This is a genomic window from Bradyrhizobium zhengyangense (genome assembly GCF_022012435.1).
Taxonomy (GTDB): Bacteria; Pseudomonadota; Alphaproteobacteria; order Rhizobiales; family Xanthobacteraceae; genus Bradyrhizobium; species Bradyrhizobium zhengyangense.
This window is the reverse complement of the sequence record NZ_JAKLUA010000001.1, coordinates 226,047-337,833: the sequence shown is the minus strand read 5'-3', so window position 1 is coordinate 337,833 and position 111,787 is coordinate 226,047. Positions and strand designations below refer to the sequence as shown.

At 64.1% G+C, this 111,787-nt stretch carries 110 protein-coding genes, 2 tRNA genes and 1 pseudogene (2 of these 113 only partly in view); 64 read left to right on the top strand and 49 right to left on the bottom strand.

Annotated elements, in window-relative coordinates; translation table 11 throughout:
- The 3 genes from L6637_RS01650 to L6637_RS01640 all read left to right on the top strand — a co-directional run.
- Positions 1-802 carry the 3' portion of an ABC transporter ATP-binding protein gene (locus L6637_RS01650; protein ID WP_237862323.1) on the top strand. It extends 299 nt beyond the left edge of the window, so only the last 802 of its 1,101 coding nucleotides appear in the window; the start codon falls outside the window, past its left edge; its stop codon occupies positions 800-802.
- Positions 803-837: 35 nt separating this feature from the next.
- The gene (locus L6637_RS01645; RefSeq protein ID WP_237868852.1) at positions 838-1,827 is read left to right on the top strand and encodes a hydroxyacid dehydrogenase; all 990 of its coding nucleotides are present in this window, start codon (positions 838-840) and stop codon (positions 1,825-1,827) included.
- A 171-nt stretch (positions 1,828-1,998) separates the two neighbouring features.
- A complete protein-coding gene (locus tag L6637_RS01640; protein WP_237868851.1) occupies positions 1,999-2,475 on the top strand; it encodes a hypothetical protein in 477 nt (158 codons plus the stop codon).
- Positions 2,476-2,535: 60 nt separating this feature from the next.
- Here the strand turns inward: L6637_RS01640 and L6637_RS01635 are convergent, their stop codons facing one another.
- Entirely contained in the window at positions 2,536-3,033 is a 498-nt protein-coding gene (locus tag L6637_RS01635) for a DUF1993 domain-containing protein (protein WP_237869984.1), read from the bottom strand.
- A 114-nt stretch (positions 3,034-3,147) separates the two neighbouring features.
- Between L6637_RS01635 and L6637_RS01630 the strand changes: the two genes are divergently transcribed.
- From L6637_RS01630 to L6637_RS01615, 4 genes are all read left to right on the top strand, one after another.
- Positions 3,148-3,930, top strand: coding sequence for a transporter substrate-binding domain-containing protein (locus tag L6637_RS01630; protein WP_237868850.1), 783 nt, complete (start codon positions 3,148-3,150; stop codon positions 3,928-3,930).
- A 1-nt stretch (position 3,931) separates the two neighbouring features.
- Entirely contained in the window at positions 3,932-4,432 is a 501-nt protein-coding gene (locus L6637_RS01625; protein ID WP_237868849.1) for a hypothetical protein, read from the top strand.
- A 154-nt stretch (positions 4,433-4,586) separates the two neighbouring features.
- A complete protein-coding gene (locus L6637_RS01620; protein WP_237862318.1) occupies positions 4,587-5,480 on the top strand; it encodes a DUF2147 domain-containing protein in 894 nt (297 codons plus the stop codon).
- Positions 5,481-5,661: 181 nt separating this feature from the next.
- Positions 5,662-6,018, top strand: a complete 357-nt coding sequence (locus L6637_RS01615; RefSeq protein WP_237868847.1) for a hypothetical protein — start codon at positions 5,662-5,664, stop codon at positions 6,016-6,018.
- Between the two features lie 10 nt (positions 6,019-6,028).
- On the opposite strand, the gene L6637_RS01610 is transcribed toward L6637_RS01615, so the two are convergent.
- Positions 6,029-6,433, bottom strand: a complete 405-nt coding sequence (locus tag L6637_RS01610; protein ID WP_237868845.1) for a (R)-mandelonitrile lyase — start codon at positions 6,431-6,433, stop codon at positions 6,029-6,031.
- Positions 6,434-6,450: 17 nt separating this feature from the next.
- Positions 6,451-7,149 carry a ribonuclease activity regulator RraA gene (locus L6637_RS01605; protein WP_237868843.1) on the bottom strand — a complete coding sequence of 233 codons (699 nt, stop codon included), beginning with the start codon at positions 7,147-7,149 and terminating at the stop codon, positions 6,451-6,453.
- 247 nt (positions 7,150-7,396) lie between these two features.
- Between L6637_RS01605 and pxpB the strand changes: the two genes are divergently transcribed.
- Genes pxpB through L6637_RS01590 form a run of 3 tightly spaced genes read left to right on the top strand, consistent with a single transcriptional unit; the run spans position 7,397 to position 9,964 of the window.
- Positions 7,397-8,128: a 5-oxoprolinase subunit PxpB gene (gene pxpB, locus L6637_RS01600; protein ID WP_237862314.1), complete on the top strand. Its 732-nt coding sequence runs from the start codon at positions 7,397-7,399 to the stop codon at positions 8,126-8,128.
- Entirely contained in the window at positions 8,125-9,162 is a 1,038-nt protein-coding gene (locus L6637_RS01595) for a 5-oxoprolinase subunit C family protein (protein ID WP_237862313.1), read from the top strand. The genes pxpB and L6637_RS01595 overlap by 4 nt, the downstream gene beginning before the upstream one ends.
- 31 nt (positions 9,163-9,193) lie before the next feature.
- Positions 9,194-9,964, top strand: a complete 771-nt coding sequence (locus tag L6637_RS01590; protein ID WP_237868842.1) for a LamB/YcsF family protein — start codon at positions 9,194-9,196, stop codon at positions 9,962-9,964.
- A gap of 435 nt (positions 9,965-10,399) precedes the next feature.
- Here L6637_RS01590 and L6637_RS01585 read toward each other — a convergent pair whose 3' ends face one another.
- The 5 genes from L6637_RS01585 to L6637_RS01565 all read right to left on the bottom strand — a co-directional run bounded on the left by L6637_RS01585 (position 10,400) and on the right by L6637_RS01565 (position 16,746).
- Complete coding sequence (locus L6637_RS01585) at positions 10,400-12,013, bottom strand: sulfite reductase subunit alpha (protein ID WP_237868841.1); 1,614 nt, start codon at positions 12,011-12,013, stop codon at positions 10,400-10,402.
- Positions 12,010-13,806: a NirA family protein gene (locus L6637_RS01580; RefSeq protein WP_237862310.1), complete on the bottom strand. Its 1,797-nt coding sequence runs from the start codon at positions 13,804-13,806 to the stop codon at positions 12,010-12,012. Before L6637_RS01580 ends, L6637_RS01585 begins: the two co-directional genes overlap by 4 nt.
- A 13-nt stretch (positions 13,807-13,819) precedes the next feature.
- Positions 13,820-14,650 (bottom strand): formate/nitrite transporter family protein, encoded by an 831-nt coding sequence (locus L6637_RS01575; protein ID WP_237862309.1) that lies wholly within the window; start codon positions 14,648-14,650, stop codon positions 13,820-13,822.
- A gap of 345 nt (positions 14,651-14,995) precedes the next feature.
- Entirely contained in the window at positions 14,996-16,159 is a 1,164-nt protein-coding gene (locus L6637_RS01570; RefSeq protein WP_237868840.1) for a CmpA/NrtA family ABC transporter substrate-binding protein, read from the bottom strand.
- The gene (locus L6637_RS01565; protein WP_128951752.1) at positions 16,156-16,746 is read right to left on the bottom strand and encodes an ANTAR domain-containing response regulator; all 591 of its coding nucleotides are present in this window, start codon (positions 16,744-16,746) and stop codon (positions 16,156-16,158) included. Before L6637_RS01565 ends, L6637_RS01570 begins: the two co-directional genes overlap by 4 nt.
- 111 nt (positions 16,747-16,857) lie before the next feature.
- Between L6637_RS01565 and rimO the strand changes: the two genes are divergently transcribed.
- On the top strand, positions 16,858-18,183 hold the full coding sequence (gene rimO / locus L6637_RS01560; RefSeq protein ID WP_237862307.1) for a 30S ribosomal protein S12 methylthiotransferase RimO: 1,326 nt from the start codon (positions 16,858-16,860) through the stop codon (positions 18,181-18,183).
- Between the two features lie 21 nt (positions 18,184-18,204).
- Here the strand turns inward: rimO and L6637_RS01555 are convergent, their stop codons facing one another.
- Together L6637_RS01555 and L6637_RS01550 are read right to left on the bottom strand one after the other, a co-directional pair.
- The gene (locus tag L6637_RS01555; protein WP_271605882.1) at positions 18,205-19,467 is read right to left on the bottom strand and encodes a methyl-accepting chemotaxis protein; all 1,263 of its coding nucleotides are present in this window, start codon (positions 19,465-19,467) and stop codon (positions 18,205-18,207) included.
- An 82-nt stretch (positions 19,468-19,549) separates the two neighbouring features.
- Positions 19,550-20,491 carry a hypothetical protein gene (locus tag L6637_RS01550; protein WP_237862303.1) on the bottom strand — a complete coding sequence of 314 codons (942 nt, stop codon included), beginning with the start codon at positions 20,489-20,491 and terminating at the stop codon, positions 19,550-19,552.
- Between the two features lie 125 nt (positions 20,492-20,616).
- Here L6637_RS01550 and L6637_RS01545 point away from each other — a divergent pair, with 125 nt between their 5' ends.
- The 4 genes and pseudogenes from L6637_RS01545 to L6637_RS01530 all read left to right on the top strand — a co-directional run bounded on the left by L6637_RS01545 (position 20,617) and on the right by L6637_RS01530 (position 24,046).
- The gene (locus L6637_RS01545) at positions 20,617-21,765 is read left to right on the top strand and encodes a tetratricopeptide repeat protein (protein ID WP_237868839.1); all 1,149 of its coding nucleotides are present in this window, start codon (positions 20,617-20,619) and stop codon (positions 21,763-21,765) included.
- A gap of 97 nt (positions 21,766-21,862) precedes the next feature.
- Positions 21,863-22,506 (top strand): annotated as a pseudogene (locus L6637_RS01540) (DUF962 domain-containing protein).
- 254 nt (positions 22,507-22,760) lie between these two features.
- On the top strand, positions 22,761-23,957 hold the full coding sequence (locus tag L6637_RS01535) for an acetylornithine transaminase (protein ID WP_237862301.1): 1,197 nt from the start codon (positions 22,761-22,763) through the stop codon (positions 23,955-23,957).
- Positions 23,958-23,970: 13 nt separating this feature from the next.
- Positions 23,971-24,046: transfer RNA gene (locus tag L6637_RS01530), tRNA-Arg, on the top strand.
- 1 nt (position 24,047) lies between these two features.
- Here L6637_RS01530 and L6637_RS01525 read toward each other — a convergent pair.
- From L6637_RS01525 to pcsA, 3 genes are all read right to left on the bottom strand, one after another.
- The gene (locus tag L6637_RS01525; protein WP_237868838.1) at positions 24,048-25,022 is read right to left on the bottom strand and encodes a quinone oxidoreductase family protein; all 975 of its coding nucleotides are present in this window, start codon (positions 25,020-25,022) and stop codon (positions 24,048-24,050) included.
- 75 nt (positions 25,023-25,097) lie between these two features.
- Positions 25,098-25,826 (bottom strand): TerC family protein, encoded by a 729-nt coding sequence (locus L6637_RS01520; RefSeq protein WP_237862299.1) that lies wholly within the window; start codon positions 25,824-25,826, stop codon positions 25,098-25,100.
- Entirely contained in the window at positions 25,823-26,548 is a 726-nt protein-coding gene (pcsA, locus tag L6637_RS01515) for a phosphatidylcholine synthase (RefSeq protein WP_237862298.1), read from the bottom strand. Before pcsA ends, L6637_RS01520 begins: the two co-directional genes overlap by 4 nt.
- Before the next feature lie 128 nt (positions 26,549-26,676).
- On the opposite strand from pcsA, the gene L6637_RS01510 reads away from it, so the two are divergent.
- Positions 26,677-27,861 carry a UbiH/UbiF family hydroxylase gene (locus L6637_RS01510; RefSeq protein ID WP_237868836.1) on the top strand — a complete coding sequence of 395 codons (1,185 nt, stop codon included), beginning with the start codon at positions 26,677-26,679 and terminating at the stop codon, positions 27,859-27,861.
- Between the two features lie 12 nt (positions 27,862-27,873).
- On the opposite strand, the gene L6637_RS01505 is transcribed toward L6637_RS01510, so the two are convergent.
- Complete coding sequence (locus tag L6637_RS01505; RefSeq protein ID WP_237862296.1) at positions 27,874-28,827, bottom strand: AEC family transporter; 954 nt, start codon at positions 28,825-28,827, stop codon at positions 27,874-27,876.
- Positions 28,828-28,933: 106 nt separating this feature from the next.
- On the opposite strand from L6637_RS01505, the gene hspQ reads away from it, so the two are divergent.
- Complete coding sequence (gene hspQ, locus L6637_RS01500) at positions 28,934-29,266, top strand: heat shock protein HspQ (protein ID WP_018317973.1); 333 nt, start codon at positions 28,934-28,936, stop codon at positions 29,264-29,266.
- 93 nt (positions 29,267-29,359) lie between these two features.
- On the opposite strand, the gene L6637_RS01495 is transcribed toward hspQ, so the two are convergent.
- Positions 29,360-30,184 (bottom strand): invasion associated locus B family protein, encoded by an 825-nt coding sequence (locus tag L6637_RS01495; RefSeq protein ID WP_237862295.1) that lies wholly within the window; start codon positions 30,182-30,184, stop codon positions 29,360-29,362.
- 258 nt (positions 30,185-30,442) lie between these two features.
- On the opposite strand from L6637_RS01495, the gene L6637_RS01490 reads away from it, so the two are divergent.
- From L6637_RS01490 to L6637_RS01480, 3 genes are all read left to right on the top strand, one after another.
- On the top strand, positions 30,443-32,287 hold the full coding sequence (locus L6637_RS01490) for an extracellular solute-binding protein (RefSeq protein WP_237868834.1): 1,845 nt from the start codon (positions 30,443-30,445) through the stop codon (positions 32,285-32,287).
- Positions 32,288-32,291: 4 nt separating this feature from the next.
- Entirely contained in the window at positions 32,292-33,794 is a 1,503-nt protein-coding gene (locus L6637_RS01485; protein WP_237868832.1) for an AMP-binding protein, read from the top strand.
- A gap of 85 nt (positions 33,795-33,879) precedes the next feature.
- Positions 33,880-35,103: a GGDEF domain-containing protein gene (locus tag L6637_RS01480; protein ID WP_237862292.1), complete on the top strand. Its 1,224-nt coding sequence runs from the start codon at positions 33,880-33,882 to the stop codon at positions 35,101-35,103.
- Between the two features lie 39 nt (positions 35,104-35,142).
- Here the strand turns inward: L6637_RS01480 and L6637_RS01475 are convergent, their stop codons facing one another.
- The 3 genes from L6637_RS01475 to L6637_RS01465 form a co-directional block, all read right to left on the bottom strand.
- Positions 35,143-36,273 carry an acyl-CoA desaturase gene (locus tag L6637_RS01475; RefSeq protein WP_237869982.1) on the bottom strand — a complete coding sequence of 377 codons (1,131 nt, stop codon included), beginning with the start codon at positions 36,271-36,273 and terminating at the stop codon, positions 35,143-35,145.
- 297 nt (positions 36,274-36,570) lie between these two features.
- Positions 36,571-40,089 (bottom strand): transcription-repair coupling factor, encoded by a 3,519-nt coding sequence (gene mfd, locus L6637_RS01470; RefSeq protein ID WP_237868830.1) that lies wholly within the window; start codon positions 40,087-40,089, stop codon positions 36,571-36,573.
- Positions 40,086-40,376 carry an FAD assembly factor SdhE gene (locus L6637_RS01465; RefSeq protein WP_237862290.1) on the bottom strand — a complete coding sequence of 97 codons (291 nt, stop codon included), beginning with the start codon at positions 40,374-40,376 and terminating at the stop codon, positions 40,086-40,088. The genes mfd and L6637_RS01465 overlap by 4 nt, the downstream gene beginning before the upstream one ends.
- A gap of 185 nt (positions 40,377-40,561) precedes the next feature.
- Between L6637_RS01465 and recG the strand changes: the two genes are divergently transcribed.
- Positions 40,562-42,670: an ATP-dependent DNA helicase RecG gene (recG, locus tag L6637_RS01460; RefSeq protein WP_237868828.1), complete on the top strand. Its 2,109-nt coding sequence runs from the start codon at positions 40,562-40,564 to the stop codon at positions 42,668-42,670.
- Here recG and panE read toward each other — a convergent pair.
- Entirely contained in the window at positions 42,667-43,596 is a 930-nt protein-coding gene (gene panE / locus L6637_RS01455; protein ID WP_237868826.1) for a 2-dehydropantoate 2-reductase, read from the bottom strand. The two genes, recG and panE, sit on opposite strands and share 4 nt — an antisense overlap.
- A gap of 147 nt (positions 43,597-43,743) precedes the next feature.
- On the opposite strand from panE, the gene L6637_RS01450 reads away from it, so the two are divergent.
- Positions 43,744-44,271: a P-loop NTPase family protein gene (locus L6637_RS01450; RefSeq protein ID WP_237868824.1), complete on the top strand. Its 528-nt coding sequence runs from the start codon at positions 43,744-43,746 to the stop codon at positions 44,269-44,271.
- A gap of 202 nt (positions 44,272-44,473) precedes the next feature.
- On the opposite strand, the gene L6637_RS01445 is transcribed toward L6637_RS01450, so the two are convergent.
- From L6637_RS01445 to glmS, 3 genes are all read right to left on the bottom strand, one after another.
- Positions 44,474-45,331 (bottom strand): NAD(P)-dependent oxidoreductase, encoded by an 858-nt coding sequence (locus L6637_RS01445; protein ID WP_237868822.1) that lies wholly within the window; start codon positions 45,329-45,331, stop codon positions 44,474-44,476.
- Positions 45,332-45,438: 107 nt separating this feature from the next.
- A complete protein-coding gene (locus L6637_RS01440; RefSeq protein ID WP_237862285.1) occupies positions 45,439-46,209 on the bottom strand; it encodes a DUF502 domain-containing protein in 771 nt (256 codons plus the stop codon).
- A gap of 80 nt (positions 46,210-46,289) precedes the next feature.
- Positions 46,290-48,116: a glutamine--fructose-6-phosphate transaminase (isomerizing) gene (glmS, locus tag L6637_RS01435; RefSeq protein ID WP_237862284.1), complete on the bottom strand. Its 1,827-nt coding sequence runs from the start codon at positions 48,114-48,116 to the stop codon at positions 46,290-46,292.
- A 221-nt stretch (positions 48,117-48,337) separates the two neighbouring features.
- On the opposite strand from glmS, the gene L6637_RS01430 reads away from it, so the two are divergent.
- A complete protein-coding gene (locus tag L6637_RS01430; protein WP_237862283.1) occupies positions 48,338-48,559 on the top strand; it encodes a hypothetical protein in 222 nt (73 codons plus the stop codon).
- Positions 48,560-48,568: 9 nt separating this feature from the next.
- Here the strand turns inward: L6637_RS01430 and L6637_RS01425 are convergent, their stop codons facing one another.
- Positions 48,569-48,754 carry a hypothetical protein gene (locus L6637_RS01425; RefSeq protein ID WP_237868820.1) on the bottom strand — a complete coding sequence of 62 codons (186 nt, stop codon included), beginning with the start codon at positions 48,752-48,754 and terminating at the stop codon, positions 48,569-48,571.
- A 24-nt stretch (positions 48,755-48,778) separates the two neighbouring features.
- Positions 48,779-50,134, bottom strand: coding sequence for a bifunctional UDP-N-acetylglucosamine diphosphorylase/glucosamine-1-phosphate N-acetyltransferase GlmU (glmU, locus tag L6637_RS01420; protein WP_237868819.1), 1,356 nt, complete (start codon positions 50,132-50,134; stop codon positions 48,779-48,781).
- A gap of 180 nt (positions 50,135-50,314) precedes the next feature.
- Here glmU and L6637_RS01415 point away from each other — a divergent pair, with 180 nt between their 5' ends.
- Together L6637_RS01415 and L6637_RS01410 are read left to right on the top strand one after the other, a co-directional pair.
- Positions 50,315-51,739 carry a hypothetical protein gene (locus L6637_RS01415; RefSeq protein ID WP_237868818.1) on the top strand — a complete coding sequence of 475 codons (1,425 nt, stop codon included), beginning with the start codon at positions 50,315-50,317 and terminating at the stop codon, positions 51,737-51,739.
- A 441-nt stretch (positions 51,740-52,180) separates the two neighbouring features.
- Positions 52,181-52,561 carry a hypothetical protein gene (locus tag L6637_RS01410; protein WP_237862279.1) on the top strand — a complete coding sequence of 127 codons (381 nt, stop codon included), beginning with the start codon at positions 52,181-52,183 and terminating at the stop codon, positions 52,559-52,561.
- Here L6637_RS01410 and L6637_RS01405 read toward each other — a convergent pair.
- Positions 52,521-54,080, bottom strand: coding sequence for a glycoside hydrolase family 17 protein (locus tag L6637_RS01405; RefSeq protein WP_237868817.1), 1,560 nt, complete (start codon positions 54,078-54,080; stop codon positions 52,521-52,523). The two genes, L6637_RS01410 and L6637_RS01405, sit on opposite strands and share 41 nt — an antisense overlap.
- Before the next feature lie 330 nt (positions 54,081-54,410).
- Here L6637_RS01405 and L6637_RS01400 point away from each other — a divergent pair, with 330 nt between their 5' ends.
- The 4 genes from L6637_RS01400 to L6637_RS01385 all read left to right on the top strand — a co-directional run bounded on the left by L6637_RS01400 (position 54,411) and on the right by L6637_RS01385 (position 59,953).
- Positions 54,411-55,007, top strand: a complete 597-nt coding sequence (locus L6637_RS01400) for a beta-1-3, beta-1-6-glucan biosynthesis protein (RefSeq protein ID WP_237862277.1) — start codon at positions 54,411-54,413, stop codon at positions 55,005-55,007.
- A 213-nt stretch (positions 55,008-55,220) separates the two neighbouring features.
- Entirely contained in the window at positions 55,221-57,881 is a 2,661-nt protein-coding gene (locus L6637_RS01395) for a glycosyltransferase (RefSeq protein ID WP_237868816.1), read from the top strand.
- Positions 57,882-58,196: 315 nt separating this feature from the next.
- Positions 58,197-58,272: transfer RNA gene (locus L6637_RS01390), tRNA-Lys, on the top strand.
- A gap of 1,237 nt (positions 58,273-59,509) precedes the next feature.
- The gene (locus L6637_RS01385; protein ID WP_237868815.1) at positions 59,510-59,953 is read left to right on the top strand and encodes a hypothetical protein; all 444 of its coding nucleotides are present in this window, start codon (positions 59,510-59,512) and stop codon (positions 59,951-59,953) included.
- Between the two features lie 149 nt (positions 59,954-60,102).
- On the opposite strand, the gene L6637_RS01380 is transcribed toward L6637_RS01385, so the two are convergent.
- Complete coding sequence (locus L6637_RS01380) at positions 60,103-60,780, bottom strand: hypothetical protein (protein ID WP_333909362.1); 678 nt, start codon at positions 60,778-60,780, stop codon at positions 60,103-60,105.
- Between the two features lie 289 nt (positions 60,781-61,069).
- Between L6637_RS01380 and L6637_RS01375 the strand changes: the two genes are divergently transcribed.
- The 4 genes from L6637_RS01375 (at position 61,070) to L6637_RS01360 (ending at position 62,833) form a co-directional block, all read left to right on the top strand.
- The gene (locus L6637_RS01375; RefSeq protein ID WP_237862273.1) at positions 61,070-61,240 is read left to right on the top strand and encodes a hypothetical protein; all 171 of its coding nucleotides are present in this window, start codon (positions 61,070-61,072) and stop codon (positions 61,238-61,240) included.
- A gap of 173 nt (positions 61,241-61,413) precedes the next feature.
- Complete coding sequence (locus tag L6637_RS01370; protein WP_237862272.1) at positions 61,414-61,656, top strand: hypothetical protein; 243 nt, start codon at positions 61,414-61,416, stop codon at positions 61,654-61,656.
- A gap of 142 nt (positions 61,657-61,798) precedes the next feature.
- Positions 61,799-62,041, top strand: a complete 243-nt coding sequence (locus L6637_RS01365) for a hypothetical protein (RefSeq protein ID WP_237862271.1) — start codon at positions 61,799-61,801, stop codon at positions 62,039-62,041.
- Positions 62,042-62,545: 504 nt separating this feature from the next.
- A complete protein-coding gene (locus L6637_RS01360) occupies positions 62,546-62,833 on the top strand; it encodes a YciI family protein (protein WP_237868814.1) in 288 nt (95 codons plus the stop codon).
- 202 nt (positions 62,834-63,035) lie between these two features.
- Here L6637_RS01360 and L6637_RS01355 read toward each other — a convergent pair whose 3' ends face one another.
- Entirely contained in the window at positions 63,036-63,428 is a 393-nt protein-coding gene (locus L6637_RS01355) for an NUDIX hydrolase (protein ID WP_057755621.1), read from the bottom strand.
- 141 nt (positions 63,429-63,569) lie between these two features.
- Positions 63,570-64,676: an AI-2E family transporter gene (locus L6637_RS01350; protein ID WP_237868813.1), complete on the bottom strand. Its 1,107-nt coding sequence runs from the start codon at positions 64,674-64,676 to the stop codon at positions 63,570-63,572.
- 260 nt (positions 64,677-64,936) lie between these two features.
- Here L6637_RS01350 and L6637_RS01345 point away from each other — a divergent pair, with 260 nt between their 5' ends.
- Complete coding sequence (locus L6637_RS01345; protein ID WP_237862268.1) at positions 64,937-65,161, top strand: hypothetical protein; 225 nt, start codon at positions 64,937-64,939, stop codon at positions 65,159-65,161.
- Between the two features lie 17 nt (positions 65,162-65,178).
- Here the strand turns inward: L6637_RS01345 and L6637_RS01340 are convergent, their stop codons facing one another.
- Positions 65,179-65,424 (bottom strand): hypothetical protein, encoded by a 246-nt coding sequence (locus L6637_RS01340; RefSeq protein WP_237862267.1) that lies wholly within the window; start codon positions 65,422-65,424, stop codon positions 65,179-65,181.
- A gap of 267 nt (positions 65,425-65,691) precedes the next feature.
- Between L6637_RS01340 and L6637_RS01335 the strand changes: the two genes are divergently transcribed.
- On the top strand, positions 65,692-67,734 hold the full coding sequence (locus tag L6637_RS01335) for an acetoacetate--CoA ligase (RefSeq protein ID WP_237869980.1): 2,043 nt from the start codon (positions 65,692-65,694) through the stop codon (positions 67,732-67,734).
- A gap of 96 nt (positions 67,735-67,830) precedes the next feature.
- A complete protein-coding gene (locus L6637_RS01330) occupies positions 67,831-68,133 on the top strand; it encodes a hypothetical protein (protein WP_237868811.1) in 303 nt (100 codons plus the stop codon).
- 3 nt (positions 68,134-68,136) lie between these two features.
- On the opposite strand, the gene L6637_RS01325 is transcribed toward L6637_RS01330, so the two are convergent.
- On the bottom strand, positions 68,137-68,373 hold the full coding sequence (locus L6637_RS01325; protein ID WP_237862264.1) for a hypothetical protein: 237 nt from the start codon (positions 68,371-68,373) through the stop codon (positions 68,137-68,139).
- A 338-nt stretch (positions 68,374-68,711) separates the two neighbouring features.
- Positions 68,712-68,987: a hypothetical protein gene (locus L6637_RS01320; RefSeq protein ID WP_237862263.1), complete on the bottom strand. Its 276-nt coding sequence runs from the start codon at positions 68,985-68,987 to the stop codon at positions 68,712-68,714.
- Positions 68,988-69,175: 188 nt separating this feature from the next.
- Here L6637_RS01320 and L6637_RS01315 point away from each other — a divergent pair, with 188 nt between their 5' ends.
- The 3 genes from L6637_RS01315 to L6637_RS01305 all read left to right on the top strand — a co-directional run bounded on the left by L6637_RS01315 (position 69,176) and on the right by L6637_RS01305 (position 70,789).
- Complete coding sequence (locus L6637_RS01315) at positions 69,176-69,763, top strand: formyltransferase family protein (RefSeq protein ID WP_237862262.1); 588 nt, start codon at positions 69,176-69,178, stop codon at positions 69,761-69,763.
- 182 nt (positions 69,764-69,945) lie between these two features.
- Entirely contained in the window at positions 69,946-70,296 is a 351-nt protein-coding gene (locus L6637_RS01310) for a hypothetical protein (RefSeq protein ID WP_237862261.1), read from the top strand.
- Positions 70,241-70,789 (top strand): hypothetical protein, encoded by a 549-nt coding sequence (locus tag L6637_RS01305; RefSeq protein ID WP_237862260.1) that lies wholly within the window; start codon positions 70,241-70,243, stop codon positions 70,787-70,789. Before L6637_RS01310 ends, L6637_RS01305 begins: the two co-directional genes overlap by 56 nt.
- 69 nt (positions 70,790-70,858) lie before the next feature.
- Here the strand turns inward: L6637_RS01305 and L6637_RS01300 are convergent, their stop codons facing one another.
- The gene (locus L6637_RS01300) at positions 70,859-71,257 is read right to left on the bottom strand and encodes a RidA family protein (protein ID WP_237862259.1); all 399 of its coding nucleotides are present in this window, start codon (positions 71,255-71,257) and stop codon (positions 70,859-70,861) included.
- 147 nt (positions 71,258-71,404) lie between these two features.
- On the opposite strand from L6637_RS01300, the gene L6637_RS01295 reads away from it, so the two are divergent.
- Positions 71,405-72,280: a DMT family transporter gene (locus tag L6637_RS01295; protein ID WP_237868810.1), complete on the top strand. Its 876-nt coding sequence runs from the start codon at positions 71,405-71,407 to the stop codon at positions 72,278-72,280.
- Between the two features lie 202 nt (positions 72,281-72,482).
- Positions 72,483-73,898 (top strand): caspase family protein, encoded by a 1,416-nt coding sequence (locus tag L6637_RS01290; protein ID WP_237862257.1) that lies wholly within the window; start codon positions 72,483-72,485, stop codon positions 73,896-73,898.
- 236 nt (positions 73,899-74,134) lie between these two features.
- On the opposite strand, the gene L6637_RS01285 is transcribed toward L6637_RS01290, so the two are convergent.
- Positions 74,135-74,374 carry a BrnA antitoxin family protein gene (locus tag L6637_RS01285; protein ID WP_194475792.1) on the bottom strand — a complete coding sequence of 80 codons (240 nt, stop codon included), beginning with the start codon at positions 74,372-74,374 and terminating at the stop codon, positions 74,135-74,137.
- Between the two features lie 3 nt (positions 74,375-74,377).
- Positions 74,378-75,349: a cysteine synthase A gene (gene cysK / locus L6637_RS01280; protein ID WP_237862256.1), complete on the bottom strand. Its 972-nt coding sequence runs from the start codon at positions 75,347-75,349 to the stop codon at positions 74,378-74,380.
- Between cysK and L6637_RS01275 the strand changes: the two genes are divergently transcribed.
- The 5 genes from L6637_RS01275 (at position 75,348) to L6637_RS01255 (ending at position 78,516) form a co-directional block, all read left to right on the top strand.
- A complete protein-coding gene (locus L6637_RS01275) occupies positions 75,348-75,557 on the top strand; it encodes a hypothetical protein (protein WP_237862255.1) in 210 nt (69 codons plus the stop codon). The genes cysK and L6637_RS01275 overlap by 2 nt on opposite strands.
- Positions 75,558-75,601: 44 nt before the next feature.
- On the top strand, positions 75,602-76,141 hold the full coding sequence (locus L6637_RS01270) for an ester cyclase (protein WP_237862254.1): 540 nt from the start codon (positions 75,602-75,604) through the stop codon (positions 76,139-76,141).
- Positions 76,142-76,156: 15 nt separating this feature from the next.
- Positions 76,157-76,570 carry a DUF305 domain-containing protein gene (locus tag L6637_RS01265; RefSeq protein ID WP_333909361.1) on the top strand — a complete coding sequence of 138 codons (414 nt, stop codon included), beginning with the start codon at positions 76,157-76,159 and terminating at the stop codon, positions 76,568-76,570.
- Between the two features lie 12 nt (positions 76,571-76,582).
- Entirely contained in the window at positions 76,583-78,091 is a 1,509-nt protein-coding gene (locus tag L6637_RS01260) for a YncE family protein (RefSeq protein WP_237868809.1), read from the top strand.
- Between the two features lie 206 nt (positions 78,092-78,297).
- Entirely contained in the window at positions 78,298-78,516 is a 219-nt protein-coding gene (locus L6637_RS01255) for a hypothetical protein (protein ID WP_237862251.1), read from the top strand.
- 12 nt (positions 78,517-78,528) lie between these two features.
- On the opposite strand, the gene tgt is transcribed toward L6637_RS01255, so the two are convergent.
- Positions 78,529-79,677, bottom strand: a complete 1,149-nt coding sequence (tgt, locus tag L6637_RS01250) for a tRNA guanosine(34) transglycosylase Tgt (protein WP_237862250.1) — start codon at positions 79,675-79,677, stop codon at positions 78,529-78,531.
- Positions 79,678-79,901: 224 nt separating this feature from the next.
- Here tgt and L6637_RS01245 point away from each other — a divergent pair, with 224 nt between their 5' ends.
- The 4 genes from L6637_RS01245 (at position 79,902) to L6637_RS01230 (ending at position 84,068) form a co-directional block, all read left to right on the top strand.
- Positions 79,902-81,044: a patatin-like phospholipase family protein gene (locus tag L6637_RS01245; RefSeq protein ID WP_237868808.1), complete on the top strand. Its 1,143-nt coding sequence runs from the start codon at positions 79,902-79,904 to the stop codon at positions 81,042-81,044.
- A gap of 150 nt (positions 81,045-81,194) precedes the next feature.
- A complete protein-coding gene (locus tag L6637_RS01240) occupies positions 81,195-81,941 on the top strand; it encodes a TetR/AcrR family transcriptional regulator (protein WP_237869976.1) in 747 nt (248 codons plus the stop codon).
- A 268-nt stretch (positions 81,942-82,209) separates the two neighbouring features.
- Positions 82,210-82,815 carry a PepSY domain-containing protein gene (locus L6637_RS01235; RefSeq protein ID WP_237862248.1) on the top strand — a complete coding sequence of 202 codons (606 nt, stop codon included), beginning with the start codon at positions 82,210-82,212 and terminating at the stop codon, positions 82,813-82,815.
- A gap of 215 nt (positions 82,816-83,030) precedes the next feature.
- A complete protein-coding gene (locus tag L6637_RS01230; RefSeq protein ID WP_237868807.1) occupies positions 83,031-84,068 on the top strand; it encodes an aspartate-semialdehyde dehydrogenase in 1,038 nt (345 codons plus the stop codon).
- A gap of 169 nt (positions 84,069-84,237) precedes the next feature.
- On the opposite strand, the gene queA is transcribed toward L6637_RS01230, so the two are convergent.
- Genes queA through coaD form a run of 5 tightly spaced genes read right to left on the bottom strand, consistent with a single transcriptional unit; the run spans position 84,238 to position 87,368 of the window.
- Positions 84,238-85,311 carry a tRNA preQ1(34) S-adenosylmethionine ribosyltransferase-isomerase QueA gene (gene queA / locus L6637_RS01225; protein ID WP_237868806.1) on the bottom strand — a complete coding sequence of 358 codons (1,074 nt, stop codon included), beginning with the start codon at positions 85,309-85,311 and terminating at the stop codon, positions 84,238-84,240.
- A gap of 51 nt (positions 85,312-85,362) precedes the next feature.
- Positions 85,363-85,827 (bottom strand): peptidylprolyl isomerase, encoded by a 465-nt coding sequence (locus L6637_RS01220; protein ID WP_128951691.1) that lies wholly within the window; start codon positions 85,825-85,827, stop codon positions 85,363-85,365.
- A complete protein-coding gene (locus L6637_RS01215; protein ID WP_237868805.1) occupies positions 85,824-86,249 on the bottom strand; it encodes a hypothetical protein in 426 nt (141 codons plus the stop codon). Before L6637_RS01215 ends, L6637_RS01220 begins: the two co-directional genes overlap by 4 nt.
- A gap of 8 nt (positions 86,250-86,257) precedes the next feature.
- Positions 86,258-86,833, bottom strand: coding sequence for a peptidylprolyl isomerase (locus L6637_RS01210; RefSeq protein WP_237868804.1), 576 nt, complete (start codon positions 86,831-86,833; stop codon positions 86,258-86,260).
- Positions 86,834-86,873: 40 nt separating this feature from the next.
- Positions 86,874-87,368, bottom strand: a complete 495-nt coding sequence (coaD, locus tag L6637_RS01205) for a pantetheine-phosphate adenylyltransferase (RefSeq protein ID WP_237862243.1) — start codon at positions 87,366-87,368, stop codon at positions 86,874-86,876.
- 258 nt (positions 87,369-87,626) lie between these two features.
- On the opposite strand from coaD, the gene L6637_RS01200 reads away from it, so the two are divergent.
- Together L6637_RS01200 and L6637_RS01195 are read left to right on the top strand one after the other, a co-directional pair.
- Positions 87,627-87,884: a hypothetical protein gene (locus L6637_RS01200; RefSeq protein ID WP_237862241.1), complete on the top strand. Its 258-nt coding sequence runs from the start codon at positions 87,627-87,629 to the stop codon at positions 87,882-87,884.
- 203 nt (positions 87,885-88,087) lie between these two features.
- Positions 88,088-89,941, top strand: a complete 1,854-nt coding sequence (locus tag L6637_RS01195) for a potassium transporter Kup (protein WP_237862568.1) — start codon at positions 88,088-88,090, stop codon at positions 89,939-89,941.
- Positions 89,942-90,047: 106 nt separating this feature from the next.
- On the opposite strand, the gene gyrA is transcribed toward L6637_RS01195, so the two are convergent.
- The 3 genes from gyrA to L6637_RS01180 all read right to left on the bottom strand — a co-directional run bounded on the left by gyrA (position 90,048) and on the right by L6637_RS01180 (position 94,045).
- The gene (gene gyrA / locus L6637_RS01190; protein WP_237862239.1) at positions 90,048-92,792 is read right to left on the bottom strand and encodes a DNA gyrase subunit A; all 2,745 of its coding nucleotides are present in this window, start codon (positions 92,790-92,792) and stop codon (positions 90,048-90,050) included.
- Positions 92,793-92,960: 168 nt separating this feature from the next.
- Positions 92,961-93,359: a DUF2306 domain-containing protein gene (locus L6637_RS01185; RefSeq protein ID WP_237862237.1), complete on the bottom strand. Its 399-nt coding sequence runs from the start codon at positions 93,357-93,359 to the stop codon at positions 92,961-92,963.
- A 188-nt stretch (positions 93,360-93,547) separates the two neighbouring features.
- Positions 93,548-94,045, bottom strand: coding sequence for a single-stranded DNA-binding protein (locus tag L6637_RS01180; protein ID WP_092234768.1), 498 nt, complete (start codon positions 94,043-94,045; stop codon positions 93,548-93,550).
- Between the two features lie 422 nt (positions 94,046-94,467).
- On the opposite strand from L6637_RS01180, the gene L6637_RS01175 reads away from it, so the two are divergent.
- From L6637_RS01175 to L6637_RS01160, 4 genes are all read left to right on the top strand, one after another.
- Complete coding sequence (locus tag L6637_RS01175; RefSeq protein ID WP_237862235.1) at positions 94,468-95,232, top strand: outer membrane protein; 765 nt, start codon at positions 94,468-94,470, stop codon at positions 95,230-95,232.
- Between the two features lie 236 nt (positions 95,233-95,468).
- Positions 95,469-96,143 (top strand): outer membrane protein, encoded by a 675-nt coding sequence (locus L6637_RS01170; protein ID WP_237862233.1) that lies wholly within the window; start codon positions 95,469-95,471, stop codon positions 96,141-96,143.
- Positions 96,144-96,422: 279 nt separating this feature from the next.
- A complete protein-coding gene (gene uvrA / locus L6637_RS01165; RefSeq protein ID WP_237862231.1) occupies positions 96,423-99,398 on the top strand; it encodes an excinuclease ABC subunit UvrA in 2,976 nt (991 codons plus the stop codon).
- A 45-nt stretch (positions 99,399-99,443) separates the two neighbouring features.
- The gene (locus tag L6637_RS01160) at positions 99,444-100,007 is read left to right on the top strand and encodes a DinB family protein (RefSeq protein ID WP_237868802.1); all 564 of its coding nucleotides are present in this window, start codon (positions 99,444-99,446) and stop codon (positions 100,005-100,007) included.
- Between the two features lie 6 nt (positions 100,008-100,013).
- Here the strand turns inward: L6637_RS01160 and L6637_RS01155 are convergent, their stop codons facing one another.
- A complete protein-coding gene (locus L6637_RS01155; RefSeq protein WP_237862228.1) occupies positions 100,014-100,550 on the bottom strand; it encodes an RNA 2'-phosphotransferase in 537 nt (178 codons plus the stop codon).
- Positions 100,551-100,623: 73 nt separating this feature from the next.
- Between L6637_RS01155 and L6637_RS01150 the strand changes: the two genes are divergently transcribed.
- From L6637_RS01150 to L6637_RS01140, 3 genes are all read left to right on the top strand, one after another.
- Positions 100,624-100,956, top strand: coding sequence for a hypothetical protein (locus L6637_RS01150; protein WP_237862227.1), 333 nt, complete (start codon positions 100,624-100,626; stop codon positions 100,954-100,956).
- A gap of 162 nt (positions 100,957-101,118) precedes the next feature.
- Positions 101,119-101,769 carry an HAD-IA family hydrolase gene (locus L6637_RS01145; RefSeq protein ID WP_237862225.1) on the top strand — a complete coding sequence of 217 codons (651 nt, stop codon included), beginning with the start codon at positions 101,119-101,121 and terminating at the stop codon, positions 101,767-101,769.
- 868 nt (positions 101,770-102,637) lie between these two features.
- Positions 102,638-104,707 carry a DUF1217 domain-containing protein gene (locus L6637_RS01140; RefSeq protein WP_237868801.1) on the top strand — a complete coding sequence of 690 codons (2,070 nt, stop codon included), beginning with the start codon at positions 102,638-102,640 and terminating at the stop codon, positions 104,705-104,707.
- Between the two features lie 33 nt (positions 104,708-104,740).
- On the opposite strand, the gene L6637_RS01135 is transcribed toward L6637_RS01140, so the two are convergent.
- The 3 genes from L6637_RS01135 to L6637_RS01125 form a co-directional block, all read right to left on the bottom strand.
- Complete coding sequence (locus L6637_RS01135) at positions 104,741-105,601, bottom strand: PCC domain-containing protein (RefSeq protein WP_237862221.1); 861 nt, start codon at positions 105,599-105,601, stop codon at positions 104,741-104,743.
- A 9-nt stretch (positions 105,602-105,610) separates the two neighbouring features.
- On the bottom strand, positions 105,611-107,218 hold the full coding sequence (locus L6637_RS01130) for an acyl-CoA synthetase (RefSeq protein WP_237862219.1): 1,608 nt from the start codon (positions 107,216-107,218) through the stop codon (positions 105,611-105,613).
- 105 nt (positions 107,219-107,323) lie between these two features.
- Positions 107,324-107,821: a hypothetical protein gene (locus L6637_RS01125; protein WP_237862217.1), complete on the bottom strand. Its 498-nt coding sequence runs from the start codon at positions 107,819-107,821 to the stop codon at positions 107,324-107,326.
- Between the two features lie 93 nt (positions 107,822-107,914).
- Between L6637_RS01125 and L6637_RS01120 the strand changes: the two genes are divergently transcribed.
- From L6637_RS01120 to L6637_RS01110, 3 genes are all read left to right on the top strand, one after another.
- Complete coding sequence (locus L6637_RS01120) at positions 107,915-108,223, top strand: hypothetical protein (protein ID WP_237862215.1); 309 nt, start codon at positions 107,915-107,917, stop codon at positions 108,221-108,223.
- 91 nt (positions 108,224-108,314) lie between these two features.
- Positions 108,315-108,827: a DUF3828 domain-containing protein gene (locus tag L6637_RS01115; RefSeq protein ID WP_237862213.1), complete on the top strand. Its 513-nt coding sequence runs from the start codon at positions 108,315-108,317 to the stop codon at positions 108,825-108,827.
- Positions 108,828-108,838: 11 nt separating this feature from the next.
- Positions 108,839-109,114 carry a GNAT family N-acetyltransferase gene (locus L6637_RS01110; RefSeq protein WP_237862211.1) on the top strand — a complete coding sequence of 92 codons (276 nt, stop codon included), beginning with the start codon at positions 108,839-108,841 and terminating at the stop codon, positions 109,112-109,114.
- Between the two features lie 13 nt (positions 109,115-109,127).
- Here the strand turns inward: L6637_RS01110 and L6637_RS01105 are convergent, their stop codons facing one another.
- Positions 109,128-110,063 (bottom strand): tetratricopeptide repeat protein, encoded by a 936-nt coding sequence (locus L6637_RS01105; RefSeq protein WP_237862209.1) that lies wholly within the window; start codon positions 110,061-110,063, stop codon positions 109,128-109,130.
- Positions 110,064-110,167: 104 nt separating this feature from the next.
- On the opposite strand from L6637_RS01105, the gene L6637_RS01100 reads away from it, so the two are divergent.
- On the top strand, positions 110,168-110,443 hold the full coding sequence (locus L6637_RS01100) for a GNAT family N-acetyltransferase (RefSeq protein ID WP_237862567.1): 276 nt from the start codon (positions 110,168-110,170) through the stop codon (positions 110,441-110,443).
- A 66-nt stretch (positions 110,444-110,509) separates the two neighbouring features.
- Here L6637_RS01100 and L6637_RS01095 read toward each other — a convergent pair whose 3' ends face one another.
- Positions 110,510-110,929 (bottom strand): DUF3597 domain-containing protein, encoded by a 420-nt coding sequence (locus L6637_RS01095; protein ID WP_237862207.1) that lies wholly within the window; start codon positions 110,927-110,929, stop codon positions 110,510-110,512.
- A gap of 333 nt (positions 110,930-111,262) precedes the next feature.
- Between L6637_RS01095 and L6637_RS01090 the strand changes: the two genes are divergently transcribed.
- Positions 111,263-111,787, top strand: partial view of a DUF2189 domain-containing protein gene (locus L6637_RS01090; protein ID WP_237862206.1) — the 5' portion only. Its footprint extends 378 nt past the window's final position; the window shows 525 of its 903 coding nt (coding positions 1-525); its start codon is at positions 111,263-111,265; the stop codon falls past the right edge of the window.

Here is a 111,787-nt window from a genome sequence, read left to right as displayed (position 1 = left end):
GCGGCTGAAGCACTATCCCAAGGCCGAGATCAAGGCGCGGGTGACCGAAGCCGCACGCTTGCTCGACATCACCGACCTGATCGACCGTAAGCCGAAGCAGCTCTCGGGCGGCCAGCGCCAGCGCGTCGCCATGGGGCGCGCCATCGTGCGCAATCCAAAGGTCTTCCTGTTCGACGAACCGCTGTCCAACCTCGACGCGAAACTTCGCGTGCAGATGCGCATCGAGATCAAGAAGGTGCACCAGAAGGTGCGCACCACGACCGTCTACGTCACCCACGACCAGGTCGAGGCGATGACGCTGGCCGATCGTGTGGTGGTGATGAACAAGGGACGGATCGAGCAGATCGGCACGCCAAACGAGCTCTACCACAAGCCGGCGACGCGTTTTGTTGCAGGCTTCATCGGCTCGCCCGCGATGAATTTCATCCCCTGTCGGCTGGAGGATGCCGGCGGCACGCTCCAGATCCGCCTCACCGACCGCATCGCCTTTGCATTGCCATCGGCGCGCGCCGCGCGCTACAACGCGCTGCCGCGCACCGACAAGCTGCTGCTTGGCATCCGCCCCGAGCATCTCACCGAGTCGCATGCGCATCTAGGGTCGGGAGTCGAGAGCTTCGACACCGTGCTCGACGTCACCGAGCCGATGGGAATGGAGACGCTGGTTTATTTCGGGCTCGACGGCACGCCGGTCTGCGGCCGTGTCGACCCCAATGCCGGCGCCAAGGACGGGGCTCCCATGCGTTTGGCGATGGACCTCAACAACATGCACCTGCTAAACGAGGAGACCGGCGCCGTGCTGTGACGCCGGTCTAAGAAACTTGGAGCAGGCGGGGAGCGATGGCGACCAACAAGAAGAAGATTTTCGTTACACAAACTTTGTCGCAAGGGGCGCGCGCCCTCCTCACCCAGCGAGACGATATCGAACTCGTCGAGTTTGCGAACCTGATCTCCGCCAAGGATTTTGAGGCTCTGCTGAAGAGTCACGCGCCGGTCCACGGCGTGGCGCTCGGCGCCACCGCGTTCGGCGAGACCGAACTCGAGGCGGCCCGCGACATGAAAGTCGTGACCCGGATCGGCGTCGGCTACGACGCCGTCGATGTACCCGCGCTCTCCCGCCGCAAGGTGCCGCTGATGGTCGCGGGTAGCGCGAACTCGCCCTCGGTGGCCGAGCAGGCGCTGTTCATGATGCTGACGCTGGCCAAGCGCGCCAATGAGATGCATGCCTGCGTCAAGGACGGCCAATGGGCCAACCGGCTCGGCATGCTGCCGTTCGATCTCTACGGCAAGACCGTGCTGATCATCGGCTTCGGCCGCATCGGCAGCCGCACCGCCAAGCGCTGTCAGGCGATGGAAATGAAGGTGCAGGTCTACGACCCCTATAAGCCTGCCGCCGACATCAAGACCGCCGGCTGCGAGCCGGTCACTGATCTCGACGCGGCGCTGCCGAACGCCGACTTCGTCACCATCCACTGCCCGAAGACACCTGAGACCGTCGGCCTGTTCGATGCTGACAGGATCGGCCGGATGAAGCCAAGGTCCTATCTGATCAATACCGCCCGCGGCGGCATCGTGAAGGAGGCCGCGCTGTACGATGCCCTCGTCTCCGGCAAGGTTGCAGGCGCCGGCATCGACGTGTTCGAGGTCGAGCCGCCGCCGGTCAGCAATGCGCTGTTCGCGCTGCCCAACGTGATTATGGCCCCGCACGTCGCCGGCGTGACTGTCGAGGCGGTCCAGCGCATGAGCGAGCAGACCGCGCGCAACATCTTGAGTGTGATCGACGGCGATCCGATCAGGCAGAACATCATCAATCAGGACGTGCTCGGCTGAGGCAAATCCCGGGGGCGGGCCACCATTCTACCCGCCTTCGGATGGCCAGAATGCGTCCCATTTTGGTGCAGATCGGGCCCCAACTCAGCCTTAATCAAACCCGCGTAATGTATCCGGCCGCGGCGGCAGTGGGACAGACTTGCCGGCCGCGTCGAGCTGGAGGATGGACCCTTGTCAGAGATCGACCCGACCGACCAAGCGCTGGCGACCATCGCCAGCATTTTCGAGCACCCCGAGCCGACCTTCGTTGTCCGGGACACCGAGACGGAGGCGGCCGTCGCTGATGAGCATCCTGCCGTAGCCGAACATTCTACCATGGACGCGCACGAGCATCCCGTGGTCGAGGAGCAGCCGCTGGTGCCGCAGCACCCGGCCGACGCCGACGGCTATAGCAAAGTCGGTCCCGGACCGATGGTGGCGATCCGCCTGAAATGGACGGTCCATCGCGGCGACGACGGCCAGTATTACGTGCACGAGACCATCGGCGAGCAGTCTGCTCCCGTGGTCAGTGGCCCAATGACCAGCGAGGCCGCCGTGCATTTCGTCGACGAACACGAGGACGAGGCCAACAGGCGCTTCGAGCTGCTGCGCAGCGAGATAGCCGGCCGCAGCTCGCTCGCCGATTACGAGCGCAAGGGCGAAGCGTAATTCCTTTGCCCTATCACTCCGTACACCTCTCCCTGACGGGGAGAGGTGTAGACCAAGCCTCTACTTCCTTCCCAAAAAGTCCTTCTTCACCAGCTCGACGCCTGCGTGCCGCAACAGGTCGTACGCGGTCGTGACGTGAAAGAAGAACTGCGGGACGCTGTTGGTGAGCAGCAGCGTCCGCCCGGTAAAGGGCAGCTCGGTCCCGTTCTTCAGCTTGAAGAAGACCTTCAGCTCCGCCGCCGCATCGATTTCGGCACGCGGAAGACTTTCAATGAACTCGATTGAGGTGGCGATCCGAGCCTGAAGCCCGGCCATGTCGTGCTCCAGCGGCGGCAGCGCAACCGGCTCGCACCGCGCCAGCAGGGCCGGCGCCACTGTGGCGTGGCGGCAGGCCTCGCCGACCTGCTGCGCCAGATCGTACATGTTCGGCGCCATGCGCATGCCGAGCAGGACCGCCGGATTGAACTTGCGGGTCTCGGCATAGGCAACGCCCTTGTCGAGCAGCACGGACAGATTGCGCAGGTAAGGCACGAAGAGGCCGACAGAGGCCTCGTACATCGAGATCGTCACTTCACAATTCCCTTCAATTCCGCCTCGCCAGCGGCCGGCAACTGGTCTAAATCCAACTCAGAAGAGCTGCACAATGACAGCTCGGGCTTGGGTGGAAAAGAGATGACCGTTCGAATCTTGGCGGCTTTGGCCGTCGCACTGCTGATGAACCTTTCGGCTCACGCGCAGCAGGCGTCGCCCTCTCGCCTCGACGAGATCATCAAGCGCGGCACCTTGCGCGTCGGCATGACCGGCGACTACAAGCCCTTCACCTATCTGGACAAGGCAAGACAGCAGTTCTCCGGCTTCGACGTCGACATGGCGCAGGCGCTGGGCAAGGCGCTCGGCGTCAAGGTCGAGTTCGTGCCGACGGCCTGGCCGAAGCTGATGAAGGATTTCGAGGCGGACCAGTTCGACATCGCGATGGGAGGCGTCTCCGTGACGCTCGATCGCCAGAAGAAGGGCTACTTCTCGATCCCGATCATGCGCGAGGAGAAGACACCGATCGCGCGCTGCGCCGACGTCGGCAAGTACCAGTCCATTGCCGACATCGACAAGAAAGGCATCCGCGTCATCGTCAATCCCGGCGGCACCAATGAGCGTTTCGCGCGCGCCAACATCAAGGATGCCGACATCACCGTCTTCCCCGACAACACCGAGATCTTCCACGAGATCGCCAAGGGTAACGCTGACCTGATGATGACGGACGCCTCCGAGACCCGCTACCAGCAGAAGCAGAACTCAGGCGTGCTCTGCGCAGTGCATCCGGACAAGCCGTTCGACTTCTCGGAGAAGGCCTACTGGCTCCAGCGCGACATGGCGCTGAAAGCCTTCGTCGACCAATGGCTGCACATCTCCATGGAGGATGGCAGCTACAAGAAGATCTACGCCGCCTGGTTCGACTAGCATGCGGCTGGTGATCGTGTCGGCGACGGCGCTCGCGCTGGCGGGAGCCGGCAGCGCATTCGGGCAGACGCCTTTCACGCCGGCGATGGGCCCCGCCTGCAAGGACCAATCCAAGGAAGGGTTCGGGCTGTGGACCTGCCCAGGTCCGGCCGGCTACGTCGTGCGCTTCGCCGACGAGGGCAACATCGTCTCGCTGACGATTGCGCCGAGGCGCGCGATCGAGAAGGTGCAGGGGCCGACGGCGCAATGGCGCGGTGCCGGCAAAGCCTTTGGCGACAAGGTGCAGTGGATCATGCGCGCCGGCGTCCCCAGGGCCGCGGTGATCCGGACCTGGAGCCGGGTCGGTGACGACGAGCGCGAAATCCAGGAGCTCTCGGTGTTTGCAATCAATGGCGAGAAGGCCTGCCTCGTTGGAGCGGTCGAAATCCACACCGGCAAGGCCAACGCGACGGCCCTCGCCCGTGCCGAGCAGGCCGCGGATTCGCGCTGCCCGGAGAAGTAGCTGGACCACCCGTCCAACTCTGGACCGAGTCCGGCGTTATTGAACCGGGGACCACCGGCAGACGACTCATACGGAGACAGTGATCTAGATCACTTTTCGCAGATGAACCGGGGCGTAAGCGTCGGTGCGGGGATCAGCTTTTCGGGAGATGGAAATGAGGAAGCTGTTGGCCACGGCCGCATTCCTTTTGGTGAGCACCGCAGCGCAGGCGCAGTACACGTTCGAGTATGGCGGGCGCACCATCCGCATCGATCCGGACCGCGGCACGGTGCAGATCCCCGGCGTCTATGACAACACCGGCCAGGGCAAAGCCAAGAAAGCCAAGAAGAACGACACCAAGCAGGACCAGCAGGCGCCGCAGCAGGCCAAGGTCGATCCGCAACCGCCGCCCGCGCCGGCCCCACCTCCCGTTGCCGCGCCTCCGGCGGCAGAACAGGCTCCCGCGGCGCCCGCCCCGGCAGCGGCCGCAGCACCACCGCCAGCGCCGCCACCGCCAGCTGCTCCGCCTGGGGCGACGACCGCCAGCACGGCTCCGCCCGACGATATGGTGCCGCCGCCACAACCGGCTCCGAGTGCAGCCCCAACGGTCGCCGCGGTGCCGCCCGCACCACCTCCACCGCCGGCTCCGACCGTAGCGGCTGCACCGCCAGCGCCGCCTCCACCACCTGCGCCAGCGCCTGCCCCGGCGCCTGTTCAGGCTGCGGCCGTCGCACCGCCGCCTCCCGCAGCCGCACCCGCGCGCGATCTCAATTCACCGCTCGGCGTCTGGCTCACCGAGGAGAAGGAAGGCAAGGTCCGCATCGAGCAGTGCGGCAATAATTTGTGCGGCTATTCGGTCGACAGCAAATCGAACCAGAATGGCGAGCAAGTTCTGATCAACATGAAGCCTGGCAAGGACCTGAAATGGTCAGGCCGCATCCTCGATCCCAACAGCGGCTCCACCTACGATTCGACGATCTCGCTAAAGGGAGGCGACCGCCTGCGCGTGCAGGGCTGCGCCTTTGGCGGCATGTTCTGCGGCGGTCAAACCTGGACGCGCGTGAACTAGACCTCGCTCGACAATTTCGAGAAAGACAAGGGGCCCGTGATCCGGGCCCCTTTGCTTTTGCCCGCGATGTCACTCCGATGTGCGTCACCTCACAGAGAACCTGACGCGCGTGACAGCCCTCACATCGCCGGTTCCGTGCCCGTGACACGATCCCCGCATGGTCAATCACAAGGGGCGTGTCATGAACGGATTTCGCAAGGGTCTCTTCGCCACCATTATCGCCATCGCCTTCCCGCTCGCGCAGGCCGATGCCGCGGGCTCGACCTTCGACGGGACATGGAATGTCCGCATCTCGTCGTCGAGCGAAACCTGCGGCAACGGCGCCACTGTCGCGATCGGCATCAGCAACGGCCAGATCGCCTCGAGCAGCACGGCAGTGACGGCGTCAGGGCGCGTCGCCGATGCCGGCAGCATCAACGTCTCCTTGAGCACCGGCATCAAGCACGCGGTCGGCTCCGGCCGGCTCAGCGGCACGTCAGGCTCCGGCACATGGCGCGGGGCCATGTGCTCGGGCACGTGGACGGCGGAGCGGATGTAAGCGGAGCGCTCTAGCCCAGCGCCGCGCCGTATTCGGCGTCGGTGACCGGCTCGAGCCATGTCGAATAGACGCCGTCGAGCGCTTCCTGCATGGCGATATGGCACATGCTGTTACCAGGCGAGGCGCCGTGCCAGTGCACTTCACCTGGCGGGATCCAGACGGTGTCGCCAGGACGGATTTCCTTGACCGGGCCGCCCTTGGTCTGGACGCGGCCGACACCGGAAATCACGTAGAGCGTCTGCCCAAGCGGATGGTGGTGCCAGTTGGTGCGGGCGCCCGGCTCGAACGAGACGCGCGAGACGTTCAGCCGTGCCGGCGCGGGCGCCATGTTGATGGGATCCTGCAACACGGTGCCGGTAAAATTTTCCTTGGGCGCGCGACGGGTCGGCCGCGTGCCTGCTAGCGTGATGTCCATGGTGTCCTCGTTTCCTGTTACTTCTTGCTGGCGGCGTAGCGTGCCTTGGTTTCGGCGTTCATGGGATAAAGGCCCGGCAGCACCGCACCGTTGTTCACCTCGTTGACGATCCAGGCTTCCATCCGCTCCTGCTCGACGCCCTCGGCAAGGACGTGCTCGAGCATTGCCGCCGGGATCAGCACGCAGCCGTCCTGATCGGCGACCACGATGTCGTTCGGGAATACGGCGACGCCGCCGCAGCCGATCGGCTCGCCCCAGCCGACGAAGGTGAGGCCGGCCACGGACGGCGGCGCGGCATAGCCGTCGCACCACACCGGCAGATTGGTCCCGAGCACCCCCTCGACGTCACGCACGACGCCGTCGGTGACGAGCGCGGTGACGCCGCGCTTCATCATGCGCGCGCAGAGGATGTCGCCGAAGATGCCGGCGTCGGTGATGCCCATGGCGTCGACCACGGCGATGCAGCCTTCCGGCATCGCCTCGATCGCGGTGCGGGTCGAGATCGGCGACGACCAAGACTCCGGCGTCGCCAGATCCTCGCGCGCCGGCACGAAGCGCAGCGTGAACGCCGGTCCTACCAGGCGCGGCAGGCCCGGGCGAAGCGGACGCGCGCCGCGCATCCACACATTGCGCAGGCCCTTCTTCAGCAGGACCGTGGTGATGGTGGCAGTGGTGATGCCGGCGAGGGTCTTGCGGGCTTCGGGGGACAGCGACATGGACGAGAACGAGCTCCGAGGTGCAGGAAAGAACGCGCGCATCTTGCGAGCCGGAGGCTCGTCGTCAAGGGCCAAAGCCCTGTCAAGAATGCGACCCTGCCGGGCGGTTATGCGACGCGATAACAAGGCTTTATCGTCACCCCCGGCATTAATTTATTGGACTTGCGGGCGCATTTACGCGAAGCAGGTTGAGGCGGAACTCAAGGTCGAGCCCGCGCATTTCCTCAAGGCCCGAATTCGACATCTCATGGCCGCGACGCTTCCACCGCCCCGCCTTCTGCCCAGTGGCGACAGCGCCGTCACGGTCGAGTTCAGCCGCACCATCGACGACGCCGCCAATGAGCGCGTGCTCGCGCTCGACAAGGCGCTGGCGGCAAGCCCCATCGAGGGCATCTCCGAGACGATCCCGACCTATCGCTCGCTGCTGGTGCATTACGATCCCGGCAAGATCGGTTTTGACGCGCTCGGCGAAAAGCTGCTTGCGCTCGCGACCCAGCCGCTGCCGCCGACCACAAAAGCACGGCGCTGGCGCATTCCCGTCGCCTATGGCGGCGAGCATGGCATCGATCTCGAGGATGTCGCAAAGGCGCTGAGCACCACACCCGACGACATCGTCGCCCGCCACGCCGGCGGCGATTATCGCGTCGCCATGATCGGCTTCACGCCCGGCTGGTCCTATCTCAGCGGCCTCGACAAATCGCTGCACATGTCGCGGCGGCAGTCGCCCCGGCTGTTCACGCCTGCAGGAACGATCTCGATCGGCGGCATCCAGGCGGGCATCCAGTGCCTGGCCGCGCCGAGCGGCTGGCATCTGCTCGGGCGCACGCCTGTGCGAACCTATCAACTCCACCGCAATCCGACCTTCCTCACCGAGCCCGGCGATCGCGTGACGTTTTTTGCGATCGACCACAAGACGTTCGAGGAGCTGGATCGCGCGGCCGAGGCCGGCGAGATCATCGCCGAACGGGTCGACGCATGAGCCGGCTGATCGTCACCAGCATCGGGCCTGCGAGCTCCGTCCAGGACGGCGGCCGCCTCGGCGCGCAGCGCTATGGCCTCACGGTCAGCGGCGCCATGGATCGGCTGACGCTGGCCGCAGCGAATACGCTCGTTGGCAACGAGCCGTTCGCAGCCGCGGTCGAGATCGGCCCGTTCGGTGCCACCTTCACGGCCCGGGACGGCGCCGTGCGCGTCGCCATATCAGGCGCGCCGCGCAACGCCGATATCGCCGGGAAACCGGTGGCTATGGATTCGTCCGTGACGCTGAAGGATGGCGAGACGCTGACACTTGGCTTTGCCCGTGGCGGCGCGTTCACGTATCTGGCGATCGAAGGCGCCATCAAGGGCGAAGAGGTGTTCGGCAGCCTTGCGGTGAACGCCCGCGCCGGGCTCGGCAGCCCCTACCCGCGGCCGCTGCAGGCCGGCGACGAATTCGCGGTCGATGCCGCGAGCGGTGCGCCCGAGTTGCGGATCGAATTGCCCAAGCCCGCGACCGGACCGATCCGCGTCGTGCTGGGCCCGCAGGACGACGAGTTCGACGATGCCAACAAGGCGCTGTTCCTGGGTAGCGAGTGGAAGATCTCGGCGACGTCAGATCGCATGGGCTATCGGCTCGAGGGCCCCGCGATCAAGCATCTGCACGGCCACAACATCGTCTCCGACGGCACGGTCAACGGCAGCATCCAGGTGCCCGGCAACGGCTCGCCGATCGCACTGATGATGGACCGCGGCACCTCTGGCGGCTACCCGAAGATCGCGACCGTGATCACAGCCGATGTCGGCCGTCTCGCGCAGACCTCGGCCGGAACGGCGTTCCGATTCAAGGCCGTCACGATGGCCGAGGCGCAGGACGAGGCACGCAGGTTTCAGCAGCTGATCCGCACCCTGCCCGATCGCCTGCGCTCGTCGGACACCGTCGAGCTCAACATCGAGGCACTCAGCGATGCCAATGTTGCGGGCTATGCGGTGAGCGCCATGGATGCCGGGACCTGGCAGGTCGCGGCAGAGCCGTAAGCGACAACAAGACCAAAGGCGGAGAGCAACCATGAAGACGATCGATCTCAATTGCGACCTCGGCGAAGGTTTTGGCGCGTGGGAGATGGGCAACGACGCCGCCATGATCGAGCTCGCAAGCTCGGTCAATGTCGCCTGCGGCTTCCATGCCGGCGACCCGGACATCATGCGGCGGACGGTGGAGCTGGCGAAGGCGCGCGGCGTCTCGGTCGGCGCGCATCCTGGATATCGCGACCTGCACGGTTTTGGCCGGCATCCGATCGCGGGCCTCAAGTCCTCCGAGATCGAGAACCTCGTCGCCTACCAGATCGGCGCGCTGCAGGCGATCGCGACCGCGGCAGGCCACAAGGTCACGCATGTGAAGGCACATGGCGCGCTCTCCAACGTCGCCTGCGAGGACGACATGACGGCGAAGGCGATCGCGGCCGGAATCAAGGCAGTCGACCCCAGCCTGATCTTCGTGGTGCTCGCCAATTCGAAGCTGGTGAAGGCCGGCGAGGAAGCGAACCTGCCGATGGTGCATGAGGTGTTTGCCGACCGCGCCTATGAGGACGATGGCAACCTCGTCTCGCGCAAGAAGCCCGGCGCGGTGCTGCACGACGCGAAAGCGATCGCCGACCGCGTGGTGCGCATGGTGCAGGACGGTGCGGTGGTGTCGGTCACCGGCAAGGTCATCAAGATGCGCACGGACACGGTGTGTATTCACGGCGATACGCACGGCGCCGTCGAGATCGCGCGGACCTTGCGTCAGGCCTTGAAGGATGCTGGCATCGATGTCGCGCCGTTCAAGCGCGGGTCGTGATCAGAACGGGTGCGCCGACAGCGTGCCGAAGAGAAGCACTGCGATGAGCGCGCACGCGCCGAAGATGCCGATGTGGTGCGCGTTCGCCTTTGCCCTGCGCGAGACCGATCGCGCATAGAGATGAAGCCTGGCTTCCGCCGACAATTCCCGGATGGTCGATTTCCAACGCACCATCCGCCCAGTATGAACGATCCAGCACGACGGCTGTAAGACCATCGTGCAAATAGCGATGGAAGCGCTTCCCTGGCTCGCTTTGCAGGCGAAAATTCTTCGCAGCCGCGGGTTCCAGAAATCTTATTCGCTAAAATCCAAGCCAAATGGAACCGGTTCCGGTTCCACCCGGACCAAACCTTTGAAAACAACCCCATGCACAGTAGAACGCCGCCGCGGGCGCGATTGCGCCACGGCGGCGATTCACGCTGGTCTCCCCGGGCCTTAGTACACGTCAGCCTGGAAACGGCCCTTCTTCTTGAGATCGGCGACAAAGCTGACCGCCTCGTCGGTCGAGCGCGCACCGAACTGGGCGACAATGTCGACCAGCGCGCGCTCAACATCCTTGGCCATGCGCTTTGCATCGCCGCAGATGTAGAGATGCGCGCCCTCGGCGAGCCACGTCCACACTTCGCGGCCGAGCTCGCGCATGCGGTCCTGCACGTAGAACTTCTTCTCGCCGTCGCGCGACCAGGCGAGCGACAGCCGCGTCAGCAGCCCCGAAGTCTTCATCGCGTTGAGCTCGTCGCGATAGAAGAAATCGCAGTCGCTGCGCTGATGGCCGAAGAACAGCCAGTTCTTGCCTTGCGCGCCGGTTGCCTTGCGGTCGAGCAGGAAGGCGCGGAATGGCGCAACCCCGGTGCCGGGACCGATCATGATGACGGGCGTCTTCGGATCCTGCGGCAAGCCGAAACCGTGCGCCTTCTGCACATAGACCTTGAGCTTGTCGCCCTCGGCGATGCGCTCGCCGAGGAAGGTCGAGGCGACGCCGAGACGCTTGCGCTTGCCGATGACGTAGCGAACGGAATCGACCGTCAGCGAAAGCTTTCCGGGCGTCGCATTGTGCGACGATGAGATCGAATAGAGCCGCGGCTGCAGCGGCTCCAGCGCCTCGACGAAGGCCTCCGGATGCGGCCGCGTGCCCGAAAACTTCTGCAGCGCCGCCATCACGTCGAGCGTTGCCGCATCGCCATCGGGATCCTCGCCCTGCGCCAGCGCCCTCGCCTTCTCGCGTTGCGCGCCGCCGGTGATGAACGAAAGCAGTTCGAACAGCTTGTCCGGCGCCGGCGATAGCGAGACGTCCTCGACCAGCGCCTCGCGCAACGTCTTGTTGTTGACCTTGGTGGTGTGGGACGCGCCGAGCAGCGCGATGATCTGGTCGACCAGACCGAGGTCGTTGCGGGCGAACACGCCAAAACTGTCGCCGACGACATAGTCGAGCTTGCTCTCGGAGAGGTCGAACTCGACGTGATAGGTCTCCTTCTCCGAACCGCCCTTGTTGAGCAAGCGCCGCGACAGGAAGGTGGCTTCAGCCGGATTTTCGCGGGCACGGCCAAGCTCGGCCTTCACCTCAGGCGCAGCCGGCGCACTCGCAGCCCTAGCCGCCCCTGCCGCGGGCTTCGCCGCCGGCGCCTTGTCGACCTCCTCGAACAGCTGCTTGAGCATCCGCGCCGTCTCCTTGCCGCCGGGGGCGCAGAGGTTGAGACGCGCTTCGCTCTTGTTCGCGATCGAGTCGGAATAGTCGGCGCAATTGTAGCCGCACTGGCCACAATCCTGTTGCGCCATCGCCGCCATCATGCGGCGGCGGAGCGGACGTCCCTCGGCGAGTTTCATGCGGTCGGCGATCGGCATCGCCGGATCGTGCCAGGGTGCCTCGCCATCGTCGCCATCGCCCTGCGGCGCCAGCAAGGCACCGTTCTCGATCGGCGACAGAGCCGTCGAGCCGTCGAGGCCGAGCATGCCGACGAGAAATCCGTTCAGCCAGAGCCGCTGGCCCTCACTAAACGGTGCATTGGCCGGAATGATCTCGATCTTGGGAGGCACGGACATCTGGGTCATGCTGCTACTTCCGCTTCGGCGAGTTTGCGCAGGGCTTCACCGTCATGGCGACGGGAGAAGGTCAGAAACGTCTCTTCGGGCGAGGTGCGGTTGGCGAGATACGCCTTGAGCAGGCTCTCGACGATCTTCGGCGCATCCTCGGCCTTCAGATCGTGAAACACCTCCTGGCCGATATCGGCGTCGGGGCCGAAGCCGCCGCCAGTAAAGAGGTGGTAGCCCTCGACCTGATCGTCCTCGCTCGCCCCCGGCACCTTGGCCGCGATCAGGCCGATGTCGGAAATGTAGTGCTGCGCGCAGGAGTGATGGCAGCCGGTCAGATGGATGTTGAGCGGCGTGTCGAGATTGATGCGCTCGTCACACCAGTCGCCGATCGCAGCGGCGTGACGCTTGGTGTCGGAGGCCGCGAACTTGCAGCCGGCATTGCCGGTGCAGGCAATCAGGCCGGCCCGGACGTTCGACACTTGCGTGGCAAGGCCAAGTTTCTCGACCGCGGCGGTGGCGAGCGCGACGCTCTCGTCGCGGACGCCCGAGATCAACAGGTTCTGCCAGACCGTCAGGCGGATATCGCCGTCGCCGAGATCCTGCGCGATCTTGGCGAGCCCGCGCATCTGCTCGCAGGTGAGCTTGCCGACCGGCAGCGCCACGCCGAGCCAGTTGAGCCCGGCCTGCTTCTGCTTGTGCACGCCGATATGGGCCATGCGGTCGGACAAGGGACGCGGAAGCAACGCCTCGGCCGGAACGCGCGCGAACGGCTTCTTCAGTTGCTCCTCGACGAGCTTGAGGAAGCCGTCGTGACCCATGCTGTCGAGCACGTATTTCAGCCGCGCCTTGTTGCGGTTGGTGCGGTCGCCGTGCTCGATGAAGATGCGCACGATGGCATCGGCAACAGCGGTCGCGTCTTCGGGGCGCACGACGATGCCGGAATATTTTGCAAAGTCCTTATGGCCGGTGATGCCGCCGAGGCCGAGCTTGAACCAGACACCGGGCTCGACGCCATGGCCGTCCTTCACCTCGACCGCGGTGAAGGCGATGTCGTTGGTTTCCTCCAGCGCGGCGATCTTGCCGGCGCCGTCGAAGGCAACGTTGAACTTGCGTGGCAGGCCGAACAGCGAGCGGTCGTTGAGGATGTGGTAGTGCCACTCGCGCGCGTAAGGACGCGTGTCGAGCAGCTCTTGCGGATCGATGCCGGCCGTCGGCGTGCCCGTGACGTTGCGGATGTTGTCGGCGCCGGCGCCGCGCGAGCACAGGCCGATGTCCTGGACCCCCTCGATCAGCTTGACCGCGTTCTTCGGCTCGATCTCGCGGATCTGGAAGTTGGCGCGGGTGGTGACATGGGTGTAGCCGCCGCCGCAGCTTTCCGCGATGTCGGCGAGGCCCGACATCTGCCAGTGCTTCAAAATGCCGTTGGGAATACGCAGGCGCGCCATATAGGAAGTCTGCGCCGGCGCCACCCAGAAGATGCCGTAATAGCGCCAGCGGAAATTATCCGCCGGCGTCGGATTGGCGTTGTTGCGCGCCTGGTCCTTCAGCCGCTCATAGGCATCGAACGGATGCATCTCGCGCTTGAACTTCTCCTGATCGGCGAGCTTCTTGCCCGCCGCCGTGAGCTTGTCCTGCGCCTTGATCGCCGCAGCGTCCGGCCCCATCGGTTCAGACGGAGCGCCGGCGGCAGGCGCTCCGCCGGCTGCGAAGGCGCGCCCGACACGTCCGACCTGCATGCCGGACATGAAACCTTCGAGATACCGCTTCTGCTCGTCGGAGAAATCGGCCGTGGGTGCTGTATCGAGTTTCATGGACTGAATGAACCTACTCTGCTGCCTGGACCGCGACCTGCGCGACATCGGCCGCGGGCTTGGCGGGCTTGTAAGTCGCGTAGAGCGCAAGGCCGGTGAAGACGAAGCCGCCGACGAGATTGCCAAGCGTCACCGGGATCTGATTCCACAGCCACCAATCGGAAAGGCTGACCTTGGCGCCCAGCAGCATGCCGGTCGGGATGACGAACATGTTGACGACGGCGTGCTCGAAGCCGAGCGCGAAGAACAGGAAGATCGGCAGCCAGGTCGCGGCGATCTTGCCGACCGTGGAGGTCGAGGTCATCGCCATGACGACGCCGAGGCAGACCAGCCAGTTGCAGAGGATTGCCTTGACGAAGACCGAGACCATGCCGGCGGTGCCGATCGCGGCATTGCCGATGGTCTTGGCTTCGGCGACCGCAACGATCTTCGCGGCGACGCCGGCGACCTCGACCTTGCCCATGTTGGTCAACGAGATCGCGATCAGCGCGCCGAAAGCGAGGCTGCCGAGCAAATTCGCGACGAACACCCAGGACCAGTTGGCGATCACCGCGTTCCAGCTCGCCTTGCCTTCGAGGCGCGCGAGCGGAACGATGGCAAAGCTGCCGGTGACAAGCTCGAGGCCGAGCAGCACGATCATCACGAGGCTGACCGGGAAGATCAGTGCGCCGACGAGCGGTTGGCCGGTGGTGAGAGCGCCGGTGAAGGCGAGCGTGGTGGCAGCACCGAGCAGAGCCCCGGAAATCGCTCCGCGGATCAGAATATCCCGCGGGGCAAGCGCCAGCTTCTTCAGGCTGGCATCGACCATCGAAGCCACAACGTCGGAGGGTTTCGCGTAATCCATATCGTAGCTCCAGCTTGCCGCGCTCGGCGGCGTCAACGGGTGAAACGGATGTTGATCGCGGGGAAGCCGGTTGCAGGCACGCGCCTTTGCCGGAACCCGGGGCGATCCGATCAGCCTCGTTGCTGCGGAAATCCACCATGGACTTGGAGCCGCCGGCGCCCACGCCGGGCGGCTGGGATCCTCTATTCAAGGAGTGTGCCAACGCAGCATAAGTTGCAAAACCACATGAAATCAGTGAGTTGCCCTTGTGTGCAGCGCATGAAGTGGATCATGGTTCATGCTGCTTCGGGCAGCAACGGCCCAAAGATTAAGCTTCGAATCGATGTGATTAAGCTTTGAGCAGGCCTATTTGGCCTGCCGTCCGACCTCAAACGAGGCGAGATATCCGCCGAGATCAGTGGGGTCGAAAGCCGGCCCGGCAAAGGCGCTGAAGGGGGCGTTGGGCTGGTCCGCTCCGCTCTGCCCGAGGGCGGCGTCGTAGAGATCCGGCCGGAACACGCCCATGGCGGTCTTCACGGCCTCTGGGCTGAGCGGCGTCTGTCCCCAGCGCACCATCTGCGCGTAGAGCCAGGCGGCCTGGACTGGGTCCGGGCGCCCTGCCCCTTCACGTCCAACCAGGAGATAGCGGCCGCTCTCGCGCATCGCGCCATCGGGCGAAATCTTCAACCGCCCGATAAGCGATCGCTGGATTACCTCGGCATCGACACCGATCCGCTCCGGCTGTGCCAGGATCTGCGCGGCCTGGGCGAGGTTGGCAGGCTCCTCGATGAATTCGGCTGCCTTCACCGCGGCCCGCACCAGCGCCGCGACCACGTCCGGGTTTTTGTCGGCCCAAACCTGCCGCACGGCCAGCACCTTCTCTGCCGCACGCCCGAGAATGTCGGAGACGAAGTGCAGGATATGACCGATGCCGAGATCGACGGCGATCGAGTTCCAGGGAGCGCCGACGCAGAAGGCATCGACATGGCCGCTCTTGAGACTATCGACCATGTAGGGCGGCGGCAGCACGACGAGGCGCACGTCCTCGTCAGGATCGACGCCCGCCGCCGCCATCCAGAATCGCAACTGGTAATTGTGGGTCGAGAACGGAAAGGTCATGCCGAAGGTCAGCGGATCGGCGCCAGCCTTGCGGCGCTTTGCGACGACCTTGGCCAGCGCCTTTGCTGTGACCATCGGATCGAAGCGGTCGCCATCGATCACTTCCATCAGCGCGGAGTGCAGTGCCGGCGACACCGTGATCGCGTTGCCGTTGATGCCGAGATTGAAGGGGGCCGCGATCGGCACCTTGACGTGGCCGAGCCCGAGCGAAGACGCGATTGCGACAGGCGCGAGCAGATGCGCTGCGTCGAACAGGCCGATGTTCAGCTTGTCGCGGACGTTCGACCAGGAGACCTCGCGCACCAGCTCGACCTCGAGCCCTTCGGCGGCCGTAAAGCCCTTGTCGACGGCGACGATCAGCGCGGCGGCATCGACCAGCGGGATGAATCCGATGCGAAGGGGTGCGGTCATTTCAGCATCTCCGACGCGGTGATGATCGACTGGGCGATCTCGCCGATTTTCTTCTTCTCGCGCATGGCGGTGGAGCGCAGCAGCACGTAGGCCTCGTCCTCGGTGAGGCCCTTCACCTTCATCAGGATGCCCTTGGCCTTCTCGATGATCTTGCGGTCCTCGAGCTGCGACTTGGTCCGCTCCAGCTCCTCCTGGAGTTTTGCGAAGGCGTTGAAGCGCGACACGCAGAGGTCGAGGATCGGCTTGATGCGCTCCTTCTTCAGCCCGTCGACAATGTAGGCGGACACCCCCGCCTCCACGGATGCCTGGATCGAGGCGGAGTCGCTCTGATCGACGAACATGGCAATCGGTCGCTTCACCGCACGGCTGACCTGGAACATCGCCTCCAGCACGTCGCGGCTGGGGTTTTCGAGATCGATCAGAATGATATCGGGGTCCACCGCATAAATACGGGCCAGCAGGCTCTGCATCTCGCGGATATGGACCACTTGCGTGAACCCGGCCTCCCGCAAGCCCTCCTCGAGGATCGCGGCCCTGACCGGGCTTTCGTCGACGATCACGATTTTGGGCGACTGTTCGGCGCTCATGGCTCACTCACGGCAGGCGATTCATCCATAGCATGCCGGAGCGTCATGCAAAGGGTTGTAATTATGGGCAATTGGGACTAGCTCAAGCCCGTCAATCAGGCAGATTTGGATATGGATCAGACGGCTGCGCCCAAGGTCAGCTTCGTGTCACTCGGGTGTCCCAAGGCATTGGTGGATTCCGAGCGCATCATCACGCGCCTGCGCGCGGAGGGCTACGAGCTCGCCCGCAAGCATGACGGGGCCGACATCGTCATCGTTAACACTTGTGGCTTCCTCGACAGCGCCAAGCAGGAATCGCTCTCGGCGATCGGCGAGGCCATGGCCGAGAACGGCAAGGTCATCGTGACGGGCTGCATGGGCGCCGAGCCCGAGCAGATCGAACAGGCCTATCCCGGCGTGCTCTCCATCACCGGCCCGCAGCAGTACGAGAGCGTGCTCGATGCCGTGCACCGCGCGCTGCCGCCGGCGCACAATCCGCATCTCGATCTGGTGCCACCGCAAGGCATCAAGCTGACGCCGCGCCACTACGCCTATTTGAAGATTTCCGAGGGCTGCAACAACCGCTGCACGTTCTGCATCATCCCGAAGCTGCGCGGCGATCTGGTCTCGCGTCCGGCCAATGATGTGCTGCGCGAGGCCGAGCGCCTGGTCGGCGCCGGCGTCAGGGAGCTACTGGTGATCTCGCAGGACACCTCGGCCTATGGCGTCGATCTCAAATATGCCGAGAGCCCGTGGAAGGACCGCCAGGTCCGCGCCAAGTTCCTCGACCTCGCGCGCGAGCTCGGCGAGCTCGGGGCCTGGGTCCGCCTGCAATATGTCTACCCTTACCCGCATGTCGACGAGGTCATCGCGCTGATGAACGAGGGCAAGGTGCTGCCCTATCTCGACATCCCGTTCCAGCATGCAAGCCCCGAAGTGCTGAAGGCGATGAAGCGCCCGGCGGCGCAGGACAAGACGCTGGCGCGGATCAAGCGCTGGCGCGAGGAATGCCCTGACCTTGCGCTGCGCTCGACCTTCATCGTCGGCTTCCCCGGCGAGACCGATGCCGACTTCGCCTATCTGCTCGACTGGCTCGATGAAGCCGAAATCGATCGCCTCGGCTGCTTCAAATACGAGCCGGTTGCGGGCGCGACCTCGAATGCCATCGCCAATCCCGTGCCGGAAGAAGTCAAGCAGGAGCGCTACAACGCGCTGATGGCGCGCCAGCAGAAGATCTCGGCGCGCCGGCTGAAGCGCAAGGTCGGCACGCGCCAGCAGATCATCATCGACGAGGTCGGGCCGACGGTCGCGAAGGGTCGCTCCAAAGCCGATGCGCCGGAGATCGACGGTGCGGTGTATCTGTCGAGCCGCCGTCCCTTGCGTGTCGGCGAGATCGTCACCGCGAAGATCGAGCGCGCGGATCAATACGATCTGCACGGCAGCGTCGCGGGGTTTTGACGATCAACCGAGCGCCGTGGGCTATGCGGCGCGCACGGCCTTAAGGAAACCGGACACCTTGTCGCGCAACGCATCGGCATGGCGCGACAACTGGCCCGCCGCGCCATGCATGTTAATGGCGGATGCGCCAGCGGCGTCGATCGTCTGCGTCACGGCATTGATGTTGCTGGCGACTTCGCTGGTCCCCGTAGCGGCCTGACTGACCGAACGCGCGATCTCCTGGGTCGCCTGTCCTTGCTGCTCGACGGCAACGGCAATCGTCTTGGCAATGTCGCTGATCTGTCCGATCGTCGTGCCGACCCCCTGGATCGCGGCAACGGTATCGTCGGTCGCCCGCTGCATGGCACTGATGTGAGCGCTGATCTCCTCGGTGGCCTTGGCAGTCTGGCTGGAGAGGCTTTTGACTTCGGCGGCAACGACGGCGAAACCGCGACCGGCATCGCCAGCTCGCGCCGCCTCGATCGTAGCGTTCAGGGCCAGAAGATTAGTCTGGCTCGCAATCGCATTGATCATTTCGGTGACCGCACCGATCCTGGCTGCGGCCTCCGACAGGCTCCTCACGAGATCATTGGTGCGCGCGGATGCCTGCACCGCCTCGCCGGCAATGCTTGAGGAAGTCGCGACCTGACGGTTGATCTCGGCAACGGAGCTCGACAGCTCTTCGGTCGCGCCCGCGACCGACTGGACGTTGGCAGATGCTTCGGACGAGGCGGCAGCGACGGTCGAGACGCGCTGCGCGGCGTTCTCGGCGGTCGAGCTGAGCGAGCCGGCCGTCGCCTCCACGTCCTTGGCAGCCGACGACACGGCGTTGGCAATGGAGCCGATGGTTTCCTCGAATTCGCCGGCAAGTTTGGCGATGGCGCGCTTCTTCTCTTCCCGCGCGGCAATCAGCTCCGATAAATCACGCCGAAAGCTGATGACGACGGGCTGGCCATCGATCTCCGCGGGAACAAGTGTGACCTGCACCGGGACCATCTGCCCATCCGCTCGGCGCGTGATCCATTCGAAGCGGGCGTGCCCCTCCTTCATCGCCCGCGCGAGTGTCTCCTTGACGCAGTCCGACGAGCGACGGCCGTCTGCTTGGAATTCAGGGGCCATATCGGCCGGTGACCGGGACAGCAGATCAGCCTTGCTACGATAACCGCCAAACCTGACCGCCGCCTCGTTACAGGCGATGATCTTGGGTCCCGCCAGCACCATGACCGCATCAACCGAATGTTCGAAGACTGCTTGCCCGACCTGACCATTGCGGTCCTGGCTTGTCCGTCGCCCGAAGAATCTCATCCGCTCCCCCCATCCCGAAGCGGTCCAGTGACTAGCAAGGAAACATTAACCAAACACTTAAGGGGTGCCTGCCGGGGCGCGATCAGCCCGCAGCAAGCCATTTCGGCACCCAGCGCTCGGGACGCGGGGCGCGGGCGAGATCGGCCTTGGCCTCAGTGAGCAGCGCCGGCTCGCCGTTGATGGTCGGGCGCACATCGTATTCGAAATTCGGCATGACGCGGCCGTCGGCGTAGAGGCCGAATTTCATCGCGTACCACAGTCCGAGCTCGGGCTGGGCGCGGCGCATCTCCTCGCGCAGGTCGCGCAGCAGGGATTCGATCGAGGCAGCTTCCTCGAAGGGCTGCGGCCCGCGCGATAGCACGCGCGCCTCGTATTGCTTGCCTGATATAGCAACCTCGAAATGAGTCTTGTCCCAGGCCTTCTTGCCCCTGGGCAGATGCGCGGCCAGCCGCCAGCCGAGCTCGGCCATCAGGCGGTGATTGGCCCAATATTCCTCGCGGTCCCGGCTCCACTTCTCGACGAAGCCGCGGAAGTCGGGCAGCTCCCCGTCCTCACAGGCGACAGGTTCGCCGGCCGGGCGTCGCGCAAGCCATTGCGCAAGCTCGACGGTCTGCGGCTCGACCTCGTCATGCGGCCGCAGATCGTGCCAGGCCTTGTCGAATTGCAGAGAGGTCAGTTTCGCCAGCAATGCGTCGAGGGATGGCGCAAGCAACTCGTAATCGCCCTCCGAGCCCAGTCCCACGATCGGGGGGGCGTCACGGTCGAGACCAGCGCCATACCAGCCGCCGACGGCCGAACCGTCAGGCAGTCGCATGAACAGCGCGAAGCGGTCGCGCAAGGGGCTGCCATCGAAGATCGGGGCCTGATCGGAGAACTGGCCTTGCAGGGAGAAGCAGCCGACGCTGCCCCAGGGGCGACCGTTCAGCCAGCCGGCAAAATCCAGCAGCAGGGGCGGCGCCTCGATGCCCGGCGGAAACGCGCCGCGAATGCTGTCGAGGTCAATCGGATAAGGCGTGTCGGACAAGGCTAAAAACTATCTTGATGGTCCCGTCCCCATTGGTCTGTCCCGGCTGAGGTCCGGTTCGAACCAATTCGCGTTTCGAGATCACAAACGCGCTAGAGGCTCATAGGTTTCTGCGCAGCAAACAAATGACACGCAATCACAAGATCGATATCCGGCCGGCGCTGCGCGCGCTCGCGGCCACATTGACCCTGCTCACGTTTCCGGCCGCCGCGCAATCCCCGTCGGCGGCGCAGGCGCGGCAATGGTGCTTCGGTTCCGACAAGGTCAGTGACGACCAGCGGCTCGCCGGTTGCTCGGTCGTGCTGAAGGCCAATCCGTCGAATGCGGTCGCGCTCGCCAATCGCGGCGAGATGTTTCGGCGCAAGGGCGAGACCGAGCGTGCCTTGGCCGATCTCAACCGCTCGATCGATCTCGACGAGACTGATGCTGCCGCGTGGTTCAATCGCGGCATCGTCCATGACGATCTCGGCGACCGCGACCGTGCCATCATGGACTACACGCGCGCTATCCGGCTCGTTCCCGACGACGCGTGGTACTACAACAACCGGGGCAATTCCTACATCGGCAAAGACGACTATGAGCATGCGCTCACCGACTACAACAAGGCGATCAAGCTCGATCCGAAATTCGCGCTCGCCTTCTACAACCGGGGCACGGCCTATCGCGAACATGGCGAGGCCGAACGTGCGCTGGCGGATCTCGATCTGTCGATCAAGCTCGATCCGACCTATGGCCCGGCCTATGGCAACCGTGCGCGCATCTTCCGCGATCGCGGCGATCGCGATCGCGCGCTGGCCGATTTCGCCAAGTCGATCGAGCTCAACCCCAACAACGACCGCGATTTCTATGCGCGCGCGAACATGTATTTCGACGCGCATGATTATGCGCTGGCGCTCACGGATTACGATCGCGCGCTCGCGGCCAATGCGAGCTACGCCGGCGTGTTCAATTCGCGCTGCATGACGCGCGCGATCCTCGGCCGCCTGCAGGACGCGCTGGCCGATTGCGAGCAGTCGCTGCGGATGCGGCCGAACGATCCCTACACGCTGGATAGCCGCGCCCTCACCTATTTGAAGCTCGGCAATCTCGACGCGGCAATCGCCGACTACGACACCGCCCTGGGCGCAAAGCCGAAGCTCGACTCGTCGCTCTACGGCCGCGGGCTTGCGAAGCGAAAGAAGGGCGATGGTGAAGGCGCCGAGCGCGACATCGCGGCGGCGAAGGCGATCAATGCCGCCATCGCCGACGAGTTCGCACATTACGGCGTGGAGTAATCCTCCCGCGCGCCAATGTGACACTATATTGCATTCACGCAGAGGTCACGGACTCGTCCTAATCCTCGCGCGCTTTCAACGCGAGCGAGGATTATTGATGAGCCGTCTCCCGGACATGCTGCGCACGCAGCGCTTCGACGATTACCGCTTCTACCACCAGAGCACTGTCAACCAGACGCTGCACCTCATCAGCGCGATCATCTTCCTCGCCTGCTACGCGTTGCTGTTCAGGGATCCCGCGCTCGCCGGTTTAGTCGGCTGGCTCGCGATGCTGACGCGCCAGGGCCGGGCACTTCTTCTTCGAGCCGAATGGCTACGACGCGGTCAATGACGTCAGCAACGAATATAAGGAAGCGGTGAAGGTCGGCTACAACCAGACGCGCAAGATCATCCTTTTGCTGGTCTGGGGCAGCGCGCCGACTGCACTGTACGCGTATCCGACGCTGTTCGGCCTGTTTGCTCCGCCGGTCGATCGCCTCGACTTCGTCCGCCACGTCGGTGTGCTCTGGCTTGCGATCGGCGTCGGTGGCGGGCTGGCGCGCATGCTGCAGCTGTTCGCCGCGCGCGGCGTCACGACCGGACTGGTGTGGAGCTTCAAGGTGCTGACGGATCCCTTCCACAACATCGCGCTGTACTGGAATTCGCCGCTCAGGCTGATGCGCGGCGAGCTGATCGACAGCGCGATCGCGGATGCCGACTGGGGGGGACGAGAAAGCCGAGGAAGCCGCGCATCTGACCTGAGCGAGCGGATGGCTCGCAAACGACCGGCTTGACAAGCCCTGCCCTTCGGCTGTACGGACGCGCCCCATGATCAACTCTCGGACCAACCGCCGCGCAGCTTTCCGTCGTCGCACCAGCGACGATGATGGGTTGCGCCATGTCCGACGACGCCGCTGAACCAGTAATTCAGCAAAGTTTTCGAGAAGGCCGCACCCGCAAAGTGCGGCCTTCTTGCTTTTCGCGTCCTTTTTCACCCGCCTCCAGAGGAGTTCGACATGACCACCGCCACCCATCCGTATGACGCGCTGATGGACATCACTGCACGGCCGAAAGCCGTGTTCGTCCGCGGCGCCGGCTCATACCTCTGGGACGACAGCCGCAAGCGCTATCTTGATTTCGTGCAGGGCTGGGCCGTGAACTGCCTTGGCCATTCCCCGTCCGTCATCGCGGATGCGCTCGCCGCGCAGGCGAAGCGGCTGCTGACGCCGAGCCCGGCCTTCTACAACGAGCCGAGCCTCAAGCTTGCAAAGGCGCTGGTCGAGAAAAGCGCGTTCGACCAGGTGTTCTTTGCCAATTCCGGCGCGGAGGCCAATGAGGGCGCGATCAAGCTCGCGCGCAAATATGGCAGCCTGCACAAGGGCGGCGCGTTCGAGATCATCAGCTTCGAAGGCGGCTTCCACGGACGGACGCTGGCGACGATGTCGGCCTCGGGCAAGAAGGCGTTCGAGCCGCTGTTCGAACCGAAGGTTGCCGGCTTCAAGAAAGCCAAGCTGAACGACATTGCCTCGGTCGAAAGGCTGATCAACGACAACACCGTCGCGGTGATGCTCGAGCCGATCCAGGGCGAATCAGGCGTGTGGCCTGCGACCGACCAGTTCCTGCGCGAGCTGCGGGCGCTGACCGAGGCCCACGGCCTGCTGCTCATTTTCGATGAGATCCAGACCGGCATGGGCCGGACCGGAAAGCTGTTCCACTATGAGCACGCCGGCATCGCGCCTGACATCATGACGCTCGGCAAGGGCATCGGCGGCGGCGTGCCGCTCGCGGCGCTGCTCGCGACCGAACGCGCCTCCTGCTTCGAGCACGGCGACCAGGGCGGCACGTTCAACGGCAACCCTGTGATGTGCGCGGCCGGGCTCGCTGTGCTCGCTGAGGTCGGTAAGCCGGAGTTCCTGAAGCAGGTCACCGAGACCGGCCTGCTGCTCGAAAGCGAGCTGCAAAAGGTCTCGGCGCGGCATGGCCTCGGCGGCGTGCGCGGTCGCGGGTTGTTGCTCGCGCTCGACCTCAAGCTGCCGATCGCGTCCGGGATCGTCGCGCAGGCGTTCGAGGCCGGCGTATTGCTCAACGCGCCGCAGCTCGACAGCCTGCGCTTCATGCCGGCGCTGAACGTCACGAAGGCAGAGATCGCCGAGATGATTGGCTGTCTCGACGACATCCTGACCAAGGCCGGCGCGGCAAGACGCGTGGCGTAAACCGAGGTGGCAGGGTTCCGTAGCTCAAGGGATAGAGCACCGCGTTGCGGACGCGGAGGTTCGAGGTTCGAGTCCTCGCGGGACCGCCATCTACGGCTTCAGGATCGACGCACCCGTCGTCTTGCGGCTTTCGAGATCGATATGCGCCTTCGCCGCGTCCTTGAGCGCATAGGCGTGGTTGATCGGCACGTGCAGCTTGCCGTTGATGACGGCGGAGAACAGCGTATCGGCGCCTTCCAGCAGCTCCTTGCGCGTGCCGATATAGTCGTTGAGCTTCGGCCGGGTCGCAAACAGCGAGCCGTGATTGTTCAGCTCGGCGATCGAGAACGGCGGCACCGGGCCTGAGGCGTTGCCGAAGGAGACGAACATGCCGCGCGGCTTCAGGCACGACAGCGAGCCCGGAAAGGTCGATTTGCCGACGCCGTCATAGACAACGTCGCAGCCCTCGTTGCGGCTGATCTGTTTGACGCGCGCGACGAAGTCTTCCTCGTTGTAGAGGATGACGTGGTCGCAGCCATTGGCCTCCGCGAGCTCGGCCTTCTCGCGCGTGCCGACCGTGCCGATGACGTGGGCGCCGAGCGCGCTCGCCCATTGGCAGGCCAAGAGGCCGATGCCGCCGGCGGCGGCATGGATCAGCACGCGATGATGCGGTTCGACCTTGAACGTCTTGTGCAGGAGATACCAGACGGTCAGGCCCTTGAGCATCAGCACGGCGCCCTGCTCGTGGGTGATGTGATCGGGCAGCTTGACCAGCTTCTCCCAGGGGATGTTGCGCTCGCTCGTGTACGCGCCAAGATTATGGTAGTAGGCGACGCGGTCGCCAGGATGAAAATTCGTCACGCCCGGCCCGACGGCGACCACCTCGCCCGAGGCCTCATTGCCGGCGATGAAGGGCAGTCCCGGCGCCTTGTAGAGGCCGGTGCGGTAATAGACGTCGATGAAGTTCAGGCCGACCGCGTGCTGGCGGATGCGCACCTCGCCGGGTCCGGGCGCCGGCAGGTCGACGCTTTCATAGACCAGCGCGTCGGGGCCTCCGACCTTGTGCACACGGACCGCTTTGGTCATCACCTGACCTCCTCTTCGCATCAGCCAGCGAAAGACATCGCGCCCGCCTTGTCAACTCGCCCCAGATTGGAACGGTTACGGCTTGCCGACCTTCCTGCGGTTGCGCTTGGCCAGCACGTTGAAGAATTCCACCGCCGCCGAGAACGCAATTGCGAAATAGATGTAACCGCGGGGAATGTGGAATTTGAATCCGTCCGCAACTAGGGCAACGCCGATCAGCACCAGAAATGCCAGGGCCAGCATTTTGGTGGTCGGATGTTCCGCGACGAATCGCGCCACGGGTCCTGAGGAAATGTACATGATCAGGCAGGCGATCACGACGGCCGCAATCATGATCTCGAGGTCCTGGGCCATGCCGATTGCGGTGATGATCGAGTCCAGCGAGAACACGATGTCGATGACGACGATCTGGAGGATCACCCAGAAGAAGGCGCTGCGAGCGGACTTGCCCTCGCCTTCCTCGTCGTCGGCGTCGACTTCGGCATGGATCTCGTGCGTCGCCTTCGCGATCAGGAACAGGCCGCCGCCGATCAGGATCAGATCGCGCCAGGAGAAATCATAATCTGAGAACGAGAACACCGGCGCGGTCAGGCCGATCAGCCAGACCAGCACGCTGAGCAGGATGATGCGGAAGACCAGAGCCAGCGCCAGCCCGATCTGCCGGGCGCGATGGGCCAGCGGCTCGGGGATGCGCGAGACGATCACCGACAGGAAGATCACGTTGTCGATGCCGAGCACGATCTCGAGTGAGGTCAGGGTGAGCAGCGCCGCCCAGGCCTCGGGGCTGGTCAACAAATGCATCATCCGAACGATCTCACAAGGCGGATCAATGCATCACTGAATGCGATCCAGAACGCGATCGCGCAGAGCGCAACCGTTAGGCCGGTGCCGACGCGAAAATCCATCTCCAGCGCGTAGAAGCCGAGTACGCCCCACAGCACGATTAGCGACATCGTCAGCCAGCGCAGCCGCACGACGCGGACAGGGTGCAGCACGTGGAACGGCACGAAGGTCAGCACCACTAGCGCCGCCACCAGCAGCGTCGACGACAGCGGCGGCCAGTGCAGCAGGAACAGATAGAACGCCGCCGCGTTCCACAGCGCCGGAAAGCCGCGAAAATGATTGTCGTCCGCCTTCATGCGCAGATCGGCGAAATAGAGCGCGCTGGTGACGATGATGGCGATGCCGAGCAAGGGCGCCGCCACCGGCAGCAGCATGCCGCTCGCCACGATCGCATAGGCGGGCACGAACACATAGGTGACGAAGTCGACCACGAGGTCGAGCACGTCGCCGGACCAGTTCGGCTGCACGTTCTTGACGTCGAGCAGGCGCGCGATCGGCCCGTCGATGGCGTCGATGATGAGGGCGACGCCCAGCCAGCCGAACATCGCCGCCCAATGCTCGCGCACGGCCTCCAGCATCGCGAGCAGCGCGATCGCCGCGCCGAAGGCGGTGAAGATGTGCACCGAAAACGCCGCGGCACGGACCACGGGCGTCGGCTTGAGGGAATCCCCTTGGCTATCCATGGCCTCTGCTACCAGAACGGGACCGGTTTGCACATCCGCCACCGCGGCGTTGCGCCGCGCAATCGGTCATAAAATCAGGCAAAATAGGTGGGCTTGAATTTGCCGCAGGGCGTGTCAAATGTCGTTCCATGACAGACGCATCGACACATTTTGACGCAAGCGTCATCGGCGGTGGACCGGCAGGCCTTGCCGCGGCAATTGCCTTGGCGCAGCGAGGGGCGCGGACCGCGCTGGTCGCGCGACGCCTGCCCTATGCAGATAACAGGACCACCGCGCTGCTGGGTGCCTCCGTCGATCTCCTGGAGAGCCTCGAGGTCTGGTCGCGCTGCAAGGACAAGGCGGCCAGCCTTGAGGTGATGCGTCTCGTCGACGACACCAACAGGCTGTTCCGCGCGCCCGAGGTCCGATTCTCCTGCCACGAGATCGCGCTCGATGCGTTCGGTTACAATATCGACAACCGCTCGCTGATGCTGGCGCTGGAAGCGCGTGCGGCCGAGTTTCCGAACCTCGTGCGTTTCGACGACGAGGCCGAAAACGTCGTCATCGAAGCCGATGACGTCGCGATGCGCACGGCCGCCGGACAGTTTCTGACAGCCCGGCTCGTGGTCGGCGCCGACGGTCGGCATTCGCTGTGCCGGGAGGCCGCCGGCATTGCGGTGACGCGGCGCGACCTGACGCAGACCGCCCTGACCTTCAACGTCGCTCATGCCCGCCCGCACCGTAACGTCTCGACCGAGTTCCACACGCCGCATGGCCCTTGCGTGTTCGTGCCCCTGCCCGGCAACCGCTCCAGCGTGGTCTGGGTCTCGGCACCCGCCGAGGCCGAGCGGCTTCGCGGCCTCAGCGACGAAGATCTCTCCGTCGCGATCGAGAAGCAGTCGCATTCCATCCTCGGCCGCATGACGGTCGAGCCCGGCCGCAATGTGTTTCCGCTGGCGATTGAGCGGCCGCAATCCTTCGCGCGCGACCGCGTTGCGCTGGTCGGCGAAGCCGCCCATGTGGTTCCCCCGATCGGTGCCCAGGGTCTCAATCTCGGCCTGCGAGATGCGGCCGACATCGCCCGGCTCTCCGGCGAGGCCATCGCATCGGGAAAGGACCCTGGCGCGGATGAGGTGCTCAGGCGTTACGACCGGGCGCGGCGCCCGGACATTCTGAGCAGGACCTTTGCGATCGACATCGCCAATCGTTCGCTACTCAACGATTTCCTGCCGCTCCAACCGATCCGCGCCGTCGGCATGCACCTGTTAGGCGCCATCGGCCCGCTCAGGCGCTTTGCCATGCGCGAGGGACTGACGCCGACCTGGCGCAAATAGCGCAAGCGGCCTTTACGGAAACGCGAGCCGGCCGGTCTGCAGCAGCCACATCACGCTGGTCAGCGTGACCACCGACGCGAACGTGCCGAGCAGCACGGCGACGGAGGCGGGTTCGATCCAGGCATCGTTCTGCCGGGCGATCACGAACACATTCAGCGCCGGCGGCAGCGAGGCCATCAGAATCGCTGTGGCGGCCCAGGGCTGCGCGAACGGGCCGAACGCCAGCATCAGGCCGAACGCTGCGAGCGGATGGATCAGCAGCTTGACCGCGATCACGCCGGGCACTTCCCAGGGCACGCGATCGAACGGGCGAAGCGCAACGGTCACACCGAGCACGAACAACGCGGTCGGCGCGGCCGCGTTCTGGAGGAAGGTAATGGTGCGGTCGAGCGCGACCGGCAGCTCGATATGCAGCGCGGCAACGGCTGCGCCAAAACAGGCCGACATGATCAGCGGGTTGAGCACGATCTGTTTCAGCACCACGCCGAAGGCGTGCACGATCGAGGGATGGTCGCGGTCTGACAGCTCGATCAGCAGCGGCACGATCGTGAACAGGAAGATGCTGTCGCAACAGAAGATGAGCGCGGTCGGCGCCGCCGCCTTTGACCCGAGCACGGCAAGCGCCAGCCCCGGCCCCATGTAGCCGATATTGCCGTAACCGCCGGAGAGGCCGGCGAGCGTCGCCTCACGCAGCGTCAGCTTCCCGAGCGCCTTGCCGACCACCAGCGCGATGGTGAACGCCGCCATTGTCGACAGCGTGGTCGCCACCAGGAATGGCGGGTTGTTCAGCTCCGAGAATGGCGTCTTCGACATGATCGCAAACAGCAGCGCCGGCAACGACACGTAGAGCAGGAAGAAGTTCATCCAGGCGAGCCCCGATTCCGGCAAGGACTTGACCTTACCGCAAGCGAAACCGACGAAGATCAAGCCGAAATATGGTAGCGCCAGATTGAGGATATCGGCCATTGATGAAGTGTTTTCTGAAGGCTTAGGGGTTATCCGCCCCTTAACGGCAGGTTAATTCCAGATCAGGCCACTAGCATCGGCCACAATCCTGGTCTATCGACGAAGGATGATTAAAGCGCGGACAGCCAAATTCCAGATCGGACAGGTCGTGCGCCACCGGATCTTCTCGTTCCGGGGGGTGATCTTCGACATCGATCCGGAATTCAACAACACCGAGGAGTGGTGGCTGTCGATCCCCGAAGAGGTCCGGCCCCACAAGGATCAGCCGTTCTACCATCTGCTCGCGGAGAACGCGGAGTCCGAGTACGTCGCCTATGTCTCCGAGCAGAACCTGCTGCCCGACGAGTCCGGCGAGCCGATCCGGCATTCCCAGGTGGCCGAGATCTTCATCAAGAACAAGGATGGCGGCTACCGCCCGCGCAATCCGTCGCTGAACTAAGCCGTTCGTCGACCTGAGCTTCACCGCCATCAAGCAGGCAGCAAAAAAAGGCGCCCGATCGGGCGCCTTTTTCATGTCCGGGACTGAGTCCGATTACTTTTGGCCCGCCGGAGCTGCAGCGGGTGCACCAGGCGCCCCGCCGTTTTGCTCCAGCTTCTTGCGCTGCTCTTCAGCCTTCTTCTGAAGCTCTTCCTGCAGCTTCTTCTGGGTTTCCTCAAACACCTTCGGATCGGTCGGCGGACCGTCATAGGCCTTCTGGAATTCACCGGTGAGCGGCAGAGGCAGGGTCAGCGGCGCACCGTTGGCGTTGATCGCCTGCACCACGAGGTTCTGGCCCTTCTTCAGGTTGGCGATCAGCTCGGGCGTTGCCTCGTAGTCGGACATACAGCCGTTCTGGAAGCAGATCACATACGGGCTCTGCAGCGGCGGGTTGTTGTCGACGATGATGCGGGTGCCGTGCACGAGCTGCATGCCGAGCGGCAGCGTCACGCGCAGGATCTTCTTCGGCTCGCCTTCCGGCTCGATGATGACAGCGGCGATGACCGGCTGGCCTGATTCGATGCGACCGTCCTTGCCGGTGAAGCAGACCTGCTTGGCGTTGGCATCCTGGCCCTTGAGGCAGAACTTGGTCCAGGGCGCGTAGATCAGCTGGATCTGCTGATCGGCGGGCTGGGCACCCTGCGCCGCCGGAGCACCCGGCTGTGCCGGAGCCTGCTGGGCCTGGGGAGCCGGCGCGGGCGCCGGAGCAGCCTTGGGAGCTGCCTTTGGAGCGGCTTTCGGGGCAGCCTTGGGGGCGCCCGGGGCCGGTGCGGGGGTCTGGGCTTCAGCGGCAAACGGGATGGCCAATGCCGTCGCCGTCAACAGAGCGAGAACTCGCCCGCGCGGCCGGACGGACGCGGCCAAATAACGGAAATTCATTGCAGAAAACCCTTTCTGAACGGGAAGTGCCCGAACCGCTCCGAAGCACCGAACCAAGCCGCCTTGGGCGCGGCTCTCTCCCCGTCAATTGAGGCAGATCAGTGACGGGCTCGGCGCTCTTGCGCGATTGCGTGCCTTCTTAACGTGGTCGACGGAAAGATCAATGCCGACAAGCGTCTTTGGCCACATCCGGGCGGACGCCCAGTGAAATCCCTGTGATAGGATTCCCTACACCAGCCCTCGAATCAACGTGTCCGAATGTTCATGTTCCAGCGCCTGCTCGAGGGGCCCGGTCTCCGTCTTTGCAGCCTCGCCTTGATCCTCAGCGTCGGCCTGATCGCAAGCGCTGGGCAGGCCGAGGAGTTGCATGCGATCGCCATGCACGGCAAGCCAGCGCTGCCGGCCGATTTCACCCACATGCCCTACGCCAATCCTGACGCCCCCAAGGGCGGCCGGCTGACCTGGGGCATTCTCGGCACGTTCGACAGTCTCAATCCGTTCATCGTGAAGGGATTGGCGGTGCAGCCGATCCGCGCCTACGTGGTCGAAAGCCTGCTGGCGCGCGGCCAGGACGAGCCGTTCACGCTCTACGGCCTGCTCGCCAAATCCGTCGAGACCGATGACGAGCGGAGCTACGTCACGTTCCACATCGATTCACGTGCGCGCTTCTCCGACGGCAAGCCTGTGACCGCCGAGGACGTGCTGTTCTCCTGGCAGCTGCTGCGCGACCATGGCCGTCCGAACCTCCGGCAGTACTATTCCAAGGTCGCCAAGGCGGAGGCACCCGATCCCCTCACCGTCCGCTTCGATCTCACCGGGGCCGACGACCGCGAGCTACCGCTGATCCTCGGCCTGATGCCAATCCTCCCCAAGCACGCCGTCGACGTTGCGAATTTCGAGGAGACGACGCTGTCAGGACCGATCGCCTCCGGCCCCTACCGCGTCACGGCGGTCAAGCCCGGCGCCAGCGTCACCCTCACACGCAATCCCGATTACTGGGGCCGCGATCTCCCGGTCAATCGCGGGCTCTTCAATTTCGACGAGATCCGGCTCGACTATTATCGCGAGGCCAATGGCCAGTTCGAAGCGTTCAAGCGCGGCCTCTATGATTTCCGCGTCGAGAACGAGCCGCTGCGCTGGCACGACGGCTACGATTTCCCGGCCGCCAAGAGCGGCGAGGTGATCCGCGACACCTTCAAGCCGGGCGTGCCGCAGCCCTCGGAATTCCTGGTGTTCAACACACGGCGTCCTGTATTCGCCGACATCCGCGTGCGCCAGGCGCTGACGCTGTTGTTCGATTTCGAGCTGGTCAACCGCAACTATTTCTTCTCGCTGTATTCACGCGTCGCCGGCTATTTTGCCGGCTCCGAGCTGTCGGCCTATGCTCGGCCCGCGGATGCGCGCGAGCGCGAGCTGCTGAAGCCTTTCGCGGCGCAGATCCCCGAAGATATCATGGATGGCAGCTACCGCCTGCCCGTCACCGACGGCTCGGGGCGCGACCGGACCACGCTGCGTGCAGCGCTGAAGCTGCTGTCGGACGCCGGCTACGATCTCGAAGGCACCGTGCTGCGCAACCGCCAGACAAAAGCGCCTTTCACCTTCGAGATGCTGGTGACGACCCGCGACCAGGAACGCATCGCGCTCGCGTTCCAGCGCGACCTCAAGCGCGCCGGCATCGATGTGAGCGTGCGCGCGGTCGATCCGGTGCAGTTCGACCAGCGCCGGCTGTCCTACGAGTTCGACATGATCCAGAACCGCTGGGATCAGTCGCTGTCGCCCGGCAACGAGCAGTACTTCTATTGGGGCAGCGCGGCGGCCGACAATCCGGGGACCCGAAACTATATGGGCGCGAGGGATCCCGCGGTCGATGCCATGATCAAGGCCCTGCTGGAGGCCCGTGATCATACGGATTTCGTCGATGCGGTGCGGGCGCTCGACCGCGCCTTGATGGCGGGCTTCTACACAATCCCCTTGTTTAACGTATCCGAGCAATGGATCGCGCGCTGGAATCGGATAGAACAACCACAGGCCACTGCGCTCTCAGGCTATTTGCCGGAGACTTGGTGGTCGAAGGGTGAGCCTCAAGCCAGTCCAGCGAAGTGACGCCGTGAACCAGCCAGCCGTATCGCCGACGCTCGACACGCTGTTCCAGCGGACGCTGATGCGGCAGCCGCACGCGCCCGCTTTGCTCGACCCTCTCAACAAATCCCGCATCACCGGCCACCAGCCGCGGCGGCTGACCTACGCCGAGGCGGACACCGCCATCGAGGCGCTGTCGGCGCATTTCGTCGAATCGGGCCTACCGGCCAATTCGGTGATCGCGATCCAGTTGCCCTCGACCATCGAGTTCGTGCTGACGGTGCTGGCCGCCCATCGCGCCGGCCTGGTCGTGGCCGTGCTGCCGCTACTGTGGCGACAGGCGGAACTGGCGGCCGCGCTCAACCGCACCGCGGCCCGCGCCATCGTCACCATGAGCAAGGTCGACAGTGTCAGCTACGCCGACCTCGCGATGCACGCAGCCGCCGAGGCCTTCTCGATCCGCCACGTGTTCGGCTTCGGCACCGATTTGCCCGAAGGCATGGGTTCGCTCGACGAGGTGCTGGCACGCCCGCCCGGCACCACGCGCGCCGTGATCCAGGACGGCCGCAAGGCGGCGATGATCTCCTTCGACGTCACGGCGGAAGGTTTCCGCCCGGTGCCGCGGCCGCATTTCAGCCTGATCGCGGGCGGGCTCGCGATGTCGCTGGAAGCCGACATCCAGCAGGGCGCCACGGTGATGTCGGCGTTCACACCGATGTCGTTCGCGGGCCTCGCCTCCTCGCTCGCGGCGTGGCTGTTGTGCGGCGGCACGCTGGCGCTGCATCATCCGTTCGAGAGCGAGGTGCTGGAGCAGCAGATCAACGAGCACGCCTGCGACGTGCTGATCGCGCCGGCCCAGCTCGCCCTGCGCCTCGGCGATTCCGGTCTGGCGGCGCGGATGCCGACCTTGCGCAATGTCATCGGGCTCTGGCGCGCGCCGGAGCAGGTGGCGGCGAGCGAAGCCTGGATCGCGCCGCATGCGCCGCTCACGGACGTCTACCTGTTCGGCGAGGCCGGTCTGTTCGGCGCCAGGCGCGGCGAGGACGGCGTGCCTGTCGCGGTGATGCCCGGCCCGCACGGCGCTCCACGTGAGCAGTCCAGCTCCTCGATCGCCGGCGAGATCCTGCTGACGCCGAAGGGCACGCTCGGCCTGCGCGGCCCGATGGTGCCGATCGCGGCCTACGCGCCGCCGCAGCCGGTCGGCGAGACGCTGACGGCCCAGCCGCCACGCGACTATGTCGACACCGGCTATGCCGCCCGGATCGACCGCGCCAGCGGTGCAATCTGCATCACTGCGCCGCCATCCGGCATCATGGCCGTCGGCGGCTATCGCTTCCTCTCCAACGACCTGCAGGAATGGGCGCGCCGGCTCGGCCAGGGCGCGCTGCTGACGGCCCTGCCCGACCGGCTCTCGGGCCATCGGTTGGCGGGCCGGGCCCAGGACAATGCCCGCGCCCGCGAGGCGCTCAGCGAACTCGGTCTTAACCCCCTGATGGTTGAGGCTTTTCGCGACCGCTCCGGCCCGGTTTGAGCGCAGTTTTGCCTGATACATTGACGCTGCATTAAGGCGGCCGGACTAGATTGCGCAGCATCGATTGCGTGATCAGAGTATCCTGATGTCCCAGGCGGGCCCGATCCTCTTTGTGTCCAATTCCGAGCGCCCAGCCTTCCTTGCGGCGCTGGACGAGGCCCGTCTCTTTCCCGTCGTCGACAGCGATTGGGCGAGCGCGTCGCGCGCCGTCGAAGAGGTGCAGCCGGCCGCCGTCCTTGCGGCGATGTCTGGCGGACACGAGCCGTACATGCCCCTGCTCGCGAAGAAGATCGCGGATCAGCCGCTTTATCTGCCGCTGGTCGCGCTGGATGCGCAAGCAACGCTGCCCCACAACGCGCTGCCTTTCGCCACACGCGGCAATGCCGCCGAACGCCTGATCGCGCGCCTGCGCGCCGCGATCCGCATCCGCACGCTGCATGCCACCGTGCTGCGCCGCCTGCCGGAGGTGAAGGTCGCTCTGCCGGACGCCGATCCCGTGCGCGATGCCATCGTGCTCTTGATCGGCCGCGGCGCCGCCTACCCTGCGCTGTCGGTCGCGCTCGGCGAGCGCACCGGCGTCGTCGGCGCGCTTTCGATCGAGGCCGCCGCCAAGCATCTCAATACACGCGATATCGACGGTGTCGTTCTGTCTGACGGTTTCACCCCGCGCGTCACCGACGCCTTTCTCACGGTGCTCGCGGAGGATACGCGTTTCCGCAACCTGCCTGTGGTTGTCACCGCGCATCAGCTCACGCAGAGCTATGACTTGCCCAATCTCGAGCTGATCCCCGGCGAGCCCACCAAGGTCGCCGCCAACGCACTGCCGTTGATCCGCCAGCACGCCATGGAGGCGCAACTGAGCCGCACGCTGCGCTCGATCGACGCCGGCGGCTGGCTCGATCCGCGTAGCGGTCTCTTGACGGTGGAAGCCTTCGCCCGCGACTTCGCCAAGGCAGTGGAGCAGACGCTCGTCCGTGGCGGCGGCCTGTCGGTAGCACGCTTCGCCTTCGACCCCGGTAATCCCCGCGCGCAACTCGATGCTGCGCGCATCCTCAGCCGCCTGATGCGGCAGATGGACTTTGGCGCGGCGCAGAAGGACGGCTCTGTCATCGTGGTGTTCGCCGAGACCGACTTCCGCACGGCGCACATGATCGCCCGCCGCTTGTCGGCGGTAATGAAACACACATCGAACGGCAAGCACGAGATGCGCAGCGATCCCGTGGTGTCAGTGGACTCGCTGTCGCCGTCGGATACGGCGAGGTCGCTGCTCGGACGGCTGTCGGCCGATGCATCGCGCGCGGCGTCCTAGCCATCCGCGCGCCACGCCTCCAGAAGAAATAACCGCGCGCTAAACGCGCCCCTTGGATTTCGCGTTGGTCGCCAGGGCGGGCGCAGGAGCGGCCAGGAGAAAACCGACGGAATCATTCAGAAGCTCGTAGGCGCGGTCGACAATGTCGTCCAGCGATATCGTCTTGGCGAACATGCGCTGCGCTTCGGCCAGCAACTGGTCGCGGGTCGGCATGCTGGACAGGCGCAAATCGGCGTGGTGCTGCAACTGACTGAGCGTGTCCCGGACCGACAATTCGGTCTCGTGGATCGACGTTCTGATGGCATGCGCGATGTGCTCGGGGTTGAAGCGGGCGGCGAGCTGCTCGGCCGCTTGCTTGACCACCCGTGATCCCAACCGATGCTCGTTGCGCAGAACCTGCTTGGGCGGCATCTTCATATCCCTGACAATGCCGAGCCAGGACAACGCCACCAGCACGTAATAAGTGAGGTCAATCTCATACCAGTGGAAACCCTGCCGCGCACTGGCCTGATAGGCATGATGGTTGTTGTGCCAGCCCTCGCCCATCGTCAGCAAAGCAAGCAGCCAATTGTTGCGGGAGTCATCGCCGGTCACGTACCGCTTGCGCCCGTGCACGTGTGCGAGCGAGTTGATGCAGAACGTGGCGTGATAGAGCAGCACGGTGCTCCAGAGGAATCCGACCACAAGCCCCGACCATCCGGCAACAAGGAAGCACAGTGCGGCGAGCACGACTGAAGGCAACAGCTCCAGCCGGTGCAGCCACATCAACTCGGGATACGACGCCAGATCCGCGACTTTCACGAGGTCAGTCGCATCATGCTGCCGGTAAAAGATCCAGCCGACATGACTGAACACAAAACCCTTGTGCCGGGGTGAGTGCACATCCTGCACCGTATCCGAGTGAAGATGATGATGGCGGTGCTTGGCAGCCCACCAAAGCACGCTCTTCTGAGCGCTGCTCTGCGCGAGGAAGGCCAGGATGAACTGAAACACCCGGCTCGTCGCGTAGGATCGATGCGAGAAGTACCGATGGTATCCGCCGGTGATCCCGAACATGCGCAACCCATACAGGGCGGCGCACATCGCGGCCGCTTGCCACGTGACGCCAGACCAGATGGCCGCGAGGCATCCCGTATGGATCAACACGAACGGGAGGACCTGCGGATACATGACATCGTCGTGGTCGTGCTCCGAGTTCTGCTCTGATTCCTGGCTAGAACCGGTATTGATAGACACGCGCGCGACCTCACCTGTTTCGACGTGCGGGCCAACCCGCAAACCGGTACAAAAAAACCGCGGCCGGTAAACCAGTCGCGGATCGACGGATACGGTACGCAGGACTCAGTTAGTGAATTCGGAATCTGGCGGCTGCTTCGTCATTCCGCAAGTGCCGATATGTCGCTGTTTTCAGACCTTGGCACGGCGCAGCCTGTATCGTGGTGCGCCGCCTCCGCAATACTACGGACTCTACGCCGCCTTCTTGCTCTTCGCGAGCTGCGCCAATTGCCGCATGATCTCGGTGGTGCCGGCGAGGCGCTCTTCCGGCGTCTCCCAGTCCTGCAGGAACACCACCTTCATGTCGGGCCGCACCTTGGCGGCCTGACCGTGGCTCTTGATGAACGACACCAGGCGATCAGGGTGAGCAAACGAATTGTCGCGGAAGGTGATGACGGCGCCCTTCGGGCCGGCATCGATCTTCTCGACATTGGCCTGGCGGCAGAACGCCTTGATGGCGGCGACCTTGAAGAGATAGCGCACCTCGTCGGGCAGCACGCCGAAACGATCGCGCATCTCGGCGCCAAAATTCTCGATCTCCTCCTCGCTGTCGAGATCGGCGAGCCGCCGGTAGAGCGACAGCCGCACCGAGAGATCGCTGACATAATCCTCCGGAATGAGCACAGGCATGCCGATGGTGATGGTCGGCGACCAGCGGTCGGCGGCGGGCTCGGACACGCCAGCCTTGAGGTTGACGATCGCCTCCTCCAGCATCGACTGGTAGAGCTCGAAGCCGACCTCCTTGATGTGGCCGGACTGCTCTTCGCCAAGCAGGTTGCCGGCACCTCTGATATCGAGGTCGTGCGAGGCGAGCTGGAAGCCCGCGCCCAGCGTCTCCAGCGATTGCAGCACGGTGAGCCGGCGCTCGGCCTGCGCCGTGATCTTCTGCTGCGACGGCAGCGTGAACAGCGCATAGGCGCGCAGCTTGGAACGGCCGACGCGGCCGCGCAGCTGATAGAGCTGGGCAAGGCCGAACATGTCGGCGCGATGCACGATCAGCGTGTTGGCGTTGGGGATGTCGAGACCGGATTCTACGATCGTGGTCGACAGCAGGATGTCGAACTTGCCGTCGTAGAAAGCGGTCATGATGTCTTCGATCACCGCCGGCGGCATCTGGCCATGCGCGACCGCGACCTTCATCTCCGGCACGTTCTTGTCGAGGAAATCCTTGACCTCGGCGAGGTCGTCGATGCGCGGCACGACGTAAAACGCTTGGCCGCCGCGATAGCGCTCGCGCAGCAGCGCCTCGCGGATCATCAGCGGATCGTGCGGAGCGACGAAGGTGCGGACCGCGAGGCGATCGACCGGCGGCGAGGCAATGATCGAGAGCTCGCGCACGCCGGTCAGCGCCAGCTGCAATGTGCGCGGGATCGGAGTTGCCGACAGCGTCAGCACGTGCACCTCGGACCGCAGCGCCTTCAGCCGCTCCTTGTGGGTGACGCCAAAGTGCTGCTCCTCGTCGACGATGACGAGGCCGAGATCGCGGAACTTGATGGCCTTGCCGAGCAGCGCGTGCGTGCCGACGACGATATCGATCGAGCCGTCGGCGATGCCCTTCTTGACCTGGTTCAGCTCCTTGGTCGGGATCAGGCGCGAGGCCTGCGCCACGTTCACAGGAAAGCCCTTGAAGCGCTCGGTGAAGGTTTTGGCGTGCTGGCGCGCCAGCAGCGTGGTCGGCACCACGACGGCGACCTGCTTGCCTTCGAGCGCGACGGCAAACGCGGCGCGGAGCGCCACCTCGGTCTTGCCGAAGCCGACATCGCCGCAGATCAGCCGGTCCATGGGGCGGCCGAGCTCGAGATCCTTCAGCGTGGACTCGATGGCCCCTAACTGGTCCTCGGTCTCGTCATAGGGGAAGCGCGCGCAGAACTCGTCATAGAGGCCCTGCTGCACCGGCAGCTTCGGCGCCTCATGCAGATGGCGCGCGGCGGCGATCTTGATCAGCTCGCCCGCGATCTCGCGGATGCGGTTCTTTAGTTTGGCCTTGCGCGTCTGCCAGCCGGAGCCGCCGAGGCGATCGAGCTCGACCGTGGTCTGGTCGGAGCCGTAGCGCGACAAGAGTTCGATGTTCTCGACTGGCAGGAACAGCTTCGTCTCGGCAGCATAATGCAGCTCGAGACAGTCATGCGGCGCGCCGGCGACGTCCAGCGTTTGAAGGCCAATGAAGCGGCCGATACCATGATCGACGTGGACGACGATGTCGCCGGCGGTGAGGCTCGTGACCTCAGAAATGAAATTGTCGAGCTTGCGGCTCGCCTTGCGCGGCCGCACCAGACGGTCGCCGAGAATGTCCTGCTCGCTGATGACAGCGATCTCGTCGGTCTCGAAACCGCTCTCCAGGCCAAGCACGGCGAGCATGGTCTCGTTGCGCGGGGTTGCCTGCACCGTGCGCCAAGTGTTGACGCTGGTGGTGTGCGTCAGCTTGTGGTCGCGCAGCATCGAGGTCATGCGGTCGCGCGAGCCTTCGCTCCACAGCGCGATCACAACCTTCTTGCGGCTAGACTGCAGGGCCATGACGTGGCTGACGACAGACTCGAACACGTTGACCGTGGAGTCGTTACGCTCCGGCGCAAAATCGCGGCCTTTGCGCGCGCCGGCGTCGACGACGCTGGTGCCGTCGGTCGGCACCGAGAATGCCGTCAGCCGCGCCAGCGGGATGTCGCGTTCGCGCTTGCTCCACTCCTCCTCAGTCAGATAGAGCCGGTCGGGCGGCAGCGGCTTGTAGATGGCGCCGCCACCCGGATGCTCCATCGCATCGCGGCGGGCCTCGTAATAGTCCTGGATCTGCTTGAAGCGCTCGCGGATGGCGTCCTCGGCCTGCGGCTCGATCGCGACGGCGGCGCCTTGCAGGTAATCGAACAGCGTGTCCATCCGGTCCTGGAACAGCGGCAGCCAGTGCTCCATGCCGGGATGGCGGCGGCCTTCGCTGACGGCCTCGTAGAGCGCATCGTCGCGCTCGGGCGCGCCGAATTCGGCGACATAGCCCATGCGGAAACGGCGGATCGTATCGGTGACGAGCTGGAATTCCGAGATCGGCACCAGATCGAGCGAACGCATGTCGAGCAGCGTGCGCTGGGTCTCGGCATCGAAGGAGCGGATCGATTCCAGGCTGTCGCCGAAGAAGTCAAAGCGGACGGGCTGCTCCAGGCCGGCCGGAAACAGGTCCAAAATGCCGCCGCGCACGGCGTATTCGCCGGGCTCGCGTACGGTGGACGAGCGGTTGTAACCATTATGCTCGAGCCAGGCGACGATGGTGTCCATCGGCACCACGTTGCCGGGTGCGACCGAGAGCGCCTGCGCCGCAACGAGTTCGCGTGCGGGCACGCGCTGCACAACGGCATTCGCGGTTGTCAGCACGATCAGCGGCTTGTCGCTGCCGGTGAGCGCCGCAAGCCGCGCCAGCGTGGTCAGGCGTTGCGTCAAAATGCCGCCATGCGGCGAGACCCGGTCATAGGGCTGGCAGTCCCAGGCCGGAAAAGTCAGCACCGGCAGATCAGGCGCGAAGAATTGCAGCGCGCGTTCGAGCTGCTGCATGCGCCCGCCGTCGCGGCAGACCACCGCGAGGCTGACAGCCGGCTTCTTCGGCCGCGCCGCGATCGCGCGCGCCAGATCTGAGACGATGAGGCCTTCGGCGCCCTCGGCGACATTGGCAAGCGTCAGCGCGCGGCCGGGCGTGAGCAGCTCGGCAGGAGATTTCATCCCTTGCTTCACGACTGGCGGTCCGCGATCGGATAGGCCTTGATGCGGGCGAACAGCGCGCCGGTGACCTCGGCTGGCAGCAGCTTGTCACCCGTGATGGCGGCATAGAGATCGGGATCGTTGACCTCGAGCAGGGTCTCGAGCTCGGTGAGCTCCGCGTCAGACAGGTTGCCGATCTCAGCATCCGCGAAGCGGCCGAGGATCAGGTCCATCTCGCGCGTGCCGCGGTGCCAGCAGCGGAACAGAAGCCGCTTGCGGCGATCATCCAGGCCGCTGCTCGATCGTGTCGTTCCCGTCATGTCTCAAATCCAGTCAAACGCCGAAAGCCCGGACGTGCCGGGCCGCCGTGATATAGCCACTGGAACTGCCGGTGTCAGCCCTCGATTTGGCATGGCGGCACCCGCTGGAGGCGCCACGAAAAAAGACGTGGATGCCCGGCATAAAGCCGGGCATGACGGGCCGAAACGATCCTAGATTCGCCCTCATGCGCCCCAGCCTGCTCAATCCGCTGTTTGCTCCCGTGACCAGCCTGCCCGGCGTCGGTCCGAAGCAGGACAAGCTGCTGCAATATCTGCTCAGCCGGAGCGAGACGCCGCGGCTGGTCGACCTGCTCTTGCATCTGCCGAGCCAGGTGATCGACCGCCGGGCCCGGCCGAAGATCCGCGACGCCGTCCAGGGAGCCATGGTGACGCTGGAGGTCACCGTCGATCGTCACCGCCCGCCTCCGCCGCGCAATGTGCGCGCGCCGTATTTGGTCTATGCCAGCGACGATACCGGCGATGTCGTGCTGACGTTCTTTCGCGCCAAGCCCGGCTATGTCGAGAAGCTGCTGCCCGTGGGCGAGAAGCGCTTCGTTTCCGGCACGTTGCAGATGTATGACGGCATCCCGCAGATCGTGCATCCCGACCGCGTGCTGGACGAGGAAGCGATCTCGAAACTCTCGGGGATCGATCCCGTCTATCCGCTCACCGAGGGTCTCGCGCTCGGCTCGCTCCGCCGCGCAATCGCGCAGGCGCTGCTCAAGCTGCCTGCGCTGCCCGAATGGATCAGCCCGGAGGTGCTGCGCCGCTGCAATTTTCCGCCTGTTGCGGAAGCACTCAATCGCGTGCACCAGCCGGTCGAGCTGACGGACATCCTGCCCGATCAGCGCTTCTGGTCACGCCTGGCCTTCGACGAGCTGCTGGCCGGCCAGCTCGCGCTTGCGCTGATCCGCGCGCAGCTGCGGCGGCCTGCCGGCGTGCGCAACGCCGGCGACGGGCACTTGCGCAACAAGATCATCGACGCCCTGCCCTATGCCCTCACGCCCTCCCAGCGCAACGCCGCGAAGGCGATCGCCGACGACCTGACGCAGCCCGTGCGCATGCTGCGCCTGCTCCAGGGCGATGTCGGCTCCGGGAAGACGGTGGTGGCGCTGCTAGCGGCTGCGGCCGTCGCCGAAGTCGGCAAGCAGGCCGCGCTGATGGCCCCGACCGAGATCCTGGCGCGCCAGCACATCAAGACCATCGCGCCGCTCGCCGAGCGCGCCGGCATGCGGGTTGCGATCCTCACCGGCCGCGAAAAGGGCAAGGAGCGGCGCGAGATCATCACCCAGCTTGCCGAGGGCGGGATCGACCTGCTCGTCGGCACCCATGCGCTGATCCAGGACGACGTGCTCTTTAGCGATCTTGCGCTCGCCATCGTCGACGAGCAGCACCGCTTCGGCGTGCGCGAGCGGCTGGCGCTGACGTCGAAGGGCGAAGCGGTCGATGTTCTCGTGCTGAGCGCCACGCCGATCCCGCGCACGCTGGTGCTCACCTATTTCGGTGACATGGACATTAGCGAGCTCCGCGAAAAACCCGCCGGCCGCCAGCCGATCGACACCCGTGCCGTCGCCATGAGCCGGCTCGGTGAGGTCATGGACGGCGTCGGCCGCGCGCTGGAGTCCGGCAAGCTGGTGTACTGGATCTGCCCGCTGGTCGAGGAATCCGAGGCCGAAGGCACCGAGCACCTCACCAATGCGACCAAGCGTTTCGAGAGCCTGCAAAAGCGCTTTGGAGATCGTGTCGGTTTGGTCCATGGCCAGATGAAAGGCATCGAGAAAGACCGTGTCATGGGGCAGTTCGCGGCCCACGAGATCGGCCTTCTGGTTGCGACCACCGTCGTCGAGGTCGGTGTCGACGTGCCGGCCGCGACCATCATGGTAATCGAGAATGCCGAGCGCTTTGGCCTCGCGCAGCTGCATCAGCTCCGCGGCCGCATCGGCCGCGGCTCGGAGGCCTCGACCTGCATCCTGCTCTACAGCGAGCCGCTCGGCGAGATGTCGAAGGCCCGGCTGAAGGTGATCCGCGAGACCACCGACGGCTTTCGCATCGCCGAGGAGGATCTGAAGCTGCGCGGCGAAGGCGATGTGCTGGGCGTGCGCCAGAGCGGCCTGCCCGGGTACCGCATCGCGCGCTCGGAGGTCCACGGCCAGCTCATCACGCAGGCCAGAGACGAGGCGCTTCGGATCATGAAGGACGATCCGAAGCTGAAAGGCGAGCGCGGCGAGGCGCTAAGGTGCCTGCTGTATCTCTACGAGCGGGACGAGGCGATCCCCTTGATCGGGGCTGGCTAGCTCGCGGCTCTCCGGCGCCCGACTTCATAAGCCGCAACATGCGCCCGTGCCAGATCCAGCAGCGGCGTTTCGATGCCAAGCGACCGTGCCCGGTTGGCCATATCACCCAGGATATGCTCGGACTCGGTCATCGAGCCGCGCTCGATGTCGCGCAGCATCGAGGCCTTGAGCGGCGAGTCCAGGGTCGTGAACAGTTTTCGGTCGAACTCGATGAACGGGGCCCGCGGCTCAAAACCCGAAGCGGTCGCAACTGTGCAGCATTCCGCGAACAAGCGAAAGATTGATTGCTCGCCGTTCGGAACGGCCAGGATGTCGCCGATGCTTGCGCGCATCAGGCAGGTGACGCCGGCGAGCGTCGAGAGCTGGACGAACTTTTCCCACATGTCCTGCATGATCGCTTCGCTGGCGCGCACGTCGATCCCGGGGACGTTGAACAGCTTCTCCAAAGCCAGCGTGCGCTCACTCAGCGCCCCCTTGGTCTCGCCGAAGACGATGGTCTGATTGGCCATGAACTGAACGACACGGCCATCCGCATCGAGCCCGGCGCTGACATTGGCCAAGCCACCGAGGACGCACGCCGCGCCGAACCGCGCGGTCAGAGCGTCGATATGTTTCAACCCGTTCAGGATGGGCAGAACCATGGTGTTGGTGCCGACGGCGGGGGCGAACTGGCTCATTGCGTCGTCGAGCGAGTAGGCTTTCACGCCGACGAGCACGACGTCGTAGGGCGCCTTGAGATCGCTGGCCTCGACGATCTTCGGCTGCACGGCAAAGTCGCCATGCGGGCTCACGATCCGCAATCCATCCCGGCGCAATTGCTCGGCTCGTTTCGCGCGAACCAGAAACGTCACGTCGCCACCTGCCCGCGCGACGCAAGCGCCGTAATACCCCCCGAGCGCGCCCGCGCCGATCACCAAAACCCGCATTCGAACTCCCATCGCAGAAATCCTGCGTCCGTAAAACAATAGCAGATGCCGCTCGCGTTGACGATGTGGATGGACTCTCCACGCCTCGATCAGTTCGGCCCGCGCGACTATCTTTCAATGCGGCAAATTTCGTGAAACCCTCGCATCATGCGCCGGATCATCGTCGTTGGCAGCCAGGGAAGTGGAAAGACTGCTCTTGCGCTCAAGCTCGGGAGAAAGCTCGGGCTGCCGGTCATCCATCTCGACGTGCTCTATTGGCGGCCGGGATGGAAACCATCCGAAACGGCAGGCTTTCGCCTCCGCGTCAGTGAAGCGATCGCGGCCGATGCATGGGTCGTCGATGGCAGCTTCTCAGGACTGGCCTTCGATCTCACGCTCGCGCGTGCCGAGCTTCTGGTCGTCATCGACCGCCCGCGCTGGCTGTGCCAGTGGCGCATTCTCCGGCGCTCGGCTGTCGATCGCGACGCGATGAGGCCCGATTTGCCGAAGGGATGCCCGGAGCAGTTCGACTGGAAATTGATGCGCGAGGCCTGGCGATATGGCACCGAACGTGCGCCGGTCATCGAGGCGGAACGGTTAAAATATGGCGCCGAGGTCCCAGTCGTGCGCCTGGGAAGCGACCGGGACATCACGGATTTTGTGGCGACTCTTACTCCAGATCGGGGTCCGTCTTGACCGCCTGCTGCGGCGGCGCGGTGTCGCGATCCACGATCGCGCGGCATCCCGGGCTGAGCTCCGATTTATGCTGCATCATGCACGTCGTGATGCGCGGGATGCTCGGTCCCTCAGGACACATGAAGTCAGCTCACGGGATCGCGATCGCCTGGACGCGGTAATGGTCAACTGGTCTGACGCTTCGGGCCCGAAAGCCTGATCATCAGGCCTTCTTCTTCGCGACACCGGCGGCAAACGCCTTCAGCAGCGCCGCATCGACCGCCTCTCCCTTCGCGTCAGCGGCGAGATGCTCGAACCATTTGGCAAAACCCTCGTAGATCTGGCTTGCCGGATGATCGGGCCCGAGGAAGCCTGATATCTCGTGCATCTCGGCGACCCAGCGATAGGCCTTGGGGATCATGTCCGGCAGTGCGACCTCGAGCCGCGCCAGGATTGCGGGCTGGCTGAGCGCGAGCTCGTCGCGGAGCGCGTCCGCGGCTCCCGCCTTGGTCGCCGCGACCACCATGGCCGAGCCAATGCCGGCGAGACCCTTGACGATGCCGGCATAGGACATCTTGAGCGCAGAGGCGGCACCCACCGGACCTTCGACGATGCGGATGTCGAGCCCGAAATCCCTGAGAACGGCGAGATCCTTGGCGTGCTCGCCGGACATGTAGAAGGCCGGACTCTTGCCGCCCGGCTGCGGCGGGAAGCCGATGATGCCGCCGTCGACGAAGGGCGCCTGCGCCGAGCCGATGATCTCTTCGATCCGCCTCACCGTGTCGACGTTGACGGCGTTGCAGTCGACCACGACCGGCTTCTTCGCCCGCTTCACGATCAGGCCGGCCAGTCGCTCCGCCAGTGCCTCCGCCTCGCCCGGCGGCACGATCGAGAGAATAATATCGGCACCCGCGATCGCATCGTCCTCGGCGCCGATCATGCCGGCATCCGCCGCGCGCTGCTGCGTCGCCTCGCTGCGTCCCTTCAAAGACGTCAGCACGCGCGCGCCGTTCTCGCTCAGGCGACGGGCCACCGCGCTGCCCATGGCACCGGGCGCGAGGATCGCAATGGTCTTTGACATCGAGGCGCTCCAGTTCAACTTCCAAGCGTGACGCTCGGTCCGACTGGAACGATAGCAGAGGACGCAAACGCCTGCGTGACCGCAGGCTATCCCGCCGGGGAATAGCCCTACTCCGCCTTCGCAGGCTCGGGCTGGAGCGTGGAGGCATTGGCAATGCGCGCGGCATTGGCCATGCCCGCGAGCGCGGCGGCCTTCTTCGGGTCCGGGGCCGAGCCGGGCTGCACCACGCCGGCCGACATGATCAGCGTTGCGGCATCCTCGGCGGTGAGGTCGACCTCGATGATCTTGCTCTTGGGCACGTAAAAGAAAAATCCGGTGGTCGGGTTCGGTGAGCACGGCAGAAACACCGAGACATGTTCCTCCTGCCCCGGCAGGCTGCGTGAAACCTCTTCGTTCGGCGATTGGGAGATCAGCACGATCGACCACATGCCGGGCGAAGGAAACTCGACGAGGCCCACCTTGCGGAAGCTCGAACCCTTGCCCGAGAACAACGTCTCGAACACCTGCTTCAGGCCGCGATAGATTGCGCGCACCGCCGGGATCCGGCCGAGGAAAGTCTCGCCGACATCGACCAGCGTGCGGCCGATCAGGTTCGCCGCGAGGAAGCCGACCAGCGTCAGCGTGAAGAATGCGACAATCAGTCCCCAGCCGGGAACGCCGTAAGGCAGATAGGTTTCCGGCCGATAGGCCAGCGGCACGAATGGCCGCACCACGCCGTCGACCCAGGTGACGAACCACCAGACCAGATACAGCGTGATCGCAATCGGACCGGTGACGATCAGCCCAGTCAGGAAATAATTGCGAAACCGGCCCATCAGGCCGGTATGCGGTTCCGGGGCAGGATCAAGAGGCGCTGGCGCGTCGTCGCGGGTGGTCATTCGGGTTCCAGGTCGGTCGCTTCGTCCAAGCTAGGGGCTTCTAGCAGGTTTTGGAAGAGCGCGACCTGAATCCCTTCTGCCTATTCCACGGTCACGGATTTCGCGAGATTGCGCGGCTGATCGACGTCGGTGCCCATCACGACCGCCGTGTGATAGGCGAGCAGTTGGACCGGAACGGCGTAGACCATCGGCGTGAAGGCCGCGGCCATGTCGGGCAGGACGATGGTGACGAGCGAATTCACCGTCGCCTCCGCAGCGCCTTTGGCGTCGGTCATCAGGATGATGTTGCCGCCGCGGGCCGCGACCTCCTGCATGTTGGAGACGGTCTTCTCGAACACGCGGTCATAGGGCGCGATCACGACGACAGGCATGGTCTCGTCGATCAGCGCGATCGGGCCGTGCTTGAGCTCGCCGGCGGCATAGCCCTCGGCGTGGATGTAGGAGATTTCCTTCAGCTTCAGCGCGCCTTCGAGCGCCAGCGGAAAGCTGGTGCCGCGACCGAGATAGAGCACGTCGCGGGATTTTGCGATCCGGTGCGCGAGCTTCTCGATCTGAACCTCGGTGGTGAGCGCATCCGACATCAGACGCGGAATCTCGACGAGGCCGTGAACGAGCTTGGTCTCGTCCTCATCGGACAATACGCCTCTCGCCTTGCCGGCCGCGATAGCCAGATTTGCCAGCACCATGAGCTGGCAGGTGAAGGCCTTGGTCGAGGCGACGCCGATCTCGGGGCCGGCCAGCGTCTGCAGCACGGTCTCGCTTTCGCGCGCGATCGTCGAGGTCGGCACGTTGACGACGCCGATCGTGTGCGCGCCCTCCGCCTTGGCGTAGCGCAGCGCCGCCAGCGTGTCGGCGGTCTCGCCGGATTGCGAGATGAAGATCGCTAGATCGCCCTTGCGCAGCGGCGCTTCGCGGTAGCGGAATTCGGAGGCAACATCGACCTCGACCGGCAGGCGCGCAAAGCGCTCGAACCAGTATTTGGCGACGATACCGGCGTAACTCGCGGTGCCGCAGGCCGTGATGTTGATGCGCTGGATGTCCTTGAAATCGAACGGCAGCTTGACCGGCAGCGAGACCCGCTCGGTCGCCATGTCGACATAGCGCGCCAGCGTATGGCCGACCACTTCCGGCTGCTCGTGGATTTCCTTCGCCATGAAGTGGCGGTAGTTCGCCTTGTCGACCAGCGAGGTCGAGGCGGCGTGCCTGATCTTGTCGCGTTCGACGGACTGGCCGTCCTTGTCGAAGATGTTGGCGCCCTTGCGGGTCAGCACCACCCAGTCGCCATCCTCGAGATAGCTGATCGTGTCGGTGAACGGGCCGAGCGCGATGGCGTCCGAGCCGAGATACATCTCGCCGTCGCCATAGCCGATCGCGAGTGGCGGTCCGTTGCGGGCGCCGATCATGAGGTCGTCGTCGCCGGCGAAGATGAAGCCGAGCGCGAAGGCGCCGCGCAAGCGCGCCAGCGTCAGCTTGACCGCTTCCACCGGTTTGTTTCCGCGCGTCAGAAGATCGTCGACGAGGTGCAGCACGATCTCGGTGTCGGTCTCGGTGTGGAACACCGTGCCCTTCTTCTCGAGCTCCTCGCGCAGCTCACGGAAATTCTCGATGATGCCGTTATGCACGACCGCAACGCGATCGGTCGCATGCGGATGGGCGTTGTTGACGGTCGGCTTGCCGTGCGTGGCCCAGCGGGTGTGACCGATGCCGGTCGTCCCCTTCAGCGGCTCGGCTTCCAGCCGCTTCTCCAAATTCTTCAGCTTGCCCTCGGCGCGGCGGCGCGCCAGGTGCTTGCCTTCGAGAGTGGCGACACCCGCGGAATCATAGCCGCGATATTCGAGACGTTTGAGCGAATCCACCAATTGCTCTGCAACCGGCTCGCGCCCGAGAATGCCGACAATCCCGCACATGCGGATCAATATCCCCCAAATCGTCGAAAAATCGCCTAAACGACACGCTCGGTTTTTAGCGAAATTCAGAGGGAACCAGATACTCAATAATTATTGCGGATTGAGACAGCGTGGACCGCAACCTGAGCTTCGCCTGCGTCGATTTAGTCGGCCTTTAACCGCGCGCATTAACCCGATGTCAACAAGTTTGGCCAACGATTCCCGACCGGGAGATCAAGGCCATGAAAGCCACCACGTCCGACCGCAAGGGTCTGTCATCGCTGTATATCCGCGCCAGTGAGACCTCCGGCACGCACCTTGCGCATTGGCCGCCGCCTCAGCGCGGCAAGGAAAGCAAGCCCGTTTTCATCAAGCATCCTGAAGGCGAGCCGGTCAAACGCGCCAAGCCGCGCGGCTGGCGCCTGACGCGCGCCATCTTCTCCGAATTCGCCGACGACGAATAACGGCAGACCTCACCACCCCATCAGCGCGGCCCACACGAGGAAAATGAGGAGCGCCCAGAACGTCAGCCCGATGACGAGAGCTACAATCTCTGGCGGTTCGTACTCGTTGATTTCCCACAGCAGAACTCGCCCAATCCCCGTGACGAATGTGTCAATCAGAAAACTGACGAGATCACGAACAAAGCGCGGGGACACGGCAATCAGCGCTCATTTCCCCGACTACTTCTCAGTTTTCTTGCCGCCCGTCTTCATCTCGCGGTAGCGCGCCGCACCGCCTTCGCGGATGGTCTGCTGGCTGCGCTCGAGCGCCATCGCGTCGTCGGGCACATCGCGCGTGATCACAGAACCCGAGCCGATATAGGCGCCGTTGCCGATCTTCACCGGCGCGACAAGCGAGGAATTGGTACCGACGAAGGCGCCCTGCCCGATCACCGTCTTGTGCTTCTTGAAGCCATCGTAGTTGCAGGTGATGGTGCCGGCGCCGATGTTGGAATTGGCACCGACGGTGGCGTCTCCAATGTAGGAGAGATGGTTGACCTTGACGCCGGCCTCGAGCGTCGCCGCCTTGGTCTCCACGAAATTGCCGATCCGCGCACCGTCGCCGAGCGACGTGCCGGGCCTGAGCCGCGCATAGGGTCCGATCGACACCTTCTTGCCAAGCGTGGTCCCGACGATATGCGAGAAGGAATGAATGACGGTGCCGTCGGCGATCGACACGCCGGGGCCGATCACCACGAACGGCTCGATGGTGACGTCCTTGCCGAACACGGTATCGGCGGCGAGGAAAACCGTTTCGGGGGCGATCAGCGTGACGCCCGCCTCCATTGCAGCCCTGCGCAGCCGCGCCTGCATCACGCCTTCCGCTTCCGCAAGCTGGGCCTTGGTGTTGATGCCGCGCACTTCGTCCTCGCTGGTTTCGATCACGACGGACTCCCATCCATTGTCGTTGGTAACGCCGACCGCATCGGTCAGATAGAACTCGCCCTTGGAATTCGCGTTGCCGATCCTGTCGAGGATCGCGAGCGCACGGCGGCCGTCGATCGCCATCACGCCGGCATTGCACAGATCGATCTTGCGTTCCTCGGCACTCGCATCGGCATGCTCGCGGATCGCAACCAGGCGATCGCCCTCGACGATGAAGCGTCCATAACCTGACGGATCCGCGGCGCGGAAGCCGAGCGCGGCGATCGCGGCCCCGCTAGCGAGCGGCGCACGCAGCCGCGCAAAAGTCTCGGCCGAGATCAGTGGCGTGTCGCCGAAGGCGATCAGGATGTCATCCACGCCGCGCGCAATGGCCTCACGCGCCGCCAGCACCGCATGCGCCGTGCCGAGCCGCTCGGCCTGCACGAAGATGAGCGCGTCGGGGCGGATACGCCTTGCCTCGTCCGCGACCGCCTGATGGTCGGGGCCGATCACCACCGCAAGCGCCGTACCGGTTCCCTGCGGAGCGGCGCCGAGCACATGGGCCAGCAACGACTGGTGGGCGACGGAATGCAGCACTTTCGGCAGGTTCGATCGCATGCGCGTGCCCTCGCCGGCGGCGAGCACGATCGTGAGGCTAGAGCGGACGGTCATCGCAATCCTGTCAAATATGGCCGAATCGATCATCACATCGACGGGCGACACGCCGATGCCACCTGAGCTTTCTGCCTTGCTACCCCCGCAAACGCCCGGAATTCAAGTGCGCGTGGGTTTTCCTGTTAATGTTCCTTGATTGATTCGGGGAAGCCAGACAGGGCTGGGCACTTAACGTTCATGGCAAAGGATTCCGACCCACTGGCGGATGCCTTCGGCGACAAGGAGACCGGCGGGCTGTTCTCCGGACTTTTGGCCGAGGAAGGCCCTTTCGATCGTCGTTTGCTGTGGCGGCTGGGCTCATGGGGCGTCGGCGCTGTCGGCGCCGTCGTGATCGCCGTGATGGCCAACCAGGCCCAGCTCGGCTGGCGGCGCGACCAGGTCGCCTCCGCCGACCTCGTCCGCCAATCCGATCAGATTCAGGTGCTGACCAAGCAAAGCCAGCTCGAAGCCCGGCGCCTCGCCTCCGCGATCGACACCCTGAACACCGATCGCGACCGGCTCTATTCGCGTGTCACGGTGCTCGAGCAGGGGCTCGACTCCGTCACCGGCGCCATCGCCAAGCAAAGCGCGACGTCGCAGCCGGCGCCAGCCTCGAAGCTGCAGGACGTCCCCGTCACCGCCGCGCAGCCCGCGCCTCCGGCACCTGACGTCGCACCGGTCGCATCGACCGCCGCCTCGCTGGTCGACAAGCCGCGCGCCACGCCCGGCAAAGAGGCCAAGGACAACGCGAGCAAGGACGCCTCGAAAGAGGCGGCGAAGGATCAGTCGAACCCGCCCCCGCAGACGGCGGCTGCCGCCTCGCTCGTTCCGCAGTCGCCGGCGACGGCATCGACTGTGCCCATTCTTCCGTTGGTGCAGCAGAAATCGATCATGGCGCCGCCCGATCCCGCCGCGTCGAAACTGATCCAGCCGGAGCAAAGCGAGAAGGCCGCCGACAAGAAGCCCGAGCCGGCGCCAGCTCCGACCGAAGTCGCAGCGGCATCAGCCAAGCCGGCGGAGGCAACGGAAGCCGAGGCCACCGCCATCGCAGTTCAGCAGACGCGCTTTGCGATCGAACTCGGCGGTGCGAATTCGGTCGATGGCTTGCGCGCGCTCTGGCGTGGACTGAGCAAGTCCAACCCCGAGATCGCCGCACTCCGGCCGATCATCATGATCAAGGAAGGCTCGAACGGCCTCGGCATGCAGCTCCGGCTCGGCGCAGGTCCGCTGATCAATGCCGCCGCCGCGGCAAAGCTCTGTGCCGGCCTCGCCGAAAGCGACCGCCATTGCGAGACCACGGTGTTCGATGGCCAGCGCCTGTCGATGCGCGGCGGCTCGGAAAAATCCCAGGAAAGATCTCAGGACAAATCCCAAGACAAATCCCAAGACAAGGGATCGGAGAAGAACTCCGAGAAGACCCAGGACTCCGTGCCACAAGCCGAGACGACCCCGGCGCCTTCGCCTGCGCCGACCGTCAAGCCCGACAGGCATCGCCGCAGCTACTCCTCCAAGCGCTCGAAGCGCGAAGAGCCGGCGCCCGCGCCGCAGCCGGCGGCAGCCGCAGCCAAGCCACCGGAGACGGCGTCAGCGGGATCGGCGATATCGTCGTTCTTCAGGCGATAGGCGATCAGCGCGCTTGATTGACGAGCCGGAGCTCAGGGTTGCGTGAGCGAGGCCGGGCCAACTCATGACCAAGCTTGCGCGCTGCGATCTGGCGACGGATGCGCCCCGCTAGATGGCCATCATCTGGCTGATCTTGATCGCCGCACAGATGATCATGCCCCACAGCGCGAAATTGATCTGCAACGCTTCAGTCATTGCGAACCCCGCTTGCTTCCTCGCCATCGCGCCCTTGAACGAGGTGATCAGCTCCTGATCGAATCAGCCGTCACGCCCCGCGCGTTCGAGTCGAACGTTAGGGCGGGCCAAAATTTTCGCAAATCCGTATCGCTACGGTTCCGATTCGCGGAGTGCAGCAAATGAGCCAGCGGGCGAGCAGTGACCCGGTGCAAAAATGCCCTGCCCCCTGTTGCTCCCTCCGGCCATCCCGACCATATTGCCCGCATGACAAAGAAGCCGTTTCGCCTCACGCCCTATCAGGTCCAGTTTCTCATCGTCGTCGGGTTCGTCACCGTCGGCTGGGCGCTCTATGTGCGCTATCTCGCGATCGAGTTCTCGACGGTGGCGCTCGCGTGCGACGCCGGCCTGCAGACCATGATCTGCAAGGCGCGCTCGCTGTCGACGTCGCTGTTCAAGAACTCGGTGTTCGGCATCGTTGCGCTCGTCATCGCGACGCTGAACCTGATGCGGCCCTCGATCGTGCTGCTCACGCTCGGCGTGGTCGCAGCCGGCCTCGGCATCGTGCTCTACAACATCGTGCTGGCGGGCCTTGCGATCGGCCTGCTCATCCTTGGCTTTGCTCGGCCCGCGCCCGCCACAGCGTGAGCGCGAACAAGAGATAGATCGCGCCGGTCCACATCGCCTGCCAATTGTCGCGGCCTTCGTTCAGAAACACGTAGACCGCCGATACCGCCAGCAGTCCCGCGAACACCGCTTCCGCGATCGGGCGCACGCCAATCTGCGGCCGGTTTAGCATCAGCAGCGCGAACGGCACCACCGCCATCGTCAGCGAGGCATAGGGGAAGTCGCGGTAGCGCGGATCGAACACGAAGCCGAGCGCGGTCTCGGCCCCGATCACCGCCGTCACCGCCAGGGTCAGGCCGAGCACGGCCGAAAGCTTCGACCATTTGCGGCCCTCGCGCGGCCCGAGCAGGTCGAGGAAGCTCGGAAGATTGCGGCCGATGACAAGCGCCTGCGCGCAGAAGATCGGCGAGAGGATGCCGGCAAGCAGCAATGCCCCCCATTGCAGCCAGCCGCCCCAGCCATAGCTCTCGTAATACATCTTGTCGGCGGCGATCCCGAGCAGGATGCCCGCCGATGTCGCGGAGATGCCGACGGCAAGCCAGGCCGAGAAGCGCGGCGTCCAGGGCCGGCGCCGCAGCGTGATACCCGCAACCGCGAACACCAGCACGCTGAGGCCCATGCCGGCGCCCATGTACCATTTCCAGAGGGGGAAATTGCTGATCGGCTGGCCCGGCGGATATTTCAGCTGGCGCCGTACGGAATCGAGCAGGCCCCAATAGCCGCCGACGGTGCCTTCCAGCCGCCGTTTCCACGGCTGGTCATAGGCCTCGATGAGATTGACGCGAAACTTCTGGGACTTCGCGAGGCCCAAGATCTCCGAGACGACGCGCGCCTGGTTGGTGCGTGACGGAAGCGCGCCATCGCGCATGCGGCCCTCGCTCGGCCAGCCGGTTTCACCGATCAGGATCTCCTTGTCAGGGAATGCCGCCGCCATCCGCTCGCGGATCGCCTCGACATGGGACGAGGCGAATTTCGCCTTCACCGGCATGTCCTCCCAGTAAGGCAGGATGTGAATGGTGACGAAATCGACGGCGTCATAGACCTCGCGGTTCTTCAGCCAATATTCCCAAACGTCGGCATAGGTCACGGGCACGGTGACCTGCGCCTTCACTGAACGGATGATGGCGATGAGATCCTGCGTCGTCATCTCGCCGCGCAGCAACACCTCGTTGCCGACGACGAGCGCGGAGACGGTGTCGGGGAAATCCTTGGTGAGGCGGATCGCGGTCGCCACCTGCGCAAAGTTCTTGGCGCGATTGCTGCCGAGCCAGATGCCCTGGATCACCTTCAGCCCGCCGACCTTGGTCGCAACGGCGGGCACCTGGTCGAGCCCATTTTCAATGGAGTAGGTGCGGACGCAGTCGGTGATCTGCTTGAGCTGGCGCAGATCCTGCTCAATTTGATCGGCCTCGATGTGGGTCCATGCGTCCAGCGGCGTTTGCTCGCCGCGGAACGGCGCATAGGAGACGCATTGAACCTTGTCATTGGGGTCGATGGGGGCGCGCGCGAGCGTGATCGGCGTGGCAAGCCACCACCACACGGCAGCAATCGCACCCAGTGAGACGAGCAGGAGCGCCAGTGGCGTACGAAGAGAAATTTGTTCCGTCCTCCGCGAAGGGTCCGTCGATTACCTGCTCGCACGTCGTCTGCCAAGGGGGTGAGGCGCCTTGGCCGCGCCCTCTCCCCGACGAATTGGGCTGCGGCGGTTCGACCGGCCCCTAGCATCGTGACTTTGCTGGACAAAAATCCAAATACAGGCCAATGGATTTCGCGGGACTTTTCCGCCGCATTGGAGACCCATTTGGACGCCATCACGACCGGCGTCCGCGAGGTCCTCCCGCGGGCGGACGGCTGAGACATTGGGGAATTCATGCGGCGACGGGTGTTCGAGTTACGAAATGCGGTCCTGCGGCAGTTCGCCGCCTCGTTGGCCGTTTCTTCCCTTGTGCTTCTCGCCAGCCTCGGTGGCGCCTCCGCCCAGAGCGGGACCCCCGCGCCCGACCAGAGCAAGGCCGCCGCCCAGCCTGCCGACGCCGCCAAGGACGCGACCGCCCAGAACCAGCGCCGCACCGACGAATTCGCCGAGGCCGCCCAGGCCATCAACGGGCCGGCAGGTAATCCCGAATGCGTCTGGCTCGGGCGGCGCGTGGTGCGGCTGATGTGGCGGGATGACCTCGATACCGCGTTCCGCCATCTCGACCTCTATGACCGCTTCGGCTGCCCCGGCGGCCACATCCAGGCTGCGTTCCGCTGCCTGACCCGCTTCGGCGCCCAGATCGATCCCAAGGTTGCCGAGACCCTGGATAGCCGCGTCCACGCCTGCTGGATCAATCCGGCCGCCCAGCCGCAACAGGCGGCGGCAGCAGCCTCCCAGCCCCCGGCGCAGACCAACGGCGCCGCGCCGGCCGCCCAGCCGGCCGCGAGCCCGGCGCCTGCCGCAAGCCCCTCGCCCGCACCCCAGAAATAGCCGAAGGTCGTTTCACCTGTCGTTCAGGAACGATCGGCGATAGCTGGGGTTGGCACTGCCGCGCTCCCAAAAGGCCATGCCCTCATAAGGACATGAGGCCATGACAGTTGAGAAACCGTGCGGCAGAGGTATGCTCCCTTTGCCGCGGACTCGGTCGGATCTCGGGGTCGGATCCGCAGCCCTGCCATTTCAGCCCCTATTGGTTTAGCCGCGATGCGCGTTGTCGCCGCCGTTCTGTTGCTCGTGTCCGTCCTCCACGCCGGCATCTGGGGAGTCCTGCGCGACCGGGAACCTGCGCCTGATTTCAAGGGCCTGCTGCCGAGCCTGTCCTATACGCCGTTCGAACCTGGGCATGTCGTCGACAACACCGTCGACCCCGAACGGATTCGCGCCGATATGAAAAAACTCTCGACCATGACGCGCGCGATCCGTTCGTACTCGTCCACGGAGGGCAACGAGCTGGTGCCCCCGATCGCCGCCGAATTCGGGCTCAAGGTCACCGTCGGTGCGTGGATCGGCAAGGACGAGGAGCGCAACGAGCGCGAGATCAAATCCGCCATCGAGCTCGCCCGCAAGAACAGCAACGTCAACGGCGTCGTCGTCGGCAACGAGGTGATCTACCGCGGTGAGCAGAAGGTCGAAGACCTCATCGAGATGATCAAGAAGGTGAAGAGCGCGGTGCGCGTGCCCGTCACCACCGGCGAGATCTGGAACATCTGGCGCGACAACCCCGACCTTGCCTCCAACGTCGACTTCATCGCTGCGCACGTGCTGCCCTATTGGGAGAACTTCCACTCGGACGAGGCCGTCGACCAGGCCGTCGACCGCTACAACCTGCTGCGCAACCTGTTTCCCGGCAAGCGCATCGTGATCGCCGAGTTCGGCTGGCCAAGCGCGGGCTATAATCTGCGCAAGGCCGATCCAGGTCTGTTCCAGCAAGCGTTGACCTTGCGGAACTTCGTCAGCCGTGCCGAAGCCATGGGCATGGAATACAACATCGTCGAGGCGATCGATCAGCCCTGGAAGTATTTTGAAGGCGGCGTCGGTCCGTACTGGGGCATCCTGAACGCCAGCCGCGAGCCGAAATTCGCCTGGACCGGCCCGGTGGAGAACCCCGACTACTGGAAGCTCATGACGGTCGCCCTCCTGGTCGGCGTCCTGCTGTCGCTGCCCATCTTGCGGCTGCACCAGCCGACGGCAAAACAGGCCTTTCTGCTGTCCGCCACGGCCAACGGCGTCGGCGCCTGGGCCGCGACCGTGTTCGCGTTCTGGAACGGCCACTATTTCATCTTCGGCTCGGCCTTCGCGCTGACCCTCGGCATGATTCTCCTCGTTCCTCTCGTCCTCATCGCGATGGCCCGCATCGACGAGATCGCGGCCGTTGCCTTCGGACGGCCGCCGCAGCGGTTGATCACCAAGAGCAAGCCGATCGAGAACGTGCCTGAGAATTATTACCCGAAGGTCTCGATCCATATCCCCGCATATTACGAGCCGGTCGAGATGCTGAAGCAGACGCTCGATGCGCTGTCGCGGCTCGACTATCCGAACTACGAATGCGTCGTCATCATCAACAACACGCCGGACCCGGCGTTCTGGCAGCCGATCCAGGACCATTGCCGCGCGCTCGGGGAGCGCTTCAAGTTCATCAACGCCGAGAAAGTGCAGGGCTTCAAGGCCGGCGCGCTGCGTATCGCCATGGACCGCACTGCCGTGGATGCCGAGATCATCGGCATCCTCGATGCCGACTATGTCGTCGAGCCCGACTGGCTGAAGGACCTCGTGCCCGCTTTTGCCGATCCGCGCGTTGGCCTGGTGCAGGCGCCGCAGGAGCATCGCGACGGCGATTTGTCGATCATGCATTACATCATGAACGGCGAATATGCCGGCTTCTTCGACATCGGCATGGTCCAGCGCAACGAGCTCAACGCCGTCATCGTGCACGGCACGATGTGCCTGATCCGCCGCGCCGCGATGGACATGGCCGGCGGCTGGTCATCCGACACGATCTGCGAGGACTCCGATCTCGGCCTTGCGATCCAGGAGCTCGGCTGGATCACCCACTACACCAACACTCGCTATGGCAAGGGGCTTCTGCCCGACACCTACGAGGCCTTCAAGAAGCAGCGCCACCGCTGGGCCTATGGCGGCCTGCAGATCGTGAAGAAGCACTGGCGCCAGTTCCTGCCCGGACGGAGCCGGCTGACGCCCGACCAGAAGCGCGAATACGGCCTTGGCTGGCTCAACTGGCTCGGAGCCGAAAGCCTCGGCGTGGTCGTGGCGCTGCTCAACCTCGTCTGGGTGCCGATCGTCGCCTTCGCCGACATCGCCATCCCCGACAAGATCCTGACGCTGCCGATCATCGGCGCCTTCGTCGTCTCGCTTGCGCATTTCCTGTCGATGTATCGCGCCCGCGTCGCGATCAAGCCCGGCCAGATGCTGGGCGCCATGATCGCGGCGATGAGCGTGCAATGGACGGTGTCACGCGCCGTCGCGCAAGGCCTGATCACCGAACACATCGCCTTCGCGCGCACGTCCAAGGGCGGCTTGAGCCGGATGTCGATCGAATTCCAGGCGTTCTGGGAGGCCGTGATCGGCGTTCTGCTCCTGGTCGGCGCCGGTGTGCTGATCGCCTCCAACTCTTTCCGCCAGATCACCGAGATCTACATCTTCGCTGGCGTGCTGGTGCTGCAGAGCCTGCCGTTCCTCGCCGCGGTTGCGATCGCGATCCTCGAACTCAGCCGCATCAACTCGTTCCAGTTCTGGCGCGACAGCGCGATCCGCACGGCCGAGCTGATTGGCCTCCGCCCCGTCGCCCTGCCAGGGCCCGGCAACGCGCAACCAGTGCCGAGCGAGGTGCGACGGGAGGCGAACTGACGGGGCGGATTGGTGCCCCACCTCCCGTCAATAAAAGTCACGAGGTGTTTGAGCGTGGATGACGCCCCGCCAAACAGGTTCAAAACCCTGGCCTAAGCGCTGGAAGCGGCAGGAAAATCCCCGCTTCTGCCGCGTGTTTTGGCAGTCACCCCTGCTATTGACCTCAGCGCCCCATCCCCCTACACAGCGCGGGCCGAAAGGCATGATCCGGAAACAGCCGGTTTTCCCCGCGACGCGAGTTTGAAGCGTAGCGGCAAGACATGCTTCTCGAATGTCCGAAGACGATGGCGATTTCGAAGCCATCAGCGGCCATGGGAGCGCGTAGCTCAGCCGGTAGAGCACGTGACTTTTAATCACGGGGTCCTGGGTTCGAGCCCCAGCGCGCTCACCAACAAGCCAGTGGTGGCAGCCCTGCTCATCGCCTGGGATCGGCACGCACCACGTGGGATGCCGAGTATTGAGTGGTCCCAGTGCGAGCGGCCTCCGCCTCGTTCCACCCGCTTTCCGCGACCATTCCGCAGTCAGATGCCACACCGTGGCGGGCTATCCGCCACAGCCCAAGCAGGCGGTGGGGCTGTCCAGCCATCGCCTGGTGGCCTCGTCGGTCCAGCCCGGGACGGCGAAGCCGGGGGTGGCCACGCTTCGACCGGGAGCAACGGACTGAGTGGGAGGAACGAACACTTGCTGGCGTGTGCGCAATGGTGACGTTGAGCGATGCGCCGTGGCAGCATTCCCCGCAGCACTCAGAGCAAACAATAGGCCCAAGGCTAAAACAGACCGCATCATCGCTGTTTCCAATCGAGCATTCGCAGCTGGACATGTGGTTCGGCCGTCAATCATCCCCAAGTGCCGGTGGGTTCACGATCGCTCAATTCAGTGGGATGACGCTGTCGTGCCTGATTGTGTGACCGAAATCACCTTCAGCGAGATGGAACGCTCGCACCTGCCGCAGCTTACGTGATCAGGAGTTCGTCAATGTCGTGCTGATGCCGCCCCATGCGGCCATCAGAAATCGGGGAATTTCTTACCTCCCCCACTGGTCTCCTCCTAAGTGAAGAGTGTTTGCTGTCGCGAGAGGGGAGAACAATGCGCGTCTTGTCCGTGGCGTTCTTCGCAGTGGCTTCGCTAGCCCAGGCTCATGCCCAGGATCAGGTCAAAAAGCCTGTGTCGGACTGCAACTATGTGATCGGCATGGGGGATACCCACACAGTTCCCGCTGGTGAGGCGCTTTGCTGGCGCGTACCGCCGCCCTCTTACAAGGAATACACGCTGCTCCAATGTGACGGGCCTTCGTTCCAGGAGCTTCGCCGGGGTGAAGCCAGGCGATCCTCACTGCAACATATTTGAGGAACGGCAGTAGATCTCGGCTCGATGGCGTCGCCTTCGGCTATGAGGCGATCGCCAGAATTACGGTGAATTGCGGTGACAGTGCACTAAACTCCGTACCCTACCGCCTTCCTAAAGCCTCGCTAAGAACGTCGGCGCCAGGCAATGCCAATTTAGTGCACTGTCACCGTAACACCGTAACTCCCGTGTCTCACTTCAGGGGTGCAGTCCAGCACCGTCCCCGCAACTGCCGGCGAAGATACGCAACAACACCACAAGGTTGTGAATTGTAGATTGTCCTGATGTCCCAGCAAGAAGAGAGGCAGACGATAGATTCGCATGAGTTGACGAAGAAAGTTATCGGCAAGACTTCTTATGAACTATCGTTTGAAGCAATTCGAATTGTCGGCGCAGGGAACGCGGCTGGCTTGCTTGCATCGGCGGCGGCGATTGGAAGCGCTTTCGACAAGCACGTCCCCCTGACCGGATTGAAGGTTTCAGCGCTATCGTTCGCGCTGGGGATTGCGAGCTTTTCATTCGCCTACTTCTTCTACTATTCAGCAGTCTCCTCGATCGACTCGGCTTACCGCGACTCAGTCGAAGCTGTACGCGCTGGCAAGCCCGTGCCGGATCCCGGCGAGAGAGCCGGTGAATCAGCTCGCTTGGCTGTCTACATGATCTATGGCTCAACGATCCTATTTTTCGTTGGCCTGATGATATCGATGTACATGCTTCTCCATCTTTAGGCGCGTCAGCCCGCCTGCTAACTCGATGGTGATGACCCGACGCGAAGTTCGATCGCCAATCTCCCCTGTTCGATTCAAGGTGACTGTGCACGGCGCCTCCCGCAAGGAGGCTTGCGCGGAAATGGCCCCGCGCTTTGCCCGCCCCGCCTTCAGCTCTCCGGGACCGCCACCGTCGCGGGCGCGCTCAGCGGAGCGCCTCCGACCGAAACCGGCCCAATCGAAACCGGCCCGATCGACTTCGGCTGCCGAACCATCCGCTTGCGCAGCAACAGCCGATCGCGCGCGCGCAAGCGCGGGATGGAGGCCGTGACATCGGACATCATCGTGTTTTGCAGCGTGTCGATCTTCGAGATCAGCGTCGAAAGCTGCGGCGATATCTTCTTCACATCGCCCCGCTCGTCCGTGATGCTCTGCCGGAGCGACATCAGGGTCGTCGAGTCCTGCTGACGCAGCGCCGTGTTCTGCTGCAAGGACGAATTGATCTCCTGCAGCGCGGCGGCCTGCTGCTGCTGGGCCGACTGGATCTCCTTCAGGGCAGCGACAACGGGATCCGGTTTCGGCGCAGGCTCTTCCTGGCGCGGAAACAGCGCGGCCAGGTTGCTGATGTCAGGTGAAGGCAGATCAAAGGGCGAAGTGTAGATGGCCGCCGCGCCATTGATCGCCAGGGCACACACCGCGAAGGCCAGGACCGATTTACGGCTGGAGCGCTTGAGCGGTACTGGAGCTTCCAGGGCCTCGGACTCAGGCTGGGATTCTGACGCTGCGGCTGCAAGGGCTGCAGCGTCGAGGTGCTCGGCGAAGCCCAGCGTTTCGGATGTCGTGGTCATGCGCATTGACCTCATGAGCGAGCAAAAGGAGGCCGTCGCCGGAACGTCCTCTCGACGCCTCCTTTACGCAGCACTCACTTACACAACTGCCTAAAATTGTGGGCTTTTCGGATTAATTCCACGTTAGCGACGCGGTCGCCGGGCAGGTCCCGTGACCCCGGCTGATTACGGGGCGCTGCGAGCCGTGACGGCGGGCTCATGCTGTCCCCTGTTCCATCTGCCCAGCCGAAAAAAGCCAGGAGACATCAGACCCGAAAGGTGTAGGATTCGACAAAACGGAGGGAACGGCATGTTTGAAATCACCGGTTTCGACACGGCAGGCGTCGTCAGCCTCAAGCGTGAGTCCCTCGCCGCCGCCCTGAAGAAGGCCAGGGAGCTGATCCAGGACGGGTGCCGCGACGTTCAGATCGTCGATCCCGATGGCCGGGTCTACACCTCCTTCGAGGAGCAGGCCGCCTAGCCGCCTCCCCGCGCACCTGGGTCGCTTGGGCTCGCGATCCCTTGCGGAAGCGAAAGCAATGTCGCGGCGGTGCCGTACGCAAGTGTTCAGCCTGCACGTGCCGTCCCATTGCCAACCGACTGTTTTGGGCGCACGCTTTTTCCAGGCGCGCAGACGCTGCGAGGGAGTGCAACATGAAGGAACCGGGCCTTGATGGTCGCCACCGGGACAAGGATGGCGCAATCAGCAAGAAGCACGGCAACACGCTGATCGGGACACTGCGGAAGATCTACGGCAAGGGCTTTGCGGCCGGGTATCCGGATACGGCAACTCTCGGCGAGGTCTTGCATCAGTTGAACGAAACGTCGCTGAGCCAATTGCGTCGTGACCACGACACCGGGCATTTGGGACACAAGATCGACCATGTCCCAAAGTGACGTCGTTTAACCGAATTGATGTCCTCGGGATGAACTGTTCAGACGGCCGCTAGCCGCGCGGACAGCTGCTCCGCTATCGGTCGCATGCACGGTTGAGCCGCCCGGCAGCGGGGGCTACGATGAGCCTTTTACGGAGGCTCATTTGAAACAGGTCATTATTGCTGTCGCAGTTGTCGCGCTGCTCGCCACCTCGCCTGCCCGCTCACAAGCTCTCGTCGATCCCAGCAAGGTTGCACCCGAGTACCGCGAGGCGGCCGAAAAACGCCGCGCCGAGCAGATCCGCCAGCGCGAATGCGCGCAGAAGGCCGATCTGGCGAAGGTGTTGCCGCGAGATCGGGCCGACTTTGTCAATCACTGCCTCGATGCGATGGTGGCGAAGCAGTAGGGCCTCGCACGCGAATGCACGCGGCAACGAGAAAGCGGACGCCGGCGTTGAGGGGTTCTTCAGATGTTCGGCCCCACCGTGGCTGCCGATTTCCAATGATCATTGTTGTCGGCGCATGAGTTTCGTCCAGATCCAGTGCACGCGTTGCAAGACGATGTTTCGCGATCGCGCAGGACGATTGCAGGACGGCTATTCCAGGCAATGTCCTTGTTGCGAAGTCGTGCTGTTCTTCGCCGACGACGCTCAGCACCCGTTCATCAAGCGCGCAATGCGAAGCGCACGGCAGGCGCGCAAAGAGCAGCGCGAGGCCGAGGCGGTCAGGATCGCGACCCCGCCAGAACCGCGGGCGGCTCCGCGCTCGCGGTCGTCATCCGCCGGGCGGGCTCGGGTGCATGGAAGGTCCGAGTAGCGGCTACTTGGCCATCAATGTTGCTCCGATCCAGCCGCGATGGCGCAATGGGATGGCTAACGTGACAATCATCCCTCAGGGCTCCCGGAGACATCATGCTGTTTGCCATCCACGCCATCGACCGCACCGGTGCACTGCCGAGGCGGCTTGCCAATTATGAGGCGCACAAGGCCTTCCTCAGCGACACCTCGCGCTTCGGCGTCAAGATCGTGATGTCGGGCCCGCTGGTCGCCGACGACGGCGCCACCATGATCGGCAGCCTGTTCCTGATCGAGTCTCCTGGCCGTACTGAGGTCGAAGCCTTCAATCGCACCGATCCGTTCGCGGCGGCCGGCATCTGGGAGAAAGTCACGATCACCGGCTTCGTGCGGCGGCAGGGCTGAGCCATCCGGGGCTGGACGCGAAAAACCCCAGCGCGTGGAGACACTGGGGGTGTTTCAAAGATTATGAATTGGTAAGGGCAATGACGCTTGTGTAGCAGCCCTCTGCGTGGCGGCTTGTGAACTGCTTCACATGCGATGCGCGCCTTGTCGGATTCTTTGTCACACCCCTTATTGTCACGCCCTCGGTTGTCGCACTTGGCGGCTAGCTCCGGCGCGACTTCCGCGGAAACAGGCGATCCCGGATGTAGCGCGAGGTCGCGGTCAGGCGGATGCCGCGCGGCTTCTGCCAGGCGGCGCGGTCGATCTCCTTCTTGTCGCCGATCGCAAGGCGCCCCTTGGCGCTCTTGGCGATGAAGATCGCGTCGCTCATCTTGCGGCCCGAACGCTTGTTCTTGGCCTTCACCTCTTTCCAGAGGCTGATCCGGCCGAGTTTCAGCTTCGGCAGCTCTTCCTTGATCTCGCGCCGCAGGCAGGCCTTCTCGGTTTCGCGCGCACGCTTGCGGCCGCCCGGGAACATCCAGAGGCCGTCCGACCGTCTCCTGACCAACAAGACCTTGCCGCGTTTGGCGGCAACCAGCTTGGAAGACTTCGCCATTCCTATCGCAAACCGAAAAAAGAATCTGGCGCCATCGTAACTTGTCTAATTCATTAGACAAGTTCCGCGGCCGCCCTGATGGCCACCGCCATCCCCAATTGTCCACATTCTGCGAAAGGCGTGTGGCCCGCGCGTGAGACGCTATGGGACCTCGTCGGAAGCCTGCGATATAGCGGTCCGCTTCCCCGCCTCGCTCCCGATCCACGCCGCTGCCATCTCCCACGCCACCGACAGGATGATCGGCCCGATGAACAGGCCGACAATGCCGTGGGCCAGCGTGCCGCCGATCACGCCGACGAAGATGACGATGGTCGGCGTGTTGAGACCGCGTCCCATCACGAGCGGCTTCAGCATGGTGTCGATGAAGCCGACCACGACGAAGAACACGGTCAGCACCAGGGCGGTGGTGACGTCCTTGGCGGTCCAGATCCAGATGATGACAGGCAGCAATACGAGAAAGGCGCCGATTTGCACGATCGACAGCAGCAGCACGAGGAAGGCCAGCAATCCGGCGCTCGGCACTGCAGCGAGCTTGAAGCCGATGCCGGCCAGCAGCGCCTGCACGATGGCAACGCCGATCACGCCTTGTGCGACCGCACGGATGGTGGCGCCGCCAAGCGTGAGGAAATGCTCGCTCTGCTCGGGCACGATGCGCGACAGGAAGCCGCGCCCGGCCGCAACCAGCCGTGGCCCGTGCGGAAACAGGAAGCCGGCCACAAACACCGAGACCAGGAATTGGAGCGTGCCGAGGCTGGCATCACCAGCGAGCGTCAGCAGCGGTCCTGCCAGCGGCTGGAGATAGGGCGCGACCTCACGCAGCACCGCGCGGATGTTGGTGTAGGCCTGGTCCCACAACTCGAACAATGTCGGACCGATCACCGGCCATGACTTGATCTGTTCCGGAGCGGACTGCAGCGCGAGGTCGCCGGTGCTGAGCTGATGCGCCAGCTCCCTGCCCCCGTCGACCGCACTCACGCCGAGCCATGTCGCCGGACCGAGCACGATGCCGAGCGTGACCAGGGTGAGGATGGCGGCTGCGGTCTTGGGCCGGCCGCCAAGCACTTTGGCCAGCCAGCTAAAGGCCGGATAGAATGCGACCGCGAGCACGCCGCTCCAGGCCAGGATCGGCACGAACGGCCGGACGATCAGGAATGTCCAGATGATCAGCAGCGCCAACAGGCCGAGCCGGATCACGAGCTGGATGACGTCCTCGCCGGTCAGGAGCTGACGCAGACTTTTCACAGGCACGGCTTTCTTGCGGGCATCAACGCGGGTGCCGGCGCTTGCGCGGCCCCGGGTTATTGCGAGCCCCGGGCCGGCCGTCAAGACGGCCGGAGACGGGCCCGATCCTGCAAGGCTAGCCCAAATCCAGGAAAATCCAGAAAGATCCGCAACGTGCGCCGGGATTGCCTAACGACGATTAACCGGATTTCAGCCGACCAATTTACGCCGATGCAAAGGCTCGCATTTATGCTTCGTCGCAAGGTCCCAAAAACACTTGCGGTGCAATGGCCAACAGCATCTGGACGATCGAAGAATTCACCTGCACGGGTTGCAGCATGAACTACACCGCGACCCGGGAGGAGCATGCCGAGCCGCATGCCGGCAGCTTCAAATGCGCCATCTGCGGCAGCGTGGTGCACAGCTGGTCCGGCAAGCACCATTTCTTCGGCTGGCAGGCCGTGAGGACCAAGCCAGCGGTGTTCGGCCGGCGCTGGGCCGGCGTGCAGTAGTAACGATCGCAGATCGCTTACCGACGCACGCCGACGCGGTTGACACCGCCATTCAGATTGGTCCTGCTCGCCGTGCCGGCCCGAACCGCCGCACGTGCAACAGGGCGTGGCCGCAGCACCACGCCGGCGCGTGCGACGCAGGACGGCGGATAATCGATATATTGGCAATAGACCACGGCCCTCGCGGGTGTCGGACTAAGCGCGACACCAACGGTCCCCAAAAGACCGGCGGCCGCAATCGCTGCGACAACCACTGGCTTCATCGAACGACGCTCGCTCCGGCGCATGGTGATCCTCCCTCATTGCACAATTGGATAGTGATGGCTGTGCCCCAGCCTGAACTGAACGCAACGTGCGTCGCGGTGCACGGGCAACGTTGACGTAGATCAACGATGGGTGCGGCATTGGAGCTGGCCGAAAGCACACCGAGGTCGCGAAGTCATGCCTGCCATTCGGCGGGCGATGCGCGGCTTTTGCTAAAGGTCGACACCGGCTAAGTTCGCCTTCTCCGCAACTGAAGCCGATACATGATGACCGCTCCTTTCGTCCCGCAGATCGCCCTCTATCGCAGCTGGCTCGCCGAGCAACGCGGCCTGACCTTTTCGACTTACGAAGAGATGCGGCAATGGTCGGTGCGCGACCTCGATGCGTTCTGGCGCAGCATCTGGGACTATTACGACCTGCAGTCGCCGACGCCATTTGCGGCCGTCATCACCGAGCGCAAGATGCCCGGCGCGGTGTGGTTTCCCGGCGCGCAGGTGAACTATGCGCGGCAGGTGTTCCGGCATGTGGACGCGGCGCATGCCGCAGGCCTGCCCGCGATCGTCTCGAGCGGCGAGGACGGCAAGCTCACGGAAACCAGCTGGCCCGAGCTGCGGCGCAAGGCGGCCGCGCTCGCTTTGCATCTGAAGGACAAGGGGATCAAGCCCGGCGACCGCGTCGCGGCGTACCTCCCCAACATCCCCGAGACCATCATCGCGTTTCTCGCCAGCGCCAGCATCGGTGCGGTCTGGAGCGTCTGCGCGCCCGACATGGCCGCGCCGGCCGTGATCGACCGGTTCAAGCAGATCGAGCCAAAAGTGCTGATCGCCTGCGACGCCGTCACCTATGCCGGGCGCAGGCATGATCGCAAGGACGTCGTCGCCGAGCTGCGGCGATCGCTGCCGACGGTCGAGCATGTGATCCTGCATAGCGAAGCTTCCGCGGCGCCGGACGCCCTGCTCTCCGACATCACCGCGACGACGGGCGCCGCGGTCGACGCGTTCGAGCCGGAATGGCTGCCGTTCGATCATCCGCTCTGGATCGTCTATTCCAGCGGCACCACCGGTCTGCCGAAGCCGATCGTCCATGGCCATGGCGGCATCGTCATCGTCGTGCTGGCTCTGCTCGGACTGCACAACGACATCGGCTGCTCCTATCACGAGAACTCATTCGGCGAGCGCTATCACTGGTACTCATCGACGGGCTGGATCATGTGGAATTCGCAAGTGGGAGGTCTGCTGAGCGGCACCACCTGCTGCATTTTCGACGGCAGCCCCGGCGGCACCAGAGACAAGCCTGATTGGACCACGCTGTGGCGCTTCGTGGCGCAATCGAAAGCAACCTTCTTCGGCGCGGGCGCGGCGTTCTTCGCCAATTGCGCCAAGGCGGAGATTGACCTTGCCGCTGCCGGCGATCTCTCACGCCTGCGCTGTCTCGGCTCGACCGGCTCGCCGCTCAGCGCCGACACCCAGGCCTGGTTCAACGAGCGCTTCGCAGCACTGTCGAAGACCAACGGCAGCAAGGCGCAGGCCGATATCTGGTGGGCGAACATCTCCGGCGGCACCGATTTCGCCGGCGCCTTCATCGGGGGCAACAGGGAATTGCCGCAGACGCCGGGGGCGATGCAATGCCGCCTGCTCGGCGCCGCCGTGGAAGCCTTCAGCGAACAGGGCCGTGCCGTCACGGACGAGGTCGGCGAGCTCGTCTGCACCGAGCCGATGCCGTCGATGCCGCTCTATTTCTGGAACGACAAGGGCAATGCGCGCTATCTCGCCAGCTATTTCGAGACCTATCCTGACAATTTCGACGGCAGCGGCCGCGGGCCGGTGTGGCGGCACGGCGACTGGCTCAAGGTCAACCTGGATGGCTCCTGCGTGATCTACGGCCGCAGCGATGCGACGATCAACCGGCACGGCCTGCGCATGGGTACCAGCGAGCTCTATTCCGCGATCGAGGCGTTGCCGGAGGTGCTCGATAGCCTTGTCGTCGACCTCGAATATCTCGGCCGCGACAGCTACATGCCGCTGTTCGTGGTGCTGCGCGAGGGCGTCGCTTTCGACGGCGCGATGCAGGCGAAGATCAACAAGGCGATCGAGGCAGGTCTCTCACGCCGCTTCCTGCCGAATGAGATTTTTGCCGTCGCCGAGATCCCGCGCACGCTGTCGGGCAAGAAGCAGGAGCTGCCGATCAAGAAGCTGCTGCTCGGCCACCCCGTCGAGAAGGTCATCAACAAGGAAGCGATGGCCAATCCGGCCTGCCTCGACTGGTATCTGGTCTTCGCGCGCGACTATCTGGCGCGAAATGCGGTCTGATCTCGGACAGATCGGACCAATTGCGCCTTCGGCATTTGCACTCCGTTCACCGATGACAGCTAGACGGGTCAGGACCCCTGCAACGAACAGCACGCCATGGCCGACCTCAACGCTGTCCTCACCCGGCTCAACGACCGCCTACTTCGCCTCGAAGGCGAGCTGTTCGTGCTGCGTTCGCTGGCACGCGCGACGCTGACGGCAGGCGATGACCACGCGACGCGGATGCGCAAGCTGGTCGAGGCCGCAAAAGTCGCGCTCGATGACGAGGCGGAACGCGAGCTCGACAAGCCCACGCGCAAATATGTCGACGCGGCAACCGCGCTGGTGGAGGAACTGCTGGTCGAGCCGACCCCGGCGCGGCCCTTGTTCACCGTGATCGATGGCGGACGGCGCGACTGAGCGTCAGATCGGACGCGTTGTGCCGGTGTCGGTGGATTCAGCCTTCAGCCGGCTGAGGCCTTCCTCGATGATCGCGATCTCCTCGTCGATCTTGCTGATCGGCAGGCTGAAGTCGTAAGCGCCTGACTTGCTCTTCAGATCGACGGCGAGGCGCTGCCTGTGCATCATCAGCTCATCGAGGCCACGGCGGTTCTTCAGCCGCACATAGGCGTCAACGATCTGCGCAATTGCGTTCGACATGAAAAAGGTCCCGGCAAAAATGCCGGCACGGCGCACCCACGCCGGCGGGACATTCTTGGTGTCGCGGTACGCAATACAAATCCGCGACGGATTCGTCGATACGACAATGAGGTTGAGAACGTGTTACCGTTTGATGATCCGGTGAGGCGGACAACGAAAAAGCCGCTGGCGATTGCGCCAGCGGCTTCAGCCGGGTTCGAAAACGGATCCGGAATGAAATCTGACCAGCCCCGGTTGGCGCAGAGTTTAGCCGCACATACGGAATTCCTCTGTTAAAAACGAAACACAGGAACCGGCGCATTGATCATTTGCCGCCGACCGTGGCGCTGCGGCAACGCTCAGTCCGAGACGCAGAAATATTTGTGCGGCCATTTGCGATAAGCGCTGTAGCGGTAATACGGCCTGTAGGCATAGCCGCGATGGAGCGCCGGCGGCTCCTCGCCGTAATAGGCGCCATGGTAGAAATTATAGATCGTGCCTTCAGCGCAACGATAACCGTCCCAGGTCGGGCCGATGAACGGCGCCACCCCGATCTCGGGCGGGACCGCCGGGTATGGTCCACCGGCGTGGGCTGGAGCCGCCACCATCAGCGTCGCGAAAATGACAGACAACACGCAGCGCATAGGCTCGCTCCGGGCAGGTCGCGGTCTGCGTATCGAAGCACCGGAACGGCCCGTGGTGCAATCGCCGAGTTTCTTGCCCGCGCGTTGTTGATAACCGGCGCAAACGCCGCGCGGGTGGTGACAGGGCGTCCGGACGTGTTATCGGGGGAGGACGCAGCTGCGAGACGGATCAGACACCCATGCGCATTACCCTCGTCGGCTCCCGCCATTTCGGCGTGACCACCCTGAACATGCTTCGCGAGCACGGCGTCGGGGTCGTGCGGGTCGTGGTAGCCGACGCCGACGACCGCCTGGCCGCAACCGCCAAGGCTGCCGGCATCGAGGTCGTGGTGCAGGCCAATCCGAAGCTGGTGGTGGCCTCCGAAATCGCCCCCGACACCGATCTGATCATCACCGCGCACAGCCATGCCCGGATCGGCAAGGACGCGCTCGCAGCCAGCAAGCTCGGCGGGATCGGCTATCACCCCTCGCTGCTACCGCGCCATCGCGGCAAAGCCGCAGTGGAATGGACCATCAAGGAAGGCGACCCGATTGCCGGCGGCACGATCTATCATCTCGCCGACCGTATGGATGCCGGCGCCATCGCCGCTCAGGACTGGTGCTTCGTGAAGAAGGGTGAGACCGCCCGCGAGCTCTGGGAACGCGCGCTGGCGCCGCTCGGGCTCAAGCTGCTGGCTGATGTGATCGACTACGCCAAGGTCCACAAGGCGCTGCCGGCCAAGACTCAGGACGAGCAGTTCGCGACCTCAGCGCCCAGTCTTTCCTGAGTCGCCTATCGCGTTAAGGATTAACGTGAAGTCGCATTGATTCTGCTTCAAAAATTGGGGCCAAAACGCAAATAAACCATTGTTTCCACAGGAACAATTTTCGACTTTGCATTGCACCAAATTTCCGTCACATTTGGCCCGAATAACGGTCAGCATATCAGACACATTCAAGGACGGAATTCATGCGTTTTGGTCGCATCGCGGCGTTCTGTGCCGCTTCAATTATTACTGCCACTCTCGCCGCTCCCGCTTTCGCCCAGACCCCCTATGACGGCAATTGGCAGGTCACGATTGTAACCAAGACCGGTTCCTGCGAGGCGACCGCGAGTTCCATGCTGACGGTTGCCGACGGCAAGATCACCGCGCCCGGCGCTAACGTTTCCGGCACCATCGGCAGTGGGGGTCTTGTGAAAGTTTCGATCAATGGTGCATATGCCAACGGTCAACTCAGCGGCAACGCCGGATCGGGAAAGTGGAATGGAGCATCTGCAGGCATACCGTGCAGCGGGCGGTGGGAAGCATCGCGCCAATAAGCAATTCGGAATGAACGTCCTCAATCGGCGGCTGCTCATGGCGGTCGCCGTTTTGTTTGTGACTGCTGCTGCCACCAGCTCGGAGGGCAAGGCCCAGGCTGGCCCCTTCGCGCCGCTTGCGGGCAGCTGGAGCGGCAGCGGCACCGTCAGCCTCGAGGACGGATCGACGGAACGCATCCGTTGCCGGGCCAAATACGCCCCCATTGGACCCACGATGGAAATGACGCTGACTTGCGCCAGCGACGCCTACAAATTCATCCTCTCCGCGAACGTTCAGTCGGCGGGTAATACCATTACGGGAAGCTGGTCCGAGGCGAGCCGCAACATCTCCGGCTCACTTCAGGGCCGCGGCGGCGGCGGGAACTTCGAAGTGGTCGCCTCTGCCGCCGGATTCAACGCCAACATTGCGCTGAGAACGAGCGGCAACAAGCAGAGCGTCACAATGCGTGCGGACAGCCAGTTCCGTGGCGCCAATATCTCGCTGTCGAGATAGGCCGACAGCACGGGTGACACGATCATCGACCCGGTGACCTCGCCGGGTCGATTTTTTATGCGCAGGATCTTACGAAGTCGGCACGAACGCCGTGACCTCGATCTCGACCTTGGCACGGTCGTCCACGAGCCCACCAATATAGAGCAGCGTCGACGGCGGAAAATTGCGCCCGAGCGTCTCCTTCCAGGCGGCACCAATACCGGCGCCCGCAGCCTCATATTCGCTGCGGCTGGTCAGGTACCAGGTCAGGCGCACGATGTGCTCGGGACCGGCGCCGGCCTCCGCGAGAAGCTTGATGATCCGCTTCAGCGCGGTTGCAACCTGGGCCGCCATGTCGGGCTCATAATTGCCGGTCTCGTCGCCGCCGGTCTGTCCGGCCAGCACGACCCAGCGGCCCGGCCCCTCGGCCACGACGCCATGTGAAAAGCCGCGCGGCTTCTTCCATTCGGCTGGCTGCAAGATGCGCATGAGCGAAGCTCTCCCGATTTTCTTGTTGGTCTAGGCTTGGCTTAGCACGTCGCCGCGCATCGCTGCATCGGCAGATTTGGCCGTTGCAATCACCGGCGATGTCGCTGATACCGGCCTCCCCTCTGGTTCGATCTCCCGCCCGCACCGATGAGCACAACACCGTCGAGAACGATGGCTGCACTGTGGATGGCCGGCTGGCTGTCCCTGATGCTGATCATGGCGGTTGCCGGCCGCGAGACCACACGCTTCCTGAACGTCTTTGAAATCATGGAGGTGCGCTCGCTGATCGGCTTTACGCTGCTGCTGCCGATCATTTACCGCTCCGGCGGCTTCAAGGCCGTTGCGACCAAGCGTCTGCCGCAGCATCTCGCACGCAACGGCGTGCATTATTTTGCGCAGCTCGGCTGGTTCTACGCGCTGATGCTGATCGGAATCGGCCAGGTCGTCGCGATCGAATTCACGATGCCGATCTGGACCGCACTGCTCGCCGCAACCTTCCTGTCCGAGCGCATGACCATCTGGAAGATCGCCGCCGTCGTGCTGGGCATCGTCGGCGTCGTCATGATCGTGCGGCCCGCTACCGGCGAGATCAATCCGGGTCAGTTGATCGCGCTCGGCGCCGCGATTGGCTTCAGCATCTCCATGGCTTTGGCGAAGTCGCTGACCCGGACCGAGAGCGCCTTGTCGATCCTGTTCTGGATGATCGTGGTTCAGATGGTGGTGGGCTTCGCGCCGACGCTCTACGTTTGGACATGGCCGTCGGCGACACTCTGGGGCTGGCTGCTTGTCATCGGGGTCTGCGGCACTTTCTCGCACTACTGCCTCGCCAGCGCGCTGCGCTATGCGGACGCCACAATTGTCGTGCCCATGGACTTCCTGCGGGTTCCCCTCACCGCGACCGCCGGCTGGTTGCTCTATTCCGAGCGGCTCGACGCCTGGACCGTGCTTGGCGCGGCGCTGATCCTGTTTGGCAATCTCCTGAATTTGAAGCCGGCCGCCCTGGTTTCGGCCCGCGCTCAGTGAACCGCCACGCGGCCTGATGCGACACATCCGAGTGGTCGAGCGTGATTTGGATCACGTTGGAGGGGCATTCCATCGTGCACACTTGGTCACAGGGCAATGGGTTGGGTCATCAGTTGTTTTGCTAGCGCGAGGCCAGCCGCTTTCGTGTAGGTTCGACGCCAATCTGTTGCTGCCTGTCATTCGATTCTGTTGGGGATTTCAGATGCGCACTCTCACCATCATCGTTTCGCTGATGTGCATGGCGCTGTCGGTCAGCGCCGCCAAGGCCGACCGCCGCGTCGCCTTCGTCGTCGGCAACGGCGCCTACAAGAACGTCGCGCAATTGCCGAACCCGCCGATCGACGCCAAGGCGATGGCGGCCACGCTGCGCAATGTCGGCTTCGAGGTGATCGAAGGATCCAACCTGACCCGCGACCAGATGACGGAGAAGCTGCTCGATTTCGGCCGCAAGGCGCAGGGCTCCGATGTTGCGGTGTTCTATTATGCCGGTCACGGCATCGCCGTCGGCGGCACCAACTATCTCCTGCCCGTCGATGCCGACATCAAGTCGGAGATGGACGTCAAGCTTGGCGCGGCCATTAACATCGACCTGACCCTCGACCAGACCATGGGCGATGCCAAGGTCAAGCTGGTGTTCCTCGATGCCTGCCGCGACAATCCCTTCGCCGCCAAGATCAAGTCGAACTCGGCCACCCGCAGCGTCAATGTCGGCAGCGGTCTCGCCGAGATGAAGTCGGGCGAAGGCACGCTGATCGCGTTCGCCACCGGCCCGGGCCAGACTGCGCTCGACGGCCAGGAGGGCAACAACAGCCCGTTCACCCGCGCGCTGATCGACAACATTACCAAGCCCGGCGTCGAGATTCAGCAGGCGATGACCTCGGTGCGCGCGCAGGTCAATGAAGAGACCCACAAGGGCCAGCTTCCCTGGGGCCACACCAATTTGATCGGCGCCGTCTACCTCAATCCGGCGCCGACGACCCAAGTCGCCAATGCGGCGCCGACGGCTACCGCCGCGCCAGCCGCGGTGGCCGGCAACTCCGAGGCTGAAGTCGAGTTTTGGCGCTCGGTGAAGGAATCCAACAAGCCGGAAGAGCTCAACGCCTACCTCTCCGCTTATCCCAACGGCCAGTTCAAGCCGCTGGCAATGGCGCGGCTCGCTGCGATCCAGAACGGTCCGTCGACCACGACCCGCAACCTCAATGCCGGCGTCGATCCCGCAACTTTCACCGACGACGCCACCCAGCTCACCGAGGACCAGATCGGTCTCGACAAGGGTCAGCGCCGTGACGTGCAGCGCCGCCTCACCGGCCTCGGCTTCGACACCAAGGTCACCGGCGCGTTCAGCGACGAGACCCGCTCGGTGCTCAAGCGCTGGCAGGCCGCCCGCGGCTATCCGTCGACGGGCTTCCTCAACAAGCTCCAGCACAAGGCCCTGCTGTCCGAGATCGTCGCCACCACGACGACCGCGAGCGAAGACAGCCCGAAGCCGACCCGGCGCGCAGCCCCGGCACAGGCGCAGAGCGCGCCCGCCCCCCGCCACAGCGGTGGCGGCGACGCCGGTGCGGCTTTCATGGGCGGCGTGGTCGGCGGCATGATGGGCGGAATGTTCCGCCGCTGAGGCAAAAATCCAGTCTCAAAACAAAAAGCCCGGCTCACGCCGGGCTTTTTCTTTGCTGTTCTTGGTGAAGGCAGAAGGACAGTGCTGCCGCAAATTCTGTCATTGCGAGCGCAGCGAAGCAATCCAGAATCCCGCCCCGGCAATAGTCTGGATTGCTTCGTCGCAAGGGCTCCTCGCAACGACGAGGAGAGAGGCGTGCCTCACGCGAGCGTCTCGGCTCGCAGCAAGCCAAGCGCCTACTTCCCCGCGGCCTTCCGCAGCGCCTCGTTGATGCGGTCCTGCCAGCCTGGGCCGCCCTCCTGGAAGAACTCCAGAACGTCCTGATCGATGCGCAGCGTCACCTGCTCCTTGATGCCAGGCGCCACGTTCTGCTTCGGTGGCGGTGCGGCCACCTTGGCCGTCACCTTCTTGAATGCCGCCTCGGCTTCGGTGCGCGCATCGCCCAATGTCCGCGGCCGCCTCGGTTGATCCGCCATCTCTCAGATCCCTTCAAACAATGCCGTCGAAAGATAGCGCTCGGAGAACGACGGCACGATAGCCAAAATGGTTTTTCCCGCAGCTTCCGGCCGCTTGCCGATCTCGAGCGCGGCGGCGATCGCAGCCCCCGAGGAGATGCCGCCCGGAATTCCCTCATGCCGCGCCAGCGCCCGCGAGGTTTCGATCGCTGTCGTCGAATTGACCTTCACGATCTCGTCGATCACGGAGCGATCGAGAATGTCGGGGACGAAGCCCGCGCCAATGCCCTGGATCTTGTGCGGCGTGTGCGTGCCGCCTGATAGCACCGGGCTCTCCTCGGGCTCGACTGCAACCACGCGCAGGGATGCCTTGCGCGGCTTCAGAACCTGACCGACGCCTGTGATGGTGCCGCCGGTGCCGACGCCGGCGACGAAGTAATCGATATTGCCAGCGGTGTCGTTCCAGATCTCTTCCGCCGTGGTACGGCGATGCACCTCGGGATTGGCGAGGTTCTTGAATTGCTGCGGCATCACCGAGTTCGGCGTCGTCTTCAACAGCTCTTCGGCGGTCGCGATCGCGCCCTTCATGCCTTGCGCCGCCGGCGTCAGCACCAGCTCGGCGCCGAGGAACGCCAGCATCTTGCGCCGCTCGATCGACATGGATTCCGGCATCACCAGCTTCAGACGGTAACCACGTGAAGCCGCGACGAAGGCGAGTGCGATGCCGGTATTGCCTGATGTCGGCTCGATCAGCACCGTGTCGGGCTTGACGATGCCCGCCTTCTCCATGGCGATGATCATGGCGGCGCCGATGCGGTCCTTCACGCTTGCGGCTGGATTGAAATATTCAAGCTTCGCCAGAATCGTCGCGTTGACGCCGCGCATGCCCGGCAGCCGGCGCAGGCGAACGATCGGCGTGTCGCCGAACGCCTCGACGATCGAGTCATAGATCCGGCCGCGGCCGGGCTGGCGTCCCGTCTTGGACGATGCGTCCATGATCAACTCCCTGTTACGACGATTCGTGGCGTTTCCCGTGCGTCTGGATCGCATGACCGCCAACGTCGATGCAATCACCTTAGCAACAGGCGAGATCGACTTCCATCAAGCGATGCAGATTTCGCATTCGCACGGATACTCAATCGCTTGCGGACATTTTCGGGTGTCTCAGGGCGACCTCGGAGGCAGTATGCGCGGCACGTACTGACTTCCCATGCCCCGAGACAATTGGCGATGGATTTCCACTCTGAAATGACCGCAACGAAGAAGCGATTGCTCCCGATGGCGATTGCCGTTGCAGCCTTTGTCGTTCCTCCCGCCCAGGCGGCCGAGCTCGTCCAGCCAAGGCAGCTCGTCGTCGATGCCAGCCTGCCCGAAGCGCAGCGCGAGGCGCAAATCCTTGCGGCCCGCCGCTACGACTCGTTCTGGAATAATGGAGAAGAGCAGCTCGCGACCGATGCGCTGGCGCCTGATTTCATGGACCGCACATTGCCGCCCGGACGGGCCCAGGGCATCCAGGGCCCGCTCGCCGCCTCGAAATTCGTGCGCACGGCCATCCCTGATCTGAGCTGCGAGATCGAACAGATGATCGTGGCCGGAGATCGCGTGGTCGCGCATCTGCACTTCCGCGGACACTTCACCGGCCGCTTCAAGGAAGCGCAAGGAAAGGGCGAGGTCATCGAATTCATCGCGACCGACATATACAGGGTCGCGGGCGGGCGCATCGCCGAGAACTGGCACCTGGAAGACAATCTCACCCTGCTGCAACAGGTCGGCCAACTGCCGAAGTAAAAATCAGGAGCGCCCATGTGGAAATCCCTGGCAGTCGCCCTGCCCCTCGCCGTGGCGGCGTTCGCCGGCGGCACCAGGTTCGCCAGCCAACCCGCCCATCTGGAATCCCACACGATGACGTCGGAGCTGTGCGGCGACGAAGGGTCTTTCATGGCCGAAAACCAGACCGCGATGCATCGGATGATGAGCGAGATGGATATCGCGCCGTCAGGCGATGTCGATCGTGATTTCTCCGCGATGATGATCCCGCACCACCGCGGCGCGATCGCGATGGCGCAGGCCGAATTGCGTTACGGCCGAAATGAATCCCTGCGCCGCATCGCCCAGGAGATCATCGTCGATCAGCAGCAGGAGATCGCCGTCATGCAGCTTGCGCTCAATCAACCGCCGCCGCCGTCAACGACCACGGCGGCCCTGGTTCGCAAATAGGAGGAGCCCGCCATGAAGCGAATTCTCGCGCTCACAATTTCGCTTGGTCTGTCCGGTTTTTCGGCACTGCCGGCCTGGAGCGGACAGGCGCCGGGCTCCTCGGCCGCGGCCGACATTCCCGTCAGCCACCACGACCGGGTCTACGCAGCCGAGCAATTCTCCAACACGATCTCGGTCTCCGATCCCGCCGACAACAAGCTGCTCGGCGTGATCAGGCTGGGCGCGCCGTCGCCGGCCAATTTCAGCCCGCTCTATCGGGGACAGCTGCTGGTGCATGGCATGGGATTTTCGCCTGACCACCGCACGCTGGCCGTGGTCTCGATCGGATCCAACTCCGTCACCTTCATCGATACCGCGACCAACATGGTCAAGCACACGACCTATGTCGGCCGCTCGCCGCATGAAGCCTTCTTCACGCCCGACGGCAAGGAGGTCTGGGTGACCGTGCGCGGCGAGAACTACGTGGCCGTCCTCGACCCCGTCAGCTTTGAAGAGAAGGCGCGGATCGTGCTGGCGAACGGGCCGGGCATGCAGATCTTCTCGCCCGACGGCAAATACGGCTATGTCTGCTCGTCGTTCGTTCCGGAAATCGCGGTCATCTCCGTGGCCGATCATTCCGTCGTCGGAAAGGTTGCGCAGGCCAGCCCGTTCTGTCCCGATCTCGCAGCCACGCCTGACGGCGCGCAAGTCTGGTTCACCCTGAAGGATACCGGCAAGGCGCAGGTCTTCGACGCCCGCCCTCCCTTCAACCTGCTCAAGACGCTGGATACGGGGCCGATCACCAATCACGTCAACATCGTCCGCAACGCCAATGGGCAGTTCGCCTACATCACCGTCGGCGGTCTGAACGAGATCCAGGTCTACCGCACTGATGACTTCAGCAAGGTTGCGACCATTCCGGTCGGCAAGCTGCCGCATGGCATCTGGCCATCCGGCGACGGCTCGCGGGTCTATGTCGGGTTGGAGAATGACGATCAGCTGACAGCCGTCGACACGCTCACGAACCGTGTCATCGCGAACATCCCGATCGGCCAGGCGCCCCAGGCCGTCGCTTATGTGCCCGATGCTGTGCCGACGGTACGTGAGTCCGGAAACGGCGCCATGAGCGTCGTGGACGAGGCAACGAGTCCTGAAGCCACGAATTTGCAGCAGCTCGGCATTGCCGGCGCGGTCGCGCATTTCGCCATGGCTCGGGTCGGTCCGGTCTCGGAGAGCACGAAGGCCCTGACCAGCGTCAGCCTGTTCGACCAGGGCCTGTCCCAGGTGTTGCAGGCCGCAGCGACCGGGCTCGAGCCCAAACACAACTACGTGTTGGCGCTCGCCACGCATCCCGACGGCAGCGGCAAGCTCGAGCCCTTGGCTGGCTTCATGACCAATCCGGCTGGATCGGCGATCGTCAATGCGCTTGGTCCGATCCGCCAAATTGTGCAGAGCGACACAGCTGATTCACGCCGCTATCTCGTGATCGCCCCCGGCTCAATGACCGAGATTGGAAAGCCGGTGCAGGTGCAGGCGCCGTAAGCAGCTTCGCGCGACATCTGATCAACACAAATTCATCCGTCCTATCGCAATGCACACTGTTGTTTGCATTGCGATAGATCCGGAACAATCGCAAAGACGTCGCCGAAGCGGGAGCAATTACGAAAAATCAACACGTTCGTGTTGCGACCTCGTCAACTGATTCTGCTTATGTTAGACTTAGGTCTCGAAGCAGGGAGGTCACCACGATGTCAGCAGTTGCTGAAGTGTTGTCGACCGTCGCGCCAACGCGTGATCCGCGTTGTAGTGAGTTGCCCACCTGTCCCGTCTGCGCCGATTCAATGGTTGCCGCTGAAGCGTCCGCCTACGTCTCGGACCACGTGATCTCGTATCTCTGGACCTGCGACAATTGCGGCTATGGTTTCGTGACCAAGCATGCCGTCAAGCAGCGGATCGTGTGCAACTGACCTTTGATCGACCTAGCGCGGGGCGATATCGCCCCTCGCCCAGTCCTCGCGCGTACGCTGATAGAACTCGTCGAATGTTCCGTGTGCGATCGCGTCTCTGATGCCCTGCATCAGGAACTGGTAGTAGGCGATATTGATTTCGGACAGCAGCATCGCCCCCAGCGTCTCGCCCGCCTTGACGAGATGGTGCAGATAGGCGCGCGCGCAATTGCGCGTCGACGGCCACGCGCTCTCCTCGTCGAGCGGACGCGGATCGTCGGCGTGGCGGGCGTTGCGCAAGTTGACCTGGCCGAAACGGGTGAAGGCGACCCCGTGACGGCCATTGCGCGTCGGCATCACGCAATCGAACATGTCGACGCCGCGCTTCACCGCTTCGAGAATGTCATCGGGCGTGCCGACGCCCATCAGATAGCGTGGCCGGTCGGTCGGTAGCCGGGGCGCGGTCTCGTCGATCATCGCCAGCATCACGGCCTGCGGCTCGCCGACGGCGAGGCCCCCGATCGCGTAGCCGTGGAAGCCGATCTCGACCAGGCCCTGCGCGCTCGCATGGCGCAGCTCCGGCACGTCGCCGCCTTGCACGATGCCGAACAGCATGTAGCCGTCTGGCGCGCTCTCGAAGGCACGCTTGCTTCGTTCGGCCCAGCGCAGCGACAGCCGCATCGCACGCTCGATGTCGTCGCGCTCGGCCGGCAGCCGCACGCATTCGTCCATCTGCATCGCGATGTCGGAGCCGAGGAAGCGCTGCACCTCGATCGAGCGCTCCGGCGACAGCTCGACCTTGGCGCCGTCGATATGCGAGCGGAACGTCACGGCATGCTCGCTGACCTTGCGCAGGTCCGCCAGCGACATCACCTGGAAGCCGCCGGAATCCGTCAGCATCGGCCCGTTCCAGCCCGTGAAGCGCTGCAAGCCACCAAGCGCGTGGATACGCTCCGCGCCGGGGCGCAGCATCAGGTGATAGGTGTTGCCGAGCACGATATCGGCGCCGGCATCGCGCACCTCGCGCCAGTGCATCCCCTTCATGGCGCCGGCGGTGCCAACGGGCATGAAGGCCGGGGTCCGCACCACGCCATGGGGCGTGGTCAGGCGGCCGGTGCGCGCGGCGCCATCGGTGGCGAGCAGTTCGAAATGATTGGGTAGAGCGGTGTCAGCAGGATTCATGGCGGTGCTTATTGCGTGTCGGGCGAGCCCGATCAACCCGCAGGATGCCTCAGACTGGCACAGCGTTGACGGGGACGTGATGATCGCAGTCGCTTGATAAACAAAACGATACAGTATAGTTTCGCTGCCGGGGGTTGGACGAGACGCCGCGGCAAATGGCCGGCGGCCGCAAATGCGTGATCGTCAGCCACCGACCGATGCCCCTCCCCACATGTTCGACGGACATGTCCGCCGTCTCAGACGACTGGACAAAGCGCCTGATCAGGTCGCTGGCCGTGGCGTGCAGCCTGGCGCTCGCCGCCTGCACCTCGATCCCCCGGACACCCTACACGGCGGCCGATGCAAGCAGCTCGCGCGTGCTCGATATTGAGGGTCTGCGGCGCTACGCCGACGAGCCTGTCACCAAATTCAGCTTCGAGCAGGACAAGGCGACCGGCAGCCGAACCTATCTGGCACTCTCAGGCGGCGGCGCCGATGGCGCCTATGGCGTCGGCGTCCTGAACGGCTGGACCGCAGCGCGCAACCGTCCGACCTTCTCCGTCGTCTCCGGCGTGAGCACCGGCGGCCTGATCGCGCCCTTTGCGTTCCTCGGATCGCAATATGACGACACGTTGCGCGAGCTCTACACCAGCGGCATCGCCGAGAGCCTCTTGAACGATCCGAGCATCATCCGCGTGCTGTTCGGCTCCGGCCTGTTCGGCAATACGCGGCTGCGCGAGCTGGTCGCGCGCTATGTCGGGCCGGAGATCATGGCGCAGGTCGCGCGCGAGAACGCCAAGGGCCGGCGGCTATTGGTCGTCACCACCGATCTCGACACCCAGCGCACCGCGATCTGGGACATGGGCAAGATCGCCGCGGTCGGCACGCCCGAAGCGCTAAAGCTGTTTCGTGATGTGATGGCGGCCTCCGCCAGCATTCCCCTGGTGTTTCCGCCGATCCTGATCGAGGCCGAAGGCCAGGGGCGCAGGTTTCAGGAGATGCATGTCGACGGCGGCGTGACCGCCCCGGTGCTGACGCTGCCCGAAGCCTTGCTGTTGCAGGGACGCCTGCCCGGCAACGCGAAGATGGACATCTACATCCTCGTCAACAAGAAGATCGAGCGCAACTTCGAGCTGGTCGCCAACAGCACGATCGATGTCGCCTCACGCAGCCTCTCCTCGATCACTCAATCGCAGACGCGCTCGGTCATCTTGTCGACCTACGATTTTGCCCAACGCAACCACCTCGGCTTCCATCTTTCCTACATCGAGCGTGACTATCCGGCGCCGCCGTCCGAAGGTTTTGATACCGGCTATATGCGTGCGCTCTACCAGTACGGCTATGAGAAAGCGGCGGGCGGTCAAGCCTGGACCTCGCGGATGCCATGAGGCGGAACGGCGATGGTGGAAGACCGTTGACGATACGGCCAATTCGGCCAGATTCGCGATGACGCCCCGGTTGCCGCGCGTTATAGAGCAATGACCACCGGCACGACCGCGCAGGAATCATCGGGCGGATCATTGGGCACATCATCGGGCATGGGATTGGCTGCGACCAAGGCAAGAACGGCAACGTCGCGACGCGAGGTCTCGAAATCGCGCGGCGGCCGGCCGACCAAGAGCGCCGCAATCGAACGCGATCAGCGGCTGATCGAGGTCGCCACCCGCCTGTTCCTCGATCGCGGCTTTGACGCGACCTCGCTCGATGCGGTGGCCGAGGCCGCGCGGGTCAGCAAGCCCACCGTCTATTCCCGTTACGGCGACAAGCGCGGCCTGTTTGCCGCCGTGCTCCGCCGCGAGATCGCGCGCTGGCTCGCGCCGCTGTCGGCTGCGGCAGAGACGCAGCTCAGCAGCGCAAACGATATCCCGGTCGAACAGCGGCTGGTCGAGATCGGGCGCGAGATGCTCAATTTCACCTGCGGTCCCGACGCCGTGGCCTTCAGCCGCATGATGACGTCACAGGCCATCAACTTCCCCGACGTCGCCAAGCTCGGCAAGGAAGAGGGCTGGCTGAAGGCCGTCGCGACCACCGCGCGCTTCTTCGACCGTCTGGTGGCGCAAGGCGCGCTGGATGTCGACGACACCATGATCGCGGCCGAAGTGTTCCTCGACGTTGTCGTCGGCCACACGCACCGCATGGCGACGTTCGGGACGCCGATGGAGCTGAAGGCCGCCGAGAAGCGGATGCGCGCGGCGATCAAGCTGTTCCTGGCCGGCGCGATCGGTCCTGCGGACCGCATCCCAAACGCGCCAAAAGCCGCGCACCGGCGCCGTCCCTCCCGCTGACATTTCCGTGAGACCTGCGATTTGTCCCCTGCGGACGCTGGCCGCTTCGTTGACCATAACAAAACGATACGGTATGGTTTTGTTTATAGAGCGGTGCGGGCCACTTTTTTCACCAGCCCCAAAGAGGACCGGGCCGCTTGGATCGCCGCGACGGGTACAGCCCGTGGTGACGTTCCGCGGCCGGCCGGTGCCCAAGGTCGGCCGCGATTTCTTTACGAACATCCGGCAGACTTGCCGGCGTGAGACCTGCCGGCCGAAGGTTTGGACCATGAGCGCGACGAGACCAGGGGTATGCGGTTTGCTGGCGATCGCCCTGTCGGGCCTGCTCATCGCAGCGCCCGCTCGCGCGACCATCTCGGCGGTCTCTACGCCCGCCGCCCTCCACAGCGACACAGATGGGGACGCCGCGGCGGACCGCCAGGCCGTCAGCCGCGAAATCGAACGCTTCCGCTCTTCGTCGGTCTCGATCAGCCAGGCGATGGCGATCGCGGAAGCGCGTCATGCCGGCGCGACCACCGCGGACATCAGCTTCGATGGCGGCTCGGGCGTGCCGGTGTATCGGGTCAAGACCCTGCACAATGACCGGATCTGGCGGTACACCATCAACGCGGCGACCGGCGAGGTCATTGGCGGCGAAGCTGCCCTTCCCCTGACCGAGCTGGACAATGAGGATCGCAGCAACCTCGCCGTACTCGGCATCATCAAGCACCGCCTGGCTGACGCGGTGCGCGTCGCCGAGAAGGCGGCATCAGGCAAGGCCATCAGCGGCGGGCTGGTGCGCGAGCGCGGCCGGCTCAATTTCGCGATCGTCGTCATCAGCGGCGACGACCTCAAGGAGGTCCTGCTCGAGCCGCCGGGCGCCCGCGGCAAATAACGGGGCCACAATCCCGCCCGAAAGCCATTGACGGACGCAGAACTCTCCCGCATAAGTCCCGCCATGTTCGCGACCACCAAACGCACGACCAAAACCACCACGGCCTTCGGGGCCTGGGGACGCGTGCGCGCATAGTCGTCGACTAAAACGCATCAGCTCTACCGCAGCCCCGCCCATGATGGTCCGGGGCTTTTTTGTTGTCTAAATCGATCTCAATGGAGGACACAGTGAGTAACGATCCCGTCGTCGCGATTGTCGGCGTCACCGGTGCGGTGGGCGCCGAATTCATCGCCACCATGGACAAGCGCGGCTTCCGCGTCGGCAAGCTCAAGGCGCTCGCCAGCGCCCGCTCCGCCGGCAAGACGGTGTCGTTCCGCGGCAGGGATGTCGTCATCGAGGAACTGACCGAGCGCGCCTTCGAGGGCGTCGACATCGCGCTGTTCTCCGCCGGCAGCGGTATCTCCAAGAAGTTCGCACCCATTGCGGTCAAGGCCGGCGCCGTCGTCGTCGACAATTCCTCCGCCTTCCGCATGGACCCGAACGTTCCGCTGGTGATTCCAGAGGTCAACGGCAGCCGCATCAGGGATCACAAGGGCATCATTGCCAACCCGAACTGTGCCGCGATCACCGCGCTGGTGCCGCTCTGGCCGATCCACCAAAAGAACCGCATCAAGCGCGTGATCATCTCGACCTACCAGGCGGCCTCCGGCGCCGGCGCGGCCGCGATGGACGAGCTCGTCGAGAGCACCCGCGCCAATCTCAACGGGCAGGTCTATACGCCCAAGGTGATGCCGCATCCCTACGCGTTCAATCTCTTCAATCACAACACGGCCATCGACTCCGAGACCGGCTACAACGACGAAGAGACCAAGGTCATCAAGGAAACCCGGAAGATCTTCGAGGACGAGAAGATCGCGATCGGCGTCACCTGCGTCCGCGTGCCGGTGCTGCGCGCGCATTGCGAGGCTATCACCTTCGAATGCGAAAAGCCGATCACCGAGGACGAGGTCCGCAGCCTCATGGCGCAGGCGCCCGGCGTGAAGGTGGTCGACGACCGCGTCAAGAACTACTTCCCGATGCCGATCGACGCCTCGGGCCAGGACGACGTCCTGGTCGGCCGCATCCGCAAGGACCTCAGCGACCCCTCCGGCCATTCGATCTCGATGTTCGTGGCGGCTGATCAGCTGCTGAAGGGCGCTGCGCTGAACGCGGTACAAATCGCGGAGCTGTTGCCGCAGCGGGTGATGGCGTAACGCGCCCTCGACCCGTCATCCTGAGGCGCGAGCCCAGCGCTGCTTTGCAGCGCTGGGAGAGCCTCGAAGGATGAACGGCCGAGACGGAGCAGCGGGGCCGTCGCCCTTCAAGGCTCGCTGAAGAGGCGCGAGCACCTCAGGGTGACGGTGATGAAGCGGCGCTTGTTGCTCATGCCCGCGCCCTAAACAGCAAGCACGCATCGCCATACGAATAAAACCGGTACCCGCTCGCGATCGCATGCGCATAAGCCTGCTTCATCGTGTTCAGGCCGGCGAAGGCCGACACCAGCATGAACAATGTCGACTTCGGCAGGTGAAAATTCGTCATCAGGATATCGACGGCGCGGAAATGATAGCCGGGCGTGATGAAGATCGAGGTCTCGGCCGCGAATGGCTGGATGGTGCCATCCTCACTCGCGGCACTCTCGAGCAATCGCAATGATGTGGTGCCGACGGCGATGATGCGGCCACCGTTTTTTCGCGCGGTGTTGAGCCGCTCTGCTGTCTCGGCGGAGATCGTGCCCCACTCGGCATGCATCTTGTGAGCGTCGGTGTCGTCGACCTTCACCGGCAGGAACGTCCCTGCTCCCACATGCAGCGTCACCCTGACGATGTCGACGCCGCGGTCGCGCAGCGCCTGCTCCAGCGCCGCCGTGAAATGCAGTCCCGCGGTTGGCGCAGCGACGGCGCCTTCGTTGGCTGCGAACATGGTCTGGTAGTCCGCGATGTCCTGATCGTCAGGCGTGCGCTTGGAGGCGATGTAGGGCGGCAGCGGCGGGCTGCCGAGGTCGGCGATCGCCTGATCCAGCGCCGGGCCATGGAACGAGAATGATAGGGTCACCTCGCCTTCAGCACCCTTGGCTTCGACCTCGGCATCGAGATGGCCGAGCAGGCAGACCTTGCCCTCATTGCCGAAGCGGATGCTGTCGCCGGCGACAAGCTTCTTCGCGGGCTTTACCAGCGCCTGCCAGCGCGACCCGTCGAGGCGCTTGATCAGCGTCGCCTCGATCTTCGGCTCGGTCTCGCGGCCGATACGCCGGCCCTTCAACTGCGCCGCGATTACCTTGGTGTCGTTGACGACGAGCTGGTCGCCCGGCTTCAGCCAGTGCGGCAAATCCGCGATGGTCTGGTCGCGCAGCGCGCCGTTCTCGACGACCAGCATTTTCGCGGAGTCGCGCGGACTAGCCGGGCGCAACGCGATGCGCTCGGGCGGCAGGTCGAAATCGAAGAGGTCGGTGCGCATTCGTGACTTGCCACCAGGAGCGCGCCGATGCGCGCCCCTGGAATGAGGAGCTTACTCCTTGTCGGCCGCCATCCGCGCCTTGACGATCTTGTCCGGGTTCTGTACCGGCTCGCCGCGCTTGATCTTGTCGACGTTCTCCATACCCTCGGTGACCTTGCCCCACACCGTGTACTGGTTGTCGAGGAAGCGGGCATCGTCGAAGCAGATGAAGAACTGGCTGTCGCCGGAATCGGGGCTCGCCGCGCGAGCCATCGAGGTGGTGCCGCGCACATGCGGCTCCTTGTTGAACTCGGCCTTCAGCTTCTTGCCCGAGCCGCCGGTGCCGGTGCCATGCGGGCAGCCGGTCTGCGCCATGAAGCCTTCGATCACGCGATGGAACACGATGCCGTCGTAGAAGCCCTCGCGGACCAGCTCCTTGATGCGGGCGACATGGCCGGGCGCGAGGTCCGGGCGCATCTCGATGGTGACGGGGCCCTGCGTGGTCTCGAGGATCAAAGTGTTTTCGGTGACGCTCATGCTCGTCTCTCTTGTGCTGAGGGTGAAGTCTTGTCAGGTGACGTTTTGCGGCTGCGGAACTGGATCGCGAATGGACGTCCCGCGGCAGCGCCCGCCATTGCATCGGTAAATGGCACCGGCGTGCAGCGTTGCAACGCCTCCATCACCGCGATCCGGTATTGCAGCCGGTCATTGTCGGAGGCCTCCGCGGATTCATAGGTAATCCTCGGATGGCCCAGAATGTTTCCGGACCGGTTAAAGCTCACCACGACGGTGATGTCGAGTGGGCGGGCCTTGGCCGGCGGCGGCGGCTTCCAGCAACTCCGCAAGTGCTGGAAGACGTCCTGGATGGTGTTGACAGGTGCGTCCTGTGCGGCCGCATTGGTGAGGCCGAACAGCAGCGCCGCGGCAGCGAGCAGGAGCCTGTCGCCGCGGCGCGCCATGAGCCCTCCTACTTGATGTCGGAGGCGACCTGCACCTTCACCATCTTGTCGGGATCGGTGACAGTGCCGCTCGGCGAACCGGCCGGTGCCTTCTTCAGCTTGTCAACGACGTCCATGCCCTGCACGACCTCGCCGACCACGGTGTACTGACCGTCGAGGCTGCCGCCGTCGGCGAACATGATGAAGAACTGCGAGTTGGCGGTATCGACGCTGTCGCCGCGCCGAGCCATGCCGACGATGCCGCGGGAGAAGTGGACCTTGGAGAATTCCTGCTTCAGGTTCGGATATTTCGAGCCACCGGTACCGTTGCCGTTCTGGCCATCGCCGGTCTGGGCCATGAAGCCATCCATGACGCGGTGGAACGGAACGTTGTTGTAAAAGCCTTCGCGCGCGAGCTGCTTGAGGCGTTCGGCGTGCTGCGGCGCCAGGTCGGTCCTGAGCTTGATGATGATACGGCCCTTGGTGGTGTCGATGACGAGCGCATTGGCCTTGTCGAGATTGGCCGGCAGCTGCTGCGCCACGGCCGGGACCGCGCCAACAAGCGCGACGAACATCGTGGCAAGAATTGCGAGACGACGGATCATGGAAACTCCGGATCAGGTGAGATGAAAAAGCGCGCCGTTTTCAGGCGAATTTTGCCTTGAGCTGAGATGCAACGAGCGGCGGTACGAAGGCCGAGACGTCTCCGCCCATGCCGGCGATCTGACGCACCAATGTGCCGGTAATCGGGCGGACCAGAGGTGAGGCCGGCAGGAAGACGGTTTGCACCTCGGGCGCCATGGTGCCGTTCATGCCCGCGAGCCGCATCTCGTAGTCGAGGTCGGTGCCGTCGCGCAGGCCCCGAATCATGACGGTGGCGCCGTATTTGCGCGCCGCAGCCACAGCGAGATCGTCGTAGGTCACCGCCTCGAGCGTGCAACCGGCCTGGGCCGCTACCGGCCCGCAGACGTCATGAAGCATCTTGAGCCGCTCTTCGGTCGAAAACAGCGGCTTCTTGCCGGGATGGATCCCGACCGCGACCACCAGCCGGTCGCACAGCGGCACGCTGCTCCGGACCACGTCCAGATGGCCGTTGGTGATGGGGTCGAAGGAACCTGGGTAAAAGGCAATACGCGGCATGCCCACGTCCTACCGCGCCCGGCCCTGCCCGGCAAGCCGGACCGGTTCCCTGCCCGTTTTCGCCGATTTTTCCGCCATTGCGCGGCGGAAGGCCCCGGTTTGTTTCGTCCTCGGGGCGTCCACGACACACAACGGCACGCGCACGAAACCATTTCCAGCATCGGTGAAGACGTCCGGAAACTGGCCATGGTTATCAATCCAGCCAACGAACGACGGGCCGCATACTGGGCGTAGCGGCCGCATCACAGGGGACAGTCAATGATCAAGGCTCTTTCAGCGATCGCTCTTGCTGCGTGTGTTGCTGCAGCCCTCACCCTCCTGCCCGGCTTCGCTCCGACAGTCGAAGCCAGCGTGCCGCAACCGCTGGCCAAGAGCGACCGGCTCGACATCAAGGCCATCGGCAGGGATTGCTCGCAGCAGGCGTGGCCGAATTTCGAGGCCTCCTGCCTGCGCCGCGCCGGCACCAAGGCTGACGTCCGCATTGCTCGCCTCGTCACGGCAGACCGCACCCCGTAGGCGGATTGTCAGGCTGGCGTCATAAAACGCCGGCACAAGCCCCGATAGAAACCCCATGGCAATTTGCGACGTCTCGTCGCAGAGTGTTTGGCGCGCGCGCCCCTCGGAATGGCCCGACGGGCGAGGTCCCATTGAGGGGTTTGCATTTGTCCAGTACGCCCGCAGTCGCTTCCGGCCATCATCCCAATCCGCTTCCGCTTGCAATGACCATGGGCGCCCTCGGGGTGGTCTATGGCGATATCGGCACCAGCCCCCTCTATGCGCTGAAGGAAGCCGCCAAGGCGGCCGCCCATGGCGGCACCGTGACACAAGACGCTGTCCTCGGCGTTGCCTCGCTGATCCTGTGGGCGCTGCTGCTGATCATCTCGCTGAAATATGCTCTGCTGATCCTGCGCGCGGACAACCGCGGCGAAGGCGGCATCGTTGCGCTGCTGGCGCTGCTGCATGCCCGTCACGCCCAGCCCGGCACTTGGCGCGCGCACCTACTGGTCGTCGGCCTGGTCGGCGCGGCGCTGCTCTATGGCGACGGCGCGATCACGCCGGCCATCTCGGTGCTATCGGCCATCGAAGGACTCAAGGTCGACGCTCCCTCGCTTTCGCCGGTCGTGGTGCCACTGACGATCGCCATCCTGGTGGGCCTGTTCGTGATGCAAAAACAAGGCACCGGCTTCATCGGTCGCATCTTCGGACCGGTCATGCTGGCCTGGTTCATCGTGCTGGCCGCGCTCGGCATCCACGGCATCCTCAAGGCGCCGGCGGTGCTCGCGGCGCTCAGCCCGTTTTACGCCGTGGACTTCCTGATCCACCAGGACTTCCAGGTCTCCTTCGCGATCCTGGGCGCGGCCTTCCTCGCGGTCACCGGCGGTGAGGCGATGTATGCCGACATGGGGCATTTCGGCCGTCTGCCGATCCGACTCGCCTGGTTCACGATCTGCCTGCCGGCACTGGTGCTGAACTATTTCGGCCAGGCCGGGCTGCTGATCACCGATCCATCGATGATCGAGAATCCGTTCTTCCAGCTCTGCCCTGATTTCCTGCATTACGGCCTCGTGGCGTTCTCGGCCGTTGCGACCGTGATCGCCTCGCAGGCCATCATCTCCGGCGTGTTCTCGCTCACCCAGCAATCGATCCAGCTCGGCTTCCTGCCGCGCATGCAGATCCGTCACACGACGAGCGATGCGATCGGCCAGATCTACGTGCCGCTGGTGAACTGGCTGCTCGCCGCGGCAACCCTCGGCGCCGTGCTGAGCTTCGGCACCTCGGATGCGCTGGCCGGCGCCTATGGCATCGCGGTGTCGCTGCTGATGGCGATCACCACACTGCTCGCGGCGCTGGTCGCGATCCAGTGGGGCTATTCGCCGTGGCTCGTGGTGGCCGTGAACGGCTTCTTCTTCGTGATCGACGTGATCTTCTTCTCCGCCAACTCGATCAAGCTGTTCGAGGGCGGCTGGTTTCCGCTGCTGCTCGCCGGCCTCGTCGCCTTCCTGATGCTGACCTGGCGCGCCGGCGTGAAGCTGGTCGAGGCGGCCCGCGCCCGGCTGCGCCAGCCGGAGGAGGACCTGATCGAAACCGCCGTCAACCAGTGTAAGGCGAGGCTGCCCGGGACAGCCGTATACCTAGCCTCGGCGCCGAAGGGTGTGCCGCTCGCACTGACGCAATTCGTCAAACACAACCGCGTGCTGCACGAGCGAATCCTCCTCGTGACGGTGCTGATCGAAGAATCCCCGCACATCGCCGACGAGGACCGCGCCGAAATCATCGAGATCATTCCCGGCATCACCCGCGTGATCCTGCATTACGGCTTCATGCAGAACCCGACGATCTATGACGGATTGAAGCTCGTCTGCCGCCAGGGCAAGCTGCCCGGCATCGATCTCTCCGACATCACCTACTATGTCGGGCGCGAGACCATCATCCCGCGCGAGGACGTTCCGGGCATGTGGGTCTGGCGCGAAGGCCTGTTCGCCTTCCTCCAGCGCAACGCCGAGCGGTCAGCGGCGTTTTTCGGCGTGCCGACCAAGCAGGTCGTGGAGTTCGGGACGGAGCTGGAGATCTAGGGCAAGTGCGTAGCCTGGATGGCGCGAAGCGCAATCCGGGGTCTCTCAGCGTATGGCAAGCAACCCGGATTTCGCTTTGCGCCATCAGGGCTACGGGGATGACACATCAATCCCCGCTCGTCTCCCCATTCGCGCCATTCCCACTCTCCGCCTCTTCCGTGATGTGCTCGACCGAGACGACGTGCTCGTCCTCGGCGGTGTCGAACACGATCACGCCTTGCGTCGAGCGGCCCGCGATGCGGATGCCTTCGACCGGGCAGCGGATCAGCTGGCCCTTGTCGGTGACCAGCATGATTTGATCCGCATCCTCGACGGGGAAGGACGCCACCAGGTTGCCGTTGCGGTTGTTGACGCTCATGGCGACGATGCCTTTGCCGCCGCGGCCGGTGGTGCGGTACTCGTACGACGAAGTCCGCTTGCCATAGCCGTTGACGGAGACGGTGAGGACGACCTGCTCGGCCGCCGACATCTCGGCATAGCGCTCTTGCGCCAGCTGGAAGCTGCCGGAGGTCTCCTCCGCCTCGGCATCCGCTGCCGGCTCTTCCGCCGCAGCTTCGCCGGCGACCGCGCGGCGCATCTTCAAATAGGCTGAACGCTCATCGGATGTGGTCTCGACATGGCGCAGGATCGCCAGCGAGATCACCTTGTCGCCCTCGCCAAGCGCGATGCCGCGCACGCCCATCGAGGTGCGCCCGGTGAAGACGCGCACGTCAGGGACCGGGAAGCGGATGCACTGGCCGCCGGCCGCAGTCAGCAGCACGTCGTCATGCTCGGTGCAGATCTGCACGTCGACGATCGCCTCGCCGTCGTCGAGCTTCATGGCGATGATGCCGGAGCGGCGGACGTCGACGAAGTCGGACAGCTTGTTCCGGCGGACGTTGCCGCCCGTTGTGGCGAACATCACGTCGAGGTTGGCCCAGGTCGATTCGTCCTCGGGCAGCGGCATGATGGTGGTGATGCGCTCGCCCTGCTCCAGCGGCAGGATGTTGATCATCGCCTTGCCGCGCGCGTTCGGCGCGGCCATCGGCAAGCGCCAGACCTTCTCCTTGTAGACCTGGCCTCGGGACGAGAAGAACAGCACCGGCGTGTGCGTGGAGGCCACGAACAGGCGGCTGACGAAATCCTCGTCGCGGGTCTGCATGCCGGCGCGGCCCTTGCCGCCGCGGCGCTGGGCGCGATAGGCCGACAGCGGCACGCGCTTGACGTAGCCGGCGTGCGAGACGGTGACGACCATCTCCTCGCGCTGGATCAAGTCCTCGTCCTCGACCTCGCCTTCCTGCTCAATGATCACAGTCTTGCGCGGCGTGGCGAACTCCGCCTTCACCTCGGCAAGCTCGGTCTTGACGATGTCCAGGACACGGGCGCGCGAACGCAGGATATCGAGATAATCGGCAATCTCGCCGGCGAGCGTGTCGAGTTCGTCGCGGATTTCGTCACGGCCGAGGGCCGTGAGGCGCTGCAGGCGGAGGTCGAGAATGGCCCTGGCCTGCTCCAACGACAGCCGGATCGTGCCGTCTTCGCTGATGCGGTGGCGTGGATCGTCGATCAGCGTCAGCATGTCCTCGACGTCCCGTGCCGGCCAGTCGCGCGACATCAGGGTGTCGCGCGCAGTGGCCGGGTCTGGCGAGGTCCGAATGACGCGGATCATCTCGTCGATATTGGCGACCGCAATCGCCAGACCGACCAGGATGTGCGCGCGATCACGCGCCTTGGCGAGCAGGTACTTGGTCCGCCGCGTGACGACCCGCTCACGGAAGTCGACGAAGATCGCCAACAGGTCCTTCAGATGCATAATCCGCGGACGGCCGCTATCCAGCGCCACCATGTTGACGCCGAAGCTCGTCTGCAGCGGCGTGAATCTGTAGAGCTGGTTCAGCACCACATCCGGCACGGCATCGCGCTTCAATTCGATGACAACGCGGTAGCCTTCGCGGTCGGATTCATCACGCAGGTCGCCGATGCCCTCGATCTTCTTTTCCTTCACCAGTTCGGCGATGCGCTCGACCATCGTCGCCTTGTTCACCTGGTAGGGAATCTCGCTGATGATGATCGCCTCACGCTCCTTGCGGATGTTCTCGATCGCGACCTTGCCGCGCATGACGATCGAGCCGCGGCCGAGGTGATAGGCGGAGCGGATGCCCTGACGTCCGAGGATGACGCCGCCGGTCGGAAAATCCGGTCCCGGCACGATATTGATGAGTTCGTCGATGGTCAGCGCAGGATTGTCGATCAAAGCGACGCAGGCATCGATGACCTCGCCGAGATTATGCGGCGGGATGTTGGTCGCCATGCCGACCGCGATGCCGCCGGCGCCGTTGACGAGCAGGTTCGGGAACTTGGCCGGAAGAACCGACGGTTCGGTTTCGTTGTTGTCGTAGTTCGGCTGGAAGTCGACGGTGTCTTTGTCGATGTCGGCCAGCAGAGCCAGCGCCGCCTTCGTCAAGCGCGCTTCGGTGTAGCGATAGGCGGCGGGGGGATCGCCGTCGACCGAGCCGAAATTGCCCTGGCCGTCGATTAGCGGCACGCGCATCGAGAAGTCCTGCGCCATGCGGACCATCGCGTCATAGATCGACTGGTCGCCGTGCGGGTGATACTTACCGATGACGTCGCCGACCACGCGGGCGGATTTGACGTACTTCTTGTCGGGCGTGTGCCCCTGCTCGTTCATCGAGTAGAGGATGCGGCGATGCACCGGCTTCAGACCGTCGCGGGCATCGGGCAGCGCGCGCGCCACGATCACGCTCATGGCGTAGTCGAGATAGGACTTCTTCATCTCCTCGAAAATGGAGACGGGGCGAATGTCCGAGGGTTGCGCCGGCTGGTCGCCGGGCTTGTTGTCGTCGTCAGCCAAAGGGGAATCCGGTGAGATTTTATCTGGGAATCATATAGCGCATCGACGCCCTGATAACCACCCTTGGGGGCTTCCGGAAAGCGCTTTTTCCGACTGTTTTTCCAGAGACTTACGCCCTACCCGTCACCGCCCGGGGCGCGGCCTGAGCGAGCCGCCGGGAACCGCCGCTCAAGTCCCGAAAACCACGTGGTGCATGATGCGGCCAGGCAGCAGCGTGAACAGGCCTGCCACCACCAGCGCGCCAGCAAACATCAGGATCATGATGCGCCGGTGATCGGTTACGCGGTGGGTGTGCGCCCGCCAAACCGCAAGCGGCAGCATCACCAGTGTGAAGATCGACAGCAGATGGATCGGGCTGAACGATCCGACCAGGCGAATCTCATGGATCCAGAACGACGAGGCCGCCACTACGGCCATGAGCGCGACCCAGATCCAGCCGATAGTCCGGTGCGGCAGCGTGCCCTTGGGCGCCGCGAACTGGACGAGGCCAAGCACGAACGCCGCCATCGCTGCGAAGGCATGCAACGGGATCGCCGGAGCAGCATCAAGCAGCGGCGCGAGGCTCATGTGGCACGTTCTTCGACCGGGGAGCCGACCATGTGAACAAGATTAACATGAAGTTAATATCATTCACATCACGCCCCGTCAAAGGCTTGAGGCAATACATGAGGCCAGCCAGGAAAAGCCAAGCTGAGCCCGCCAATTGGCAAGAAGTTCTGTCGCTTTACGCGAGCCGAGCCGAAGCCCGCTTGGCCTTAGAACGGGATATCGTCGTCCATGTCGTTGTTGCGGCCACCGCCGCCAGCAGCCACGGGGCGGCGCGGTGCGCTGCTGACCGGACCGGACGAGCCGAAATCGCCGCCCGGCTCATCACCGAAGCTGCCGCCTCCTCCGCCACCGCCGCGGCCGTCGAGCATGGTCAGGGTCGAATTGAAGCCTTGGAGCACGACCTCGGTCGAGTACTTCTCGACGCCACTCTGGTCGGTCCATTTGCGGGTCTGGAGCGCGCCCTCGATGTAAACCTTGGCGCCCTTCTTCAGATACTGCTCGGCGACCTTGCAGAGCCCTTCATTGAAGATCACGACGCGGTGCCACTCGGTCTTTTCCTTGCGCTCGCCGCTGTTCTTGTCGCGCCAGGTCTCGGAGGTCGCGATGCTCAGATTCGCGATCGGCCGCCCGTCCTGGGTGCGGCGGATTTCCGGATCCTTGCCGAGATTCCCGACCAAAATGACCTTGTTGACGCTTCCCGCCATCGCCGCTCTCCACTCCAAATGCCACTGAATTTCGAAAAGGCGCGCCCGCGCTGCCGCCTGTTGGGTCGACCCTATACGCTTACAGGGGCCGATCGGCCCGGCACGCCCTCGGTTATCCCCACATATAGCACCGATCGAACATGTGTTCCAGATTTGTTCCCGGTGAAATTGGCGCGACCCAAGCGTGCAAACGATATCAAATGCCGCTATGCACGGCGCCATGAATTGGAACCGGAAAGGCAAGAAAGCGCTTAACATTCATTAGGTTAGGCCAGATCAATTGCCTGACGACTGTTGCATTCCAGAGACGGACTCTGCCGCCCGATTGGACTACCGTTGAGTCGGAATTGGTTCGAATGGGCGTCGCGCCTGATTGACCGCTTCAGGGGACAACTGGAGCGGACGACACTGGGGAGACCGCAATGAAGAAAATTCTGTTCAGTACAATCGGTATTGTTGCTTTGGGCCTGTCTGCACCGGCGAGTGCAGCCGATCTTGCGGCGCGTCCCTACACCAAGGCGCCGGCGCCAATGATCGCCACCATCTATGACTGGAGCGGCTTCTACATCGGCATCAACGGCGGTGGCGGATCGAGCCACAAGTGCTGGGACTTCGTCGCGCCGACCACCGGCGCGCTGCTTGGCGAGGGTTGCCACAATGCGACCGGCGGCACGGTCGGTGGCCAGGTCGGCTACCGCTGGCAGTCCGCCAACTGGGTGTTCGGCCTCGAAGGTCAGGGCAACTGGGCCGACTTCGCCGGTGACAATGTCAGCACGCTCATCCTGACCCAGCGCAACCGCTCGAAGATCGACGCCTTCGGCTTGATCACGGGCCAAGTCGGCTACGCCTGGAACAACGTGCTGTTTTACGTGAAGGGCGGCGGTGCCGTGATCGCCGACAAGTTCAATATCTACACCGCGCCCGGACTCGCCGGAGCCGGCACCCTGCTCGCCTCGACCAGCGACAACCGCTGGGGCGGCACGGTCGGCGCCGGCGTCGAGTTCGGCTTTGCGCCGAACTGGTCGGTGGGCTTCGAGTACGACCACATCTTCCTGGGGAGCAGAACTCTGACGCTCAATGCGCCCGGTGGCACTGCATTCCAGACCGACCGAATCGGCCAGAATGTCGACATGGGTCTCGTCCGGGTCAATTATCGTTGGGGCGGCCCTGTCATCGCGAAGTACTGATCCACCTGGAATCGTTCGAGAATAAAAGGCCGGCCTCGCGCCGGCCTTTTGTTTTTCTGTTCCCGAGCGGGAACCATAGGTCAGCGATCGTTACATTTTGTATTTGTTGTGGCTTTTGAGAGACACAACTTGCAGCTTTGGTGGTGTAAGCACGTCATCAGTTGGACCGGAACGTCCGATGCCCTTCCGATCTTGCGGAAGGCAACAACAGAAACTGGGACTGGGATAAGTTGAAAATGAAGAAGGTTTTGTTGGCTTCGGCCGCTCTGATCGCCCTCACTGGCGCCGCTTCGGCTGCCGACCTGGCGGCGCGCCCCTACACCAAGGCTCCCGTGGCGATGGCCTCGGTCTACAACTGGACCGGCTTCTACCTCGGTCTCGTCGGCGGCGGCGCCTGGGAAGATGCGAACAGCCCGCGGATGCAGGGCGGCTTCGTCGGCGGCACCGCCGGCTACAACTGGCAGACCGGTAACGTCGTGTTCGGTATCGAGGCCGATGGCTCCTGGGCTGACGTCAGCGCCTCCGCTGCGGCCACCGTTCCCGGTTTCGGTGTCGTGACCGCGAACTCGAAGACCGACGCGCTCGGCACCGTGCGCGGCCGCATCGGCTACGCCGTCAACAACGTGCTGTTCTACGGCACCGGTGGTTACGCCTGGATCGACAACAAGATCACCCTCTCCGCGCTCGGTGTGAGCATCTCCGACAGCCAGTTCCACTCGGGCTGGACCGTCGGCGCCGGCGTCGAGGCCTTCATCGCTCCGCAGTGGTCGGTCAAGGGTGAGTACCTGTATCGCAGCCTCGGCGGCGAGACCTATTTCTCGGGCGCCCTGCCGACCGGCACGCTCAACCTGCACACCGTGCAGCTCGGCGTGAACTACCACTTCAATGGCCCGGTCGTTGCCAAGTACTGAGTTCAGTACTGATCTTCGCGACCGACGTCAGATCGTCACGAAAGGCCGGCCTCGCGCCGGCCTTTTTGTTTGTCCCGTCGGCCTCGATTGCCCGGCGCTGCTGCCAAGTCCCGCCAGCGACCCAACAATCCGTTGACGATTCGCAAGTCCCACTGGAAATCCGCCTTCGTTCTTCCTACGTTCGCTCACAACCCCATTGGCGCCGATCCCGGTTCCGGGCGAAGCGCGCCTGCACGTTGGCGCGATCGCGCGCTTTTGGATTCCTTGAGGGCAAATCGGATGGATGAAGTGATCAAGGCGAAGCGCCAACAGCAGAACGCGGGCTCCAGCCTGCGCGCAATTACGATCCGCGGCGCGCGCGAGCACAACCTCAAGAACATCGACGTCGAGATTCCCCGCGACAAGCTCGTGGTGTTCACCGGGCTATCAGGCTCCGGCAAATCCTCGCTCGCCTTCGACACCATCTACGCCGAGGGCCAGCGCCGCTACGTCGAATCGCTGTCGGCCTATGCGCGCCAGTTCCTGGAGATGATGCAGAAGCCTGACGTCGACCAGATCGACGGCCTGTCGCCGGCGATCTCGATCGAGCAGAAGACGACCTCGAAGAATCCTCGCTCGACCGTCGGCACGGTCACCGAGATCTACGACTACATGCGCCTGCTCTGGGCGCGCGTCGGCGTGCCCTATTCGCCGGCCACGGGCCTGCCGATCGAGAGCCAGACCGTCTCGCAGATGGTCGACCGCGTGCTGGCGCTGCCCGAGGGCACCCGCCTCTATCTGCTCGCGCCCGTCGTGCGCGGGCGCAAGGGCGAGTATCGGAAAGAGCTCGCCGAATGGCTCAAGAAGGGCTTCCAGCGCGTCAAGATCGACGGCACGTTCTACGAGCTCGCGGAAGCGCCGACGCTGGACAAGAAATTCCCGCACGACATCGACGTCGTCGTCGACCGCATCGTGGTGCGTGCCGATATCGGCCAGCGCCTCGCCGAAAGCTTTGAGACCGCGCTGAAGCTCGCCGAGGGCCTCGCTGTCGTCGAGTTCGCCGACAGCCCGGCGGCGGCGCCGGTCGAAGAGAAAAAGAAGACCGCAAAGATCCACGACAAGAGCGGACCCGAGCGCATCCTGTTCTCGGAAAAATTCGCCTGCCCCGTCTCCGGCTTCACCATCCCCGAGATCGAGCCGCGTCTATTTTCGTTCAACAACCCCTATGGCGCGTGCCCGGCCTGCGGCGGCCTCGGCGTCGAGCAGCATGTCGACGAGGACCTCGTCATCCCCGACAAGGAGCTCGCGATCGGCAAGGGCGCGATCGCTCCCTGGGCCAAATCATCGTCGCCCTATTACGTGCAGACGCTGACCGCGCTCGGCAAGCACTACAAGTTCACGCTGACCACCAAGTGGAAGGATCTGCCGAAGAAGACCCAGAACGCGATCCTGCATGGCTCCGGCGAGGACGAGATCAAGTTCTCCTATGAGGACGGCGTCCGCTCCTACGACACCAAGAAGCCGTTCGAAGGCGTCATCACCAACATCAACCGCCGCTACCGCGAGACCGAAAGCGAGTGGGCGCGCGAAGAGCTGGCAAAGTATTTCCATGACGTACCCTGCGGCGCCTGCAACGGTTTCCGGCTCAAGCCCGAAGCGCTCTGCGTCAAGGTCGGCGGCAAGCATATCGGCGAGATCTCCGAGCTGTCCGTGAAAGGCGCCGGTGCCTGGTTCGAGACCGTGCCTAAGACGCTGAACGCGCAGCAGAACGAGATCGCCGGCCGAATCTTGAAGGAAATCCGTGAGCGCCTGACCTTCCTGCTCGACGTCGGCCTCAACTATCTCACCCTCTCCCGCTCCTCCGGCACGCTATCCGGCGGCGAGAGCCAGCGCATCCGCCTGGCCTCGCAGATCGGCTCGGGCCTGACGGGCGTGCTCTACGTGCTGGACGAGCCCTCGATCGGCCTGCACCAGCGCGACAACGCGCGGCTGCTCGATACGCTCAAGCGGCTGCGCGACCTCGGCAACACCGTGGTCGTGGTCGAGCATGACGAGGACGCCATCCGCCTCGCCGACTACGTGCTCGACATCGGTCCCGGCGCCGGCATGCATGGCGGCAACATCGTTGCCGAAGGCACGCCCGACGAGATCATGCGCAATCCGAAATCGCTCACCGGAAAATATCTGACCGGCGAGCTCGAGGTCGAGGTGCCGGAGCGGCGCCCGCCGAACCATCGCCGCACCATCAAGGTGGTGAACGCGCGCGGCAATAACCTCAAGAACGTCACCGCCGAAATTCCGCTCGGCCTGTTCACCGCCGTGACAGGCGTGTCCGGCGGCGGCAAGTCGACGCTGCTGATCGATACGCTCTACAAGGCGATCGCGCGCAAGCTCAACGGCGCCAGCGAAGGCGCAGCGCCTCACGATCGCATCGAGGGCCTCGAGCATATCGACAAGATCATCGACATCGACCAGTCGCCGATCGGGCGCACCCCGCGCTCGAACCCCGCGACCTACACCGGCGCCTTCACGCCGATCCGCGAATGGTTTGCTGGGCTCCCCGAAGCCAAGGCGCGTGGCTACGAGCCTGGCCGCTTCTCCTTCAACGTCAAGGGCGGCCGCTGCGAGGCCTGCCAGGGCGACGGCGTCATCAAGATCGAGATGCACTTCCTGCCCGACGTCTACGTCACCTGCGACGTCTGCAAGGGCAAGCGCTACAACCGCGAGACGCTCGAGGTCCTGTTCAAGGGCAAGTCCATCGCCGACGTGCTCGACATGACCGTCGAGGAAGCCGCCGAGTTCTTCAAGGCGGTCCCGCGCGTGCGCGAAACGTTCCAGACCCTGCACCGCGTCGGTCTCGACTACATCCATGTCGGCCAGCAAGCGACGACGCTGTCAGGCGGCGAGGCCCAACGCGTCAAGCTGGCGAAGGAGCTGTCCAAGCGCGCCACCGGCCGCACGCTCTACATCCTGGACGAGCCGACCACCGGCCTGCACTTCCACGACGTCAAGAAACTGCTGGAAGTGCTGCACGAGCTGGTCGCTCAGGGCAACACAGTTGTCGTCATCGAGCACAATCTCGAAGTCATCAAGACCGCAGACTGGGTCATCGACCTTGGCCCCGAAGGCGGCGACGGCGGCGGCGAGATCGTCGCCTGGGGCCCGCCCGAGGATATCGTCAAGGCGCAGCGGAGCTACACGGGCAAGTTTTTGGAGCCGGTGCTGAAGAAGGCGCGGAAACCGAAGCGGCGGAGCACGAGCGAGGCGGCGGAGTAGATTGCGGCCGTAGTCCGCCGACAGATCGGTCCACGGAGAATAGTTGTGTCCTCAGGACTCGTGCAGACCTATCGGTCGTTCGCCTACAACAATGCGTGGGCGAACCATCGCCTGCTCACCGCCTGCGCCCGCCTCAGCCAGGCCGAGTTTGAAGCCGCGCGGGCCGGCTTCTTCCCGAGCATCCAACGCACGCTGAACCACATCTACGTCATCGACCTCTTCTACATCGATGCGCTCGAAGGTGGTTGGCTCGGGCCGCGCGCCTGGGCGAACGAGGTGCCGTACCCCTCGCTTGCCGCGCTGAAGTCGGCCCAGGCTGCCATGGACAAGCGCCTGCTTGCCGTCTGCGATGCGCTGACATCAGAGCTTCTGGCCGGCCTTGTCCGGATCAACCGCGACACGCACGTCCAGACCGAGCGCCGCGACCGGCTGCTGATGCATCTGTTCCAGCATCAGATCCATCACCGCGGGCAGGCCCATGCCATGCTGTCCGAAACCTCAGTCGCGCCGCCTCAGCTCGATGAGTTCTTTGCCGAGGGAGAAGCTCCGCTTCGGGCCGCCGAGTTTGCCGAACTCGGCTGGACCGAGGGGACCATCTGGAAACCCTGACGTCAGCTACGCCAGAAACTCGGGCGGCACATGGTCGGTCAGCCACACGCCATTGTCCGCGCGAAAGAACTTGAATCCCTTGGCATGCATGCCGTCGGCATCAACCTTGAATATATGCGGCTTGCCGTGGCGCTGACCGACACGCTCCGCCGTGGCCTCGTCGGAGGACAGATGCACCTGCTGGCGCGCCTGCGGCTTCAGGCCCTCGGACAGGATGGCTTCGACGAACCGGGTTGCCGTTCCGTGATACAGGACCGACGGCGGCTCCTGCGCCGCCAGGCCAAGTTCAACCGAGACGGAATGGCCTTGTGCAGCGCGAATGCGATGTGCATCGGCGGACAGTGAGAAACGCTTCTTGTCGCTCTCTGCGACGACACGCAGCAGATCGTCGCGACCAAACTCTGTGCCAGCGGCATTTGCCTTGGCGATCAGGTCGTCGGTACCGGCCCATCCCTGCGAATCCAGCACCAACCCGATCGCTTCCGGCTGGTGGCGCAGGACTAGGCTCAGAAATTTGCTGAGCTGGGTGTCACTGATCGGCATGGTTTTCCTTCCAGTCGCGCACCTCTACACTCAAGCGTGCGACAATGCCAGATGAGGCGATCTGGAGGTAGCGATGCCCAGCCGAACCTACCAACTCTTCCGCAACGCCATCCTCGCCCAGCAGCAGGTGACCTGTGTCTATGAGGGCCGACATCGCGAGCTTTGCCCACATATCATCGGCACTGACAAGGGCGGTGAGGAAGCCGTGCTGGCCTGGCAATTTGGCGGCCAGAGTAGCGGACCGCTGCCGCAATGGCGATGCCTGAAGCTCGCCAACGTCCGTGGCGCCCGGGCGCGCGATGGTCGCTGGCACGAGGGCGGCTCGCATCGGACGACACAGACCTGCATCAAGGACATCGATCTCGACATCAATGTCCACGTCCGCAAGCTGCGATCGGGAAGCTGAGCACCAATCAGGCATGGCTAGTTATGCGCAGATCGCGAATGCGCGGGCGTCCAGGCATAGGTTGCGGGTTAACCGTAATTCTTGCCAGTAGCTCCGACATCTGCCACCTCTTCGAATACAATATAGCATCTGTCAGCGTGTCGCCCGCAGTGTGCCCTCCTCATGCCCTACTCCCTCGCCATCTTCGACCTCGACGGCACGCTGGTCGACAGCTTCCCCTGGTTCCTGCGCACCATCAACGACGTCGCCGACCGCTTCGGCTTTCGGCGTGTGCGGGATGAGGATGTCGAGGGGCTGCGGCATGCCTCGACACGGGAGATCCTCAGTCGCCTCGAAGTGCCGGTGTGGAAGCTGCCGGCGATCGCGCGGTATGCGCGGCGGCTGAAGGGCGAGGCAGCAGCCGAGATTTCGCTGTTTGCAGGCACTGACGCCATGCTGCGGATGTTGGCTAGGAACGGCGTGCAGCTTGCGCTGGTGACGTCGGACAGCGAGGCCAATGCGCGGCAGAAGCTCGGTGCGTCGGCTGCGCTCTTCCAGCATTTCGACTGCGCGGCCTCGGTGTTCGGCAAGCCCGCGAAATTCCGCCGCGTGATCCGACGCGCCGGCGTCACCCCAAAAAACGTCATTTCAATCGGAGACGAGGTCCGCGATATCGAGGCGGCCCGGGCGGTCGGCGCTGCCTGCGGCGCGGTCAGCTGGGGCTATGCTGCTCCCGCCGCGTTGCAGGCGCTTGCGCCGGATCACATGTTCGCCCAGATGGATGAGATCGCGAATACCTTGTGCGGAAACGTGGGGTGGATTGGCGAAGCATAATCCACCACTGTTCGCACCCCACTATCCGTTGTGTCGCGCGACAGGCAAAACACACCACCGCGCGGTCAATGCCTCCGCCGCAAATAATTCGCTTTACTAGAATTCGGAATTAGCGCATACGGGATCCACCCTACCCGGTCCGAGGGGCGTATCGCGATCGTCACGACACGCGGGTGGGACGTGGTGGATGCAGGCCGCATTGGCGCGAGGGTCCTTCGCAGGGCGGGAAACCGTGAGCGAATGCCGCGCGCAAACGACCGGTGCAGCCTGCATACGGCAAAATCGTGTGGTCCTGGCGCCCGAAGGCTGCGCGCCAAGTCTTGTGGTGATGCACGCTGTCCAACCGGGCGCGCGCATCAGTCATCTGCATGGCGACGGGGCATTAGTGCATCGTCCCCGGGGAGAGCACGACATAAGCCGTCAACCCACTGCGCAGGGAACGGCCGGGATATCCAGGCAGCCCTGTACGCCGCTGTGCAGACTTTTTTGGCATATAACGCACAGTGGATCCGCGGGTGCCAGCCGGCTCCCGGCCTTCCCTGCGCCCTCGGCACTTTCGAGGGCGCATCACCGCAAAGCTCGGGCACAACGTGCCGCGAGATGGCGAAGACGTGTCCGCGATTGCAAATACAAGACAACGAAGACTCCTACTCGCGCTTGCTTGCGCGGAGCTTGCTGGAAGCACCCCTTACGATGCGGCGCTTGGACGCAAGCGACACCTGAAGTTGTCACCCAGAATCGCAGCAACAAAATGTAACAATGTTTCTGCCTGCTGGCATGAGGCCAGTCTTCTACCTTGCGACCCGGCAATGAATGACGGACGTCCAGGACCTGCCAACAAGCTCCGACGAGCCGTCAGGAATTGCCCATGGTGTCCACCTATTTCAGCTACAGCTATATCGCGCGCAATCTCACGCAGTCCCTGACGCGGGTGGCGCAGCAATCGGACGTCTCGCGCGAAGCCGCCTACTACAAGGCGAACATCGGCAAGGTGCATAGCGTCGACGACCTGATGAAGGATTATCGCCTGTATCACTACGTCACGAAGGCCTATGGCCTGGAGGACATGGCCTACGCCAAGGCCTTCATGAAGAAGGTGCTGCAGAGCGATCTCTCGGACCCCAAGAGCTTCGCCAACACGCTGATCGACAAGCGTTACCGGGACTTCGCCGCGGCATTTTCCTTCGGCGGCGGCACAACCAAGGTCGCGCAATCGGAAAGCCAGACCGACGACATGATCGGGCTGTACACCGCAGCCATGAAGAGCAACGTCGATTCCGTTGCCGCCGACGCGAAATACTACAATGCCAAGATCGGCACCGTGACCAGCGTCGACCGGCTTCTGAGTGACGATCGCCTCCGCAACTATGTCGCCTCGGCATTCGGGATCGATCAGAGCAAATGGCCGCGCGACACGATCAAGCAGGTCCTGACCAGCGACCCATCCGATCCGAACAGCTACGTCAATGTCACGTTCGCGTCCAAGCTGGATGGCCTGAAGGCCCAGCTTGCCCAGGCCAAATCGGATGCCACCGACGCCAGCGCGAAGATCGCCGACTACACGACGCAACTGTCGCAGCCCGGCGCTGACGTCAATCAGTTGAAGGTGCAGATATTGGTCGAACGATATCGCCTGCAATCGGCGGTAACAAGCATATCCAGCACCAACGACGCGATCGCGACGACCGGCGGGTTCATGGATTTGGCCGGCGCGTTCGATTTTTCACCCGACGGCTCGCTTCCACCGGGGATGTCAGCGCAGACCGCCGCAAACCTTGCCAGCACGAACCAGAAATTCAACGACAGCAAATCGGCTGTCTATGCAGCGGCAAGCCCGTTGCAGGAAGCTGTGGTGATCGGGCAATTCAGAAAAGCTATCCCTAGCGTGACTTCACTCCAGGCGCTGGTCTCCGCGCCAGGCGCGTATGGTTTTGCGCTGGCGGCCGTCGGCCTCGATCCCACACAAGTCCCGCAATCGACCGTGAAGGCCGTTCTCGAAAGCGACCTCAGCGACCCCAAAAGCTATGTCTATACGCTCAAGGACGATCGCTACGTCAAGCTCGCGCGTGCGTTCAACTTCGACGCCAAGGGCAATCTGACGACGCCGCTGGCGGCCCAGGATGCAGCCGAAATTCTCGATATCGCCAAGAACTACGTCATTGCGAAATTGAAATTTGCGAGCCCGCAGGATCAGGCAAAGATCAAGGCTCAGGCCCAGAAAGACGCATCTAGCTATCAACAGGCGATCGGCGGCATCAAGAGCGTTTCCGACCTGCTCGCAAACAGGAAGCTGGTCGACTTCGTTCTTGTCGGCAAGGGTTTGGACCCGGCGAAGGTGAGTACCGCCTATCTCAAGAAGATATTCGCCTCCGACTTGAATGACCCCAAGAGCTTCGCAAACACGGAAAGCGATCCTCGCTTTGCCGAGATCGCAGCGTCGTTCAATTTCGACAAGGATGGCAACGTCGCGCGGCTGCCGATGGTGGGACCGCAAAAGCGAGATCAATTCCTGGCAACGCAAAAAAACTATCTCGAGCAAAGCCTGGAGCAGCAGCAGGGCGATGCCAATCCGGGCGTGCGCCTGGCGTTGTATTTCCAGCGCATGGCGGGACACGTCACGTCTGCCTACGACATTCTCGCCGACAAGGCTCTCTCGGAGGTGTTCAGAACCGCCTTCGACCTGCCCGATCAGATGGCGTCGATGCAGATCGATCAGCAGGCCAAGATCGTGGAAAAGTACCTCAATCTTAGGGATCTCGGCGATCCCACGAAAGTTGCGAAGCTGCTCAGCCGCTTCTCGGCCATGTATGACGCAAAGAACGCCAGCCAGACCTACTCGCCCGTGCTCGATCTCTTCCAGGGATCGAACTCAGGGACGTCAGGCATCAGTGAATCGACGTACTTGGCGATGGCAAAAATGCGCGCCAGCCCGTGGTGATCGGATCGACTCCGCCGCGTGAGGCTGCCGAGGCTAACCCAAGACCTCCAGCACCAGCTCCATGGTCATCAGCACGGGATTGTCGCCCCGGATCAGGCGGCCCTCGGCGATTCCGCCCGTGTAGTCGATCAGGGCGACATCGAGCGCCGCCTCCAGCACGCCGGACGCAGCAGGCGCAATCGTCCCGGCGGTGATCGCGAGCTCCGTGGCAAACGGCTCGGTCACGCCGCCATGGGTGAAGCGCGCGCCGATCGTCGAACCGACGCCGCCGTGGATTTTGGCGCGCGCAATGCCGCGCTCGCGGCAAAACGCCTCGAGAGAGCCGGCAAAATCCTGGTTGGGGCGAAGCCGCAGCGCGAGGGCGCGGCTCGTCGTGCGCGCACCGCTGCTCGCGAAGGCTATCGGCCCAAACAGCTTGAAATTTGTCTCGGGGTCAGGCTCGGCAGTGAACATCGCGCCGTCGATCCCAAAAGCCTGCACCTCGAACGGCTCGGCGATATCTGTCTCATCCGGAAGCATGTGGCCGCCGCTCGCCTTGCCATTCGCCTCGGTCCAGAGCCCGTGGCAGTGAAAGAACGGCGCACCGTCGCGCGATCCCAACGTCATGCTGCCGAGCCTGGTACGCGTCACGCCGGCAGGCCGATAGGTGTCGCTGTAGAACGCTGCATTCTCGCCAGTCTTCGACAGCGCCGGCATGACATAGCCAAACGGCCCGAGCGCCCCCTGGCTGAAATTCAGCACGCCGCCGGCAAACCCTTCGGCAGCAAATCCGCGGCCGGCCGCTTCGAGCAGCGGCAAGCCGGCTTGAAGCGTGAACGAAAAGGCGCGTCCCCTCGCCTCCACCCATTGGATACGCTCGGGGACCGGCGCGCCCGGCTGCTTGATGCTCCGCATGGTCCGCGTTCAGCCCGTCTTGGTCTTGTCGAGGTCGAGCAGCCCGCGCGCCTCGAGCTCGTCGCGCACCATGCGTTTCGGCACCTTGCCGTAACCGGATTTCGGCAGCGTCTCCCAGAAGAAGAAGCGCTTGGGCATCTTGTAGCGCGGCACCTTCGGCGACAGGAACGCGGCCATCTCGGCTTCGCTGACCGGCTTCGCGCCCTCGCGCGCAACGCAGACCGCGACGCCGACCTCGCCCCAGGTCGCATCGGGCACGCCGAGCACGGCGACCTCGCCGACGGCTGGATGCGTCAAGATCTTCTCCTCGATCTCGCGCGGATAGATGTTGGAGCCGCCAGAGATGTACATGTCCGACGCGCGCCCGGTGATGTAGACGAAGCCCTCCTCGTCCATGTGGCCGAGATCGCCGGTGCGGAACCAGCCGTTGCGGAACGCCTTCGCGTTGGCCTCAGGGTTGTCGTAATAGCCAGCGAGCACGGCTGGCCCGATGACGCAGATCTCGCCGCTCTGGTTCGCGCCGAGTTCACGGCCCTCGTCGTCCTGGATCGAGACCTGCATGCCCGTGCGCTCGAAGCCGCAGGTGCCGATCTTCGCGTGCGGGCCGTCTTCGGGATCGTGCAACGCTGCCGGCAGCACGGTGATGTTGCCGGTGACCTCGCCGAGGCCAAAATACTGCACGATGACCTTGCCGAGCTTTTTGAGCGCGGCCTTCTGGTCCTCGCGATACATCGGTGCACCGGCATAGATCACGTGACGCAGCGAGGAATGATCGTATTTGTCGGCAGCGGGATGCTCGACCATCATCTTGAGGATCGTCGGCACCGTGAACAGATTGCCGACCCGATGTTTTTCGATCAGGCGGAACGCCTCGTCGATGTCGAATTTCTCGGTCGGCAGCAGTACGGTGCAGACACCGCGCGCGGTCTGAACCAGTTGGTGCACGCCAGCGCCGTGCGACAGCGGAGCCACCACCAGCGACGCGTCGGCTTCCGTCACGCCGGGGGTGAGATCTGCGAGATGATTGGTGACGACAAAACCCATCTGGCCATGCGTCAGCACCGCGGCCTTGGAGCGGCCGGTGGTGCCCGATGTGAAGAAGAACCAGCAGGGATCGTCATGCTCAACCGCGACGTTCTCGACCACGGCGCCGGCCCGCGACGCGATGGCGTCCGCCACCGACCTCTCGCCAAACGAGGCCTTGCCGTCGACGCTCCAGGTGAACTCCAACGCGCCGCCCGTCACCGCCGCGGCATGTTCAGGGAAATCGACATGGCACAGGAACGCCTTCGCGCCCGAAGCCTGTGCGAGATAGGCAACCTCGTCCGGCATCAGGCGAAAATTGGTGGGCACCCAGACCGCGCCCAGCCGGAACGCGGCGAACATCGAGACAAACATCTCGTTGCCATTCTTGGAATGGACCAGGATGCGATCGCCCTTGGCGATGCCGCGCGCAGCGAGCGCCGCGGCCAGCGCCGAAACCTGCGCATCGATCTCGCGCCAGGTCCAGGGTCTGTCTCCCCAGACAAACCCGGGCCGCGATCCATGCCGCCGCGCGTTCTGCGTCAGCATGTAAGCGAGATTCATGACGCGGCGGGACATGCGGAGCGGCTGCATCGGGCTTCCTCTTCGACGGCGAACGGCACGCTGACCGCCCGCTCATTACAGCCCATTTATCGCGATCGCCCGCGGCGTAGCAAGGCCGCCGGCCGCGCACCTGCCTTACGGCTTTTTGAACCCGAACGGCGTCGCCGTGATCGCCCGTTCCTTGACGCAGGCCTGCGCACCAAAACCACCGCAATAGCTACCATGCAGGTCGAAGCGGATGGTGCGCGTCGCGCCGCGCTTCATCGGCGGCGCCACCATGGTGTAGCTGCGGACATAGCCGTCGAATACGGTGCGCACGCTGCCGTCCGGCAGCGTCACCAGGATGTCCAGCAGGCAACCGCCGGTTCCGCAATAGGTGCTCTCGCGTTCGCCGCATTTGGTATCGCGGAAATCGACGATGTAGTCGTCGCTGCCGTCGCCGGTGAGGTCGACCCTGCGTACCGTATCAGGCCCAAAGGTCACGGCGCCGCCACCCTGCCTTTCGCATTCCTCATGGGCATAACGCAGCGCCTTCTGCACGGCAGGCGGATAGTCGGCGGGGTCAAACGGCTTGGCGTCATCGGCGCGCGCCGCGGCCGTGAGCATCGTGAGCAGGACGAGCAGATATCGCATAGGCGTTGGTCGCAGGCGCGGCCCCATCGTTCAGGGAATTTTAAACATGATCAGCGCAACCTCGCTCAGTCCTCGCGTACAGAGTGCCGCACCATGGTCAAAGCGCCCGCCTTCCTCCTGCTGTCGCTGGCGCTTGCCGGATGCGCCGCGGCCCCGCAAGCCCACCTCGCTTCGGACCCCGCGTTCAAGCCCGCGCGTTATGCCTGGGATGGCGCAGGCGAGAATCCCAATCAGCCGCGCGCCGCTGAGCCGGCCCGGGCAACACGCATCGCCGCCAAGCCCGAGCACGACGGAATCGACGCCGACCAGGACGCCGCGGTCCGCTCGCTGGTCATCTGCCAGGGCTGCCTACGCCCCAAACCTCAGCCGGAAGATTCGCGGCTCGCCAAGGCGGCGGATTGAACCGAACGGCTGTTGCGCCGGTCTACTGAGATACCGCGCTGACATCGGCTACCCAGCCACTGTCGCCATGCCATCATCTCGGGGACGAACCATGCTCACCCGCCGCAGCTTCATTGTCGCTTCTATCGTCGTCGCCGCCTCGCCCGCCTTCGCGCAGGCGCCCGCCGACGACCCCACATCCATACTCACTGCGATCTACACCCGCGCCGCCAAGGGCAAGGGCGATGGTGGCGCCGGCTTCGTCACCGAGAACAAGGCGGCGAAAGCAAAATATCTCTCCAAGGCGCTGGTCACGCTGTGGGCCAAGGCGGATGCGCATACGCCGAAGGGCGATGTAGGCCCGATCGATTTCGATCCCGTCACCAACTCGCAGGAACCCGACGTGAAGTCGTTCAGGGTTGACGCGGAGAAGACGGAGGCCGACAAGGCAACGCTGGCCGTGACCATCACCGGCCACCGCAACGATCGCAAACCCGCCGACCAGATCGTGCGTTACGACTTCGTGCGCGAGGCCGGCAGCTGGAAGATCGACGACATCAAGGGCTCCTCCGACGGCGAGGCCTGGGCGATCCGCAAGATGCTGACGGCCTCGCTGAAGAACTGACCGGAGACATCATGAGCGATGTGATCAACAACAAGGCCCATCACCGCTACGAGCTCGAGGTAGACGGCTATCTCGCGACCGAGCACTACAAGCTCGACGGCAACGTGATCACGTTCGAACATACCGAGGTGCCGAAGGAGCTCGCCGGCAAGGGCGTCGGCTCGAGGCTGGTGCAGGGCGCGCTCGATCAGGTCCGCGCGAGCGGCCTGAAGCTGATCCCGCAATGCCCGTTCGTGAAGGCATGGATCGAGAAGCATCCGGACTATCAGGACCTGGTGAAGGTCTAGCCGAACCGGGGCATCACAGCGCCCCGAGCTTCCTCAGCGAGTCCTGTGCCGTCTGCAAGCCGGGCTTCAATTCCAGCGCCTTGCGAAAATCGGCAATCGCACCCTTGGTGTCGCCGAGCCGCATCCGGGCCTGGCCGCGATTATTCCAGGAGAACACGTCGGCAGGATCGTATTGCAGCGCCTTGTCGTAATCGGCGAGGCCGCCTTTGTTGTCACCGAGATAGAGCCGGATCATGCCGCGATTGCGCCAGCCGCGCGCATCGGTCGGCGCGAGCCGGATCGCCTCGCCATAATCGGCGGCGGCGCGGTCGAGCTGCTCGCTGTCACGATAGACGTTGCCGCGGTCGATATAGGCCAGCAGATCGGGGGCGAGCTTGATCCGCATCGTGTAGTCGGCGAGCGCATGGGCTGTGTCGTGCTTGCGGGCGTACACGTAGCCGCGATTGGCATAGGCCATGGCATAGCTGGGATCGTGCGTGATCGCCGCGTCGAAATCGGCGAGCGCGCCGTCGATGTCGCCCTTGTTGTAGCGGGACTCGCCACGGTTGCTGTAGGCCACCGCCATCGACGGATCGAGCTTGATGGCCTGGTCGTACTCGGCGATGGCGCGGTCATAGTCGCGCTTGAAGCTGTAGACGCGGCCTCGATTGTTGTAGGCGCAGGCGTAGTTCGGATCGAGGCGCAGCGCTTCATCGAGGTCGGACAGCGCCGCATCGAGCTCGCGCTTTTCGGTGAGACCATGTCCGCGGTTGCAATAGGCGCCGGCGAGCCTGCGGCCAACCTCGCTCTTGCTGTCGATCACCGTCGAGCAAGCCTGCACCCGCTCATCCGGCGTGCTGGTCAGCCTGACACAGGCTTCCCACGCTGGACCGCCCTCGGCTGCGGCCGGGACCGGCGCGACCAAGGCCAGCACGGCGAGCAAGGCCATCAGACCGAGCTGAACACGCATTTTGCAGATATCTCCCCTGCGGCGACCTCCCTTGGTCGCGCCTTGGCAAGCGAGGGTTCAGGGGCCTAGATCAGGGAATGAACATCGCTTTGGAAGGATCAGGCATGGCGGCATCGGTACGCGACAACAAGGACAGGAGCCGCTTCGAGCTCGATGTCGGCAGCGAGCTCGCCTTCGCCAATTACCGGCTGACGCCGTCGGCTGTCATCATCACCCACACCGAGACGCCGCGTGCGCTACGCGGCCGCGGCATTGCGTCCGAGCTGATCAAGGGCGCGCTCGCGTTGGTCCGCCGCGACGGCCACAAGGTGATCGCAGGTTGCGGCTTCGTCGTCGACTATCTCGACAAGCATCCGGAGGATGCCGATCTGGTCGCCTGAACGCAAAAGGGCCCACGATCTCGCGGGCCCTTTTCTGTTACTTGGCGTCGCCTGACGCGCGCCCGATCAGTGCTTGATTTCCGGCGGCAGCTTGCCGCCATTGGCAGCGAGCTTGGACATCACCTGTTTGTGCAGCCAGACGTTCATGCTGGCGGAGTCGTTCATGTCGCCGGTATAGCCGAGCTCCTTGGCAAGATCCTTGCGCGCAGCCAGGCTTGAATCGACGTCGAGCGCCTTCATCAGGTCGACGATCGAGGTGCGCCACTCCAGCTTCTCGCCCTTATGCGCGGCGGCCGCCTTGTCGACGATCGCGGCGACGTCCACCGTTTGGGCAGGCGCTGCTGCGGGCGCAGACGCTGGCGCGGATCCGCTCGGCGCGGCCCCTGCAGGCGCAGGCGCGCTGCCCGCGGGTGCGCCGCCGGCGGGCGCAGCGGAAGCCGCATGGCTGCCGAAGATTGCGCCCATGATTTTCCCGAAAATGCTCATGTCTGCTCCCCGAAAAGGATCCCGTTGGAAGGCCCTGAGTGGGCACTTATAGACGAAGTTACGCCGCTGCGCCCGCGAAGTTCCGCGAGCCGCAAACAGCATGAGCTTATCTGCGGCGAAATGACGACCGGATGACGTCAGCAAGGTTGCACTGCGGCAACGAATCTCACCCAAGCGTGAGGGACAGGACTCGGAAATAGGCGTACGCTCTCTGCTCAGCTCGCGATGCCACCAGGAATTCGCGTCTGGTTGGACTCGCGAAACCTAGAAGAGCGGCCGCTTGCGCCGTTGTCGGCGCCGAATTCGGCTGCATGGCAAGGGAGCAAGCCGACCATGGCCACACTCTATCAGGGCAATGTCCCAACGATGGGCCAGTCCGCAGACGCGGCCGGACCCGTGATCCGTACCATCCAACTCTCCGACCTGCACGACGCGCTCAAGCGCGGCTGGGAAGATTTCAAGGCGGTGCCCAGCCACGCCATCATCCTCTGCGTGATCTATCCGGTGCTGGGGCTCGTGATTGCGCGCGTCGCGATGGGCTATTCAGTAATACCGCTACTGTTTCCGCTCGCCGCTGGCTTCGCCCTGATCGGTCCGTTCGCAGCACTCGGCCTTTATGAGCTCTCCAGCCGCCGCGAACGCTATGAGGAAGCGAGCGCCTGGGATGCCATGGATGTGCTGCGCTCGCCCTCCTTCGGCGCCATGCTCGGCCTCGGCACCTTGCTGCTCGCACTGTTCGTGACTTGGGTTGCGACCGCGCAAGCGATCTATGTGGCCGCGTTCGGCTATGAGGGCGTGACCGGAATCTCGGATTTCGTCACGCGCGTGCTGACGACGTCGCAGGGCTGGTGGCTGATC

Bases quoted from the DNA above. Each gene is read 5' to 3' on its own strand.
- L6637_RS01210 (WP_237868804.1), bottom strand. From the start codon at position 86,833: ATGATCCGTCGTCTCGCAATTCTTGCCACGATGTTCGTCGCGCTTGTT.
- L6637_RS01565 (WP_128951752.1), bottom strand. From the start codon at position 16,746: ATGAGCGCCGAACAGTCGCCCAAAATCGTGATCGTCGACGAAAGCCCG.
- L6637_RS01235 (WP_237862248.1), top strand. From the start codon at position 82,210: ATGAGCGCGACGAGACCAGGGGTATGCGGTTTGCTGGCGATCGCCCTG.
- L6637_RS01440 (WP_237862285.1), bottom strand. From the start codon at position 46,209: ATGACCACCCGCGACGACGCGCCAGCGCCTCTTGATCCTGCCCCGGAA.
- L6637_RS01240 (WP_237869976.1), top strand. From the start codon at position 81,195: ATGGGATTGGCTGCGACCAAGGCAAGAACGGCAACGTCGCGACGCGAG.
- L6637_RS01140 (WP_237868801.1), top strand. From the start codon at position 102,638: ATGGTGTCCACCTATTTCAGCTACAGCTATATCGCGCGCAATCTCACG.
- L6637_RS01110 (WP_237862211.1), top strand. From the start codon at position 108,839: ATGAGCGATGTGATCAACAACAAGGCCCATCACCGCTACGAGCTCGAG.
- L6637_RS01100 (WP_237862567.1), top strand. From the start codon at position 110,168: ATGGCGGCATCGGTACGCGACAACAAGGACAGGAGCCGCTTCGAGCTC.
- L6637_RS01295 (WP_237868810.1), top strand. From the start codon at position 71,405: ATGAGCACAACACCGTCGAGAACGATGGCTGCACTGTGGATGGCCGGC.
- L6637_RS01410 (WP_237862279.1), top strand. From the start codon at position 52,181: ATGACAAAGAAGCCGTTTCGCCTCACGCCCTATCAGGTCCAGTTTCTC.
- L6637_RS01625 (WP_237868849.1), top strand. From the start codon at position 3,932: ATGCGGCTGGTGATCGTGTCGGCGACGGCGCTCGCGCTGGCGGGAGCC.
- L6637_RS01495 (WP_237862295.1), bottom strand. From the start codon at position 30,184: ATGAATTTCCGTTATTTGGCCGCGTCCGTCCGGCCGCGCGGGCGAGTT.
- pcsA (WP_237862298.1), bottom strand. From the start codon at position 26,548: ATGGATAGCCAAGGGGATTCCCTCAAGCCGACGCCCGTGGTCCGTGCC.
- uvrA (WP_237862231.1), top strand. From the start codon at position 96,423: ATGGATGAAGTGATCAAGGCGAAGCGCCAACAGCAGAACGCGGGCTCC.
- L6637_RS01475 (WP_237869982.1), bottom strand. From the start codon at position 36,273: ATGTATCCGCAGGTCCTCCCGTTCGTGTTGATCCATACGGGATGCCTC.
- L6637_RS01130 (WP_237862219.1), bottom strand. From the start codon at position 107,218: ATGCAGCCGCTCCGCATGTCCCGCCGCGTCATGAATCTCGCTTACATG.
- L6637_RS01375 (WP_237862273.1), top strand. From the start codon at position 61,070: ATGTTTGAAATCACCGGTTTCGACACGGCAGGCGTCGTCAGCCTCAAG.
- L6637_RS01155 (WP_237862228.1), bottom strand. From the start codon at position 100,550: ATGCCGATCAGTGACACCCAGCTCAGCAAATTTCTGAGCCTAGTCCTG.
- L6637_RS01095 (WP_237862207.1), bottom strand. From the start codon at position 110,929: ATGAGCATTTTCGGGAAAATCATGGGCGCAATCTTCGGCAGCCATGCG.
- glmS (WP_237862284.1), bottom strand. From the start codon at position 48,116: ATGTGCGGGATTGTCGGCATTCTCGGGCGCGAGCCGGTTGCAGAGCAA.
- L6637_RS01310 (WP_237862261.1), top strand. From the start codon at position 69,946: ATGCGTTTTGGTCGCATCGCGGCGTTCTGTGCCGCTTCAATTATTACT.
- L6637_RS01245 (WP_237868808.1), top strand. From the start codon at position 79,902: ATGTCCGCCGTCTCAGACGACTGGACAAAGCGCCTGATCAGGTCGCTG.
- L6637_RS01260 (WP_237868809.1), top strand. From the start codon at position 76,583: ATGAAGCGAATTCTCGCGCTCACAATTTCGCTTGGTCTGTCCGGTTTT.
- recG (WP_237868828.1), top strand. From the start codon at position 40,562: ATGCGCCCCAGCCTGCTCAATCCGCTGTTTGCTCCCGTGACCAGCCTG.
- L6637_RS01605 (WP_237868843.1), bottom strand. From the start codon at position 7,149: ATGTCGCTGTCCCCCGAAGCCCGCAAGACCCTCGCCGGCATCACCACT.
- L6637_RS01510 (WP_237868836.1), top strand. From the start codon at position 26,677: ATGACAGACGCATCGACACATTTTGACGCAAGCGTCATCGGCGGTGGA.
- L6637_RS01505 (WP_237862296.1), bottom strand. From the start codon at position 28,827: ATGGCCGATATCCTCAATCTGGCGCTACCATATTTCGGCTTGATCTTC.
- L6637_RS01520 (WP_237862299.1), bottom strand. From the start codon at position 25,826: ATGATGCATTTGTTGACCAGCCCCGAGGCCTGGGCGGCGCTGCTCACC.
- L6637_RS01570 (WP_237868840.1), bottom strand. From the start codon at position 16,159: ATGACCGCACCCCTTCGCATCGGATTCATCCCGCTGGTCGATGCCGCC.
- L6637_RS01585 (WP_237868841.1), bottom strand. From the start codon at position 12,013: ATGACCCAGATGTCCGTGCCTCCCAAGATCGAGATCATTCCGGCCAAT.
- L6637_RS01220 (WP_128951691.1), bottom strand. From the start codon at position 85,827: ATGAGCGTCACCGAAAACACTTTGATCCTCGAGACCACGCAGGGCCCC.
- L6637_RS01195 (WP_237862568.1), top strand. From the start codon at position 88,088: ATGACCATGGGCGCCCTCGGGGTGGTCTATGGCGATATCGGCACCAGC.
- L6637_RS01535 (WP_237862301.1), top strand. From the start codon at position 22,761: ATGACCACCGCCACCCATCCGTATGACGCGCTGATGGACATCACTGCA.
- L6637_RS01490 (WP_237868834.1), top strand. From the start codon at position 30,443: ATGTTCATGTTCCAGCGCCTGCTCGAGGGGCCCGGTCTCCGTCTTTGC.
- L6637_RS01630 (WP_237868850.1), top strand. From the start codon at position 3,148: ATGACCGTTCGAATCTTGGCGGCTTTGGCCGTCGCACTGCTGATGAAC.
- L6637_RS01150 (WP_237862227.1), top strand. From the start codon at position 100,624: ATGCCCAGCCGAACCTACCAACTCTTCCGCAACGCCATCCTCGCCCAG.
- L6637_RS01595 (WP_237862313.1), top strand. From the start codon at position 8,125: ATGAGCCGGCTGATCGTCACCAGCATCGGGCCTGCGAGCTCCGTCCAG.
- L6637_RS01115 (WP_237862213.1), top strand. From the start codon at position 108,315: ATGCTCACCCGCCGCAGCTTCATTGTCGCTTCTATCGTCGTCGCCGCC.
- L6637_RS01480 (WP_237862292.1), top strand. From the start codon at position 33,880: ATGTCCCAGGCGGGCCCGATCCTCTTTGTGTCCAATTCCGAGCGCCCA.
- tgt (WP_237862250.1), bottom strand. From the start codon at position 79,677: ATGAATCCTGCTGACACCGCTCTACCCAATCATTTCGAACTGCTCGCC.
- L6637_RS01580 (WP_237862310.1), bottom strand. From the start codon at position 13,806: ATGAAACTCGATACAGCACCCACGGCCGATTTCTCCGACGAGCAGAAG.
- L6637_RS01230 (WP_237868807.1), top strand. From the start codon at position 83,031: ATGGAGGACACAGTGAGTAACGATCCCGTCGTCGCGATTGTCGGCGTC.
- L6637_RS01445 (WP_237868822.1), bottom strand. From the start codon at position 45,331: ATGTCAAAGACCATTGCGATCCTCGCGCCCGGTGCCATGGGCAGCGCG.
- queA (WP_237868806.1), bottom strand. From the start codon at position 85,311: ATGCGCACCGACCTCTTCGATTTCGACCTGCCGCCCGAGCGCATCGCG.
- L6637_RS01185 (WP_237862237.1), bottom strand. From the start codon at position 93,359: ATGAGCCTCGCGCCGCTGCTTGATGCTGCTCCGGCGATCCCGTTGCAT.
- L6637_RS01285 (WP_194475792.1), bottom strand. From the start codon at position 74,374: ATGGCGGATCAACCGAGGCGGCCGCGGACATTGGGCGATGCGCGCACC.
- rimO (WP_237862307.1), top strand. From the start codon at position 16,858: ATGGATCAGACGGCTGCGCCCAAGGTCAGCTTCGTGTCACTCGGGTGT.
- L6637_RS01430 (WP_237862283.1), top strand. From the start codon at position 48,338: ATGAAAGCCACCACGTCCGACCGCAAGGGTCTGTCATCGCTGTATATC.
- L6637_RS01335 (WP_237869980.1), top strand. From the start codon at position 65,692: ATGACCGCTCCTTTCGTCCCGCAGATCGCCCTCTATCGCAGCTGGCTC.
- L6637_RS01590 (WP_237868842.1), top strand. From the start codon at position 9,194: ATGAAGACGATCGATCTCAATTGCGACCTCGGCGAAGGTTTTGGCGCG.
- L6637_RS01380 (WP_333909362.1), bottom strand. From the start codon at position 60,780: ATGACCACGACATCCGAAACGCTGGGCTTCGCCGAGCACCTCGACGCT.
- pxpB (WP_237862314.1), top strand. From the start codon at position 7,397: ATGGCCGCGACGCTTCCACCGCCCCGCCTTCTGCCCAGTGGCGACAGC.
- L6637_RS01360 (WP_237868814.1), top strand. From the start codon at position 62,546: ATGCTGTTTGCCATCCACGCCATCGACCGCACCGGTGCACTGCCGAGG.
- L6637_RS01345 (WP_237862268.1), top strand. From the start codon at position 64,937: ATGGCCAACAGCATCTGGACGATCGAAGAATTCACCTGCACGGGTTGC.
- panE (WP_237868826.1), bottom strand. From the start codon at position 43,596: ATGCGGGTTTTGGTGATCGGCGCGGGCGCGCTCGGGGGGTATTACGGC.
- glmU (WP_237868819.1), bottom strand. From the start codon at position 50,134: ATGACCGTCCGCTCTAGCCTCACGATCGTGCTCGCCGCCGGCGAGGGC.
- L6637_RS01610 (WP_237868845.1), bottom strand. From the start codon at position 6,433: ATGGACATCACGCTAGCAGGCACGCGGCCGACCCGTCGCGCGCCCAAG.
- L6637_RS01200 (WP_237862241.1), top strand. From the start codon at position 87,627: ATGATCAAGGCTCTTTCAGCGATCGCTCTTGCTGCGTGTGTTGCTGCA.
- L6637_RS01270 (WP_237862254.1), top strand. From the start codon at position 75,602: ATGACCGCAACGAAGAAGCGATTGCTCCCGATGGCGATTGCCGTTGCA.
- L6637_RS01415 (WP_237868818.1), top strand. From the start codon at position 50,315: ATGGCAAAGGATTCCGACCCACTGGCGGATGCCTTCGGCGACAAGGAG.
- L6637_RS01400 (WP_237862277.1), top strand. From the start codon at position 54,411: ATGCGGCGACGGGTGTTCGAGTTACGAAATGCGGTCCTGCGGCAGTTC.
- L6637_RS01370 (WP_237862272.1), top strand. From the start codon at position 61,414: ATGAAGGAACCGGGCCTTGATGGTCGCCACCGGGACAAGGATGGCGCA.
- L6637_RS01450 (WP_237868824.1), top strand. From the start codon at position 43,744: ATGCGCCGGATCATCGTCGTTGGCAGCCAGGGAAGTGGAAAGACTGCT.
- L6637_RS01620 (WP_237862318.1), top strand. From the start codon at position 4,587: ATGAGGAAGCTGTTGGCCACGGCCGCATTCCTTTTGGTGAGCACCGCA.
- L6637_RS01465 (WP_237862290.1), bottom strand. From the start codon at position 40,376: ATGACGGGAACGACACGATCGAGCAGCGGCCTGGATGATCGCCGCAAG.
- L6637_RS01545 (WP_237868839.1), top strand. From the start codon at position 20,617: ATGACACGCAATCACAAGATCGATATCCGGCCGGCGCTGCGCGCGCTC.
- L6637_RS01645 (WP_237868852.1), top strand. From the start codon at position 838: ATGGCGACCAACAAGAAGAAGATTTTCGTTACACAAACTTTGTCGCAA.
- L6637_RS01395 (WP_237868816.1), top strand. From the start codon at position 55,221: ATGCGCGTTGTCGCCGCCGTTCTGTTGCTCGTGTCCGTCCTCCACGCC.
- L6637_RS01170 (WP_237862233.1), top strand. From the start codon at position 95,469: ATGAAGAAGGTTTTGTTGGCTTCGGCCGCTCTGATCGCCCTCACTGGC.
- L6637_RS01325 (WP_237862264.1), bottom strand. From the start codon at position 68,373: ATGTCGAACGCAATTGCGCAGATCGTTGACGCCTATGTGCGGCTGAAG.
- L6637_RS01575 (WP_237862309.1), bottom strand. From the start codon at position 14,650: ATGGATTACGCGAAACCCTCCGACGTTGTGGCTTCGATGGTCGATGCC.
- L6637_RS01340 (WP_237862267.1), bottom strand. From the start codon at position 65,424: ATGAAGCCAGTGGTTGTCGCAGCGATTGCGGCCGCCGGTCTTTTGGGG.
- L6637_RS01525 (WP_237868838.1), bottom strand. From the start codon at position 25,022: ATGACCAAAGCGGTCCGTGTGCACAAGGTCGGAGGCCCCGACGCGCTG.
- L6637_RS01180 (WP_092234768.1), bottom strand. From the start codon at position 94,045: ATGGCGGGAAGCGTCAACAAGGTCATTTTGGTCGGGAATCTCGGCAAG.
- L6637_RS01275 (WP_237862255.1), top strand. From the start codon at position 75,348: ATGATCAACTCCCTGTTACGACGATTCGTGGCGTTTCCCGTGCGTCTG.
- L6637_RS01305 (WP_237862260.1), top strand. From the start codon at position 70,241: ATGGAGCATCTGCAGGCATACCGTGCAGCGGGCGGTGGGAAGCATCGC.
- L6637_RS01315 (WP_237862262.1), top strand. From the start codon at position 69,176: ATGCGCATTACCCTCGTCGGCTCCCGCCATTTCGGCGTGACCACCCTG.
- L6637_RS01635 (WP_237869984.1), bottom strand. From the start codon at position 3,033: ATGTACGAGGCCTCTGTCGGCCTCTTCGTGCCTTACCTGCGCAATCTG.
- L6637_RS01265 (WP_333909361.1), top strand. From the start codon at position 76,157: ATGTGGAAATCCCTGGCAGTCGCCCTGCCCCTCGCCGTGGCGGCGTTC.
- L6637_RS01555 (WP_271605882.1), bottom strand. From the start codon at position 19,467: ATGAGATTCTTCGGGCGACGGACAAGCCAGGACCGCAATGGTCAGGTC.
- L6637_RS01385 (WP_237868815.1), top strand. From the start codon at position 59,510: ATGTCCCAGCAAGAAGAGAGGCAGACGATAGATTCGCATGAGTTGACG.
- hspQ (WP_018317973.1), top strand. From the start codon at position 28,934: ATGATTAAAGCGCGGACAGCCAAATTCCAGATCGGACAGGTCGTGCGC.
- L6637_RS01615 (WP_237868847.1), top strand. From the start codon at position 5,662: ATGAACGGATTTCGCAAGGGTCTCTTCGCCACCATTATCGCCATCGCC.
- L6637_RS01330 (WP_237868811.1), top strand. From the start codon at position 67,831: ATGGCCGACCTCAACGCTGTCCTCACCCGGCTCAACGACCGCCTACTT.
- L6637_RS01175 (WP_237862235.1), top strand. From the start codon at position 94,468: ATGAAGAAAATTCTGTTCAGTACAATCGGTATTGTTGCTTTGGGCCTG.
- L6637_RS01105 (WP_237862209.1), bottom strand. From the start codon at position 110,063: ATGCGTGTTCAGCTCGGTCTGATGGCCTTGCTCGCCGTGCTGGCCTTG.
- L6637_RS01135 (WP_237862221.1), bottom strand. From the start codon at position 105,601: ATGCGGAGCATCAAGCAGCCGGGCGCGCCGGTCCCCGAGCGTATCCAA.
- L6637_RS01290 (WP_237862257.1), top strand. From the start codon at position 72,483: ATGCGCACTCTCACCATCATCGTTTCGCTGATGTGCATGGCGCTGTCG.
- L6637_RS01355 (WP_057755621.1), bottom strand. From the start codon at position 63,428: ATGGCGAAGTCTTCCAAGCTGGTTGCCGCCAAACGCGGCAAGGTCTTG.
- L6637_RS01120 (WP_237862215.1), top strand. From the start codon at position 107,915: ATGGTCAAAGCGCCCGCCTTCCTCCTGCTGTCGCTGGCGCTTGCCGGA.
- L6637_RS01145 (WP_237862225.1), top strand. From the start codon at position 101,119: ATGCCCTACTCCCTCGCCATCTTCGACCTCGACGGCACGCTGGTCGAC.
- L6637_RS01300 (WP_237862259.1), bottom strand. From the start codon at position 71,257: ATGCGCATCTTGCAGCCAGCCGAATGGAAGAAGCCGCGCGGCTTTTCA.
- coaD (WP_237862243.1), bottom strand. From the start codon at position 87,368: ATGCCGCGTATTGCCTTTTACCCAGGTTCCTTCGACCCCATCACCAAC.
- L6637_RS01255 (WP_237862251.1), top strand. From the start codon at position 78,298: ATGTCAGCAGTTGCTGAAGTGTTGTCGACCGTCGCGCCAACGCGTGAT.
- cysK (WP_237862256.1), bottom strand. From the start codon at position 75,349: ATGGACGCATCGTCCAAGACGGGACGCCAGCCCGGCCGCGGCCGGATC.
- L6637_RS01215 (WP_237868805.1), bottom strand. From the start codon at position 86,249: ATGGCGCGCCGCGGCGACAGGCTCCTGCTCGCTGCCGCGGCGCTGCTG.
- L6637_RS01125 (WP_237862217.1), bottom strand. From the start codon at position 107,821: ATGCGATATCTGCTCGTCCTGCTCACGATGCTCACGGCCGCGGCGCGC.